The 115,343-nt window shown below is 49.9% G+C and carries 116 protein-coding genes, 1 tRNA gene and 2 pseudogenes (2 of these 119 running past the window's edge); 70 read left to right on the top strand and 49 right to left on the bottom strand.

What is annotated here, in order from left to right:
* From gyrA to EBA_RS11140, 13 genes are all read left to right on the top strand, one after another.
* Positions 1–417, top strand: the end of a protein-coding gene (gene gyrA / locus EBA_RS11200; RefSeq protein ID WP_192374794.1) for a DNA gyrase subunit A. The gene continues 2,211 nt to the left of window position 1, outside the view; the window shows 417 of its 2,628 coding nt (coding positions 2,212–2,628); its start codon lies beyond the left edge, outside the window; it ends in the stop codon at positions 415–417.
* 2 nt (positions 418–419) lie between these two features.
* Positions 420–1,499, top strand: coding sequence for a 3-phosphoserine/phosphohydroxythreonine transaminase (serC, locus tag EBA_RS11195; RefSeq protein WP_192374793.1), 1,080 nt, complete (start codon positions 420–422; stop codon positions 1,497–1,499).
* Between the two features lie 8 nt (positions 1,500–1,507).
* On the top strand, positions 1,508–2,593 hold the full coding sequence (pheA, locus tag EBA_RS11190) for a prephenate dehydratase (RefSeq protein WP_192374792.1): 1,086 nt from the start codon (positions 1,508–1,510) through the stop codon (positions 2,591–2,593).
* Between the two features lie 10 nt (positions 2,594–2,603).
* Positions 2,604–3,707 carry a histidinol-phosphate transaminase gene (gene hisC / locus EBA_RS11185; RefSeq protein ID WP_192374791.1) on the top strand — a complete coding sequence of 368 codons (1,104 nt, stop codon included), beginning with the start codon at positions 2,604–2,606 and terminating at the stop codon, positions 3,705–3,707.
* Positions 3,700–4,575: a prephenate dehydrogenase gene (locus EBA_RS11180; protein ID WP_192374790.1), complete on the top strand. Its 876-nt coding sequence runs from the start codon at positions 3,700–3,702 to the stop codon at positions 4,573–4,575. Before hisC ends, EBA_RS11180 begins: the two co-directional genes overlap by 8 nt.
* A 10-nt stretch (positions 4,576–4,585) precedes the next feature.
* Positions 4,586–5,902 (top strand): 3-phosphoshikimate 1-carboxyvinyltransferase, encoded by a 1,317-nt coding sequence (gene aroA, locus EBA_RS11175; protein ID WP_192374789.1) that lies wholly within the window; start codon positions 4,586–4,588, stop codon positions 5,900–5,902.
* 1 nt (position 5,903) lies between these two features.
* Positions 5,904–6,560, top strand: coding sequence for a (d)CMP kinase (gene cmk, locus EBA_RS11170; RefSeq protein WP_192374788.1), 657 nt, complete (start codon positions 5,904–5,906; stop codon positions 6,558–6,560).
* Positions 6,561–6,656: 96 nt separating this feature from the next.
* Complete coding sequence (gene rpsA / locus EBA_RS11165; protein WP_192374787.1) at positions 6,657–8,318, top strand: 30S ribosomal protein S1; 1,662 nt, start codon at positions 6,657–6,659, stop codon at positions 8,316–8,318.
* Between the two features lie 66 nt (positions 8,319–8,384).
* On the top strand, positions 8,385–8,690 hold the full coding sequence (locus EBA_RS11160; RefSeq protein ID WP_033193988.1) for an integration host factor subunit beta: 306 nt from the start codon (positions 8,385–8,387) through the stop codon (positions 8,688–8,690).
* Positions 8,691–8,864: 174 nt separating this feature from the next.
* The gene (locus EBA_RS11155; RefSeq protein ID WP_192374786.1) at positions 8,865–9,824 is read left to right on the top strand and encodes an acetylxylan esterase; all 960 of its coding nucleotides are present in this window, start codon (positions 8,865–8,867) and stop codon (positions 9,822–9,824) included.
* A 3-nt stretch (positions 9,825–9,827) separates the two neighbouring features.
* Positions 9,828–10,556, top strand: coding sequence for an esterase family protein (locus EBA_RS11150; protein ID WP_192374785.1), 729 nt, complete (start codon positions 9,828–9,830; stop codon positions 10,554–10,556).
* 39 nt (positions 10,557–10,595) lie between these two features.
* Complete coding sequence (locus EBA_RS11145) at positions 10,596–11,690, top strand: efflux RND transporter periplasmic adaptor subunit (protein ID WP_192374784.1); 1,095 nt, start codon at positions 10,596–10,598, stop codon at positions 11,688–11,690.
* On the top strand, positions 11,687–14,734 hold the full coding sequence (locus EBA_RS11140) for an efflux RND transporter permease subunit (protein WP_192374783.1): 3,048 nt from the start codon (positions 11,687–11,689) through the stop codon (positions 14,732–14,734). Before EBA_RS11145 ends, EBA_RS11140 begins: the two co-directional genes overlap by 4 nt.
* Positions 14,735–14,772: 38 nt before the next feature.
* Here the strand turns inward: EBA_RS11140 and ftsH are convergent, their stop codons facing one another.
* The 3 genes from ftsH to purE form a co-directional block, all read right to left on the bottom strand.
* Complete coding sequence (gene ftsH / locus EBA_RS11135) at positions 14,773–16,611, bottom strand: ATP-dependent zinc metalloprotease FtsH (protein WP_192374782.1); 1,839 nt, start codon at positions 16,609–16,611, stop codon at positions 14,773–14,775.
* Positions 16,612–16,997: 386 nt separating this feature from the next.
* Positions 16,998–18,092 (bottom strand): 5-(carboxyamino)imidazole ribonucleotide synthase, encoded by a 1,095-nt coding sequence (locus EBA_RS11130; protein WP_192374781.1) that lies wholly within the window; start codon positions 18,090–18,092, stop codon positions 16,998–17,000.
* Positions 18,089–18,586 (bottom strand): 5-(carboxyamino)imidazole ribonucleotide mutase, encoded by a 498-nt coding sequence (gene purE, locus EBA_RS11125; RefSeq protein WP_192374780.1) that lies wholly within the window; start codon positions 18,584–18,586, stop codon positions 18,089–18,091. Before purE ends, EBA_RS11130 begins: the two co-directional genes overlap by 4 nt.
* 146 nt (positions 18,587–18,732) lie before the next feature.
* Between purE and ccmA the strand changes: the two genes are divergently transcribed.
* The 36 genes and pseudogenes from ccmA to EBA_RS10945 all read left to right on the top strand — a co-directional run bounded on the left by ccmA (position 18,733) and on the right by EBA_RS10945 (position 43,201).
* On the top strand, positions 18,733–19,365 hold the full coding sequence (gene ccmA / locus EBA_RS11120; RefSeq protein ID WP_192374779.1) for a cytochrome c biogenesis heme-transporting ATPase CcmA: 633 nt from the start codon (positions 18,733–18,735) through the stop codon (positions 19,363–19,365).
* On the top strand, positions 19,356–20,030 hold the full coding sequence (ccmB, locus tag EBA_RS11115; RefSeq protein ID WP_192374778.1) for a heme exporter protein CcmB: 675 nt from the start codon (positions 19,356–19,358) through the stop codon (positions 20,028–20,030). The genes ccmA and ccmB overlap by 10 nt, the downstream gene beginning before the upstream one ends.
* Positions 20,030–20,791, top strand: coding sequence for a heme ABC transporter permease (locus EBA_RS11110; protein WP_192374777.1), 762 nt, complete (start codon positions 20,030–20,032; stop codon positions 20,789–20,791). Before ccmB ends, EBA_RS11110 begins: the two co-directional genes overlap by 1 nt.
* A complete protein-coding gene (gene ccmD, locus EBA_RS11105) occupies positions 20,788–20,955 on the top strand; it encodes a heme exporter protein CcmD (protein ID WP_192374776.1) in 168 nt (55 codons plus the stop codon). Before EBA_RS11110 ends, ccmD begins: the two co-directional genes overlap by 4 nt.
* Positions 20,952–21,386: a cytochrome c maturation protein CcmE gene (gene ccmE / locus EBA_RS11100; RefSeq protein WP_192374775.1), complete on the top strand. Its 435-nt coding sequence runs from the start codon at positions 20,952–20,954 to the stop codon at positions 21,384–21,386. Before ccmD ends, ccmE begins: the two co-directional genes overlap by 4 nt.
* Entirely contained in the window at positions 21,383–23,326 is a 1,944-nt protein-coding gene (locus EBA_RS11095) for a heme lyase CcmF/NrfE family subunit (RefSeq protein WP_192374774.1), read from the top strand. Before ccmE ends, EBA_RS11095 begins: the two co-directional genes overlap by 4 nt.
* Entirely contained in the window at positions 23,327–23,857 is a 531-nt protein-coding gene (locus EBA_RS11090; RefSeq protein WP_192374773.1) for a DsbE family thiol:disulfide interchange protein, read from the top strand.
* Positions 23,854–24,312 (top strand): cytochrome c-type biogenesis protein, encoded by a 459-nt coding sequence (locus tag EBA_RS11085; protein ID WP_192374772.1) that lies wholly within the window; start codon positions 23,854–23,856, stop codon positions 24,310–24,312. Before EBA_RS11090 ends, EBA_RS11085 begins: the two co-directional genes overlap by 4 nt.
* On the top strand, positions 24,309–25,517 hold the full coding sequence (gene ccmI, locus EBA_RS11080; RefSeq protein WP_192374771.1) for a c-type cytochrome biogenesis protein CcmI: 1,209 nt from the start codon (positions 24,309–24,311) through the stop codon (positions 25,515–25,517). Before EBA_RS11085 ends, ccmI begins: the two co-directional genes overlap by 4 nt.
* Complete coding sequence (hemN, locus tag EBA_RS11075; RefSeq protein WP_192374770.1) at positions 25,517–26,896, top strand: oxygen-independent coproporphyrinogen III oxidase; 1,380 nt, start codon at positions 25,517–25,519, stop codon at positions 26,894–26,896. Before ccmI ends, hemN begins: the two co-directional genes overlap by 1 nt.
* A gap of 337 nt (positions 26,897–27,233) precedes the next feature.
* Positions 27,234–27,581: a hypothetical protein gene (locus EBA_RS11070; protein WP_192374769.1), complete on the top strand. Its 348-nt coding sequence runs from the start codon at positions 27,234–27,236 to the stop codon at positions 27,579–27,581.
* Between the two features lie 174 nt (positions 27,582–27,755).
* A complete protein-coding gene (locus tag EBA_RS11065) occupies positions 27,756–28,238 on the top strand; it encodes a GNAT family N-acetyltransferase (RefSeq protein ID WP_192374768.1) in 483 nt (160 codons plus the stop codon).
* Positions 28,239–28,279: 41 nt separating this feature from the next.
* The gene (locus EBA_RS11060) at positions 28,280–28,846 is read left to right on the top strand and encodes a hypothetical protein (protein WP_192374767.1); all 567 of its coding nucleotides are present in this window, start codon (positions 28,280–28,282) and stop codon (positions 28,844–28,846) included.
* 103 nt (positions 28,847–28,949) lie between these two features.
* A complete protein-coding gene (locus EBA_RS11055) occupies positions 28,950–29,648 on the top strand; it encodes an HAD family hydrolase (RefSeq protein WP_192374766.1) in 699 nt (232 codons plus the stop codon).
* 68 nt (positions 29,649–29,716) lie between these two features.
* On the top strand, positions 29,717–30,376 hold the full coding sequence (locus EBA_RS11050) for an HAD-IA family hydrolase (RefSeq protein WP_192374765.1): 660 nt from the start codon (positions 29,717–29,719) through the stop codon (positions 30,374–30,376).
* 23 nt (positions 30,377–30,399) lie between these two features.
* On the top strand, positions 30,400–30,951 hold the full coding sequence (locus tag EBA_RS11045) for a pyridoxamine 5'-phosphate oxidase family protein (RefSeq protein WP_192374764.1): 552 nt from the start codon (positions 30,400–30,402) through the stop codon (positions 30,949–30,951).
* 146 nt (positions 30,952–31,097) lie between these two features.
* Positions 31,098–31,796, top strand: a complete 699-nt coding sequence (locus EBA_RS11040) for a CTP synthase C-terminal region-related (seleno)protein (RefSeq protein WP_192374763.1) — start codon at positions 31,098–31,100, stop codon at positions 31,794–31,796.
* A 33-nt stretch (positions 31,797–31,829) separates the two neighbouring features.
* Positions 31,830–32,219 carry a tautomerase family protein gene (locus EBA_RS11035; protein ID WP_192374762.1) on the top strand — a complete coding sequence of 130 codons (390 nt, stop codon included), beginning with the start codon at positions 31,830–31,832 and terminating at the stop codon, positions 32,217–32,219.
* 29 nt (positions 32,220–32,248) lie between these two features.
* On the top strand, positions 32,249–32,881 hold the full coding sequence (locus EBA_RS11030; protein ID WP_192374761.1) for an FMN-binding negative transcriptional regulator: 633 nt from the start codon (positions 32,249–32,251) through the stop codon (positions 32,879–32,881).
* A 73-nt stretch (positions 32,882–32,954) separates the two neighbouring features.
* The gene (locus EBA_RS11025) at positions 32,955–33,110 is read left to right on the top strand and encodes a hypothetical protein (RefSeq protein ID WP_192374760.1); all 156 of its coding nucleotides are present in this window, start codon (positions 32,955–32,957) and stop codon (positions 33,108–33,110) included.
* 94 nt (positions 33,111–33,204) lie between these two features.
* Positions 33,205–33,810 (top strand): DUF6624 domain-containing protein, encoded by a 606-nt coding sequence (locus EBA_RS11020; protein ID WP_192374759.1) that lies wholly within the window; start codon positions 33,205–33,207, stop codon positions 33,808–33,810.
* Positions 33,774–34,889 carry an alpha/beta hydrolase gene (locus EBA_RS11015; protein WP_225616167.1) on the top strand — a complete coding sequence of 372 codons (1,116 nt, stop codon included), beginning with the start codon at positions 33,774–33,776 and terminating at the stop codon, positions 34,887–34,889. Before EBA_RS11020 ends, EBA_RS11015 begins: the two co-directional genes overlap by 37 nt.
* Positions 34,890–34,955: 66 nt before the next feature.
* Positions 34,956–35,825, top strand: coding sequence for an AraC family transcriptional regulator (locus tag EBA_RS11010; protein WP_229427838.1), 870 nt, complete (start codon positions 34,956–34,958; stop codon positions 35,823–35,825).
* A gap of 162 nt (positions 35,826–35,987) precedes the next feature.
* Complete coding sequence (locus EBA_RS11005; protein WP_192374757.1) at positions 35,988–36,389, top strand: GFA family protein; 402 nt, start codon at positions 35,988–35,990, stop codon at positions 36,387–36,389.
* Positions 36,390–36,585: 196 nt separating this feature from the next.
* On the top strand, positions 36,586–36,864 hold the full coding sequence (locus EBA_RS11000; RefSeq protein ID WP_223146667.1) for a type II toxin-antitoxin system RelE/ParE family toxin: 279 nt from the start codon (positions 36,586–36,588) through the stop codon (positions 36,862–36,864).
* Entirely contained in the window at positions 36,861–37,163 is a 303-nt protein-coding gene (locus EBA_RS10995) for an XRE family transcriptional regulator (RefSeq protein WP_192374756.1), read from the top strand. Before EBA_RS11000 ends, EBA_RS10995 begins: the two co-directional genes overlap by 4 nt.
* Before the next feature lie 232 nt (positions 37,164–37,395).
* On the top strand, positions 37,396–37,623 hold the full coding sequence (locus tag EBA_RS10990) for a DUF6290 family protein (protein ID WP_192374755.1): 228 nt from the start codon (positions 37,396–37,398) through the stop codon (positions 37,621–37,623).
* Entirely contained in the window at positions 37,607–37,879 is a 273-nt protein-coding gene (locus EBA_RS10985) for a type II toxin-antitoxin system RelE family toxin (RefSeq protein ID WP_192374754.1), read from the top strand. Before EBA_RS10990 ends, EBA_RS10985 begins: the two co-directional genes overlap by 17 nt.
* A 50-nt stretch (positions 37,880–37,929) precedes the next feature.
* Positions 37,930–38,145 (top strand): type II toxin-antitoxin system RelE family toxin, encoded by a 216-nt coding sequence (locus EBA_RS25020; RefSeq protein WP_456085611.1) that lies wholly within the window; start codon positions 37,930–37,932, stop codon positions 38,143–38,145.
* A 486-nt stretch (positions 38,146–38,631) separates the two neighbouring features.
* The gene (locus EBA_RS10975; RefSeq protein ID WP_192374753.1) at positions 38,632–38,832 is read left to right on the top strand and encodes a hypothetical protein; all 201 of its coding nucleotides are present in this window, start codon (positions 38,632–38,634) and stop codon (positions 38,830–38,832) included.
* A gap of 32 nt (positions 38,833–38,864) precedes the next feature.
* Positions 38,865–40,043 carry a reverse transcriptase family protein gene (locus EBA_RS10970; RefSeq protein WP_192374752.1) on the top strand — a complete coding sequence of 393 codons (1,179 nt, stop codon included), beginning with the start codon at positions 38,865–38,867 and terminating at the stop codon, positions 40,041–40,043.
* 2 nt (positions 40,044–40,045) lie between these two features.
* Positions 40,046–40,255 (top strand): retron Se72 family effector protein, encoded by a 210-nt coding sequence (locus EBA_RS10965; RefSeq protein WP_192374751.1) that lies wholly within the window; start codon positions 40,046–40,048, stop codon positions 40,253–40,255.
* Positions 40,256–40,712: 457 nt separating this feature from the next.
* A complete protein-coding gene (locus EBA_RS10960) occupies positions 40,713–41,327 on the top strand; it encodes a hypothetical protein (RefSeq protein WP_192374750.1) in 615 nt (204 codons plus the stop codon).
* Between the two features lie 113 nt (positions 41,328–41,440).
* Positions 41,441–41,554 (top strand): annotated as a pseudogene (locus EBA_RS10955) (TetR/AcrR family transcriptional regulator); the annotation flags it as partial.
* A gap of 89 nt (positions 41,555–41,643) precedes the next feature.
* Complete coding sequence (locus EBA_RS10950; protein ID WP_225616659.1) at positions 41,644–42,051, top strand: hypothetical protein; 408 nt, start codon at positions 41,644–41,646, stop codon at positions 42,049–42,051.
* 1 nt (position 42,052) lies between these two features.
* A complete protein-coding gene (locus EBA_RS10945; RefSeq protein ID WP_192374749.1) occupies positions 42,053–43,201 on the top strand; it encodes a methyltransferase in 1,149 nt (382 codons plus the stop codon).
* 107 nt (positions 43,202–43,308) lie between these two features.
* Here EBA_RS10945 and EBA_RS10940 read toward each other — a convergent pair whose 3' ends face one another.
* Complete coding sequence (locus tag EBA_RS10940; RefSeq protein WP_225616165.1) at positions 43,309–43,545, bottom strand: DUF4400 domain-containing protein; 237 nt, start codon at positions 43,543–43,545, stop codon at positions 43,309–43,311.
* Between the two features lie 201 nt (positions 43,546–43,746).
* On the opposite strand from EBA_RS10940, the gene EBA_RS10935 reads away from it, so the two are divergent.
* The 3 genes from EBA_RS10935 to EBA_RS10925 are packed head-to-tail and all read left to right on the top strand — an operon-like array spanning position 43,747 to position 46,510.
* The gene (locus EBA_RS10935) at positions 43,747–43,980 is read left to right on the top strand and encodes a FeoA family protein (RefSeq protein WP_020481201.1); all 234 of its coding nucleotides are present in this window, start codon (positions 43,747–43,749) and stop codon (positions 43,978–43,980) included.
* Positions 43,977–46,292: a Fe(2+) transporter permease subunit FeoB gene (gene feoB / locus EBA_RS10930; RefSeq protein ID WP_192374748.1), complete on the top strand. Its 2,316-nt coding sequence runs from the start codon at positions 43,977–43,979 to the stop codon at positions 46,290–46,292. The genes EBA_RS10935 and feoB overlap by 4 nt, the downstream gene beginning before the upstream one ends.
* The gene (locus EBA_RS10925; RefSeq protein ID WP_192374747.1) at positions 46,289–46,510 is read left to right on the top strand and encodes a FeoC-like transcriptional regulator; all 222 of its coding nucleotides are present in this window, start codon (positions 46,289–46,291) and stop codon (positions 46,508–46,510) included. The genes feoB and EBA_RS10925 overlap by 4 nt, the downstream gene beginning before the upstream one ends.
* Positions 46,511–46,552: 42 nt before the next feature.
* Here EBA_RS10925 and EBA_RS10920 read toward each other — a convergent pair whose 3' ends face one another.
* The 3 genes from EBA_RS10920 to EBA_RS10910 all read right to left on the bottom strand — a co-directional run bounded on the left by EBA_RS10920 (position 46,553) and on the right by EBA_RS10910 (position 48,536).
* The gene (locus EBA_RS10920; RefSeq protein WP_192374746.1) at positions 46,553–46,843 is read right to left on the bottom strand and encodes a hypothetical protein; all 291 of its coding nucleotides are present in this window, start codon (positions 46,841–46,843) and stop codon (positions 46,553–46,555) included.
* Between the two features lie 71 nt (positions 46,844–46,914).
* The gene (locus EBA_RS10915; protein ID WP_192374745.1) at positions 46,915–47,868 is read right to left on the bottom strand and encodes a YVTN family beta-propeller repeat protein; all 954 of its coding nucleotides are present in this window, start codon (positions 47,866–47,868) and stop codon (positions 46,915–46,917) included.
* A gap of 71 nt (positions 47,869–47,939) precedes the next feature.
* Complete coding sequence (locus tag EBA_RS10910) at positions 47,940–48,536, bottom strand: SRPBCC family protein (protein ID WP_192374744.1); 597 nt, start codon at positions 48,534–48,536, stop codon at positions 47,940–47,942.
* Positions 48,537–48,663: 127 nt separating this feature from the next.
* Between EBA_RS10910 and sbcB the strand changes: the two genes are divergently transcribed.
* From sbcB to EBA_RS10895, 3 genes are all read left to right on the top strand, one after another.
* A complete protein-coding gene (gene sbcB, locus EBA_RS10905) occupies positions 48,664–50,103 on the top strand; it encodes an exodeoxyribonuclease I (protein WP_192374743.1) in 1,440 nt (479 codons plus the stop codon).
* Between the two features lie 87 nt (positions 50,104–50,190).
* Positions 50,191–51,372 (top strand): pyridoxal phosphate-dependent aminotransferase, encoded by a 1,182-nt coding sequence (locus tag EBA_RS10900; protein WP_192374742.1) that lies wholly within the window; start codon positions 50,191–50,193, stop codon positions 51,370–51,372.
* Between the two features lie 120 nt (positions 51,373–51,492).
* Positions 51,493–51,579: transfer RNA gene (locus EBA_RS10895), tRNA-Leu, on the top strand.
* 302 nt (positions 51,580–51,881) lie between these two features.
* Here EBA_RS10895 and EBA_RS10890 read toward each other — a convergent pair.
* From EBA_RS10890 to EBA_RS24550, 7 genes are all read right to left on the bottom strand, one after another.
* On the bottom strand, positions 51,882–52,490 hold the full coding sequence (locus tag EBA_RS10890; protein ID WP_225616163.1) for a YaeQ family protein: 609 nt from the start codon (positions 52,488–52,490) through the stop codon (positions 51,882–51,884).
* Positions 52,491–52,585: 95 nt separating this feature from the next.
* Positions 52,586–53,107 (bottom strand): REP-associated tyrosine transposase, encoded by a 522-nt coding sequence (locus EBA_RS10885; RefSeq protein WP_192374741.1) that lies wholly within the window; start codon positions 53,105–53,107, stop codon positions 52,586–52,588.
* An 83-nt stretch (positions 53,108–53,190) separates the two neighbouring features.
* A complete protein-coding gene (locus EBA_RS10880) occupies positions 53,191–54,900 on the bottom strand; it encodes a P-loop NTPase family protein (RefSeq protein WP_192374740.1) in 1,710 nt (569 codons plus the stop codon).
* A gap of 93 nt (positions 54,901–54,993) precedes the next feature.
* Positions 54,994–55,116 carry a hypothetical protein gene (locus EBA_RS24555; RefSeq protein ID WP_267873575.1) on the bottom strand — a complete coding sequence of 41 codons (123 nt, stop codon included), beginning with the start codon at positions 55,114–55,116 and terminating at the stop codon, positions 54,994–54,996.
* Between the two features lie 143 nt (positions 55,117–55,259).
* Positions 55,260–55,556: a type II toxin-antitoxin system RelE/ParE family toxin gene (locus EBA_RS10875; protein WP_192374739.1), complete on the bottom strand. Its 297-nt coding sequence runs from the start codon at positions 55,554–55,556 to the stop codon at positions 55,260–55,262.
* Positions 55,553–55,798 carry a type II toxin-antitoxin system ParD family antitoxin gene (locus tag EBA_RS10870; protein WP_192374738.1) on the bottom strand — a complete coding sequence of 82 codons (246 nt, stop codon included), beginning with the start codon at positions 55,796–55,798 and terminating at the stop codon, positions 55,553–55,555. The genes EBA_RS10875 and EBA_RS10870 overlap by 4 nt, the downstream gene beginning before the upstream one ends.
* 207 nt (positions 55,799–56,005) lie before the next feature.
* Positions 56,006–56,137: a hypothetical protein gene (locus EBA_RS24550; protein WP_267873574.1), complete on the bottom strand. Its 132-nt coding sequence runs from the start codon at positions 56,135–56,137 to the stop codon at positions 56,006–56,008.
* Between the two features lie 292 nt (positions 56,138–56,429).
* On the opposite strand from EBA_RS24550, the gene EBA_RS10865 reads away from it, so the two are divergent.
* On the top strand, positions 56,430–56,708 hold the full coding sequence (locus EBA_RS10865; protein WP_192374737.1) for a hypothetical protein: 279 nt from the start codon (positions 56,430–56,432) through the stop codon (positions 56,706–56,708).
* A gap of 43 nt (positions 56,709–56,751) precedes the next feature.
* Here EBA_RS10865 and truA read toward each other — a convergent pair whose 3' ends face one another.
* The 4 genes from truA to cysM all read right to left on the bottom strand — a co-directional run bounded on the left by truA (position 56,752) and on the right by cysM (position 60,410).
* Positions 56,752–57,555 carry a tRNA pseudouridine(38-40) synthase TruA gene (gene truA / locus EBA_RS10860; RefSeq protein ID WP_192374736.1) on the bottom strand — a complete coding sequence of 268 codons (804 nt, stop codon included), beginning with the start codon at positions 57,553–57,555 and terminating at the stop codon, positions 56,752–56,754.
* A gap of 12 nt (positions 57,556–57,567) precedes the next feature.
* Complete coding sequence (locus EBA_RS10855) at positions 57,568–58,104, bottom strand: L,D-transpeptidase (protein ID WP_192374735.1); 537 nt, start codon at positions 58,102–58,104, stop codon at positions 57,568–57,570.
* Entirely contained in the window at positions 58,101–59,423 is a 1,323-nt protein-coding gene (rlmD, locus tag EBA_RS10850; protein WP_192374734.1) for a 23S rRNA (uracil(1939)-C(5))-methyltransferase RlmD, read from the bottom strand. The genes EBA_RS10855 and rlmD overlap by 4 nt, the downstream gene beginning before the upstream one ends.
* 96 nt (positions 59,424–59,519) lie before the next feature.
* Positions 59,520–60,410, bottom strand: a complete 891-nt coding sequence (gene cysM / locus EBA_RS10845) for a cysteine synthase CysM (protein WP_192374733.1) — start codon at positions 60,408–60,410, stop codon at positions 59,520–59,522.
* Positions 60,411–60,536: 126 nt separating this feature from the next.
* Between cysM and ppk1 the strand changes: the two genes are divergently transcribed.
* Complete coding sequence (ppk1, locus tag EBA_RS10840) at positions 60,537–62,606, top strand: polyphosphate kinase 1 (protein ID WP_192374732.1); 2,070 nt, start codon at positions 60,537–60,539, stop codon at positions 62,604–62,606.
* Between the two features lie 9 nt (positions 62,607–62,615).
* The gene (gene dnaQ / locus EBA_RS10835; protein WP_192374731.1) at positions 62,616–63,335 is read left to right on the top strand and encodes a DNA polymerase III subunit epsilon; all 720 of its coding nucleotides are present in this window, start codon (positions 62,616–62,618) and stop codon (positions 63,333–63,335) included.
* A gap of 25 nt (positions 63,336–63,360) precedes the next feature.
* Here dnaQ and EBA_RS10830 read toward each other — a convergent pair whose 3' ends face one another.
* The 4 genes from EBA_RS10830 to EBA_RS10815 all read right to left on the bottom strand — a co-directional run bounded on the left by EBA_RS10830 (position 63,361) and on the right by EBA_RS10815 (position 71,022).
* Positions 63,361–67,173 carry a DUF1631 family protein gene (locus EBA_RS10830; protein ID WP_192374730.1) on the bottom strand — a complete coding sequence of 1,271 codons (3,813 nt, stop codon included), beginning with the start codon at positions 67,171–67,173 and terminating at the stop codon, positions 63,361–63,363.
* Between the two features lie 1,341 nt (positions 67,174–68,514).
* Positions 68,515–69,690: an NnrS family protein gene (locus EBA_RS10825; RefSeq protein ID WP_192374729.1), complete on the bottom strand. Its 1,176-nt coding sequence runs from the start codon at positions 69,688–69,690 to the stop codon at positions 68,515–68,517.
* Positions 69,683–70,519 carry a ferritin-like domain-containing protein gene (locus EBA_RS10820; protein ID WP_192374728.1) on the bottom strand — a complete coding sequence of 279 codons (837 nt, stop codon included), beginning with the start codon at positions 70,517–70,519 and terminating at the stop codon, positions 69,683–69,685. The genes EBA_RS10825 and EBA_RS10820 overlap by 8 nt, the downstream gene beginning before the upstream one ends.
* 113 nt (positions 70,520–70,632) lie before the next feature.
* Positions 70,633–71,022, bottom strand: coding sequence for a hypothetical protein (locus tag EBA_RS10815; protein WP_192374727.1), 390 nt, complete (start codon positions 71,020–71,022; stop codon positions 70,633–70,635).
* A gap of 193 nt (positions 71,023–71,215) precedes the next feature.
* Here EBA_RS10815 and EBA_RS10810 point away from each other — a divergent pair, with 193 nt between their 5' ends.
* Positions 71,216–71,926, top strand: a complete 711-nt coding sequence (locus EBA_RS10810) for a DUF6901 family protein (RefSeq protein WP_192374726.1) — start codon at positions 71,216–71,218, stop codon at positions 71,924–71,926.
* 508 nt (positions 71,927–72,434) lie between these two features.
* On the opposite strand, the gene EBA_RS10805 is transcribed toward EBA_RS10810, so the two are convergent.
* Genes EBA_RS10805 through yfbR form a run of 6 tightly spaced genes read right to left on the bottom strand, consistent with a single transcriptional unit; the run spans position 72,435 to position 79,408 of the window.
* Positions 72,435–73,301: a DUF7281 domain-containing protein gene (locus tag EBA_RS10805; protein WP_192374725.1), complete on the bottom strand. Its 867-nt coding sequence runs from the start codon at positions 73,299–73,301 to the stop codon at positions 72,435–72,437.
* On the bottom strand, positions 73,298–74,521 hold the full coding sequence (locus EBA_RS10800) for a hypothetical protein (RefSeq protein WP_192374724.1): 1,224 nt from the start codon (positions 74,519–74,521) through the stop codon (positions 73,298–73,300). Before EBA_RS10800 ends, EBA_RS10805 begins: the two co-directional genes overlap by 4 nt.
* Positions 74,518–74,763 (bottom strand): hypothetical protein, encoded by a 246-nt coding sequence (locus tag EBA_RS10795; protein WP_225616161.1) that lies wholly within the window; start codon positions 74,761–74,763, stop codon positions 74,518–74,520. Before EBA_RS10795 ends, EBA_RS10800 begins: the two co-directional genes overlap by 4 nt.
* Positions 74,711–75,145 (bottom strand): DUF2490 domain-containing protein, encoded by a 435-nt coding sequence (locus EBA_RS10790; protein ID WP_225616146.1) that lies wholly within the window; start codon positions 75,143–75,145, stop codon positions 74,711–74,713. Before EBA_RS10790 ends, EBA_RS10795 begins: the two co-directional genes overlap by 53 nt.
* Positions 75,138–78,794: an ATP-binding protein gene (locus tag EBA_RS10785; protein ID WP_192374723.1), complete on the bottom strand. Its 3,657-nt coding sequence runs from the start codon at positions 78,792–78,794 to the stop codon at positions 75,138–75,140. The genes EBA_RS10790 and EBA_RS10785 overlap by 8 nt, the downstream gene beginning before the upstream one ends.
* Before the next feature lie 14 nt (positions 78,795–78,808).
* A complete protein-coding gene (gene yfbR / locus EBA_RS10780) occupies positions 78,809–79,408 on the bottom strand; it encodes a 5'-deoxynucleotidase (RefSeq protein ID WP_192377255.1) in 600 nt (199 codons plus the stop codon).
* Positions 79,409–80,121: 713 nt separating this feature from the next.
* Here yfbR and EBA_RS10775 point away from each other — a divergent pair.
* Entirely contained in the window at positions 80,122–80,388 is a 267-nt protein-coding gene (locus EBA_RS10775) for a BrnA antitoxin family protein (protein ID WP_225616143.1), read from the top strand.
* Positions 80,389–80,807: 419 nt separating this feature from the next.
* On the opposite strand, the gene EBA_RS10770 is transcribed toward EBA_RS10775, so the two are convergent.
* From EBA_RS10770 to EBA_RS10735, 8 genes are all read right to left on the bottom strand, one after another.
* On the bottom strand, positions 80,808–81,317 hold the full coding sequence (locus tag EBA_RS10770; RefSeq protein ID WP_192374722.1) for an NADH-quinone oxidoreductase subunit B family protein: 510 nt from the start codon (positions 81,315–81,317) through the stop codon (positions 80,808–80,810).
* 9 nt (positions 81,318–81,326) lie between these two features.
* Positions 81,327–82,910 carry a hydrogenase large subunit gene (locus tag EBA_RS10765; RefSeq protein WP_192374721.1) on the bottom strand — a complete coding sequence of 528 codons (1,584 nt, stop codon included), beginning with the start codon at positions 82,908–82,910 and terminating at the stop codon, positions 81,327–81,329.
* Entirely contained in the window at positions 82,907–84,370 is a 1,464-nt protein-coding gene (locus EBA_RS10760) for a hydrogenase 4 subunit F (protein WP_192374720.1), read from the bottom strand. The genes EBA_RS10765 and EBA_RS10760 overlap by 4 nt, the downstream gene beginning before the upstream one ends.
* The gene (locus EBA_RS10755) at positions 84,367–85,044 is read right to left on the bottom strand and encodes a formate hydrogenlyase (RefSeq protein ID WP_192374719.1); all 678 of its coding nucleotides are present in this window, start codon (positions 85,042–85,044) and stop codon (positions 84,367–84,369) included. The genes EBA_RS10760 and EBA_RS10755 overlap by 4 nt, the downstream gene beginning before the upstream one ends.
* Entirely contained in the window at positions 85,044–85,988 is a 945-nt protein-coding gene (locus EBA_RS10750; RefSeq protein WP_192374718.1) for a respiratory chain complex I subunit 1 family protein, read from the bottom strand. The genes EBA_RS10755 and EBA_RS10750 overlap by 1 nt, the downstream gene beginning before the upstream one ends.
* On the bottom strand, positions 85,988–88,114 hold the full coding sequence (gene hyfB, locus EBA_RS10745) for a hydrogenase 4 subunit B (protein ID WP_192374717.1): 2,127 nt from the start codon (positions 88,112–88,114) through the stop codon (positions 85,988–85,990). The genes EBA_RS10750 and hyfB overlap by 1 nt, the downstream gene beginning before the upstream one ends.
* A complete protein-coding gene (locus EBA_RS10740; RefSeq protein WP_192374716.1) occupies positions 88,111–88,359 on the bottom strand; it encodes a hypothetical protein in 249 nt (82 codons plus the stop codon). The genes hyfB and EBA_RS10740 overlap by 4 nt, the downstream gene beginning before the upstream one ends.
* 346 nt (positions 88,360–88,705) lie before the next feature.
* Complete coding sequence (locus tag EBA_RS10735) at positions 88,706–89,983, bottom strand: NAD(P)/FAD-dependent oxidoreductase (RefSeq protein WP_192374715.1); 1,278 nt, start codon at positions 89,981–89,983, stop codon at positions 88,706–88,708.
* 176 nt (positions 89,984–90,159) lie between these two features.
* Here EBA_RS10735 and EBA_RS10730 point away from each other — a divergent pair, with 176 nt between their 5' ends.
* Positions 90,160–91,359 carry a cation:proton antiporter gene (locus tag EBA_RS10730; protein WP_192374714.1) on the top strand — a complete coding sequence of 400 codons (1,200 nt, stop codon included), beginning with the start codon at positions 90,160–90,162 and terminating at the stop codon, positions 91,357–91,359.
* Positions 91,360–91,386: 27 nt separating this feature from the next.
* On the opposite strand, the gene EBA_RS10725 is transcribed toward EBA_RS10730, so the two are convergent.
* The 4 genes from EBA_RS10725 to EBA_RS24910 form a co-directional block, all read right to left on the bottom strand.
* Positions 91,387–92,940: a phytoene desaturase family protein gene (locus tag EBA_RS10725; protein WP_192374713.1), complete on the bottom strand. Its 1,554-nt coding sequence runs from the start codon at positions 92,938–92,940 to the stop codon at positions 91,387–91,389.
* A 451-nt stretch (positions 92,941–93,391) separates the two neighbouring features.
* On the bottom strand, positions 93,392–94,591 hold the full coding sequence (locus tag EBA_RS10720) for a sensor domain-containing diguanylate cyclase (protein ID WP_192374712.1): 1,200 nt from the start codon (positions 94,589–94,591) through the stop codon (positions 93,392–93,394).
* A complete protein-coding gene (locus EBA_RS10715) occupies positions 94,591–95,424 on the bottom strand; it encodes an HDOD domain-containing protein (RefSeq protein WP_192374711.1) in 834 nt (277 codons plus the stop codon). The genes EBA_RS10720 and EBA_RS10715 overlap by 1 nt, the downstream gene beginning before the upstream one ends.
* A 35-nt stretch (positions 95,425–95,459) precedes the next feature.
* Positions 95,460–95,867: a protein YgfX gene (locus EBA_RS24910; RefSeq protein WP_407663548.1), complete on the bottom strand. Its 408-nt coding sequence runs from the start codon at positions 95,865–95,867 to the stop codon at positions 95,460–95,462.
* A 101-nt stretch (positions 95,868–95,968) separates the two neighbouring features.
* Here EBA_RS24910 and ygfZ point away from each other — a divergent pair, with 101 nt between their 5' ends.
* The 4 genes from ygfZ (at position 95,969) to EBA_RS10695 (ending at position 100,646) form a co-directional block, all read left to right on the top strand.
* A complete protein-coding gene (gene ygfZ, locus EBA_RS10710) occupies positions 95,969–96,931 on the top strand; it encodes a CAF17-like 4Fe-4S cluster assembly/insertion protein YgfZ (protein WP_192374710.1) in 963 nt (320 codons plus the stop codon).
* Positions 96,932–96,945: 14 nt separating this feature from the next.
* The gene (locus EBA_RS10705) at positions 96,946–97,788 is read left to right on the top strand and encodes an HDOD domain-containing protein (protein WP_192374709.1); all 843 of its coding nucleotides are present in this window, start codon (positions 96,946–96,948) and stop codon (positions 97,786–97,788) included.
* Between the two features lie 13 nt (positions 97,789–97,801).
* Positions 97,802–98,785 (top strand): COX15/CtaA family protein, encoded by a 984-nt coding sequence (locus tag EBA_RS10700; protein WP_192374708.1) that lies wholly within the window; start codon positions 97,802–97,804, stop codon positions 98,783–98,785.
* 112 nt (positions 98,786–98,897) lie between these two features.
* Positions 98,898–100,646 (top strand): DEAD/DEAH box helicase, encoded by a 1,749-nt coding sequence (locus EBA_RS10695; protein ID WP_192374707.1) that lies wholly within the window; start codon positions 98,898–98,900, stop codon positions 100,644–100,646.
* 88 nt (positions 100,647–100,734) lie between these two features.
* Here EBA_RS10695 and EBA_RS10690 read toward each other — a convergent pair whose 3' ends face one another.
* The 4 genes from EBA_RS10690 to EBA_RS10675 all read right to left on the bottom strand — a co-directional run bounded on the left by EBA_RS10690 (position 100,735) and on the right by EBA_RS10675 (position 104,213).
* Complete coding sequence (locus EBA_RS10690) at positions 100,735–101,742, bottom strand: tyrosine-type recombinase/integrase (RefSeq protein ID WP_407663597.1); 1,008 nt, start codon at positions 101,740–101,742, stop codon at positions 100,735–100,737.
* Entirely contained in the window at positions 101,643–101,990 is a 348-nt protein-coding gene (locus EBA_RS24905) for a helix-turn-helix domain-containing protein (protein ID WP_407663547.1), read from the bottom strand. The genes EBA_RS10690 and EBA_RS24905 overlap by 100 nt, the downstream gene beginning before the upstream one ends.
* Entirely contained in the window at positions 101,980–103,350 is a 1,371-nt protein-coding gene (locus EBA_RS10680) for a hypothetical protein (protein ID WP_192374705.1), read from the bottom strand. The genes EBA_RS24905 and EBA_RS10680 overlap by 11 nt, the downstream gene beginning before the upstream one ends.
* 167 nt (positions 103,351–103,517) lie before the next feature.
* A complete protein-coding gene (locus tag EBA_RS10675; protein ID WP_192374704.1) occupies positions 103,518–104,213 on the bottom strand; it encodes a hypothetical protein in 696 nt (231 codons plus the stop codon).
* A gap of 107 nt (positions 104,214–104,320) precedes the next feature.
* Between EBA_RS10675 and EBA_RS10670 the strand changes: the two genes are divergently transcribed.
* The 3 genes from EBA_RS10670 to EBA_RS10660 all read left to right on the top strand — a co-directional run bounded on the left by EBA_RS10670 (position 104,321) and on the right by EBA_RS10660 (position 106,793).
* On the top strand, positions 104,321–104,731 hold the full coding sequence (locus tag EBA_RS10670; RefSeq protein WP_192374703.1) for an HNH endonuclease: 411 nt from the start codon (positions 104,321–104,323) through the stop codon (positions 104,729–104,731).
* A gap of 59 nt (positions 104,732–104,790) precedes the next feature.
* Positions 104,791–106,020 (top strand): IS256 family transposase, encoded by a 1,230-nt coding sequence (locus EBA_RS10665; RefSeq protein WP_192374356.1) that lies wholly within the window; start codon positions 104,791–104,793, stop codon positions 106,018–106,020.
* Positions 106,021–106,121: 101 nt separating this feature from the next.
* Positions 106,122–106,793 carry an ATP synthase subunit B family protein gene (locus EBA_RS10660; protein WP_192374702.1) on the top strand — a complete coding sequence of 224 codons (672 nt, stop codon included), beginning with the start codon at positions 106,122–106,124 and terminating at the stop codon, positions 106,791–106,793.
* Between the two features lie 184 nt (positions 106,794–106,977).
* Here EBA_RS10660 and EBA_RS10655 read toward each other — a convergent pair whose 3' ends face one another.
* The 4 genes from EBA_RS10655 to EBA_RS10640 all read right to left on the bottom strand — a co-directional run bounded on the left by EBA_RS10655 (position 106,978) and on the right by EBA_RS10640 (position 110,252).
* Positions 106,978–107,985, bottom strand: coding sequence for a tyrosine-type recombinase/integrase (locus tag EBA_RS10655; RefSeq protein WP_407663596.1), 1,008 nt, complete (start codon positions 107,983–107,985; stop codon positions 106,978–106,980).
* Complete coding sequence (locus EBA_RS24900; RefSeq protein ID WP_407663546.1) at positions 107,922–108,245, bottom strand: helix-turn-helix domain-containing protein; 324 nt, start codon at positions 108,243–108,245, stop codon at positions 107,922–107,924. Before EBA_RS24900 ends, EBA_RS10655 begins: the two co-directional genes overlap by 64 nt.
* On the bottom strand, positions 108,242–109,297 hold the full coding sequence (locus EBA_RS24725; protein ID WP_192374700.1) for a replication initiation factor domain-containing protein: 1,056 nt from the start codon (positions 109,295–109,297) through the stop codon (positions 108,242–108,244). The genes EBA_RS24900 and EBA_RS24725 overlap by 4 nt, the downstream gene beginning before the upstream one ends.
* 181 nt (positions 109,298–109,478) lie before the next feature.
* Positions 109,479–110,252: a hypothetical protein gene (locus tag EBA_RS10640; protein WP_192374699.1), complete on the bottom strand. Its 774-nt coding sequence runs from the start codon at positions 110,250–110,252 to the stop codon at positions 109,479–109,481.
* Between the two features lie 253 nt (positions 110,253–110,505).
* Here EBA_RS10640 and EBA_RS10635 point away from each other — a divergent pair, with 253 nt between their 5' ends.
* Positions 110,506–111,495 carry a DUF4062 domain-containing protein gene (locus EBA_RS10635; RefSeq protein ID WP_192374698.1) on the top strand — a complete coding sequence of 330 codons (990 nt, stop codon included), beginning with the start codon at positions 110,506–110,508 and terminating at the stop codon, positions 111,493–111,495.
* Between the two features lie 858 nt (positions 111,496–112,353).
* Complete coding sequence (locus EBA_RS10630) at positions 112,354–113,829, top strand: ISNCY family transposase (RefSeq protein ID WP_192374697.1); 1,476 nt, start codon at positions 112,354–112,356, stop codon at positions 113,827–113,829.
* An 828-nt stretch (positions 113,830–114,657) separates the two neighbouring features.
* On the opposite strand, the pseudogene EBA_RS10625 reads toward EBA_RS10630, so the two are convergent.
* Positions 114,658–115,343 (bottom strand): annotated as a pseudogene (locus tag EBA_RS10625) (transposase); its annotated part runs 192 nt beyond the window's last position; the annotation flags it as partial.

The raw sequence follows: 115,343 nt of genomic DNA, 5'->3' as shown, positions 1-115,343 counted from the left end.
TCAACCGAAGGCACGGTACTGAACATTACCGAAAACGGCTACGGCAAGCGTACCAAACTAGAAGAATTTACCCAGCATAGACGTGGCGGTCAGGGTTTGATTGCGATTCAAACCTCCGAGCGTAATGGAGCAGTAGTAGGTGCGGTGTTGGTCAATGATACCGATGAGATTATGTTGATCACTGACGGCGGCATATTGGTTCGGACTCGAGTCAAGGAAATTTCCGTGGTCGGTAGAAATACCCAAGGCGTTACCGTGATTCGTCTGGATAAGGGCGAAAGAGTCGTTGGTGTGGATCGAATTGATGGTCTCGGCGATGAAGAAGATGACGTCGAAGGCGATATTGACGTCGAAGGTGATATTGATGAAACCGATGTCCCAGCAGATAGCGCCGAATCTGGCGGAGAAGAGGAATAAATATGGCAAGGATTTATAACTTTAGCGCCGGTCCGTCAATGTTGCCGGAACCGGTTTTGCGGCAAGCTCAACAAGAGATGCTGGATTGGCAAGACAGCGGCATGTCGGTGATGGAAATGAGTCATCGAGGCAAGCATTTTATGGCCATTGCCGAAGCCATGAGAAACGATCTGATCGAATTGCTGGCTATCCCGTCCAATTACAAAGTGTTGTTTCTGCAAGGCGGCGCTAGCGCGCAATTTGCGATGATTCCGCAAAATATTCTGAACGGCAAAACCAAAGCCAGTTATGTGAATACCGGGGCTTGGTCTACCAGTTCGATCAAGGAGGCCGGCAAATATTGCGAAGTCAACATTGCGGCTAGCTCTGAAGACAGCGCGTTTACCACGATACCGGCATTTGATAGTTGGGCTATCGATGCTGATGCAGCGTATTTGCATTACACCTCCAACGAAACCATCCATGGTGTGGAGTTTTCCGACGTTCCTGATGTTGGCGACCTGCCGCTGGTGTGCGATATGTCCTCGAATATTTTGTCGCGTTCGGTCGATGTCAGTCGCTACGGCATTATTTATGCCGGTACGCAAAAAAACATGGGGCCTTCCGGCGTGACCGTAGTCATCGTTCGCGATGATTTGGTCGGTTTGGCACCGAGAACCGTGCCTGCGGTGTTCGATTATCAACAGCAAGCAAAAGCCGATTCCATGTTGAACACACCGGCCACCTATAATTGGTATTTGCTGGGCTTAGTGCTGCAATGGTTGAAACAGCAAGGCGGTATCGCGGCGATTGAACAACATAATGTACACAAGGCCGGCAAGTTGTATCAGGCTATCGATCAGTCCACGCTATATAGCAACCCGGTGGTGAAAGAATACCGTTCCCGAATGAATGTGCCGTTTGTATTGGCTGATGCGGCGCTTGATAAGGAGTTTTTAGGATTGGCCGAAAAAAGCGGTCTAGGTTCATTACCTGGTCACCGGTCGGTCGGTGGCATGCGCGCCAGTATTTACAATGCCATGCCGGAAGCCGGCGTCGATGCCTTGATCGATTTCATGGCTGAGTTCGAACGCACTCACTAGCTATCGGTATGACGGCGATTATCCCTTTGTCTGAATTGCGCGACCGTATCGATTCTATCGATAGGCAGTTACTGCAACTGTTTAATCAACGCGCCGAGTGTGCTATCGAAGTTGCCAGAACCAAAATGGCCGAAGGCGAGACCGGCAGTTTTTACCGGGCAGATCGCGAAGCTCAGGTATTGCGTCGGATCAAGGAGTTGAATCCGGGCCCGCTGGGCGACGATGCGATGGTGCATCTGTTTCGAGAGCTAATGTCGGCGTGTTTGGCTTTGGAAAAGCCCCTGGAGGTCGCCTTTTTGGGGCCGGTCGGCACCTTTACTCAGCAAGCGACCTTCAAACATTTCGGCCATGCCGTGAAGGGCATTCCGGCTGCGACCATCCCGGAGATTTTTCTAGCGGTGGAAACCGGTCATTGCCAATTCGGTGTGGTGCCGGTGGAAAATTCCACCGAAGGCGTGATTGCGCATACCCTGGATCGGTTCATGACTACTTCACTGCAAATCTGCGGCGAAGTTGAAATTCGCGTGCATCAAAACCTGCTCGGCAAAATGGATGCTTTAGCGGCGATTAACGAAGTCTATTCGCATCAACAATCCTTAGCGCAATGTCGGCAATGGCTAAATAGCTATTTGCCTGGCGTGCCTTGCACGGCGGTGAGCAGTAATGCCGAAGCGGCCAGATTGGCGTCTTTGGATCACAATAAAGCGGCGATTGCAGGTTTAATGGCCGCCGAGTTATATGAGTTGAATATCATTGAACAGCATATCGAGGATGAATCCAACAATACCACACGCTTTATCGTCATCGGCAAGCAGCAGCCGGCATCCACCGGACTTGATAAGACCTCTATTTTAGTATCAACCGGCAATCAAGCCGGCGCGCTACACAAGATTTTGGGACCGTTTGCCGAATACGGTATCAGCATGGCTCATATCGAATCCCGGCCGTCGCGGCAGGGCTTGTGGGAATACGTGTTTTTTATTGATATTGATGGTCATCGCGACGATGTCGATGTCGCTAAAGCGCTGGAAACCCTGCAAAATAATGTCAAAATGTTGAAAATCCTCGGCTCTTATCCAAAAGCCGTTATTTAATCTTAGGTCGATGAACAAATTTTTAGAACTTGCTATTGCCGGTGTTCAGCAGCTGGTACCTTATGTGCCCGGTAAGCCGGTCGACGAATTACAGCGTGAGCTAGGTATAGCAGAAGTTATTAAGCTGGCTTCCAACGAAAACCCTCTTGGTACTGGTGCCAAAGTCGCGGCGGCCATTCAAGCCACATTGCCCGAGCTAACCCGTTATCCTGATGGTAGTGGTTTTGCCTTGAAAGCAGCGCTATCCGCTAAGTTAAGTGTGTTGCCTGAACAAATTACCTTGGGTAATGGCTCCAGCGAGATTCTGGAATTGGTGATGCGGACTTTCGTCACCCCGAAATTGGAAGTGGTATTTTCTCAGCATGCGTTTGCGTTGTATCCGATTCTGACGCAGGCCGTTGGCGCCAAAGCCAAAGTCGTGCCGGCTAAACAATACGGTCATGATTTGACTGCGATGCGCGAACAAATTGGTCCGCAAACACGCCTAGTGTTTATCGCCAATCCCAATAATCCGACCGGTACCTTGCTGGATAAAAAGGAATTGGAAAGTTTTATTGCCGATTTGCCAGCTCATGCGCTGTGCGTATTGGACGAGGCTTATTATGAGTTCGTCGATCCCGTGGTTAGAACCGAGTCACTGGATTGGCCGAATCGCTACCCCAATTTAATCATTGCCCGTACTTTTTCCAAAGCTTATGGTTTGGCGGGTATGCGCATCGGTTACGGAATTTCCTCTCCGGATGTCGCCGATTTGTTAAACCGGGTACGCCAGCCTTTCAATTGCAGCATGTTGGCTTTGGCTGCAGCGGAAGCCGCACTGGATGATACCGACTATTTAGAACAGACAGTGACGCTGAATAGCGCCGGCATGGCGCAATTAACCGAAGCGTTCAAGGCATTGGATTTGCCGTGGATACCATCATCCGGCAACTTCGTTTCGGTTGATGTCAAGCAGCCGGCTTTGCCGATTTATGATGCGTTGCTGCGCAAGGGTGTGATCGTGCGGCCGGTGGCCAATTACGAAATGCCCAAGCATTTGCGGGTCAGCATAGGCACCGAGCGCGAAAACGCCATATTCATAAAAGCATTGCGCGAGGTGTTGAGCGGTGTTTAACCGCCTGTGCGTCATCGGCATTGGTTTGATCGGCGGTTCGATTGCCAGGGCTGCGCGCGCGCAAGGTTTATGTCGCGAAGTCGTCGCCTATGGCCGGGAGAAAAATCTGCCGAATATGCAATTGGCCAAACAGCTGGGTGTTATCGATGAGCTTTATACCGACATTGGTGCCGCACTGAAAAATACCGATTGCGTAATCGTCGCCACGCCGGTTGGTAGCATGCAGGCTATTTTCGAACAAATTAAACCGCATTGGAATCCGAATGCTATTTATAGCGATGCCGGTAGCACCAAAGGCAGCGTGGTATCTGCGCTCGAAGCGGTTTTCGGCAGCGTACCGACGAATTTTGTACCGGCTCATCCTATTGCCGGCGCGGAACGTAGCGGGGTCGACGCGTCAACCGTCGATTTGTTTGTCAATCGCCGCCTGATCCTGACGCCGCTAGACAACACCGATCAGCAGGCGTTGGCCAAAATCCATGCGTTTTGGGAAAAAATCGGCTCCAGCGTTTCGGTGATGTCGGTAGAACATCACGATACCGTGCTGGCCGCCACCAGCCATTTGCCACATATTCTGGCTTTCGCCTTGGTCGGTTTGTTGGGGCGCAAGGACGAGCAGCGCGAGATATTTAAATATGCCGCCGGCGGTTTCAGGGATTTCAGCCGTATCGCCTCCAGCGACCCAACGATGTGGCAAGACATCTGCCTGGCGAACAAGCAGGAAATCGTGCCTTTGATTCGCCAATTTCAAGCGGAATTAAGCAAAATAGAACAATTGCTGGTTGAAGATCAATCCGTGCAATTGTTCGAAACCTTTACGTATGCCAGAAATGCCCGGCAGCGTTTTCTCGATCAACAAGAAGACTAAGAAGATTAACATGTCACAAACTATTACTTTTCAAGTGCAGCCGGGCGGTAGTTTGCGCGGCGAAATCCGTGTGCCGGGCGATAAGTCCATGTCGCACCGTTCGATTATGCTGGGTTCACTGGCGGAAGGTGTTACGCACGTCACCGGTTTTTTGAATGCGGAGGATGCCATCTCGACCCTGGAAGCCTTCCGGGCCATGGGCGTGGAAATTGAAGGGCCTGTCAATGGTGAAGTGACGATACACGGCGTGGGCAAGCATGGCCTGAAAGCGCCCGAGAAACCTTTGTATCTGGGCAACTCCGGTACTTCGATGCGTTTGCTGTCGGGTTTGTTGGCCGGCCAACCGTTTGATTGCGTGTTGACCGGTGACAAGTCGTTGGAGTCACGGCCGATGAAACGGGTGACGGCGCCATTGGCGCTGATGGGCGCTGAGATTATTACGCAGGAAAACGGTACTGCTCCGCTGCATATCAAAGGCAAAGCTGGAAAATTGCAGGGTATTCATTACGATATGCCTATCGCTAGCGCCCAGGTCAAATCCTGTTTGTTGCTGGCTGGCATGTACGCGGAAGGCGAAACCAGTGTGACTGAGCCGGCACCGACTCGTGACCACACCGAGCGAATGCTGAACGGGTTCGGTTATCCCGTTACACGCCAAGACAGTACCGCGCGTATCAACAACCAAGGCAAACTCACCGCAACGCAAATCGACGTACCTAGCGACATTTCCTCGGCGGCGTTCTTTCTGGTCGGTGCCAGTATCGCACCTGATTCCGATGTGACTTTACGTCATGTCGGAATCAATCCGACTCGCACCGGTGTAATCGATATTTTGTGCTTGATGGGTGCCAATATCGAAGTGCTGAATGAAAGAGAGGTGGGTGGCGAGCCAGTTGCCGATCTGCGCGTGCGTTCCGCGAATTTGAAAGGCATCAATATTCCCGAGCATCTGGTGCCGCTGGCTATCGACGAGTTTCCGGTGTTGTTTGTCGCTGCTGCTTGTGCGGATGGCCAAACTGTATTGACTGGTGCGGAAGAATTGCGGGTTAAGGAATCAGACCGGATTCAAGTGATGGCCGACGGTTTGCAAATTCTGGGTGTCGATGCGCAGCCAACCAAAGACGGTATGGTGATTAATGGCGGTGGTCATATCGGAGCTGGGGAAGTTGAATCTCATGGAGACCACCGTATTGCGATGTCTTTTTCGATTGCGGGCTTGCGTGCAGACGGGCCGATCACAATCAGGGATTGTGCGAACGTGAATACTTCATTCCCCGAATTCCGGGATTTGGCCACCCATCTAGGTTTAGCTCTAACTAGCTTTTAAGATGCAAACGCCTGTATTGACCATAGACGGCCCCAGCGGCGCCGGTAAAGGCACGGTTAGCCGTGCCGTTGCGAAGCTTTTGGGTTGGAATTATTTAGACAGCGGTTCGATTTACCGCTCATTAGCAGTCGCAGCTTTAAAAGCTGATTTGGATTTGTCCGATATTTTGGCTATTTGTCGAGTCGCTGAAGCTATGTCGTTAGAATTCGATTGCGGCGACGAATTAATTGTTAAGCTAGATGGTGCCGACATTACCAGCCAACTGGGTACCGAAACCACCGGCAATACCGCGTCTATCATTGCGGCATATCCAGAGGTGAGAGCGGTGTTATTTCAAAAACAAAAGGATTTTCAAAGACTTCCGGGTCTGGTCGCGGACGGTCGCGATATGGGTAGCGTGGTGTTTCAAGATGCCAAAATCAAGGTGTATTTAACCGCCAGCGCAGAGGAAAGGGCGCTTAGGCGATATAAACAGTTGATTGAAAAGGGGATTGATGCTAACCTTCCTCAAATCACTCGGGAAATAGAAGAGCGCGATTTTCGCGATCAGCAACGAGCCACGGCTCCGCTTACCGTGCCGGAAGGTGCGCATTATATCGATTCATCCAGTTTGACTATTCAGCAAGTGATTGATCAGGTAGTAAATTTAGTCGATTAAGGCTATTGGTGGTTACCGAATTTTTATCGGTGACTTTATTTTAATTTCAGAGAAGAAAAAACTTGTTTGAGTCTTAGCAAGTTTGGGAAAGTAGAGATGGGCGAAAGCTTTGCAGAGTTGTTTGAAGAGAGTTATGCCAAGACCGAAATGCGTCCTGGCGCAATGCTAATTGGTACCGTTGTTGACATCGAAAACGAATTTGTTATCGTCAGCACACAAGCCAAATCAGAAGGGGTCATTCCTAAATGGCAATTTCTGAATGCCGATGGCGACCTAGAGGTCAACGTAGGTGATGAAATTGAGGTTGCTCTCGATTTATTTGAAGATGGCCTCGGCGCCACTCTTCTTTCCCGTGATAAAGCCAAGAAAAGCAAAGCTTGGGCTGAACTGGAAAAAGCCTTTGAAACCCAAGAAACCATCGTCGGCCGTATCAACGGCAAAGTGCGTGGTGGTTTCACTGTTGCAGTTGGTGCATTGCGCGCCTTCTTGCCGGGTTCACTGGTTGACGTTCGTCCTATCCGCGACACTGCTTTCCTGGAAAATCGCGATCTGGAATTTAAAGTCATCAAAATCGACCAAAAACGTAACAATGTCGTGTTGTCACGTCGTGCGGTTGTTGAAAGCGAATACAGCGCAGAGCGCGAAGAGTTGGTTAAAACTCTGCAAGACGGTGCGATTGTTACCGGTATCGTTAAAAACCTCACCGATTACGGTGCGTTTATCGATTTGGGCGGCGTCGACGGTCTGCTGCACATTACCGATATGGCATGGCGTCGCGTACGTCACCCATCCGAGTGTGTAGAAATCGGTCAGGAAGTTAAAGTTAAAGTACTGAAATTCGATAAAGATAAAACTCGCGTATCGTTGGGCATGAAACAAATGGATGAAGATCCATGGCAAAACATCGCTCGTCGTTACCCTGCCGGCACTCGTGTGTTTGGTAAAGTTAACAACCTCACTGATTACGGTTGCTTCGTGGAAATCGAAGAAGGCGTCGAAGGTTTGGTACACGTTTCCGAAATGGACTGGACCAACAAAAACGTCAACCCATCTAAAGTTGTGCAATTGGGCGATGAGTGCGAAGTCATGGTTCTGGAAATCGACGAAGAACGTCGTCGTATTTCATTGGGTATGAAACAATGCCGTTCGAATCCATGGGATGAATTTGCCGCTACTCACAATAAAGGCGACAAAATCTCCGGCAAAATCAAATCGATCACCGATTTCGGTATCTTCATCGGCCTGGACGGCGGTATTGACGGTTTGGTGCATATGTCCGACATTTCCTGGAACGAGAACGACGAAGAAGCCATTCGCAATTACAAAAAAGGCGATGAAGTCGAAACCGTCATTCTGGCTGTTGATTCCGAACGCGAACGCATTTCGCTGGGCATCAAACAACTCGAACAAGATCCTTTCCAAAACTACATTGCTGTTCATGAAAAAGGCAGCTTAGTTAAAGGCGTTATTAAAGAAATCGATGCTAAAGGCGCAATTGTGACCTTGGCCGATAACGTCGAAGGTTATTTGCGCGCTTCTGAAATTCAACGTGACCGTGTCGAAGATGCACGCACCTTGTTGAAAGAAGGCGAAGAAATCGAAGCCAAGTTTGTCGGTGTTGACAAAAAGACTAAATCTATTTCTTTGTCTATCAAAGCGAAAGACGTCGAAGAAGAGTCAAATGCCATTAAAGATTACTCGTCACAAAATGCGGGTACAGCCACATTAGGCGATATCTTTAAACAAATGGACAAGTAGTAAAACCATCTCCAAGGGTGGCATGACTAGCTCATGTCACCCTTTTTTGATTATTCAGGGCTGGATGTGACGAAATCAGAATTGATAGAGATGCTGGCACGAAAGCAGCCTCATCTCGCGCTTAAAGATGTTGAATTGGCAGTCAGATGCGTTGTTGACCACTTGAGCGATACGCTGGCAAGTGGTGATAGGATAGAAATCAGAGGTTTTGGCAGTTTTTCATTACACCATCGTTCAGCACGATTGGGACGTAACCCCAAAACCGGCGATTCAGTGTCCTTAACAGAAAAGCATGTGCCGCATTTTAAACCGGGAAAAGAATTGAGGGATATGGTTGATGCTTCCAGGGAAAAATTCAAAATTGTCGATTGACAATAAATAGCGCATTAACAATACCAACTCAACCCACACACGCTGTGAGTGGCGTTGAACTTCATATGATTTTCGAGTGGTGGCATTGGCCGCCACTTAAAGATTATTGCCACATTACGAATTAGGCTCCCAACTCAAAAGGACCTAAGCAGAATTTAATCAGACCGGTTGCCAGTGAGCTTATTCGATCATTATTACAGCTATGATCCTGGCTACGGTTACAGTCTTGATGATCTGTTAAACGTTCCGGCGCCGCAAGAATCTAGCGATTTCAATCGGTTTTGGCGGGATAAATATCAAAAAGCCTTATCTGTCTCTCCACAATTTTCTCTGAATTACCAATGCCTGCGAGCTGGCTACCGTGTCTATGACATAGGCTATCGGTCTACTGATGGTTTTCATATAGCCGGCTGGTTGCTCGAGCCGGATGCGCAACCCATTACGCGAAGCATAGTTGTCGGCCATGGGTATGGTGGCCGAGAACAGCCGGATTTTCATCTCAGAATACCGGGCGCCGCCTTACTTTTTCCTTGCTTTCGCGGTATATCTCGCAGTCGTTGCGCACGATTACCGGAACAGCCGAATCAGCATGTCGTCCAGGGTATTGACGATCCCAATAATTACGTGATAGGTGGATGTGTAGAAGATCTATGGTTGGCGGTAACCGTTCTAGTTGAACGTTATCCTTCAATCTCGGATAAGGTCGGCTACATGGGTATTAGTTTTGGTGCTGGAATCGGAGCCTTGGCGGCGCCTTGGGATTCCAGGATCAAGCGAGTGCACTTGAATGTCCCCACCTTCGGCAATCAGCCTTTGCGTTTAAGCTTGCCGACCAGTGGCAGTGCTGCAGCTTTAAAAGCCTATAGTCAAAACCACCATAATGTGTTTGACACATTGGCCTATTACGATGCTGCTGTTTCCGCACGCTATGCGATACAGCCCTTGCACGCCGCAGTTGCGTTATTCGATCCGGTTGTCGCACCACCCGGACAGTTTGCGATATACAACGCTTGGGCAGCAGACAAGCTTTTATTTGTATTGGATGCGGGACATTTTGATTATCCGCGCCAGCATGATCAAGAGCGGCAATTGATTGCGGAGCTACAATGTTTTTTCGGAGAATCGTCGCTTTAGGTTATGAATCGCGAATATCATCACTGGCACAGTCCGCGCTTGGGTCGCGACATGGAGTTCCTGGTTTTCGGCCATGCCGGCGCCAAAGTACTCATTTTTCCAACTCGCGACGGTCGTTTTTACGAGTACGAAAACCTCGGCATTGTCGAACGGCTCCGTAATAAAATTGAAGCGGGTCAGATACAGCTGTATTGCGTTGACAGTATCGATCACGAAACTTTTTACTGTTTTTGGCGGCGGCCTAAAGACCGTATTCAGCGCCACATGTTTTTCGAAGACTATATATTGAACGAGATCATGCCGTTCATGGCCTTGAAAAATCCGCATCCCTGTGTCATTGCTCACGGCTGCAGTTTAGGCGGTTTTCATGCTGCCAATATTGCTTTCCGGCATCCCCATTTATTTAAAAAATTGGTGGCATTTTCAGGGCGTTTCGACTTGACCCTGGAAGTTGAATGTTTCAGGAACCTGTTCGACGGCTATTACGACGACCATGTTTACTTCCATACACCAAGCCATTTTTTACCTAATCTGAATAGCGACGCCCAACTGGCGCGTTTGCGGCAAATGGAAATCACGCTGGTTATCGGCAAGGAAGATCCTTTTTTGCAGAATAATCATGAATTGAGTCAAACACTCGCCGAGAAGGGCGTTCAACATGCCCTTTACGAATGGGAAGGGCGTGCGCATCAAGGCCACTATTGGCGCAGAATGGCACCACTATATATTTGATAGACTTTCCTCTACCGTCTCAATCCAACTAATCCGCACATGATTAAACGTATTTTGCTCGTCTTGTTATTGACCGTGCTGATTCTAGGTGCGCTGTTTGGCACGAAGTTCTATCAAATCAATCAAGCCGTCAGTCAGATGCAAGCACCGCCGCCTCCGCTGGTTGCCATTGCCGAGGTTAAACAAGAGCAATGGCCCGCTTCGTTAGCAACGGTCGGTAGTTTAAGGGCTGTAGCGGGTATTAACATCAGTAACGAAGTCGCCGGGCAAATTAAGGCGATACATTTCGAATCAGGACAAACGGTCAAACAAGGTCAATTGTTAATCGAGCTGGATAGTGCAACTGACCAAGCGGAATTACAAGGTTTACAGGCCGAACAGCACCTGGCGCAAATTCGATATCAACGCACCGCTCAATTGATAGACAAAAAGTTCGTGTCCCAATCCGATTACGACCAAAACAAAGCCTTGTTGGAAGAGGCGAGTGCTGCGGTAGCTAGCAAACAAACCTTAATTGCCAAAAAGCAGATAAAAGCGCCCTTTAGCGGGGATCTAGGCATACGCCAAGTCGATTTAGGCCAATATTTACCAGTGGGCTCAGCGTTAATTTTGTTGCAAAAGTTGGACCCCATCTTTCTTGATTTCAACTTACCGGAGCGCTATCTGAGCCAACTCAGTTTAAGCCAACAAGTCACTATTAATGTCCAGGCATACCCGGATACAGGATTCAGCGGCGAGATCGTGGCGATCAGCCCGGCGGTGGAACAACAAAGCCGCTCTTTGAAAGTGCAGGCCCGCTTAGCAAATCAAGATAGAAAGTTGCATCCCGGCATGTTTGCCCAAGTGCAAATCGTTTCCGGCAAACAGAGTGCCGTATTAACCGTGCCGGACACCGCGCTTACTTACAATCCTTATGGTGAGTCCGTGTTTTTGCTGACCGCTAGCGACAAAGGCTTCACCGTGCAAAACCGGCAGGTGCAAAGTGGGCAAAGCCGCGCAGGCAGGGTAGAAATTATCAGCGGTCTCAATGCCGGGGATAAAGTTGTCAGTGCCGGGCAGGTTAAATTGCGCAATGGCATGCCGGTAGCCGTGGATAAGCTACCCACGCCCGGCGAGCGTGAGGTCGCGCAGTGAAGTTTACCGATCTATTTATTCAACGGCCGGTACTTGCCAGCGTAGTCAGTCTACTTATTTTGATTCTGGGTTTGCGGGCCTTAACAGTATTGGAACTACGCCAATATCCGGAAACCGAAAACACCGTAGTAACCATCACCACCTCTTACCCCGGCGCCGGTAGCGAACTGATCAAAGGGTTTATTACCACGCCTTTACAGCAAGCTATCGCCGAAGCCAATGGCATCGATTACTTATCCTCCAGCAGCCGCCAGGGCAGTTCGGTAATTCAGGCGCATATGCGCCTAAACTACGATCCGAATGCCGCAGTTGCGGAAATCCAGGCCAAAGTTGCCAGTCAACGCAACGTCTTGCCGGAAGAAGCCGAGGATCCGGTGATTACCTCGCAAACCGGCAACGACACGGCCCTGATGTATATCGCGCTGTACAGCGACACCTTGCAAGCCGCACAACTCAGCGATTACATGTTGCGGGTGGTACAACCCAAGCTGCAAGCCGTTGCGGGTGTCGGCAAAGCAGCGATATTGGGCAATAAGACCTTTGCGATGCGAATTTGGCTGGACCCGGAGCGAATGGCGGCCTTGGGAGTCACCGCCGGCGAGCTGGATCAAGTGTTGCGTGCCAATAATTATCTGTCCGGGGTTGGTGGCACCAAGGGCAATTACGTCAAACTCGATTTGGACGCCACTACCGACGCGGTCAGTCAGCAACAGTTTCAACAATTGGTCGTCAGCAATCGCGGCGGCACGTTGGTGAGATTGGCCGACATCGCCAATATCGAACTGGGTAGCGAAGATTACGATTCGGTCGACTGGTACAAAGGCAAAATGGCAATTTTTATGGGCATAGAGCAGGCGCCGGGCGCCAATCCGCTCACGGTCGCCAAAGCCGTTAAGCAGCAATTAAAGGAGATCGAGCGCGACCTGCCCGATGCGATGCATGTTTTGTTGCCCTATGACGCCAGCCAATTCATAGATGATTCCATCCACGAAGTAATCAGCACCTTGCTGGAAGCGGTTGCTATCGTCTTGGTGGTGATATTTTTGTCCTTGGGCTCGTTGCGCGCAGCCTTAATACCCGCTGTGACTGTGCCCTTGTCCTTGGTGGGCGGCGCATTCTTGATGCTGGCGATGGGCTTTTCCCTAAACTTATTAACCATGCTGGCCATGGTTCTAGCCATCGGTTTGGTGGTTGATGATGCTATCGTTGTAGTAGAAAACATTCATAGACATATCGAAAACGGCCGCACGCGAATGCAGGCCGCCATCGAAGGCGCCCGCGAATTGGCTCTACCGGTCATCGCGATGACTACCACGCTTATTGCGGTTTACGCGCCGATTGGTTTCATGGGCGGTCTGGTCGGTACTTTGTTTACCGAATTCGCTTTTTCCTTGGCTGGCGCAGTGCTGGTTTCCGGGGTGGTGGCGCTGACCTTGTCGCCGATGATGAGTTCGCGATTTTTAAAAGAAGCCGGACAACCCGGACGCTTCGAATTGGCTGTCGAGCATTTTTTCGACGGCTTAGCTCGTTACTATCTGCGGCTGTTACACAAAGTGTTGGCATATCCGGCGGCGGTTATGGTGTTCGCCTTATTGGTGTTGGTCAGTATCTACTTCATGTTTATGCTGTCCAACAAAGAGTTAGCGCCGACCGAAGACCAAAGTTTCTTATTCGCAATTTCTACCGCGCCGCAAACTTCGACCCTGAAATACAACGAAGTCTACGCCCGGGAACTGATTCGCGAGTTTGAAAGCATGCCGGAACATGAAGAAAGCTTTCTGATTATGGGCTTTGGCGGCGACAGCAATACCGTGTTCAGCGGTTTCAAAATGCCGTCCACTTTTCAACGCCAACGTTCGCTACCGCAAATCGTGCCGGAACTGCAAAGTAAGGTGGATAAAGTGGCCGGCTTTCAGAGCGCGGTGATTCCGCCACCCAGCCTGCCTGGCTCCGGCGGCGGTCTGCCGATGCAGTTTGTGATCACTAGCGATGCCGATTACGTCAAACTGGACCAAGTAGCCGATCAATTGCTGGGCAAAGCCATGCAAAGCGGCCAATTTGCTTTTCTGATGAAGGACGTTTCCTTCAATCGGCCGAAATCGACATTGGTGATCGATCGCGATCGAGCTGCCGACCTGGGTATTACCATGCAGGACATAGGCAGCAATCTGGCGACTTTACTGGGCGGGCAATACGTCAATCGTTTTAGTTTGCAGGGCCGCAGCTATAAAGTGATTCCGCAGGTAGACGATGCATCGCGCCTGGATATAAGCAAACTGGATTATTACTATTTGCGCACTGCATCCGGTGCGCAAGTGCCCTTGTCCTCGCTGGTGAAAATACAAAACTCGGTGGAACCCGGCAAGCGCAGCCAGTTTCAGCAGTTAAACAGTCTGACAGTGAGCGGCATGGTGATCCCTGGCGTGGGTTTGGGCGATGCGATGGCCGGTTTGGAAAAGATTGCCGGCGAAGTATTTCCGCGCGGCTTCGGCTTCGATTACACCGGCGAATCGCGGCAATATCTTCAGCAGGGTAATGTATTAATCATGACTTTCTTCATGGCGCTACTGATTATCTACTTGGTACTGGCCGCGCAATTCGAAAGCTGGCGTGACCCTTTGATCATCCTGATTTCCGTGCCGTTATCCATCGCCAGCGCGATGGCGTTTTTAATGCTCGGTTTCGCGACTATCAATATTTACACGCAGGTGGGCTTGATTACTTTGATTGGCCTGGTGGCTAAGAACGGTATTTTGATCGTTGAATTTGCCAATCAATTGCAAATTCGCGAGCGGATTAGTAGAAATTTAGCTATCGAACAAGCCGCCAGCATTCGTTTACGGCCTATCTTGATGACCACCGTGGCGATGATTGTGGCGATGTTGCCGTTGCTGTTGGCCACAGGGCCCGGCGCCGCCAGCCGGTTTGCGATTGGCTTGGTGATCGCCACTGGCTTAGGTCTGGGCACATTGTTTACCTTATTTGTGGTGCCGGCTTTTTACTTATTACTGGCCCGCGACCACAGTCTGCAAGTTAAGATTTAGTCGCTAAGCCGTCGGTTCTGCTCGGTGGAAATGAGCTTTCACACTAGTTCGCCAGCGTCCAATGTTTGTTCTGCATCAAGCACGGGCGGAGCAATCATTCGGCCTTGCATCAATTCATCGATCTGATGTTTGTCCAGCGTTTCCCAGTCCAATAAGGCTTGTGCCATGCTATGCAGAATGTCGATATTTTCCTTTAATAGGTTTTCGGCTCTTAGATAATTGTTGTCCACAATCAACCTAATTTCCCGGTCGATAAGGCGCGCCATGTGCTCAGACATGGGTTTGGCTTGCGGCCCCAGATAGCTGCCTTCATTGTCGCCGTAGTCCAGCGGCCCAAGATTGTCCGATAGCCCCCATTTGGTAACCATGTTGCGAGCTAATTGCGTCGCCCGTTGTATATCGTTTGAGGCCCCAGTGGTCACCTTATTTTTGCCGTAAACCAGGGCTTCCGCGGCCCGGCCGCCGAACAAACTGGAAATTTGGCTTTCCAATTTGTCCTTGCTGGCACTGTATTCATCGCGCTCCGGCAAGAACATAGTAATACCCAATGCGCCGCCGCGTGGCATGATGCTGACTTTGTAGACCGGATCGTGTTCGGGAACCAAGCGACCGACGATGGCGTGGCCAGCTTCGTGATAGGCGGTCATCAACAAGTCTTCACGGCTCATGATCATTGTGCGTTTCTCAGCACCCATAATAGTTTTGTCGCGGGCCTTATCCAAGTCGTTCATCGTGATTTCGCGCTGATTGTTGCGGGCGGCAAACAAGGCGCCTTCGTTGATCAGATTGGCCAATTCGGCGCCGGAAAAGCCCGGTGTGCCGCGCGCCAAATCGTTAAGGTTGACGTCGTCGGCCAGCGGTACTCGGCTGGAATGAACCCTGAGGATTTGTTCGCGGCCTTTAATATCAGGCAGGCTGACTTGTACTTGCCGGTCGAATCGTCCCGGACGCAACAAGGCTTTATCCAATACGTCGATGCGGTTGGTGGCGGCGATGACGATAATGCCCTCGTTGCCGCTAAAGCCATCCATTTCGACCAATAATTGATTTAGAGTTTGTTCGCGCTCTTCCGTACCGCCCATATTGCCGGGGCTGCGCTGCCGGCCGACCGCATCGATTTCGTCAATAAAAATGATACACGGAGCCTGTTTTTTAGCTTGCACGAATAGATCGCGGACCCTGGATGCGCCGACGCCGACAAACATTTCCACAAAATCGGAACCCGAAATCGAGAAGAACGGTACACCGGCTTCACCGGCAATCGCGCGAGCCAATAGCGTTTTTCCGGTGCCAGGCGGGCCGACCATCAGCACGCCTCTGGGGATTTTGCCGCCCAAGGCCTCGTATTTGCCCGGCGCTTTCAGGAAATCGACCAATTCCGCGACATCCTGTTTGGCTTCCTCGACGCCGGCAACGTCATTAAAGCGGATTTTTACTTGATTCTCCGTCATCAATTTAGCTCGGCTTTTGCCGAAATTGCTTTGAGCACCAGCACCAAGTAGTTGTTTGCGCATGAAATAAATCAATACCCCAATCAGCAAAAAGGTTGGTGCCCAGGAATAAAACACCTGCATAAATGTCGACTGCGTTAACGGTCTTTGTACGACGACCTTCACACCATTTTGCAATAGATCTTCTATCATCGTCACATCTCCAGGACTGTAAGCGGTAAAATGTGTGCCGTCATGCCTTAGACCATCGATAGCTCTGCCGTCTATTATCACTTCAGCGACCCGTTTGCTGCGTATATCCTGGATAAAGTCGGAATACGGAATGTCGCCGTGGGCGTTATAGACAGCAGGGGCGGGATTAAAAACTACAAACCCAGCAATAGCGATGCCGGCCAGTATGAACAACAAGAACAAAGTTTTTTTCATGGTTGTGGCCTTTGGGTAGGGATGCGAGCCGTATGTATTACAGTCTAGTAAAGCTTGTTAAGGGTGCTATTTAATTATGCAACATTTCGGTTGCCGACTATTTCAACTTTATACTGCTTGCCTTGAATCAAAAGCTGACGTAATTGTTGGTGGGGAGCTTATAAGCAGATGTGATTAATTTAGTGGATTTTTAGGCGCCTGCAAAGCAGGCCTACTGAGAAGCGTTGGCTTTTTTCAAGCCAAAATTTCTCAGCTGTTTAAGCCAAGGTGATTTTTTGAGAAAGTTTGTACCGGCAATGCCAACTATGTCGTTCGCTGAGCGGAGCCGAAGCGAACGGAAAATTGCTTGGTTTGGGTACATTGATTGCCGTAAATCGACTAAGAGATCATGACTCGTCAACAGCCAAAGCCAGATTGGCCAAATGCTGTAACGCATCCCGGTAGGTGGTTTCGGAATCCGCTCTGACCGTGGCGTGCGCCACTTTTCGGCCTTTACGCGGAGTTTTGTCGTATAGATGCAAATGTACGTTTGGTATGTTTAACAATTTTGCGTCGTCGGCTAAGCCACCGATAAAATTCACCATCCCCGCATATCCGCGCGGCTTAGTCGAGCCTAAGGGTAAATCCAGAATCGCCCGTAAGTGATTTTCGAATTGACTGGTTTCCGCACCTTCTATGGTCCAGTGCCCGGAATTATGCACACGCGGCGCGAATTCATTGGCCAGTAGCTCACCGTTTAGGTCGAACAATTCCAGCGCAATCACGCCGACATAATCCAGTTTTTCCAGCAGCAGGCTGACGTAACTCTCGGCGATTGTTTGTTCGGGATCATTAGCACAGCATTCGGCAACGCGGAGGATGCCGCCGCGATGCTGGTTTTCCGATAGAGGGTAGTAAGCAATTTCGCCGGACGGACTGCGGGCGGCGATGATCGATACTTCGCGCTGAAACGGCACGAAGCCTTCGACTATAGAGGCCGCGCCTTGCATGCTTTGCCAGGCTGACTCCAGTTGGTCGGCCGATTTTATAACCACTTGGCCCTTGCCGTCGTAACCCATGCGCCGGCTTTTCAAAATAGCCGGGTAGCCGATTTCGGGCATGGCTTGTTCCAAATCCGCCAAGTTATCGATGGCTGCGAAGGGCGCAGTTCGGATGCCTAATTCCTTGAAGAAATTTTTTTCCTGCAATCTATCCTGAGCGACGGCCAAGGCGCCGGCCGGCGGATAGACTTTGGTGTGGCTGGACAGGAATTCGGCGACATGCGCCGGCACGTTTTCAAATTCGTACGTGACCACATCGGCTTTTTCAGCCAATTCCGCCAACAAGTTCGGATCGTCGTAAGCGCCCAGCAGATGCTCGCTTAAACCGGCGGCACCGGCGTTCGGATCGGGATCGAGCACGATAAATTTCAGTCCCAGCGGATAACCGGCGAGGGCGATCATTCTGGCGAGTTGGCCGCCACCCAAAATACCAATTTTCATCCGGCCACCTGTCTAGGATCGGGGGTGGCAATCACACTCTCGGTCTGCTGTTGACGATAAGCATCGAGAGCCGGGCGATATTGCGGATGTTTATTACTGATGATCGCAGCGGCCAGCAAGGCGGCGTTAATTGCGCCGGCCTTGCCTATGGCCAAGGTGCCGACCGGGATGCCGGCCGGCATTTGCACGATGGATAACAAGGAGTCCATGCCATTCAAGGCTTTTGATTGCACGGGTACACCCAACACCGGCAGTGCGGTTTTAGCGGCGGTCATGCCCGGCAAATGCGCGGCACCGCCGGCGCCGGCAATAATGACTTCCAAACCTTTGCCTTCCGCGGTTTCCGCATACTTAAACAACTTGTCGGGGGTGCGATGGGCCGAAACCACTTCCACTTCATGCGGAATATCAAGATGTTCTAGGGTTTGCGCTGCATGTTGCATGGTTTCCCAATCGGATGTGGAACCCATGATGATGCCTATCAATGCGGTCATGCAAAATCTCCGGTATTTGCGATCAATCGAAACAGGCCCGATTATCGCATAAATGGGGAGATTTTCTCTGTTGGCAAATTGCGAACTATGCCGAGCTTAATGATAAGATAGCGCCCCTCGCAATGTGTCAGCCTAAGGATGGATGAATGGACAACTCGCAACACGCTTCGCTGCAAGCCAGTGAGTTATCGTGTTTTCGCGATGAACGTTTGTTGTTTTCCGAATTGAATTTTACCGTGAATGCCGGGCAAGTGTTATTGCTGGAAGGTGCCAACGGCAGCGGCAAAACCTCGCTATTACGCATCCTGTGCGGATTTAGAGAAGCCGATGCCGGCGAAATTTATTGGTGCGGCAGCAAAATCGCCGACAGTAGTTATTACAATGACATGGCTTATGTCGGCCACGCCGACGGCACAAAAAAGGAATTGACAGTATTGGAAAATCTGCAGTTTGCGTTGGCACTGGGTAGTGCGGGCAAATATCACATTGAGCAAGCGTTGGATAAAGTGCAGCTGGCCGGATTCGACGATAACCCCGTGCATACCTTGTCGGCAGGGCAGAAACGCCGCCTTTCGCTGGCGCGCTTGTTGATCACGCATAACCTGCTGTGGATACTCGACGAACCTTTTACCTCGCTGGATAGACAAGGCATCAAATTGATAGAATCGCTGATGGCCGAACATATTGCCCACGGCGGTATGGCGGTGTTGACCTCTCATCACGATCTAAGCATGGCCGATCTCAACCTGCAACGCATCCATCTGCAAGCATGCCAATAATTCGGGCTTTTTGGGCGATCATTCGTCGTGATTTATCATTGGCGTTTAAGCGCCGGGCGGAAATGGCCAATCCGCTGTTTTTTTTCGTATTGGTGGTGACTTTGTTTCCATTAGCCGTGGGCGCCCAGCCTAATTTGCTGAAAGCTATGGCGCCGGGGGTGATTTGGGTGTCCGCGTTATTGGCGGCTTTGTTGTCGCTAGACGGGCTATTCCGAACTGATTTCGAAGACGGCTCGTTAGAGCAAATGCTGCTTAGTCCGCATGCTTTATCGATTTTGGTGTTGGGCAAAATCATCGCCCATTGGCTGGTGACCGGTTTGCCTTTATTGCTGGTAGCACCCTTACTGGCTGTGTTTTTGGGCTTGCCCGAGCAAGCGATGGGAACTTTATGGCTGACATTGATCTTAGCTACTCCCTTGCTCAGCTTGATTGGTGCCATTGGCGTGGCCTTAACGGTCGGTTTACGCAGGGGTGGCATGTTGTTGTCATTATTGGTATTGCCTTTATATGTGCCGGTACTGATCTTCGCCAGTGGCGCTGTCGATAGAGCCGCCAGCGGTTTGCCGGTCGACGCCCAACTGAATATTTTATTGGCTATGTTACTGTCGGCATTGGTGTTAGTGCCGCTGCCGACTGCGGCCGCGTTAAAAATGAGTGTTAATTGATGTCTTGGATCCCTGCGCCGGTTAGCCGGTTTTTTCATCGTACTTCGTCGCCACCGCATTTTTATGCCTTGGCGGATCGTTTCATCCCCTGGTTGACGATTATTTTTCTATTGTTGCTCGGCGCCGGCCTCTATGGCGGTTTGTATATGGCGCCCACCGATTACCAGCAGGGCGATAGTTATCGGATTATTTATATCCATGTGCCGGCAGCCTGGATGTCATTGTTCATTTACGTGCTGATGGCGGTAATGGGCGGGATTGCGCTGATTTGGCGCATGAAGCTGGCCGAGGTAATGCTGATCAGCAGTGCGCCTATCGGTGCCGGCTTTACCTTCGTAGCCTTGGTCACCGGTTCCTTGTGGGGCAAGCCGATGTGGGGCACTTGGTGGGTGTGGGATGCGCGTTTAACCTCGGAATTGATCCTGTTGTTTCTGTATCTGGGCGTGATCAGCTTGTACGGCGCCATCGAAGAAAAACGCGCGGCGGCGCGGGCCGTGTCGATCCTGGCGCTGGTGGGCGTGGTGAATATCCCGATCATCCATTATTCGGTGCAATGGTGGAATACCCTGCATCAAGGTCCGACTGTCAGCAAGATGGATAAACCGTCGATACACGTCAGCATGTTGGTGCCATTGTTACTGATGGCGGTGGCATTCAAGTTTTATTATCTGATTGCGGTATTGCAAGCCGCCAAACTGGAATTATTGAAACGCGAAACCACCTCGCAGTGGGTCAAGGCGCTATTGGAGAAACAGGCATGAGCTGGGAAAGCTTTTTATACATGGGCGGTTATGCGCTCTACGTCTGGCCAGCTTACGGTGTGACGGCTTTAGTGTTGGTCGGCACTCTCATTTGGCCGGTGTTCCAACGTAAACAACTGCTACGCCAGCTCACTATCAAACAAAAACGGTCACAAGCTCGATGAAACCGATAAGAAAACAGCGCTTGATATTGATCGTTTTAATGTTGGTGGTGTTGGGATTGGCCGCCACCTTTGCCTTAAAAGCCTTCAACGAAAATCTGATGTATTTTTTCTCTACCAGCGATGTGGCGGCCGGTAAAGCGCCAAATAACGCGGTGTTTCGTTTGGGCGGCATGGTCGTGAAAGGTAGCGTGGAACGGCCGAACGCCGATTTATTGGTGCGTTTTAAACTCAGCGATTTTGAAAAGGAAGTGACGGTGGAATATTCGGGCATCTTGCCGGATTTGTTTAGGGAAGGGCAGGGTATCGTCGCCAAGGGTGCGCTGGATGGCCGTGGCGTGTTCGTTGCGGAAGAAGTGCTGGCTAAACATGACGAGAATTACATGCCGCCGGAAGTAGCCGGCAGCTTGAAAAAACCGGCGGCTAAACCATGATCCCGGAAATCGGCCAATTCGCATTAATCCTGGCCTTGTGCATGGCGATTGTACAAGGCATCTTGCCGATTTTCGGCGCTGCTAAATCGATCACCGGTTGGGTACATGTAGCCAAACCCGCCGCATTTGGGCAATTACTGTTCATGGGCGTGGCCTACGCTTGTTTGACCGCCAGCTTCATCAGCCACGATTTTTCGGTGGCTTACGTGGCGCAAAACTCCAATACTGCGTTGCCGCTGATCTACCTGATTTCCGGGGTGTGGGGTGCGCATGAAGGTTCCTTGTTATTGTGGGCTTTGACCTTGTCGATCTGGACCGCGTTGGTCGCGGCATTTAGCCAGCACATTCCCGATGCCACCCGCGCCAGAGTGTTGGGTGTAATGGGTTTGGTCAGCATCGGCTTTATCCTGTTTTTATTACTGACCTCCAATCCTTTCGAGCGCTTGTTTCCGTTTCCGGCCGAAGGCCGCGATTTAAACCCCTTATTGCAAGATCCCGGTTTGGCGATTCATCCGCCGATGCTTTACATGGGTTATGTCGGCTTTTCGGTGGCATTCGCGTTTTCGATAGCCGCCTTGCTGGAAGGCCGGCTGGACGCGGCTTGGGCGCGTTGGTCACGGCCCTGGACCAATATCGCTTGGATGTTTTTGACCATGGGCATCACCTTGGGCAGTTGGTGGGCTTACTACGAGTTGGGCTGGGGCGGCTGGTGGTTCTGGGACCCGGTGGAAAATGCCTCGTTCATGCCTTGGTTGGTCGGCACCGCCTTGATCCATTCGCTGGCCGCCACCGAGAAGCGCGGGGTGTTCAAAACCTGGACCGTGTTGCTGGCGATTTTCGCATTTTCCTTGAGCTTGCTCGGCACCTTCCTGGTCCGTTCCGGCGTATTGACCTCGGTACACGCCTTCGCCAGCGATCCGGCCCGTGGCTTGTTTATTCTGATCTTTTTGGCCGTGGTGGTCGGCGGTTCGCTGTTGTTGTACGCGATTCGTGCTCCGCAGGTGAAAAGCCATGCTCGTTTCGAGCTGGTATCGCGGGAATCGGTTTTATTGGTCAACAATGTGTTGCTGGTGGTCACCGCCGCCAGCATCCTGTTGGGTACCTTGTATCCTTTGGTCGTCGATGCGCTGGGCTTGGGTAAATTGTCGGTCGGCCCGCCGTATTTTAATGCCGTATTCATACCGCTGATGGCGCCTTTGGCCTTGGTGGTTGGCCTGGGTGTGTTGATGCGCTGGAAAAGCGACGATCTGAAGGCTTTAGGCTTGCGCGTACGTTGGTTGATTGCCGCTTCCGTGGGCTTGGCGTTGCTGATGCCACTGTTTATGCCGTTTTATTCCTGGGGCGCTGCCTTGGGAACCGGTCTGGCCCTGTGGACCTTGGCTATAACCGGCCTGGCGTTCAAACAACGCCTGCAAAGCTGGTCTATTGAGCGCCTGAAACAAATTCCCGCCGGTTTTTACGGCATGACCTTGGCACATATGGGTATCGCGGTATTCGTGATCGGCATTACCTACACCTCGGTATACAGCATCGAACGCGACGTCCGTCTGGCGCCGGAGGAAACCCTGGATTTGTTCGGTTACGTATTCCAATTCCATGGCGTGAAAAGCACCGAAGGGCCGAATTACCGCGCCGAACAAGGCTATCTGACCGTCAGCCATGATGGTGCCACCGTTGCCGAGTTATCGCCGCAAAAGCGGGTGTACCGGGTGCAAACCATGCCTATGACCGAAGCGGCCATCGATGCCGGAGTGTTCCGCGATTTGTTCGTGGCCTTGGGTGAGCCTTTGGATAAACAAGGTGCCTGGAGCTTGCGGGTTTACTACAAAGCCTTCATTCGCTGGATCTGGATGGGCGGGGTGTTCATGGCTCTGGGCGGCCTGATTGCTGCCAGCGACCGCCGCTATCGTTTGCTTAACAAACCTCTTTCGCAAAACTAAATGAAGTATCTGTTACCGCTTTTTTTGTTCATCGCCTTGGCGATTTTTTTGGCGATTGGCTTAAACCTTAACCCACGAGAAATCCCTTCACCCCTGATCGACAAACCCGCGCCGGCTTTCAATTTGCCGATTTTGGCAACACCGGAACAGCGCCTGAGCCAAGCCGATTTTAAGGGTAAAGTGTGGCTGCTGAATGTGTGGGCGTCCTGGTGCGTATCCTGCCGGGAAGAACATCCGTTATTGATCGAGCTGGCCAAGCAAAATAAAGTCATCCTTGTGGGGTTGAATTACAAGGACGAAATGGCGGCCGCCAACGCCTGGCTGGGTAAACACGGCAATCCTTACAACGTCAGCGTAATGGATGCCGACGGCCGTACCGGTATTGATTATGGTGTGTATGGCGTGCCGGAAACCTTTGTGATCGATAAACGCGGCGTGGTTCGTTACAAACATACCGGTCCGGTGCAGCCCGGCGATCTGGAAAAAGTCTTTCTGCCCTGGATTCAACAATTGGAGGCGGAAAGCGCATGAAACTTCTCTATGCCCTGGTGTTATCGCTGCTGGTGTATCAAGCTCGCGCTGACATTGAATACCGCGATTTCAAACAACCCGAGCAAGAACAGGCTTATCAAACCCTGATTTCCGAACTGCGCTGCCTGGTCTGTCAGAATCAAACCATCGCCGATTCCAATGCCGATCTGGCCAAAGATTTGCGCCGGCAAGTCTATGAAATGCTGCAACAAGGTAAATCCCGCCAAGACATTGTCGATTTCATGACCGACCGCTACGGCGATTTTGTCATGTACAAGCCGGCCTTGAAATTGAAAACCATGTTGCTCTGGTTGGGGCCGGTGCTGTTTCTGGTCATCGGCTTGGCCACGGTCTGGGTGTTGCGCAGCAAAACCAGTACCAGCGAGGATCAATCGCTAACAAAAGAGCAGCAAGCCAAGCTAAAAAGTATTTTAGAAAAAGGTGACGACGCGTGAATCTGGAATTTTGGCTAGTGATAGCCGGGTTAATCGTGCTGGCGTTGTTGGTATTGCTGCCGCCCTTGTTCAAAAAAACACCGCTACGCTACGCCGATGGCGAGCAACGCAATACCGCGATTGCTCGCCAGCAACTGGCGGAGCTTAAACTGCAATTGCAAAACGGCGCATTATCGCAAGAGCAATACGATGCGCAGTATCGCGAATTACAATTGACGCTGCTGGATGACCTGGAAGACGATGCGCCGGCCGCGCCCAGCGCTAAAACCGGCCGTTGGATCGTGCCGGTCGTCGCGGTTACTGTACCGCTGTTAAGTCTGTTTTTATATGGCTTGCTCGGTGAGCCGCAAGCCCTGGTCAAAGCCGAATTGGCAGCCAACAATCAAAAAGTGGCTGACAACGTTAAAAGCATGGTCGACAAGCTGATCGAACGCTTGAAACAGCATCCGGACGACCTGGAAGGCTGGATGATGTTGGGGCGGTCTTATGTTTATGTTCAGCAATATCAGGACGCGGCGAATGTATTTGCCAAACTGAATCAACTCAAGCCCAACGATCCGGCGGTCATGTTGCATTACGCCGATGCGCTGTCGATGGCGCGTAACGGCCAAATGAGCGGCGAACCGGCCGTATTGGTGGAGCAGGCCTTAAAATTGGTGCCGGACGATCACACTGCCTTATGGCTGGCCGGCATGGCCAAAGCCGAAATGGGCGATTTTGCGCAGGCGATAGCGTACTGGAAGAAATTATCCGGTCTATTGCCGGCCGGTGACGAAAACCAGCAGCAACTGCAAAAAATGATGCAAATGGCCGAAGCGGAGCAGCAAAAACCGCAAGCGCCGGCATCGTCGGCGGCGGCCGTTGATATCAATGTCAAAGTCGAGCTGGATGCAGCGCTCAAGGCCAAAGTCCAAGCTCAGTACACGGTGTTTATATACGCGCAAGCGCTTAGTGGGCCGAAAATGCCGCTGGCTATCATTCGGAAACAAGTCTCTGATTTACCCGCCAGCGTGGTGTTAAACGACAGTATGGCGATGCAGCCACAAACCCATCTGGCTGACTTCAAGCAACTGCGCATCGTCGCTCGTATCTCCAAAACCGGCAACGCGATGCCGCAGGCCGGCGATTTGATCGGCACTGCGCAGCTGGATTCATTGTCCGGCACGCCTAGTGTCAGCATCGCCATCAACCAAGAAGTGCAGTAATGGATCAATCAATCACCTTCGACCTGGACTTGATCAAACGCTACGACAAGTCCGGTCCACGCTATACCTCGTACCCTACCGCGCTGGAATTGCACGAAGGCTTCGGCGAAGCCGAATACCGCCAGCATATCGACATATCCAACGCCGCCGGCGGGCCGTTGTCTTTGTATTTTCACATCCCGTTCTGCGACACGGTGTGTTTTTATTGCGCCTGCAACAAGATCGTCACCAAAAACCGCGCCCACGCCGTACCTTACCTGGACAACTTGTGCCGGGAAGTGGCGATGCAAGGTGCGTTGTTCGACAAGAGCCGGCCGGTTAATCAGCTGCATTGGGGCGGCGGCACGCCGACGTTTTTGAATTACGAACAAATGAAACGCTTGATGGATACCACCCGCGAGCATTTCAATTTGCATGACGACGATAGCGGCGAATATTCCATAGAAGTGGATCCGCGCGAAACCAACGATCTGACCATCGCCCAATTGCGCGAACTGGGTTTTAACCGCATCAGTTTAGGCTTGCAGGATTTCGATCCGGACGTGCAAAAAGCCGTCAACCGCCTGCAAAGCAAGGAACAAACCTTTGCGGTACTGGAAGCAGCACGCAAGGAAGGCTTTCGCTCGACCAACATCGATCTGATCTACGGCTTGCCGCTGCAAACCGAGCAGACTTTTGCCAAAACTCTGGAGCAAGTGCTGGCCTACGCCCCGGATCGTTTTTCGATCTTTAACTACGCACACATGCCCAGCCGCTTCAAAACCCAGCGGCAAATCAACGATGCCGATTTACCGACGCCGGCGGTGAAGCTGGAAATCCTGCAAATGGTCGGGCAAAAACTCACCGATGCCGGCTATGTCTACATCGGTATGGACCACTTTGCCAAACCCGACGACGAGCTGGCGGTGGCGCAACGCGAAGGCAAGTTGTACCGCAACTTCCAGGGTTACTCGACCCATTCCGACTGCGACTTGGTTGGGCTCGGCGTAACCTCCATCGGCCGGGTCGGCGATGCCTACATGCAAAATTACAAAGAACTGGACGAATACGACGCCGCCATTTCGCAAGGCAAATTGCCGGTATTTCGCGGCGTGGATCTGGATGAAGACGATAAATTGCGCCGGGCGGTAATCACCCAACTGATTTGCCATTTCGAACTGACTTTCAGCAAAATAGAGACCGAGTTTGCTATCCATTTTGCCGAGTATTTTGCATCCGAGCTGGAAAACCTGAGGCTGATGAAAGCCGACGGTTTACTGGATTTAACCGCCGACGGCATTCAAGTATCCACCGCCGGCCGCCTGTTAATCCGCAATATCTGCATGGTGTTTGACAAATACCTGGCGCAGAAACAGCAGCAATTTTCTAAAGTGATTTAAGCCTAAGCGCAAGAGTAGTTTGCTGCTCGAGCATCGCGTTAAGACTGAGTCGGGTAGCTCCCTTTCCCGTTAGGCTATTCAGGATTGCCCTTAAGCAAATCGCTTCGTCCGCTAAGCATTTTTGCTTGCGGGCAAGCTGGCGAGGTCGGCAATTAAAGCAAATTACCGGTTTGGAATAGCATTTCAGGTGTCGCGCAAGCTTATGTCGGTTTGAGCTTGCACCACGTTTTGGTTTTCTCGGATAGCTTTTTAGCTTGCGCACAAGCCTATCCAGGTTGGCGATAGACGCAATTTGCCTTGCGCGAGTGGCTTTTGGAGGGCTGGCAAGCCGAAAAGCTTGGCGGTTAAAGGGTTGGATCGCCTAGATTTTAGACAACTCAATACTCTTTTGGTAAGCCTCTTTAGCCTGCTCTTTATTCCATCGATAGAGGCGCTCGGAGAAATGCGCATGTCGGCCATGGATACTTTTCTCGCCGATTTCGAGTTGGGCAAGCAGCAAGGTCGATACATCGCCGGAGAGTTACCGGCATTGCCTTTTGCAAACGGACAATTCGATGATTGCCTTGTCATCGCATTTTCTGTTTTTGTACAGCGCACACTTGTCGACAGAATTTCATCTTCAGGCACTACAGGAAATGTTACGCGTTGCCAGCGAGGTGCGGATATTTTCCGCTACTTGCGCTGAATGGGTCAGTATCGCCTTATCTTTCTGTTATCAGAGAAGAATTTACCGGCCGAGGATTTGACGTACAGATCGTTAAGGTTGATTACGAATTTCAACGCGGCGGTAGGCAGATGCTGGTCATCAAGCCTAAATAACGAACTTGGATTAAAGCAGCCATCACCGGTGTGTACACGAATGAAACTGGAATTTATACAAGCAACACCAGACCACGCAGAAACTATAGGCTCACTGGTCGTCCAGCTAACACAGGAAATCTGTGAGCGTACTCATGCGCAGCATTTCGATATCGATTTGGAAGGTACGGTCCGGCGCTGTGCCGAGCTGTTATCCGCAGGCCACTACGCGGCTATTATTGGCTGGTCGGATAATAGCCCGGTTGCTGTTGCGACCATCACCGAAACCTATGCCTTATATGCCGGCGGCAAAATTGGCCTGATTCAAGAGTTTTATGTAATTCCCGAGTTTCGCTGTTCGGGTGTCGGCGCGCTGTTGATAGAGCAGGTGAGAATTTATGGGCAACGGCGCGGTTGGTCGTGCCTGGAGTTATGCACGCCGCCGCTCCCGGAGTTTGAACGGACATTAAGTTTTTATCAGCACAACGGTCTTATGCCGGTCGGCGGTCGGAAAATGAGACAGAATTTGCCTATCGATGGCTAAGTCATCGTGTACTTGGCGTTAGATGTTATGGAGGAATATTGATGAAATACAGTAGATGGCTAGCCGTGGTTTTCCTGTGCTTGCCGATTTCCGCGTTGGCTTTTTTCAAACCGGTCCGGGTACTGATCCCTGAAGCATTTGCCGTCCATTGCAACGAACAAAACCTATGCATAGACGACCTTTCTCAGCTTGCGGCGGCGGAATCTCTACTCAACGACTCAAAAAGTTATCTTGCCACGCAATGGGGCTTGGCTATCGGCGAGCCGAAAATCATCTTTTGTAGCACGGAGCAATGCCGGTCTGCATTCGGCCTATCGAATAAGGCGGGATTCACCTTGGGCAGTTTCGCTATCGCCATCGCGCCGCGAGGTTGGCAGCAACACTACGTAGCGCATGAGCTCATCCATCATTGGCAGGCCGACAATTTCGGCAGCCTGGTCCTTCTAAGCGGCGAGCAATGGCTAATCGAAGGCATGGCCTACGCCCTGAGTAATGATCCGCGCCAGGAACTGCATCAGCCCTTTGAATCTTATCGACAGCGCTTCAATGACTGGTACAAACTCAATGCCGGTAACCCGCTTCAGCACTCGTTGGCCGGAGAGCTTTAAAAGTGGCGTGCATTAGATGTATGTCCCATCCAAAGAATTGGCTCGGTACGATCTGTCTTAGGCTGTCATTTAGCCTGGGTTATCAGCACCTTAATCCAAGCTAATGTCTGCTATCGCAATGAAATATAAAGGAATTATTTTCGATTTTAATGGTGTTCTGCTTTGGGATGCACCGCTTCACGTTCAGGCCTGGCAAGCCACGGCGCTACGACTCAGAGGCTCCCCCATAAGCGGCGACGAATTTTCAATCCATGTGCATGGCCGTACCAATAGTCACATTTTGAGTTATCTCAGCAGTCGAACTCTTCAGAGACAAGAATTACTGGAGCTTATCCAGGTCAAGGAGTCCATGTACAGGGGTTTATGCTTAAAAAATCCAGAAATGTTTGTCTTGTCTCCCGGTGCCGAAGCGCTGCTCGACTTCGTTTCTAGCAAAGATATTCCGCGCACCATTGCGACAGCCTCGGAAAAAACCAATCTGGATTTTTTCATCCGGCACCTCGGTCTGGATAAGTGGTTCGATCTGCAGCGGATTGTCTACGATGACGGCACTCTTCCCGGTAAGCCCGCGCCGGATATGTATGCCAAGGCGGCGACCAATATTAGTTTGTCGCCGCATGATTGCATAGTTGTCGAGGATGCCATTTCCGGCTTCCAATCCGCCCATGCCGCCAACATCGGCCATATCGTCGGTCTTGGACCGATTGAGACGCATAATAAGCTTCTCGCCTGTCCGGGCGTTTCTACTGTGATTGAGAGTTTTGAGCAATTTCCGCGCGAGTTATTGGTAATCATGACCTGATAATTGAAAGCGGTTCAAAATGACAGGAGACCGGCCAGCATGGGCGATTCAATTAGGCAATGCGGTAGATGAATAACATTTGTGTCATCTTCGATTTGGACGGTACGCTGGTCGATAGTGAGGGCCTGAGCAATCAAGCCTTTCTCGACCTAATTCCGCAATTGCATGATTCACTGGAGATCTTGACCGAGCGCTATCGCGGCCAAAAACTAAGCTCGATTCTGCATGACCTTGAAAACCGCCTTAGCCTAAAGCTGCAAGATTCGTTTGAATTGTGCTATCGCCAGCGGGTTGCGGAACTTTTCGCCCGTGATTTGAAGCCCATGCCGGGTGTTTTGGACATGCTCGCCACCCTGAACGCGCCAATGTGCATAGCCTCCAGCGGTCCACTTCCGAAAATCCGTCAGGCCTTGGAAGTCAGCGGGCTTGCTGCTTATTTTGGTGACAATCTATTCAGTTCCTATGAGATCGGTTCTTGGAAACCCGATCCGGGTTTATTCCAATATGCCGCCAAAGCGATGGGCTTTGTGCCTGATCAGTGCGCGGTGATTGAGGATAGTAAAGTGGGGGTTGAGGCCGCATTAGCGGCAGGTATGACGCCGCTTTACTATGTACCAACCGGCGTGACCACTTCGCAGCAAACCGCGGGCCATGTTGTATTCGATGATATGTCGCAACTGCCGCCTTTGCTTACGCAATTTGCTAACATGACCCAATTCAACCGTTAGCCATTCAAACCACAGAGACAGCCATGGGCAAGCGCTTCGACGAACTATCCACCAAACATATCCATTTTATCAGCGAGCAGAAACTGTTTTTCGTCGGGACGGCGACCGCCGACAGTCGCGTGAATATTTCTCCAAAAGGTATGGACTCCTTAAGGGTGCTGGGCCCAAACCGTGTCGCGTGGCTAAATACCACAGGTAGCGGTAACGAAACATCGGCGCATATCCAGCAAGCGCCGCGAATGACCATCTTGTTTTGTGCCTTTGACGGCACTCCATTGATTCTAAGGCTTTACGGCACAGCGAAGGTCGTTCATCAGTATGACCCCGAATGGGTAGATCTTTTTGCCCGGTTTAAACCGCTACCCGGCGCCCGGCAGATTTTCGACGTCAATGTCGATTTGGTGCAAACCTCTTGTGGTATGGCAGTTCCCTACTTTTCATATGCCGGTGAGCGGGAATTACTCTCGGACTGGGCGGAAAAACAAGGCGAACAGGGTTTACGAGACTATTGGACGAAAAACAATCAGACCAGTATCGACGGTATAACCACCCACATCCTGGAAAAAGGCGATTAACGAAATGCCTGGCGACACTTTTTATTGAAAGTTACTTTGCGTCTAGGTTCGGGTGCGGACCGCTTAAGTGAATCCAAATAGCAGCCCAAACACTACAATTCGTCCCATCCAGAATAATCCAACGGTTTCTGAAAGGTGATCATCGAATGAACGACAAGATTAAATCCATCGCATTGCTTGGCGAATACACGCCGACATTTCCGCCTCACGCTGCTACCGATGCCGCTATCGAACACGCTAGGGCAGCGTTGGGATTAGCCGTCAATGCCGCCTGGATTTCGACCGCAGACATTAATCCATCTTTGTTTGAACGCTACGCTGGCATCTGGATCGCGCCCGGCAGTCCTTATAAAGACATGGACAAAACGTTGGCGGCGATTCGCTATTCCCGAGAAAACAACATCCCTTGCTTGGGTACCTGCGGCGGTTTTCAGCACATGATTATCGAATATGCCCGCAACGTGTTGGGATTTAAAGACGCGCAGCATGCCGAATACGATCCGTATGCCTCGAATTTATTTATCTCGCAGCTGGCTTGTTCGCTGGTCGGACGCGAGATGCAACTGAGCTTCGAGCCCAATTCACGAGTGGCAGGCATTTATGGGGCAATGACGGCTACCGAGCAGTATTACTGTAATTTCGGCATCAACCCGGAGTATGTCGGTACGTTGAAACAAGGTCCCATGCAAATCACCGGCGCCGATGCCGAAGGCGAGATTCGAGTGATCGAATGGCCTGGGCATCCGTTTTTCATAGGCACGTTGTTCGTGCCGCAAGCCCGGTCCACGCCGGAGCAGCCGCATCCTTTGGTTGAGGCTTTTTTGCGCGCGGTTAGCGCAAGCTGATTGCTACAGTTCCTTATTTCACGAGGCTTTACAATGGCACAAATCAAAGTCTACGGGATTAAAGATCATCTCAATCCCATCAAGCGGCAATTGTCCGATGTGATTCATGACTGCGTGGTGGAAGCCTTGCAGTTTCCGCAAGACAAGAGGGCGCACAGATTCTTTCCGCTGGAAAAAGACGACCTGTTCGCACCCATCGGCAGGACCGACGCCTATACAATCATCGAGATCAGCATGATCACGGGGCGGGAAGTTGCCACCAAGAAAAAGCTGGTCCGTTTGCTGTTCGACCGCATCCAAGAAAATATCGGCATCGCCCACCAGGATATTGAAATTTGCATATATGAAAGTCCCGCCTGCAACTGGGGATTCCGCGGCATGCACGGCGACGAAGTGACCTTGAATTACAAAATCAATGTCTAGCGGCATTAACACTAAAACGGTAAGCATCAGTGTACATCCCCAAACATTTCGACGAACCCAGAATTGAGGTCATGCAGGCCTTGATACGCGATTATCCGCTGGCGACACTGGTCACCTTGTCCGCCGGCGGCCTGAACGCCAACCACATTCCGCTGCATTGGGCGGAGGAGGGCGATACGCCTTACGGCTGCTTGCGCGGCCATATCGCTCGCTCGAATCCGCTGTGGACGGACTTTGATCCTCAATCCGAAGTACTGGCGGTGTTTCAAGCCGAAAATGCCTACATCTCGCCGTCCTGGTATGCGACCAAGCCGCAAACCGGCAAGGTGGTGCCCACCTGGAACTACGCCGCTGTACATGCCTACGGCAAACTAAGGATCATCGACGACCCGGTCTGGATTCGCCGGCAATTAGAGAAGATGACGGATGAATTCGAAGCCGGTTTCCCCGAGCCTTGCTCGGTAGCGGACGCGCCGGCCGATTTTACCGAACGCTTGCTCACGCAGATTGTCGGTATCGAAATCAGCGTGACCCGGTTGCAAGGCAAGTGGAAAGTCAGCCAAAACCAGCCGCCGGAAAACCGCAGCAGCGTGATCGAAGCGTTGCGCGCATCGGGCCAGCCGGTCATGGCAAACTTGGTTGCCGATGCGGTCAAATGTTGAGTCCAACCCTGGGTGTACTTGTCCCGTAGGTTGGTTAATGTTGTTCCTTAAACTTATTTAGGAGAAGAGTTCTATGAAACATCACATCATTACCGTAATGATCTTAGCGGTAGCCGTGGCGTGTTATCTGGCCGGCTATTCCGGTATTGGTAACGCCGCTTTCATCGTTGGCGCAGCCTTCGAGACGTGGTTTTGGATTCGGCTGTTGATCAAACGTCCGTCCGCTTAAAGCAGCTTAATGTTCGACGCTGATTGACGGCCGGATAGTTGACCGGTCGTCACAAGCTGAAGTGCCTCTTACTAATTGCGAAAACAGAATCCCGATGCCCCACTCAAACGAAACCTTAAGCCAGGCACTGGTGGCGATGGCAAAAAACGATCTGTCGGTACGCGAGGTCTTGGCCGCCGATGGTTCTCTGGGGCGCTATGGCTACCATCCACAAATGGAAGCCGTACATATCGGCAACGCCGCTCGTCTTGCGGACATTATCGAGGAATATGGTTGGCCCGGAAACAGTCTTGTGGGCGAGGAGGGGGCTTGGGCGGCCTGGTTGATTGCTCAACATGCCATCGGCAATCCGTCATTCATGCGGCATTGCCTGTTTTTGTTGAAGCAGGCCGCCGCCAGCAACGACGTGATGCCTTGGCAAGCGGCGTTTCTGGAAGACCGTATTCGCATGTACGAAGGAAAGCCGCAAATTTACGGAACCCAATTTCAACCGAGTCAAAACGGGCAACTCGAACCTTATCCGATTGAGCATCCGGAATCCGTCAACGATAGACGGCTTGCGGTCGGCTTGAATACCCTCGAGGAACGAACCGCCGACTTAACCGCGCAAAGCGCTCGCGAGAATATGCCGACACCGCCCGATTTGGATCAGCAATATCAAACATGGCTTTATTCCGTGGGCTGGAGGATCGCAAGTTGAAACCCAGCAACCGGCTTGGGCATTGTTCGCATGGCATGAACCATCCAACTTTTCGGCGGTGTTTACGCTACTGTTTTTTCGGCTCGGCCATCGTCAGTCTCACCGCACTTGCGGGAGCCGTTTACCAAACCGGAACAACCGTAGCCGACCTGGCCGCATTCCCACCGCCAGGGCAGATGATTGCGGTCAACGGCTTGAATCTCCATCTTTACTGCCTGGGTTCCGGTTCGCCAACGTTGATTCTCGAAGCGGGCCTAGGCGAAAACGTGTTGAGCTGGTATCCGGTTCACGCCAAGCTTGCCCAGACTATGCGCGTTTGCGCCTACGACCGCCCAGGCCTGGGCTGGAGCGACCCCGTCGACGCCGCCATCCAGCCGGAAGAAGTGGCTGAAAACCTGAAGGCCTTATTGCACAACGGCGGCATTGCGCCACCGTTTGTGCTGATCGGCCATTCGCGGGGCGGAATTTACGTGCGTGCTTTCTATCACCGGTTTCCCGAGCAGACGCAAGGTATCGTCCTCGTGGATTCGACGCATGAACAAAGCCCCATGCATCAGTATCCCTACGCCGTCTGGGATTATCGGAAACAAGCCCTGCAAATTGCAATTGCGGAACCGTTGTCGCGGCTTGGTATCGTCAGGCTGCTGGGCATCGTAGACGCTGACCGCAGGCCATCTCCGCTACCGGCTGAAATCCTGGCCGCGAAAACCGCAATACAAAACCGCACCGATACCGCTCATGCGGTGGTCAACGAAATTGCCGAGATGCGCCAAGGACTCGACCCAGCCACTCCGCCGCCAGGCAGTTTAGGCAATCTCCCGTTACTGGTGCTAACCGCCGGCAATCTGGTGGATTTGGCTATAGTCGAGCGCGAAGCGGCGAGAGCGGGCAAAGATGTCGAAGTGGACAAGGCGCTTGCCGAAATTCAACAGGCCGACCAGGACGATCTGGCCCGTCTGTCCAGCCATTCGCGGCATATCGTGGTCGGCAACAGCGGCCATTTCATCATGCAGGATCAGGCCGATGCATTCGCCGCCGCGGTGCGCGGATTTGTTTTAGATATGCCTATGGTCAATTGAGCACGTTGAGTCAGGCGAGATGATTCGGCGCTTGTTACAGTAGCGCTCGATTGAGGAGGTATGAAAGTGGACGATAAAACGGCCAGCGCGGCCTATGCCATGCGCTTCGATAGGATTTTCGATTACATAGACAAACATCTGTTCGAGCCGGTGTCGGTCAATGAACTGAGTAAACAGGCCAGTTTTTCGCGCTTTCATTTTCAACGGCAGTTCTCCGCTTACACCGGGTTGAGCACAACGCGCTACATCCAGTTATTGCGTTTACGCAAGGCGTCTTACCAACTGGTGTTTCAAGAGCGGCGCAGCATTACCGATATTGGCTTGGACGCCGGTTTCTTAAATGCGGAATCGTTCTCCCGCGCATTCAAAAAGTGCTTCGGACAAACGCCTACTCAATTTCGAAAGCACCCAGCATGGCAGCCTTGGAACGAGCGCATGCTATTACCCAAACGCATAAGGAGTCCCCAGATGAACGTCACCATCGTCGATTTTGCAGAGACCACAATAGCCGTCTTGGAGCACCGTGGCCCGCCCAGCCTGATAATGGCGTCGGTCAGAAGCTTTATAGACTGGCGCAAACAGAGCGGCTTGTCGCCGATCGCCAGCAGCCGCACGATTGGTATCCCCTATGATGACCCGGCTGTCACGCCCGCAGAATCATTCCGATTCGATGTATGCGGCGAGGTCAAGCAACCCGTGCCGGAAAACTCGCAAGGCGTGATTAACAAATTGATTCCGGGAGGACGTTGCGCCGTGGTGCGCCATATCGGTTCGACCGACCGGATTAGCGACAGTGTTTATTACCTTTACCGGGAGTGGTTGCCGGAAAGCGGTGAGGAGTTGCGGGAATTTCCGGTATTTTTTCATTACATCAAACGGGTGCCTGAAACGGCCGAGCACGAACAGATTACGGATGTATATCTGCCTTTGGTGTAAACGAAAGCGGTCGAATAGTTGATTCATGGTAAAACTCAGCCGCGCAGGGCGCATTAACTTTAGCGGAATGCGCCGAAACGTTAATGACCAACAGGCGGCGCAATACGGCTACGCCTATTGACGCCTTACGGCCTTATCCAAAAAAACAATTGGCAACACGATATGATCAAAAAAGTAGGCAACACCCTCATCAACGCCAAACACCGCGCCACCTGCCATTGCGGTGCGGTGGAACTCGAACTCGATCTTCCCGACGGCATCGTCGATCCGCGTCGCTGCGATTGTTCGCTATGCCGGCGCAAGGGCGCGATTATGGCGTCGGTGCCGCTATCGGGAATAAAGGTCGTCAAAGGCCAAGAGGTCTTGAAGCTTTACCAATTCAACACCATGAGCGCCAAACATTATTTTTGTTCGATTTGCGGCATCTATACCCACCACCAGCGCCGTTCCGTGCCTAGCCTGTACGGCTACAACGTTGCATGCCTTGAAGGTGTTAATCCCTTTGAACTGGGCGAAGTGCGAACCGGGGATGGCGTCAATCATCCGGCGGATAGGCAGGAGTGATAAGGCCTTGTCGCCATGGCGTTTGAAAATGCCGAACAGTCGCCGGCATACGGTCAACCGCGATAACGGCTATTGGATGCTTCGGACAGTCAATCTTGTTGTTAAGTACCAATTTTGATACGCTACATCGATGAATCCAATCCTTTCTGTTAGATTTTTTGCAACGGATGCCGGCAGCGAGCCCGTTAGAGAATGATTGAAAGGCTTATCCGCTCAAGACAGAAAAACGATAGGCGAAGATATTAAAACGGTGCAATTCGGCTGGCCTCTCGGTATGCCGTTAGTCGATCATCTTGACGGCGACATTTGGGAAGTCAGAATTAAGCTGGACAACCGGATAGCCCGCGTTCTGTTTGTCATCGATAAACAGACGATGATTTTGCTGCATGGTTTTATCAAGAAAAGTCAGAAAACACCGAAAGCGGAAATCGACTTGGCAAAACAAAGATTGAAAACATTACGAGGTAAGCAATGAATAGTCAGCGCGAAGAAAACCCTCATATCGGTAGCAGCTTCGACGATTTCCTGAGCGAGGAAGCCATCCTTGATGAAGTGACAGCGGTAGCGGCCAAGCGGGTCATCGCTTGGCAAATATCGGAAGGCATGTCGGCTCTAAAACTCAGTAAAACGGCAATGGCCAAAAAAATGCACACCAGCAGGGCTTCGCTTAATCGCTTGCTGGACGAAGAAGACACCAGTTTAACCTTGACCACCTTAGTCAGCGCCGCCGCCGCGCTCGGTAAAAAGGTAAAAATAGAGTTGGAGTCTGTGTGAGCTTGGATGAATAGAGCCGTAGCGGCAGGCTCAAAACCGGCCAAAATTCGTCAGACGAAATATGGCAAATATCCAGCCAAAAGCAGGTGTAGGGTATGGTGAGTTTACGAACCGCACCAATCGCGAACGATACCCTAAAGGGCACAAGTGCGGTGCACGCTGTTCAGCACATCCGACGGCCCTCGGCGTTATACAACGAGACTAATCGTAAAACCAAAATAGAGGCAGCAGCATGATGACACTCAATATCGACGACGACACGGCGAACTTGCTCCGACAGTTGTCCGAGCAGGAACACGTTAGCCCCGCGCAACTGATCAAAAATCTACTCAGTGATTACCTCGAAGACTTGGCCGATGCTGCCGCCGCCGATATCGCGTTAGCGGAATTGACCTGCGGCAAGGACGATACGATCAGCTTGGCGGAATGGGAGCAGCAACTCAATGCCTTGGAGCATTAGGCTTAAGACGGGCGCCGCCAAAGCTATCAACAAGCTGGACAAACCGGTCCGCGACAGAATCAAAGCCTTTCTCGATCAGTTAGCCGAGCAAGACAATCCGCGCATTGCGGGCAAAGCCTTGCAAGGTAAATTATCCGCCTACTGGCGCTATCGGGTCGGCGACTACCGCTTGATTTGCCAGATTCAAGACGACGAATTAATCGTTTTGGTTGTCGAATTGGGGCATCGAAAAGACATTTATCGGGACAAGCATTAATCGCTAAATCTAGCCCCACTATCTTATTTCGAAAGCCGAAAAAAGTGCCTATGGCAGATGGCCTAACAATAGTGGTCGTAGGGTGTGGTGAGTTTACGACCGCACCAATCGCGAACGATGCGCTTCACGCTGTTCAGCACATCCTACGGCCCTGGCGCTATCGGGTCGGCGACTACCGTTTGATTTGTCAGATTCAAGACGACGAATTAATCGTTTTGGTCGTCGAATTAGGACATCGAAAAGATATTTATCGGGACAAGTATTAGTCGCTAAATCTAGTCCCTATACCTTATTTCGAAAGCCGAAAGAAGTGCCTATGGCCGCTGGCCTGCCAATAGCGGGCGTAGGGTGTGGTGAGATCACGAACCGCACCAATCGCGAACGATGCGGTGCACGTTGTTTACCGCATCCTTGGCCCTAGTAGCCATGGTCATTTGACATCGTTATAAAGATTCGGCAGAATATATATGCGGGTGTTAGTCGCCCGTTTGTTTTGCTCTTTAAAATTACTACGTTTGTTTACCCAACGAGAAAGTGGTGCCTTTCGAGGCGAACCTTCGGGTTCATGACCGGGCTGCGGGGATATGTCCACGCGCATGATTTGTATCTGTGCGTATATGGACGACCGTTGTCTGGCGTAAAGGTTAAGAGTCGTCCATTTATCAATTCTTATATTCTCGTTTCCTTAGTTATTGGTCTGGCGTGGCGGCTTCGGCTTGAGCCACAAACTCAATATCCTTTAAGGAGACAAAATGAAAACTGATATTTATATCGTCGTAGTAGTTCCAGAAATCAAGAGCAACAGTTTGCAACAGTTCCACGCTATGCGAACTGAAAAACAAGTTGATACGGATCAAGGTAGTAAATTGACTCGTTTTAGAGCATATTTGCCCTTGGTTGTTGGTTTAATATTTAAGCTTATTGATTTCGTTTATGATAAGTTTATGAACTAACAACTGACTCTTAATTCATTGCTTCCCTTTCTATGAAGCTTGCCCCTCACTATCCTAACAATCCCATTGCCTCAGTTGAGGCATTGGCGATTACTTTAGGAATTCACCCTAAACTTTTACTAGATTTATCAAATAAGATTGATAACTCATACACTAGCTTTTTGACACCACAAAAAAATGGCAAAGAAAGATTAGTTCATGAGCCTAAGTACGAGCTTAAAAAGCTACAAAAACGCATAAACTCCAGAATATTCGAAAAGGTGGAATATCCTGAGTATTTGCAGGGTGGAATCAAAGACGAAAATAATCCGCGTGATTATGTTGCAAATGCTTTACGCCACTCACATGCCAATCAAATTATCTGCATTGATATTAAGCAATTCTACCCAAACATTAAGTCTGAATATGTGTCGAAAATATTTCAGCACTTCTTTAAATTCCCAGCTCATATAGCCGAGTTACTTACAAAAATTGTTACACTCCACAATAGAGTCCCACAAGGCGCATGTACGTCATCATACATTGCAAATTTATTATTTTATGACACTGAGTACTTGCTGGTTTCAGAGCTTCAAAAACATAACATCCAATATTCTCGTCTTTTAGACGACATTACTTTATCAACTCAAACAACTCTTACAAAAGAACAAGAGACTTTTTATATTAAGAAAATTGCAGCACTTTTTAAAAAATACGAGCTTAAAATTAACGGCCGTAAAACGAGAATTGAACATAGAGCGAACCCTGAAGCGAGTTTTGAAGTCACAGGTCTTTGGATAGGACATAAAAAACCTAAATCTCGAAAAGAGGAGCGTAGGTTTATTCGGCAACTTGTATTTATGTGTGAGCGCGAATACAAGGTTAATCGTTGTTCTGAGAAATATCATGAACGCTGGAATGAAGTGTCAGGTAAAGTTGCAAAATTACAACGGTTACAACACGTGCAAGCAAAAAAACTTCGCGAAAGACTCAGTTTAGTATTGCCTGTTTATGACGAACCAATGCAAAAACAACTGATACAAGAAACTAAAAAATTGGTTAAAGTAACCGCCCCACAAAACCAAAGGATTGGAAACATAAAGCGCGTAAACTCGTTATATTATAGATTGGGTATTTTAGGTCGAAATAACAAGTCATTAGCTAACTCTCTTCGGCTTCAATTGAACAAAGTTTACGGTAACAAACAAACTAAAAAAGAAATCTGGGAATAAAAATGGAAGAACGGCACTTTGGGGTTGTGAAAACATTTGATATTTTTAAAGGCTTTGGATTTATACAAAGGCAGAAAGGTCAGGATGTGTTTTTTTTCTATCAAGAAATAGAAGCTGACGACAAGATATTAGCCACGGGGGATCAGGTTAGCTTTACTTTAGAAAAAAAACCTAAGGGGTGGCGCGCATTAAAAATAAAAAAAGAGGGGTAATCTTATCTCGATACGATGCGCTAGCCTTGGTTAATCTATAACGCGATAAGGTGCGCACAAATTAGGATGTGCCGACGTTAGGAGGTGTATCGGTCGCGTCACCAAATACCATCAATCTCGTTATTTTCATTATGTCCCAACTTCTTTCATAAATACCTTGCTTCACATACCGGTGGAAGCTTGAATAAGGCCTTTATGCCCTGTGGGTAAATCGATTATATTTTGAACATGCCCATATTTTGCCGGATTCCAATGAATATAACCGATATGGCGATTATATTCATCTTGGTCTTTTGAGGATCGTAAGCTGGGTTGAATGCAATGAAACCCAGCATTGATGGTATTTGTGCTGGGTTTCGCTTTCGCTCTACCCAGCCTACGGCCATGTCCGAATCTTCATTGCCGTGGTCAGACCGGAATCGGTGGCCGGCCATCAATCGAAACAGGGAGGATGAACATGCACATTTTCGAAAAACTCGGCGGCATCGCCATCATCGTGGGATCGCTATTGCTCAGCGCTTATGCGGTCCTGTTCCCGATCTTGTTACCCTTAGGGAGGGGAAGCTTCGACTATGTCGAAGTGGTACGCAATTCAGCTTGGGTGCCTTTAGCGCTGGTAGCCTTCGCCGGCGTGTTAGCGTTGCTGGTCGGATTCTATGCCGTTTATGCCAAGATGCGTGACACGGCCGGCGTGCAGGGCGCCGTCGGTTTTTTGTTCGTCGAGGCGGCTTATTTGTTACAGGCCTGCAAGGTGACTTGGGAGCTGTTTCTTTATCCCGTCATCGCCCGCTATCCCGAAACCGCCTTTCTGTTGCGCGACGCCATCATCAAAAACGATCCGGCGGTGTTGGCGTTTAGAATCTCGGCTTCCGCGACGATATTAATCGGCATTGTGCTGTTTTGCCTGGCTATCTACCGTTCGGCGCTCTATCCCAAGCCGGCCGCGGCATTGATCTTCGTCGGCGCCGTGGTTTATGCGCTGGGGCCGATGATTTCGGTGTATGTGTCTACTGTTGGAATTTTCACCTTTGCCGTGGGCTGTATGTTGCTTGAGGTGCGCTTGCTGCGCTGACTTCGAACGGCTTGCCGTTCAATCAAACCCCGCATCTTGATTGGCAAATCTGCTAGGGCGGTTGTGCCGCCGGTGCTAACCTGCCGCCATCATGGCTTGCAGGAGTTTTTACGATGAACGATATTAGCGACCCGGTTTACGCGCGTCTGCTCAAGGCGGCGCCGGACTGTTTCCTTTCCGATGAATACCACAAGGTTACCACCCGCGCCATCGCCGACCAGGCGGGCGTCAATATCTCGATGATCCGCTATTACTTCGGCAACAAGGAAGGCCTTTACGAAGAAATGATCCGCGAGACGCTCAAGCCCTCCTGGACATGCTCGACAGCGATACGCTGTCCGAGGTCGGCGGTTTCGCCGACTATCTGCGGCTGTATTACGACACCATGCGCAAGCATCCCGAATTTCCCAAGCTCATTCTCAAGGTGCTGGCCCTCAACCACGGGCCGGGCCGGCGTTTCATCCTGCAATTGCTGGAGCGTGGCCGTAGCGGCGGTGCGCGGCGCTTGGAACAGCTGAAGGCCAGCGGCCAGGTCGATCGGGCGATCAACCCCGACGTGGCGCGCATGGCCTTCGTCAGCCTGGCCATGATGCCGATGCTGCTGAAAGACATTTTCGAGGAACAGATGGGCGGACAGATGGACGAAGCCTTCATCAACGAACTCGCTACGCTGAATGGCAAACTATTGGCGGCTGGCATGGCTGCGGCGCAAGCGGGAGTGTGACATGACATTGCAAAAGAATGCCGGCGCGGTGCGCCGTTTCGCCAAGTTCGCCAGATTCGGCGCCTGGCTGCAAAACCTGCCCAACAAAATCGTGCCGCCGCCGTTCCGTCTGATTCAGATCGGTTCGGCCTTCTGGCAATCGCGGGCGCTGAATGTCGTCGCGCGGCTGGACATCGCCGGCGCGCTGGCTGACGGCGAATTGAGCGCCGAAACCCTGGCCGAGCGCGTCGCCGCTGATGCCGATGCGCTCTACCGCTTGCTGCGCATGCTGGTGGCGATGGGCGTGTTCGAGGAGGTCTCGCAACGTCGCTTCCGCAACAATAAGCTTTCGTCCTGCCTGCGCCCGGATCATCCCCACAGCGTTCGGGCGATGGTGCTGATGCACAATTCGCCGGAAATGAGCCGGCCGTGGTTCGAACGATTGGAGCAGGGAGTGTGCAGCGGCGGCGTGCCGTTCGAATCTGCTCACGGGCAGGCGTTTTACGATTACCTGGATGCTAACCCGGAATTCGACCAGCTGTTTGCGCAGGCGATGGATAGCGTGGAAGCCTTGGCCGGGGGCAGCTTTGTTACCGATTTCGATTGGTCACGCTTCGAGCGTATCATCGACATCGGCGGATCCAAGGGTGCAAAGTCCCTCGCCATCCTCAAACGCCATACGCGCCTCAAGGCGCTGGTGGCCGACCGCGAACAGGTTATTCGCGGCGCGGCGCAGTTCTGGAAGGAAAAAGGCGAGGGCGCCGCGCTGCAAGGCATGAGTTTCGAAGCTTGCGACCTGCTGCAAGCCGTGCCCAAGGCGCGCAGCGGCAAGGACATTTACCTGCTGAGTGCGGTGCTGCATGGCTTCGACGACGACACCTGCGTTGCCGTGCTGCGCAATGTCGCACAAGCCTGTGCAACTAGCGGCGCAGCCATCGCCGTGATGGAGTTGGTGATGCCGGACAAACGAGCCGACATGGCCACGGCCGCGTTCGATATGCAGATGTTCGTCAACACTCGCGGCCGGGAACGGACGCTGGCCGAATGGCGGCGGCTGTTCGATCAAAGCGGGCTGGAACTTCGGGAGGTGGTGGGCTTGCAGACGTTCGGGAAAATACTGGTGTTGCGGGCGGTTCATTGCGCCGGCTCCTTAAGTTGCGCTCGCGCCTAACAGGGGCGTGCCTTGGACTTTAGTTATCAATGGTTGGCGCTGGATGGAGAGGGTATTCAAATTACATTGGGATGCCGAGTTTTTGATCCATTTGCTGTAAAGACAATTCATACCCGCTTTTGCGTATTAGCCAGCAACACGTTGACGGCGTAGACCACGACAAAAATGCTTACAGGGACAGTTTGTGGTGGAATCGGAAACGGCAGGGTCAAACTGACCAGCAACAGATACAGCGTCCCCAGAATCAGGTAAAGGCTGTAGCGATGCGCCATAGCGCTGGGGTAATCGAAATTGGTCTGGCTGCTTTTACGCCGCACCAGTCCGTCGACTATTAACAAATTCACTTAAACGAGCGACGGCGCATTGGCCAGAATTATCGTTAGTAGTACATTATTTAACATAATATACATTATGCGAAGTTATACATGTGGCTATTACCGGATATGAATGTGCATCGAAGGGATATAGCCAAAACTAATTCTGTAACACCCTTACATCGATGTGCTATATTGCGGCTTAATGAGAACAATTATTAATTAGCTTGCATGTCGACATATCTCAAAACGCTGGCGACTGGCGATACAGGCCGTATAGTGGGGTTCGATCAATCAGGTGGCGTCTATCGGAAGAAGCTGCTGGCTATGGGGTTAACGCCAGGTACTGAATTCACAATTACTCGTTTTGCACCCATGGGCGATCCTGTTGAAATCAAAATTCGCGGATTTTCTTTGTCGCTACGTAAAAACGAGGCGTCGGTCTTACTCATAGAAAAAGTATGAGTATGGACTTTACCGTCGGCGTTGTCGGTAACCCCAATTGCGGAAAAACCACGCTGTTCAATGCATTGACCGGCTCCAAGCAACATGTCGGCAATTGGCCTGGCGTTACTGTTGAACAAAAAACCGGCGAATACACCCATCAAGGCAAACAGATAAGTCTCGTCGACTTGCCCGGCACATATTCCTTAGAAGCCGATGACGACAGCATTTCTCTGGACGAAAAAGTAGCCCGCGATTACGTGGCCTCTCGCCAAGCCGATTTGATCATCAATATCGTCGATGCTTCCAATATAGAACGCAATCTTTACCTGACCTCGCAATTGATAGAAATGCGCGTGCCGATGATATTGGTGTTGAACATGATGGATGCAGTTAAAAAACGCGGCGTCAAAATTGACATCGAGTTGCTCGCCACACAAATGGCTTGTCCGGTAGTTCCGGTTACAGCCGCTGCTGGTACTGGTATCAAGGAATTACGAGACGAAATCAATAAAGCTTGCATCAGCAAGCCTATTCCCGCATTACAAGTCGACTACCATTCGGTCATTGAAGCTGCTGTCAGCCAATTGCAACCGCAGCTTTCCCAACAATCCTTAGAATTGATTTGCGATAGTCGCTGGCTTGCCCTACGTTTGCTGGAAAACGATACCTTGGCCAAACAGCTTGCCGGCCCCGAACTACAGCAAGTTGCAGAACAACTGCGTGCAGACATCGAAGCGCAAACCCAAGACGAAATCGATATTCTCGCCGCGGACGCCCGCTATGGTTTGGTTAACCAACTAGTAAAAGCCAGCGTCTGCAAACTTAACGAAGTATCCCGTAACACTACCGACAAAATCGACAGCATCGTTCTAAACCGCTTCTTGGGCATCCCCATATTTTTGTTGGTGATGTATGCAATGTTCATGTTTACCATTAATATTGGCAGCGCTTTCGTCGACTTTTTTGACAAAGCGGTCGGCGCCTTGCTAGTGGATGGCTTAAGTGAATTGCTGACAGCGATGAGTTGGCCGGACTGGCTGGTGGTTTTGACCAGCAGCGGGATCGGCGGCGGCATTCAAGTGGTGTCTACCTTTATACCCATCGTCGGCTTTTTGTTCATATTTTTATCGATGCTGGAAGATTCGGGCTATATGTCCAGAGCCGCATTTGTGATGGATAGGTTCATGTGCATCATTGGTCTGCCCGGCAAATCGTTTGTTCCCATGATCGTTGGTTTTGGCTGCAATGTGCCGGCCATTATCGCCACCCGCACCTTGGATAATCAGCGTGATCGGGTATTAACCAATTTGATGAATCCCTTCATGTCGTGCGGCGCCCGTCTGCCGGTTTACGCCTTGTTTGCCGCCGCGTTTTTCCCGGTCGGCGGGCAGAACCTGGTGTTTGGCTTGTATATATTCGGCATCGTGGTGGCGGTGTTGACCGGTTTAATCATGCGTCACACTTTATTGCGCGGCTCCCCTACGCCTTTTCTGATGGAACTGCCCGCTTACCATTTACCCACTTTGCAAGGTGTGTACACCAAAACCTGGGAGCGCTTAAAAACCTTCATCTTCAACGCCGGCAAAGTCATTGTGCCGATGGTGCTGGTATTGAATGTGTTGAACTCTTTGGGCACAGACGGCAGTTTCGGCCAGGAAAATAGCGATAAGTCGGTACTAAGCGAAATCGGCCGCGCATTGACGCCGGTTTTCCAGCCCATGGGCATCGCTCATGATAACTGGCCTGCAACTGTCGGCATTTTTACCGGCGTGTTAGCTAAAGAGGCCGTAGTCGGCACTTTGGATGCCTTGTATAGCCAAATGGCTGTCTCGGATCACATAGCAGAAGAGAAAAGCTTCGATTTGCAAGAAGCGCTGCTGGAAGCCTGCCAAACTGTACCGGACAACTTAATGGCAATCGCCGACAAGCTTCTCGATCCATTGGGATTAGGCATAGCCAATGTATCCGATCAGGCTGCGGCAGCCGAACAACAGCAAGTCAAGCTCGATACCTTCGGCGTCATGCAAGCGCATTTTGACGGCCAGATTGGCGCTTTTGCCTATTTGTTGTTTATTTTGTTGTATGCGCCCTGTATAGCTGCCACTGCGGCGATCTACAAAGAAACCAACGGCGCCTGGGCTTTATTCGTGGTGTGTTGGACCACTTTTGTCGCCTACCTGACTGCCACCCTCTTCTACCAAGGCATGACCTATGCGCAGCACCCCAATTCGGCAATCGGCTGGATATTGGCGCTAATCCTTATATTTGTCGGCATTCTGTCCGTATTGCGTTTTTACGGGGTGCGCCAAACAAACGGAGTCACTCAATGATATTGTCCGACTTGCGCAGTTATTTGCAGGAAAAACACCGGGTAACCTTGAGCGATCTAGTGCTGCATTTTCAAATGGATGCCGATGCCTTACGCGGCATGCTGGGAAAATGGATCAACAAAGGTAAAGTACGGCTAAGCCCGGTTGCTTCGTCTTGCGGCACCAGTTGTTGCAAGTGCGATCAAACCTTGACCGAGATTTACGAATGGGTGGACTAGCATAGCGAGGCGGCTTTTACCCCCTCGCTATGCTTCCGGTGACTATTGACCTTCCGCCAACCAACCTTGTAGCGCCTCGATTAACTCTTGAGCTTGTTTTTCGCTGGAAATATTGAATTTGGATTTTTGCTGATATTCGCCGTTGCGCTTTTGATAGCGGCGAATGCTAAATCTATCTTGGCTATATTGATTTTTAGCCGGTTCCCAATCCTGATAACGGTAAATGACCGTGGCCCAAGCGCCCTTGCTCAGGACTTTTTTGTCTAGTTCCTTGACAGTTTCAACGCCGCCGTCTTCGTAACTAATGGTTAAATCTTCAACGGTTTCAGCCATATATTTCTCAATGATGTTAGCAACGGCGCGCAGTCTACCATACAAGCGCGACCATCAAAATGCCGAATCGACTAGCGCGCGATGAACTCGCCAAAGGCGCGGCTGCCCTCCCCTGTTTTAATGGTGTTCACCACTTTCAACGTTTTAGCGTCGATGACAGACACATTGTTGTCAAACCAGTTAGCAACATATACTTTTTGATCGTCGGGATGAGTGCTGATACCTTCCGGCTTATCGCCCACTGCGATTACCTCAATCTGTTTGAATGTAGCGGTATCGACTACCGAGACAGTGCTATCGTCCTGATTCGTGACGAATAATAGACTGTCGTTCAATGCCAGCGAAACCGCATAAGGCCGGGCGCCAACCTTTATGGTCGCCAAACGTTTCAAGCTACGGGCGTCCAAAACTGTCACATTGTCGCTTTCGACGTTAGCGGAATACAGATGTTTACCTTGACTGTCCACCGCTATCCCAAACGGATGCGCACCCACCTTGGTAGTGTTGCGGATAGTCAGTTTACTCAAATCAATTTGCGAAATGGTATCGTCGATGCGATTGGCGACATATAGCCAGCGATTGTCCGGACTGACCGTCATGCCGGATGGCGATTTACCAACTGTAATGGTCTTAATTTTGGCAAAATTTTTGGTATCGAAAACCGTCACAGAGTTTTCATACCAATCGGCGACAAACACCTGCTCGCCTTTTCGGTCTGCAGTGATCCCAAGCGAAGCACCGCCGACCTTAACCTTGGTTAATTTAGTTAGTTTCTCGCCGTCCAAAACCGCAAAACCGCCGCCTTCCGGCGTGCTAATGTACACCTGTTTCTTCGGTTGATTTAGCGCAACGCCAGCGGGTTTACCCTCCACTTTAATCGTCTCTATGACTTGCTGGCTTTGGGTATCGATGACCGACACCGAATTGTCCAGTTGATTAGTGATGAAGGCGCGAGGATCGGCGCTAGCGCTGGACTCTAAAGCACTTAGCAGCGTCAAAGCCAAAAACGAATATCTGATGTACATAGTGAGGATACGTAGGGGATTGCGGCGAGAGGGTTCTCGGAGTTGAATGCCGAGAACCGGATGACAGCTTTTTAGCGTTTGATGTCGATATCAACAGTCGCAACGCCAACGCCTACTTTTTTAGCAAGTGATTCCAGTCCGGATTTCAACACATTTGTAACCGCTTTATCAGCTGCTTCTTCGTTCAGTTCCGCTGGTGGATTGTTATTTACGTAAGAACGATAATAAGTGGCAACCCATTCGACTTCAGATTTGCCGCCTTTATCGGTAACGGATATTTCCGCCGCATAGTTGCCAACCGGCAATACAGGAATATGTTCGTCTTGGCCGGCATGTTTGATGGTGCCGGTAGAGCTCATCTCGGTAATTTTGTATTTATAAGAAAATTTCGCGGCGTCATAGGCTTTCAATTCTTCCGTGATAGTGCCACCATTGGTCAGATGCAGCGTGCGGACCGCGCCTTTATTGTTGGTGCCTTCGCCTGTTACGCTTCTAACGGCTGGTAGCCAGGATAGATCGTCGTAATTTTTAATTACATCCCAAACTTTTGCCGCTGGCGCATCAATAGTCATAGTAGCGGTCAATTTTGCTCTAACCGGGCCATGAGCATTTGCCATGCTGGTAAACAAAAACAATGCGGCTGAAACGAGTAACGAGGTTTTTTTCATAACACTTTCCTATGAGGGTCACATAAAATGGAGGGGGCGATTATAAAATAAAATCTCTCCGCAAGTATCCGCAAAAGCATGTTTGCGGAAATTTTCCCGACTCTAGCCGCCCGCCCTTGAACATTTAATGACTACAGCGACTTTTTTCTGGCACGATTACGAAACCTTCGGCATCGATCCGCAACGCGACCGGCCTTGTCAATTTGCAGGTATCCGCACCGATGCCGATTTCAATATCGTCGGTGAGCCCGTGATGGCCTACTGCCAGCCTGCCGACGATTACTTGCCACACCCAGAGGCCTGTTTGATTACCGGCATCACCCCACAATTGGCCGCTGAAAGAGGCGTTTGTGAGGCAGCGTTTGCCGGCATGATTAATCAGCGACTCGCGGAACCCGGCACCTGTGGCGTGGGTTACAACAGCATCCGCTTCGACGACGAAGTCACCCGCAATCTACTCTATCGCAACTTTTACGATCCTTACGCGCGCGAATGGCAAAACGGTAATTCCCGCTGGGATATTATCGATGTCGTCCGCGCCGCCAAGGCCTTGCGGCCGGAGGGTATTGAGTGGCCGGTGAATGCCGAGGGCGTTGCCAGTTTTAAATTGGAAGGGCTCACCAAGGCTAACGGCATCGCCCATGAAACTGCACACGATGCCTTATCCGACGTGTATGCAACCATTGCAATGGCCAAATTAATCAAACAACGTCAACCGAAGCTATTCGACTATTTACAAAATTACCGCCATAAAAGCGCCGCATTAAAGCTATTGCAACTTGGCAGTTTTACCCCGTTAATCCATATTTCCGGCCGGTTCGCCTCTCGAAATAATCATTTAGCCGTGATCCTGCCATTGGCAGCGCACCCGAGCAATAGTAACGAGATCATCGTTTACGACCTGTTGGTCGATCCCGCACCCTTGCTCGAGTTAAGCGCGGAAGACATTCAGCAACGGCTATTTGTTGCGAGTGACGAATTGCCGGAAGGGGTTGCCAGAATCCCCTTAAAAACCGTGCATATCAACAAAGCCCCAGTGTTGGCGCCGTTGTCTGTGGTACGACCGGCCGACGCCGAACGTTTGCAGCTTGATTTAGGCTTATGCCGAGCAAATTTGCAGCTGATTCGGGCCGCGCCACCCTTGGCGGAGAAACTATCGGAGGTATTTACCCGTCAATATCAAGAGTCGCCTCGCGATCCTGATTTGATGATTTACAGCGGCGGATTTTTCAGCAACCGTGACAAAGCAGTGATGGCCCGGATCAGACAAGCCCTACCCACTGAGTTATCCAAGTTTGACGCCGATTTTGACGACGCCCGTTTGCCGGAAATGTTGTTTCGCTACCGTGCCCGAAATTATCCACATACCCTGCCCCCGGAAGACGCCCAACGCTGGCAACAATATTGTCGAGCTAAACTAAACGGCACAGCAGCAAGTGGCGCGATAACGCTGGAACAGTTTGCCGCCAAAATCACGCAGATGCGGGAAGAGCCCGGTGCGAATCTGGCAATATTGAACGAACTCGCTGCTTATGCAGCAGATCGGCGTCTACAATTTCCGGATTGACGATTTGCAGTTTGTTTCGGGAATACTGCGATTTTGGCGTTATGCCGTATAATAAACAGCATTTGAGTAAATTTCGACCGAGGCATCATGAGCATCACCCTGTCTAACCGTGTAAAAGCGGTCAAACCGTCCCCTACCCTGGCCATCACTGCCCGTGCCGCCGCGATGCGTGCCGCCGGCAAAGACATTATCGGCCTGGGCGCCGGCGAACCTGATTTCGATACGCCGGATCATATTAAAGCGGCCGCCATTAAAGCCATCAATTCCGGATTTACCAAATATACTGCGGTTGACGGGACTGCCGGCTTGAAAAAAGCCATCATCGCCAAATTCAAACGCGATAACGGCCTGGATTACCAAGCCAAGCAAATTCTGGTGTCCTGCGGCGGCAAACAAAGCTTTTTCAACTTAGCACAAGCGCTGATCAATCCAGGCGACGAAGTCATCATCCCTGCCCCCTACTGGGTGTCTTACCCGGATATGGTGTTACTGGCGGATGGTGTGCCAGTGATTATCGAAACCTGTCAGGCGCAAAACTTCAAAATTACCCCGGCCCAATTGCGCGCAGCGATTACCCCCAAAACCCGTTTGTTAGTGATCAACAGCCCGTCCAACCCGACTGGTGCAGCCTATAGCCTGGAAGAGCTTAAAGCCTTGGGCGATGTATTATTAGATTTTCCCGAGGTTCTGATCGCTACCGACGACATGTACGAATTGATCCTTTGGAACAAAGGTGATTTCGTCAACATCCTCAACGCCCACCCGGATTTTTACGAGCGCACCATCGTGCTGAACGGCGTATCCAAAGCCTATTCGATGACCGGCTGGCGTATCGGTTACGCGGCGGGTCCTGCTCCCCTGATCGACGCGATGTGCATCATTCAATCTCAAAGCACCTCCAACCCAACGTCTATTTCCCAAATGGCGGCCGAAGAAGCGTTGAACGGCGACCAAGGCTGCATCGACACGATGATGGTGGAATTTAAAAAACGTCACGACTATGTGGTTGCCGAGCTGAACAACATACCTGGCATCGAGTGCTTGCCAACCGACGGCACTTTCTACGTATTCCCTAACGTCGAAAAACTGCTGAGCAAACTGGACGGCATCAACGACGACCTGGAGTTTGCCGAGTATTTGATCGAAAAAGCCGGCGTGGCCTTAGTGCCCGGCTCTGCATTCGGTTGCCCAGGCCACATCAGAATCTCCATTGCCACCAGCATGGCAAACTTGGAAAACGCCTTGCTTAGAATCAAACAAGCCGTTTAATGCCTGGTGAATTGTTTTTCCGCCGCCAACAGCTACGCAGACATTAAACTGCCATTTTTCAATTGACAAATTTAATCAATGCTATAAAATTCGCGGGCTTCGCACTTCAACAGTAAGAAGGCCTCGGTGGCGAAATAGGTAGACGCACGAGACTTAAAATCTCGCGACCGAAAGGTCGTACCGGTTCGATTCCGGTCTGAGGCACCATTTATGCATCCAACACAGGGTGCTACAAATTCAAAAACCCGCAAACTTACTGGCTTCGCGGGTTTTTTATTGTCCGACGCTATCCAACTCAAACTAGCCAAGCACGCACTCATTATTCACGCAGATTCGATCTGGATTCCCTGGCAATTCCAGACCTAGGCGTTCGAAATGCGTTTTTCTGTCGAAACCACGAAGCCCATTATCCGGTCAACACCTCCGGCCCTGATTGCCGGGTCTACCAACTACGCCGTCACTATCGACGAATTTACCAAGCCCGGCTTTTAAATGCAGATTCGCAATGCTTAAAGCCGATCCAAGGTAATGACCAGGCTTGAGTTTTCATCGCTCAAATAGATCTCGCCATCCTGAATATTGCATTGCAATTTCATGGAGCGGGCAATCATTGCCTCCACCCCCTGAGCATTGATATGAAAGACCTTGAGGTTGTTAAAACGTTGTAACTTAGCTTGCTGTTGTTCCCACCAAACTTTAGCCTTGCGCTCCTGATAGGTGTAGATAATCACTTGCTGGGCACGGCCACAGGCTTTACGTATCCGTTTTTCATCGGGTTGCCCCAAATCTATCCACAGTTCAATTTCATCGGTAAGGGTTTTTTGCCACAGATCAGGCTCCTCATCGCTGTCCATGCCTTTGGTAAAACTAAGCCGCTCACTGGCATTCGCCATAAACGCGATTAGCCGCATCATAAAACGCAAGTCCGTTTCAGACGGGTGTTGCGCCAAAGTGAGTTCGTGGCTTTGATAATAATGGCTATCCATATTGGCAATAGTCACGGAGAGTTTATTGATGGTGGAGCTAATGGCCATAGAGGTTTTGGTTGAGTTAATTGCTTTATTGCAGTCCGTGAAGGTACGAATAGCAAGGCATAATCGCACGAATGGCTTTTGCATGCCTCCGATTACGCCGCGCTAACGGCCATTGCAGGCTGGTTCCCAAGCTACAGCTTAGGAACCCACTTCTCGGAAGCTCCAGCTTCCCGACCCAATCACCAGTCCCGAACCACCTCGACCAGCCCCGCCAAACCCGCATAATTCCGAGCGCTGGAATACGGCAAATCCACATAACCGCGCTTTACCGGATTTTGATGAATGTAATCCAGCTTTTGCCGCATCACCGTCTCGGTTTCGATCAGTTGCGGATGACTGCCTTCCTCCCAGACCTGAAACTCGCTTTCGATCTTATGCGGCCGCTTCAACAGCGCCAATAATTCCAGCACTCGCTCCGAGCCGCTTTGTTGCAGATAGGCGATGATCTGCTTGGCGGTATAAGCCTTAAAGCGCTGTATGTCACGGCTCAAATCCGGCGATGCGGCAAGCAGGTGCAAGTGATTTTCCAGGATCACGTAACCGTATAGCTGAAACCCGCTGTCGCGCTGCAAAAACCGCCAGGAATCCAGCACGATGTTCACCGTCGCAGGACGGGTAAACAGCGGCAGCCATTGATTGATCGTCGCAGTCAGGAAGTGCGGGCTGGGGTTTTGCAGGACTCGGTAGCGGCTGCGGGGCATGGGCTAGGGGAAGTTAGGTCGAACGGAAGCTGGAGCTTCCGATAGTTGAGGCTGCCAAGCTGGAGCTTGGGAGCCAGTAAACGCTAAGCATCAATCTTTATCCCAAATTTTTTAACCCTTAATTCATTTAACTTGCTTTCTTTAGCAATCATCAAAAGGGCTTCTTTTGCTTTATTTGTAATTTCTAACTCATGGTCACCTGGATTTAAACATTGTCCAAATTTTAAACATGGCTCAATATAATGAATGCCTCCATCGGATTTAAATATATTGTAATAATCTATAGTGTGTATATTTGACAATATCAGCGTATCTGACTGATTCCATGAATTTGAAGAACCTATTCGTCGTAAAATATCCTTAACTTCTTCTGGCGCCTTTGATTCAGCATATATTTCATTGAATCTGCTTATTACATCTTGATCACAAATATCGCCAAAAAAATTGTGATTTTCAATGTTAAATAATCCGGTTTCGTCTTTTCTAAGAGTAATGTAATACTCCAGAAGCTCTAAAGCCTTATCAAACTCACCTAGCTCTTTAAAAAGCATAACGGTTCCGTTAAGATTGTTCGGTGTTATATGCTTGGCGTTGCGCTTAAAACTTTCATATAGACAATTAATGACCTGCGATTGATTGTCATCGAAGCTATCATGAAACAATCGCCACGTCTCAGTAAAAGACGATTTTGACTTACTCGCAGAATGATGTTCATTTAGTGCTTGCGCTTTTTCCTTTAAGTTGTCTTCCATGAAATAGCCGGCTACAACGGCATCAGCGATCACAAGATCAAAGTCATCTGTATTGTTATAGCCATATTCGCTCAGAAATGATTTCCAAGCCTGCTGTTCCCCAGTGAGTTCTTTGTCATCCCCGATTCCCCATGCGTTATAGCCTAGGTTTGTTACAAATTTGAGTGTAGGCACAGAATTAAACGTGCTTTTGATTGGATCGGGTTTGCTCGACTGTATGTTGCTGTAGTTACAATATGTAAATAAAGCTAACGAATGTAGGAATTGATATTTAACTTCTTCGTCAAAACCATTAAGGCAGGGCATACCCAATAATGCTAGTCGCTCAATTTTCTTGAGGATACGAATGTTCTTAATCCCTAGTTTAGAAGTGAACTCTATTAATTTTTTTGAATTGTAATCGTCGCCTTTATAAACAATCGATGCACAGTCAAATGATGTGGGTTCAAACTTTAAATCAACATCGACTACCTTCTCGCGATATATTTTATAGTCGGAAATTCCTTGATTACTGTCATCATCATTGACTAACAATACCACCTTACATTTCTTTTGCTCTTTCAACAGCGAAACCAATCCAAGAACATCTTGTAGCTTTAAGTCCTTCCCTGCTCTTTCCAAGTCATCAATACAAATTAATGTATTACTTATCGATAAAAACGAGACCGATTCAATTTGTGTTGAAAAGTTTTTTAAAACGGGGGCGTTTATTAACCACGGACCAATTTTCCTGCCAAGTGATTTAGAGACAGCGGTTGCATTTTCCTTAAACGACTCAACAGTAGATCGCTTGCCGATTAAGTTTTTATTGACGATGCTTTCAAATAGCGCATATTTAAAGGCGGATAATGAATTTATGCCAAACAAAGAAACATAGGCATAACGATCTAAGGCAATCGCATTTTTGTTTTTTGCAGTTATAAGATAATCATCCCAACTATAAGTTTTCCCCACTCCCCATTCTCCACTAATTGCAAGTACTTCTGGAGTGTCTGTTTTAAGAAAATCAAAAACTCTTTTTCTCACTACTTCAATTGACATATTAATTCCAGTATATATTCTAGTTACCAAGATCCAGCTTGGGAACCAGGGTGGTCCGTTTGGCTAGTCAACTTCAAAAGGCCAAGCGCATGGTCACTCCAACTCACCATCCATCCCCAACACCCGCATTTCCAAGCCCTCAATCTCCTGCAAAGACTTGCCGGCGATGCCCTGCAACGCCGTACATGCCCACCGTGGCGTTCTGCTAGTTCCCAAGTTCCGGCTTTCTGCTAGTTCCCAAACTCCAGTTTGGGAACACTACCTCGGAAGCTCTAGCTTCCTATCCACAACCAGTCTGGAAGCTGGAGCTTCCAAGGCCGGGGTTCCCAAGCCGGAGCTTGGGAAACAGAAACAACCCTTCAAGCCAAGTGATTCACAACATCCATGTTCTGATGTAGAACTCCGATTACATCGATACCCGTTTCGCTGTTCATATAAAAGATTAAATGCCGGCCTTCCGGGAAGCAAAAATAGCCGAGTTTGATGACGTCGCGAGGCTTACCTAATTGCGGATGCTCGGCCAGCCAAGCAAAGCGGTCAAAGAGGTTGCGCAAGCAATGGTCGGCTTGTTCGGTACCCCATTGCCGGTGGCTATAAGCCCAGATTTGTTCCAAATCGTCCGCCGTCCGTTGCCGAAGACGATATTGCGGCTTCATTGGCCGTATTTTTTATGCATCGCTTTCAGAAATTGCTCGCCGTCGAATGCTTCGACAACCGGGCAGTCTTCCCCGGCTTGCAATTTGGCCCGTATGGCTTCGAGCTTTTGGTCGTCTTCTTCCAGTCGCCGCAGACCGGCGCGGACGACTTCGCTGACCGACAGAAAGCGACCTTGCTGTATTTTTTCCCGAACATACTGATCTAAATGTTCGCCTAGTGTGATGGATGTGTTTCTCGGCATCGCATTGCCCTCCGTATTGTTGGTATTAGATGCTAATACAATCCGCCCGATGCGGCAAAATATTCTGGGCACTAGACACCAGGCTGGAAGCCGGAGCTTGGGAACCAGGTCGAGCCGGTAGGCGATAGCTCAACCCAAATCCCCATCAATCCCCAAGGCCCGCATCTCCAAATCCTCAATCTCCTACAACCAACTGCCGCCGATGCCTTACAAGTCGCCGTAGATGCCTATCTTGGCGTACATCACTCGTTGGATTTGCTGGCCCATTGTTTCGTGATGCCTACGCTCTTTGTCAAAATCTTCGCGCAGGGTCGAGAAGGCTTTGACGATGGTTCCCAATGGCTTACTGAATGACCATCCGAAGTTGATCGACAGGCAGACGAATTCGATTTGTCATTTGAGAATTGAACCTGTAACATTTTCGAAACTGGCTATAAATTTGCTTATTTGTTTGCGAGGGTAAATCCGAGGCAATAAGCAAAACCTAAAATCATGTACGCGAACGTCATGTTAATTCCAGTCCTGTCTGGGCACCACTGAAAAATCAAGGAGTTGGGTTAAAAACCCTTAGTCCTTTTTTTATGCCTGTTGCTTTTCGCACCTGGCTGAAAAATTGTTGAGGGAGACGAGTATGAAGAAAATTTTTCACTTTAAACGCAGAAATCCGCCGCTGTTATGGCGCATCAAGTGGTTTATGATTTTGGTGACCATAGCTTGCATGGAAATACTACCCGTGCCGGTTACCGATTCAATTCTGATATTCGTACTAATTTACAGACCGCTATGGTTCAAAAACGTGGTCGACAAGCTCTATTCCCACCTGTCTTCAGAGACAATCGACGAAACTGAGTTGTCTTATTTTTCCAAATACCAGTTAAATCACCCCAAGCACTTCGATAAGTCGCAGTAATGCAGGCCATGGCCGACATTCGGTTCGCTACCAACCCTTGGGTTTAGTCATAACGGCGCGCATCCGCCGGCAGTTTATCGAATAAACTATTTTTGACGATACCGTAATGCTCAGGGTAATACACTGCCGCCAGGTGCAAGCCATGCGGCGGCGCAGTCATCGCCGCTTGTGAGCGGTCTTTAAGCGCCAACAACTCGGTGGTCCAATCTATGGGCCGACGCGCCATACCGATTTCCATCAATACCCCGGCGATATTTCTAACCATATGATGCAGAAACGCGTTTGCGCATAGATCGATGATCACTCGCTGTTCGTCTCGATACACATCAATGAAATGCATCAGGCGGTTGGGGCTGACCGATTGACAGCTTTGCGCGCGAAACGAAGAAAAATCGTGTTCGCCAAGTAAGACTTGCGCAGCCCGGTGCATAGCATGTTCGTCCAAATCTTGGTAACACCAGGTGGCTTGGCTACGCAATAACGCCGACTTCATCGGCCGATTCAGAATCACGTAACGATAAGCGCGGGCAATGGCGCTATAGCGGGCATGGAAGTCGCCAAGCGCCGCCTGTGCCCAGGTGATACGAATATCGTCCGGCAACTGGCTGTTACCACCCATCAGCCAGGCGCGCATATCGCGCTCTACCTCGCAATCGAAATGCACCACTTGTTCCAGGGCATGGACCCCGGCATCGGTGCGGCCGGCGCATAGCACGGTAATCGGCTGATCGGCGATTTTAGTCAAGGCTTTTTCCAGCTGGCCCTGCACGGTAGCTCTGCCGTCCTGCCATTGCCAGCCGGCATAAGCGCTGCCGTCGTATTCAATGCCTAAAACGATGCGCGGCATACGATGTGATCACTATTCATGAATCCATACCCCACAACCCACTTTAACCCGCTCGAATAAGGCCATCACGTCGGCGTTGAGCATCCGCACGCAGCCATGGGACTCCGGCTGGCCTTGCATGAGTTCGTCAGGAGTGCCGTGGATATAGATATAACGCCAAGTGGAATCGACGTCGCCGTAGCGGTTTTTTCCGGGCTCCAGGCCGCCCAGCCAGAGGATGCGACTGAGTATCCAGTCGCGTTGCGGATGCTGCAAAGCTAATTCGGGCGAGTAGATTTCGCCGGTTGGCCGGCGGCCGGCGAGTACGCTATTGATAGGCAGACCTGCACCTATTTTGGCCCTAATTTTATGCCAGCCGGTTGGTGTGCAATAACTGCCCTTTTTTTCGCCGGGACCGTTTTTAGCCGTGGAAACCGGAAACTCCGCCAACAGCGCGCCGTTCTCCAGCAACCGCAGACGCTGCTCGGCAATGGAGATGTCCAGATAGCTGGACTTTAATGACTCGGCAAATTGGGTGTAGGCATTCGGCCCGGTAGAACCTGGGATCATTTCACGAACAAGGCTATCGATTCGACATGCGCGGTTTGCGGAAACATGTCCATCACCCCGGCCTTAACCAGTTTGTAACCCAGCTCGTTCACCAAAATCCCGGCATCGCGAGCCAAGGTAGAGGGATTGCAGGATACGTAAACGATGCGATCGGGCCGCCAGTGCTTCAAGTTGTGCAACACTTCCGAGGCACCGGCCCGTGAGGGGTCGAGCAACACTTTGGTAAACTTTTGCTTGGACCAGGGTTGGTCTTTCAAGTCTTTGCTCAAATCGGCGACATGAAACTCGACATTGTCGAGATTATTCAACTTGGCATTTTCCCGAGCGTGCTTGACCAGCGGCAAGTCGCCTTCTACACCCACTACCTGCCCTGCCAACGTCGCCAGCGGCAAAGTAAAATTCCCCAAACCACAGAATAAATCCAATACTCTGTCGTCCTTGGACAGTTCCAAGGCTTCCAGCGCCCGCGTGACCATTTTCTGATTGATCTGGTAATTAACCTGGGTAAACATCGCCGGCCGAAAATTGAATTTAACTCCCTGCTCGGCTAAGGCATAGCTCGGAATCACTTCCGGTTCGCCTTCTAGCGGCACTATGGTATCCGGGCCTTTCGATTGCAGACAAATACTGAGCTGATGCTGATGAGAAAATTCGCGCAGCCGTTGCTTGTCGGCGTCGGTCGGTTGCTCAAGTACCCGAAACGCCAGCACACAATCGCTATCGCCAATGGCGACTTCGATTTGCGGGATTTTGTCCTTAACCGTCAGCCCGGCGATCATCTCGCCCAGCGCAATCAATTTCTCACCGACGATGGGGTTCATTACCTTGCAGCTATCGATTTCCGCCAGAAACGGATTGCGCCGCTCGCGAAACCCCACTAACACCCTGTTCTTTTTCGCCACCCACTTCACACCCATCCGGGCTTTACTGCGATAACCCCAATGCGGGCCGGTCAAAGCTTCCCAGATTTGCGGGATCTCAACTTTGCCGATACGGCGGAACTGATCGCGCAGCAAATCTTCTTTAAAGTTGATCTGCTCGGCGTCGTCGACGTGTTGAAAACTGCAACCGCCGCAAGTGCCGAAGTGCGGACAAGCCGGTTCGACACGGTGTTCGGAGCGGCTCAGCAAATTGACCACCCTACCCTCGGCATAGTCTTTGCGGCTGTCGGTATACACGAATTCCAGGGTTTCGCCGGGCAAGGCTTCGTCGATGAACACGACCTTGCCGTTGACGTGGCTAACACCACGACCATCGTGGGAGAGAGATTCTATGGTAACGGTAACGGGGTCTAAGGGGAGTTTTTTCTTGTGGGCCATTATGAATTGTGATTCGGGTTACAGCGATTTGGGTTAAACCCAAGGATAAGTCAGTCAGGGAACGTTATCACGCCCCCTGACTTATAGAGTTGTCGGTTAAGTCGGAAAAATACCGGTGGATAAATAACGGTCGCCGCGATCACAGACAATCGCCACGATCAAGGCATTTTCAATTTGTTGGGACAATTGCAAGGCAGCATACACCGCGCCGCCGGATGAAACCCCGGCAAAGATGCCCTCTTCCGCCGCCAAAGCCCGCGTGGTATTTTCCGCATTAAGTTGATCGACTTCAATGATGCTATCCACGCGCACCGATTCGTATATTTTTGGCAAATATTCCTGCGGCCAACGCCGGATACCGGGGATTTTCGAGTCACCTTCCGGTTGCACGCCTACAATCTGAATAGCGGGATTTTGCTCTTTCAAATACTTGGAAGTCCCCATAATAGTGCCGGTGGTCCCCATCGAGCTGACGAAATGCGTGATTTTGCCCTGCGTGTCGCGCCAGATTTCCGGACCTGTGCCTTCGTAATGCGCCAAAGGATTATCGGGATTGGCGAATTGGTCCAAAATCCGGCCCTCGCCGCGCGCTTCCATTGCCCGAGCTAAATCGATGGCGCCTTCCATGCTGCCTTTAGCCGGCGTGAGAATGATTTCCGCTCCGTAGGCTTTCATCGATGCAATGCGTTCGGCACTCATATTATCCGGCATGATCAAGGTCATTTTGTAGCCTTTAATCGCCGCCGCCATCGCCAAGGCAATCCCGGTATTACCGCTGGTGGCTTCGATCAAGCGGTCGCCGGGTTTGATCTCGCCCCGCGCCTCGGCGTGTTGAATCATACTTAAGGCAGGTCGATCTTTAACCGAACCAGCCGGATTGTTGCCTTCCAGCTTGACCAAAATAGTATTGCCGCCGCCTACGGGCAAGCGTTGCAAACGCACCAATGGCGTATTTCCGACAAAAGATTCTATGGTTGGGAAATTCATGACTTTAACATCCAGTTAACGTTACGGCGGCGATTATAGCAAGTTCCACACCTTAAGCGCCGCTGTAACCCAAGGCTAAATGATTTCATTTATAATCAACTGACCACAATCTAACCAGCAGCCGACATGGAATCAATCGATCTAACTAGTCCCGAGCTTTATATAAACCGCGAACACAGTTTGCTGGAGTTCAACTTTCGGGTGCTCGCTCAAGCCTTGGACGAAACGCTGCCGCTATTGGAACGGCTGAATTATTTATGCATTTCTTGTTCCAACCTGGACGAGTTTTATGAAGTGCGCGTGGCCAGTTTGATACAAATGGCGGAAATGGACCCCAATCTGGTCAGTTCCGACGGTTTAACCATTAACGAACAGTTCGAAAAAATCTCGATCAAGGCGCACGATCTGGTCGCCGAACAATACCGAGTGCTTAACGAAGTACTGATCCCTTGCATGGAAGCCGAAAATATCCGCTTCCTGCGCCGCGACCGCTGGAGTCCGGCGCAAAAAGCCTGGCTGGAAAAATATTTCAACGAAGAGTTGCTGCCGATTCTAACCCCGGTAGGACTGGATTCCGCCCACCCGTTTCCGCGCATTTTAAATAAAAGTTTAAATTTCATTATCTCCCTGACCGGCAAAGACGCGTTTGGACGTAACAGCGGCCGGGCGATTTTGCAGGCACCGCGCGCGCTGCCACGTATCGTGCAATTGCCGGTCGCCGAGACTGATAGCGGTCCTTACGATTTTGTATTTCTATCCTCCATCATTCATGCCTTCGTCAATGAGTTGTTCAACGGCATGATGGTCAAGGGCTGTTATCAATTCCGGGTCACGCGCAACAGCGACTTTTTCGTCGACGACGACGCGATAGACGATTTGATGCTGGCCGTAGAAGGTGAGCTGGCCATGCGCAATTACGGCGATGAAGTGCGCCTGGAAATAGACGGCAATTGTCCGGAAGAAACCGTTAACTTCTTATTGGCACGTTTTGATTTAAAACCAGATCGCTTATTTTTAGCTAACGGTCCGGTCAATTTGAGTCGTATCCAAACCATATTGAACATGGTCGAAAGACCTGATCTGAAATTTACGCCGTTCAAATCCAGTGTGCCTTCGGCTCTAGGTCGTAATAAGGACATCTTTGCCAGCATCCGTAAGCAAGACATTTTATTACACCACCCTTATGAGTCGTTCTCACCGGTGGTGGATTTCATTCGCCAGGCCGCTGCCGATCCGGATGTATTAGCCATCAAACAAACCCTGTATCGAACCGGGGTGGACTCGCCCATCGTCGCGGCATTGATCAAGGCCGCCCGCGCCGGCAAGGAAGTCACTGTCGTCATCGAATTACGCGCGCGTTTCGATGAAAAAGACAATATCGGCCTAGCCGCTAAACTTCAGGAAGCCGCAGCGCACGTGGTTTACGGCGTGGTTGGGTATAAAACCCATGCTAAAATGTGCATGGTCTTACGTAAGGAAGGCACTACCCTGCGCAATTACGTGCATTTGGGCACCGGCAACTATCACCCGAAAACCGCCCGGCTCTATACCGACTACGGTTTGTTTACCTGTGAAAAAGAACTGGGCGAAGACGTGCGCCGGGTGTTCATGCAATTGACCAGTTTGGGCAAAGTAAGCAAGCTGAATAAGCTGCTGCAATCGCCGTTTACTTTGCATCACGGCATTATGAAGATGATCGATAGGGAAATTGAGAACGCCAAGAAAGGCAAGCCAGCCAAGATTATTATCAAGGTCAATGCCGTAGTTGAGGAACAAGCGATTCAAGCCTTGTATCGGGCATCGCAAGCCGGCGTGGAAATTAAAATGATCGTGCGCGGCGTCTGCTGTTTGCGTCCCGGCGTACCCGGTGTTTCAGAGAATATCGACGTACGCTCTATCGTCGGCCGCTTCTTGGAACATACCCGCATCTATGCGTTTTGCAACGGCGGCGACTGGGCGGTTTACGCCTCCAGCGCCGATTTGATGAACCGCAATATGTTCCGCCGCGTGGAAGTCTGCTTCCCTATCGCCGACAAACGGATTGTCGAACGTATTCTTGGCGACCTGGAGGCTTATCTCAGAGATAACGCTCAAGCCTGGCAATTGCAAAGCGACGGCCAATACCGGCATTTGCGTGCCGACAATCAACCTGTTTATCAAGTGCAGAGCGAATTGCTCAAAGCTTTTTGCGGATAGGAGCAAGTCATGAGTCAACAACCCCGCCAAATCCGGCAAGTGGTACTGGATACCGAAACCACCGGCATCAACCCCAAAGAAGGCCACAAAATTATCGAGATCGGCTGCGTGGAACTGATTAACCGCCGTTTGACCCGTAATCATTTTCACGTGTATCTGAATCCGGATCGGGAAATCGATGCCGGCGCTATCGAAGTACATGGCATCACTAATCAATTTTTAAAGGATAAACCCCGCTTCAACAATGTAGTCGAAGACTTTATGCGCTTTACCCACGGCGCGGAACTGATTATTCACAACGCACCGTTTGACGTCGGCTTCTTGAATCATGAGTTAGCCTTACTGCCTGGGGAAGAACGTCGCGTCGAAACTAATAGCACCGTATTCGACACCCTGGCTTACGCCCGGAAAAAGCACCCTGGCGCTCGAAATAGTCTGGATGCCTTATGTAAGCGCTACGGGATAGACAACAGCCACCGCGAATTACACGGCGCCTTGCTCGACGCCGAAATCTTGGCCGAGGTCTATTTATTAATGACCGGCGGACAAGCTTCGTTGCTGGACGAAGGCGATCACACCAGTAATGGCAACGAGCACGCCATCGTACGATTGTCGGCAGACAGGTCGCCATTAAAAATTATTGCTTGTAGTAGTGAGGAAGAACAGGATCACCAGCAGCGCCTGGCGAAAATCGCCAAAGTGAGCGGTCATTGCCTTTGGCAACAGTAGCTTAGGCCTGTTAGAAAGCCTGGATTCAAAATCCCCAGAACTCGGTATCTTCAAACGAGAAAAACGGCGTGCTGGGAAGGTCGACGACCAGCTCGCTGAGCGGCATAGGCTTGTGTACGCCGTAGCCTTGCGCAAAATCAACGCCTATGGTTTTTAAAACTTCTCTAATCTCAGCGCTCTCAACGTATTCCGCAATGGTTGCCAAACCCAAGGAATGCGCGATTTCGTTCATTGATTTGACGATGGCAATATCGGCCTTATTATTTAAAATATCTTTAACAAAAGCACCGTCTATTTTTAAGTAATCGATATTTAAATTCTTTAGATACGAGTAAGACGAGTAGCCCGACCCGAAATCGTCCAAGGAAAATTTACAATCGAACTGCTTAATCGCTTTGATAAAACTGTTGGTTAAATAGAAGCTTTCCGCTGCAACTGTTTCCGTAACTTCAAAGATAAGCTTATTAGTCGGCACAGTGGTCGACTCTAAAACGCTTTTAAGAAACTCGAGAAACTCTTCACTATTAATAGACTGTCCCGACAGATTAATCGCAAATCCATCAATATTATCAAAATAACTTTTATTGTTCTCAATCCACAAAAGTACATTGGTAATGACCCATTGATCAATTTCCGGCATGCGTTTACAACGTTCTACCGCAGGTATGAAATGATCAGGCGGAATAATGTTGTCATTTTCGTCTTTAATGCCGAGCAGAATTTCGTAATGTTGATGACTGGCGCTTGTTTCATCTACAGCCGTAATCATTTGACAACGTAAAAATAATCTTTTCTCGGAAAACACCTTGTCAATATTACCTATCCACTCATATATTTTATTTTGACGTTTTAGGTTTTCATCGTCACTTGTAAAAAGTAACACATTGTTTGGCCCGGAGTGTTCTGCCGACATACTGGCAGCATCGGCATGCTGAAGTAATTCGTAGATGTCAAAATTACTGAGATCGAAAGGCACCAACCCCATACTAACGCCGATTGAATAGCTCTTTTCTTCCCATTGAAAGCGGGATTCACTGATAACTTTTATCAGGTGCTTGGATAAATCATATCCCGTATCTACAGAACACTCTTTATAGAGTACAGCAAATGACTTATCGCCGATTCGCGCGAATAAATCGCAATCGCGTAACTCTTTAAGAATTAGTTGCGTCAAGGTCTTTAAGAATTGCTTACCACCGTCTACGCCACAAATATTTGTAATGACCCGAAAATCCAACACCTCTATATGGCACAATAAATGGGATTTATTTTCAAGCTTGACTAGCTCAAGTTTAAGTTGTTTGATAAACTCGTCTTTGGTAAATAAGTCGGTTTCCGCATCGTGAGTCGCGTTGTAAACCAGTTTGCTATGCATGTTTTGCAACATTTGGTTAGTAGCACGATCCATTAAGGGTACGTCCAGGCTTTCTATTCTATTAGCACCGCCGTTTTCTAGTAGTAATGCTAGTTCGCTTTTACTAATCTCTAATTTTGTTAATCCATCGCGACTAACAAAAACGCAAATAGGTAAAACACCACCTATCCATATTAACTTCATAGGTTCAAAACCTTCAGAACCTCTATACATGATCAGCCATTCCCCTTCTTGCAGGTGTTCAACTTGCGCAGCCCATTTAGATTCGTTATTACTCGAAATGGATTTAGGTACGGGAATTCTGATGGTATCGATTGGCTTCCTCACTTTTGGCACGCCACTGCCTACCAGCAACGCAAACAATTCTTCAATAACGCTATCGCGTTTAAATAAGTTAGGACAAACCGTGCCCAAATTATCTTCGATAAATTTAAGTGTAGTGTGAATACTGACGGATTGCATATTCAAAAAAGACTCTTGTTCGTAAAGCCAACAAAGCAAATCGTCAATAACTTGGAGATATGAGGTTTTTTCTTCGGGATTAGCGTCCTTATTTAGTTCGGCGATCACTAAAAGATCTTGCCATCCAGCGCCAAGTAAGGTTGGAATGATAGAAGGTACGGCGCGACCGGCTATACGCTTGTCGACTTCCTGTTGAATGGCAAGTCTTGCCAGTTCAAGCTTTTGTTGGCCTTCGTATGGGTCGATGATGCGTTTAATATTGGTATCAGTGGATTTGGTTAATTGTTTCGCGACGCCATCCAATTCATGTTCGACTTCGTCGAACACATTTGGATTACTTATAGACTCTGCAGAAATTCGCGCGATCGCTTTTTCCACAGTATTTTTTATATTAGTGTTCTTTATGACTCTATTACTTTTTATCGCAGGTTCCAAAACAGCCAACTGATTGAGTATTTTGCGTGCCGGATGCGATTCGGTATCTAGAAAATCGTTTCCTTGTAATGGCAAGGACAATAAAGGCAAATAAATGCTTTCCATGTAGTTTTTAATATCAGTCGAAAACTCCAACTGACCAAATAGCGCATCAAAAAACTTACCATATAATTCAAGGCGCTGGGCATCATTCGCTGACAATGATTTTGCTTCAGGGCTATTTTCCTGTAATTTTTCAGTAAGGCTTTTGTGTAATGTTGCAGCATCAAAATGACTTCCTGTTTTGGCAGTTATATCATTATGGATCTTGGCAATTGCGGATAACACTTCAGCAGGATTAAACACAGCTTGGGTATGAGTGAGAGGGACGTCGCCTCCTTTATTTCCAATGTCCGTCGATATACTTGCTGTTTCACTTAATAGATTAAGTAATTTTCCTGAGACTTGAGTTAAAGGTTGAATGGCTTTGAGCGCAGCATGTGGCTCCGCATCTAAAAAATCATTGAAATAAACAGGGGTATTTTCGTTATGTTTAGTTTCGAAAGAATGTCGACCCTGATTACTATGCCCTGGCTTGACAGGCCGTGCAGACTCAAATTTTGTTAGATTTGCTGTTGCCTGCTTGTAAAATCCAGGTAATTCTAGAATTAAAGTTTTCTCAAAACAATTATAAATTGCTTTTTTTACATAGCTTCCTAATTCCAACTGCAGAAATATTTCCCTAAAACTATCACATAAAATCGCCGGGCCTATCGGGTTATTGATCGAGTTGTCAAATATACCAAACACTCTGCATAGCTCTCTTACTATCAGACTAAGCTCATCGTCAAAATAGTTTTTTAGCTTCCTAATGGATGTCGCCATATTTAGCCAATCTTCAAAATCTTCCTTTTCGACTAGTGAAAGCGACTCATGATATAAAATCTCTGGCGATTTTTCGGTGTTATTAGATATAAAATCGACTTGATATATAACAGAGCAACAAAACTCACTACTAATGATTTCTCTATTCAGTTTTAAGGTGGTAATTAAGTCATCGAAAGCCGAGGCGTTGGAAAAAAACTCAGAATGTGAATTTGCGACATCCAAACATTCACAGAGAGACTGGAAAAAACTGTCTATGAGTTGTGGTAGACTCTCTATTAGAAATTGCTTAAATGAGTTTTTGAAGTTTTCTTGATTTAAGTTTTCCGGCGAGCTATCAGAGGTATCAGGAATAGGGGCCAGCAATCCAGTACTTGCCATTGTTTTTAGTGCATTAAAAGTAGCAGCAGGCATATTTTCAATGACAACACCTACCCCGGATGTGCCTATATGTGTTATTTTCGCCTCTACCTCAAAGGCTTTTAGCTCAAACTCTAGCCGAATAGAAAAGCGAATTTTTAAGTTTTTATCTAATACAACTTCCGGGTGATTTTTATCTAAAACCAGATAAAACCCGCCACTACAAAAATCCAGAATACGACATGCCAGTGAATTAGTGTTCTCGATTAATAGCAAAGCCTGCAGATCTATCGCATACCTGATATAGCGACGTCGCTTGCTTTTTTTTATACTAGCAGACATAAATCAGAATAAATATTAAATCAAATTATTATAATATCGATTGCTAGCCCTATTAATTAAAATGAGCCCCCATAAACTCCAGCCAACGAAGTCAACGCATTGACGCCTCTAACGTTGACACTAATCTTAACACTATTCCATGCGTTGCCTAACTGAGTGTTCTTAGTAACATAGTGTTTAATTGCGTAAATGTGCTATTGTATTTTTTATTTAACTCCTCAGCCTCTATAAAGCTGGCACCTTTACAGACCAATAATATTCGCCGATTTCTCAGTGAATTCAGGGTCGGCACTCACACACCAACTGCGTGAGTGGTGCAAATAAACCTCTTGATTTTGCCCACCTGTCGCGCACTCTAAAATAATTTGAGCGCGCTCGACTAGTCGGCGCTCGGCGCTACGGCTGCGGACTATTCATTCCAGCTGTTGTTTTTGTTCGGTAGTCAGTGTTATTTCTAACGCATTTCAAGGCATAGTGCCTAGTATAGCCAATAACATGAGCTATTTACGCTAGATAACAAAACGACATTGCTTGATTTGATCAAGCAGTTGGGTCTTTAGCATTCACTACTTCAACGTCGTAGACATCAGCATTCAAGCGGATCTTTGAAATTCGTCCTATTTGCCAGACTCACACAAAAACCATCCTTCTAAAATGGCAAGAACACTAGCCTTGATAAGAATGAAATCAGTTTGCGCACTAGTCAAAGCAAGGTCCGGGTGCTGGTTTGTTTAATTCGGCGTATGGTCAAACTCCACAACCACAACCACAACCACAGCCATTACATACTGTTATGTTTTCAGAGGAAAGGCTCTTGTCTCCACCCCGGACAAGGTCTAACTAATACCCTTTGGTTGTTTATTTCGTACTCATGAAAAGGAATCCATCATGAGCCGCCAAGCAAGCCACTTCCGATAAAGTCGCCGTTTCTGGATAACGGGCCTATATTGGCCACAGGCAACCCCGAATTTCGCCGCTATAGCGCTACCTACATGCAAAAAGATAAGGAAGTTGGGCACTTTAGCGACGATTTGGCAATAAATTGTGCGCCATAGGGCTGGATGCGTATTTATCTGGAATAATTGCTTGGTTGCTCTTATCCTGTCAACACTCGCTTACTCCCCTAAAATAAGGGGACGAGGACAATCCGGCACAATGACTGCGGTATTTATGTGACGGCGAACGGATAAAAGCCCAGGCCCAATGTTTCCTGGTGTTCCATCTGGTGTGCGTTGATCTAAGCCTTAGGGATTAAGCACTGCAGCCGGCTCTGATAGGCGCAAAGTTAACAAAAGCCCCCAGAAAACAGCGGTCTAATCGCCGCTGTTTTTATGAATTGCCCTATCCTGGCTGCCCGTCCGGCCTAGACGACGTCAAAACTGGCGAATAATAAAATGCAAATAAGGAAAATGCCGCCAACCAGCAATAGGTAGACACCATCACCAAGCCGCCATACCAGCTTGGCAACAACGCGGGAAACAACACTCGAAACAGCGCGGCCAGATTAATCAGCACAAACGCCAGCGCCATCACATTCGAGGCTTTCAAGGCCCTGCCGGTATGGCCCAAAGCAACGCGGGCCATCATGCCCAGTGTCAAAATGCCAATGCCGCCCACGGTAAAAGCATGTAAAGCCAAAGACTGTGGAACGATGCCAAAAGCCGCTAAAGACACCAAGCCAAACCCCAAAATCAGCCAGCCATAGCCCACATACAAAACCCAAAGTAATGGCACAAACCAAATGCGCGGATGGTACCAGGCCGCCACTCGCACAATATTAATCACAATGGCAGCAACGGCAGTCACCGCTAACATAGCCCCGGAAATATTCAGCATCAGCAGGGCAAACACCGCCAGACTCACAACCACAGCAGCTATATCCAATGCCGGATTGCGAATACAAATAACTCCGGACAAACCCCGTTCGGTAAAAAATGGAAACACCCGGCCGGCAATCACCAAAATCATGGCCACGACAATCGTAACGACCAAGATCAGACCGAGCGCGGCACTGTTGCTGGCAAATCCAAGTACTTCGGCATGAATTAAGCCGTTGCCCAAGGTCAGCAATAACAGCAAAGCGATAAAAATCAGATTTTGGTAGTTACCGGTTTTTAAAATCGGCTTGCTAACAAAATATGCCAGCACCGGTAAAAATACAAAATCGACTGCGCCTATCAAGACATCAGGCAGCAACTCGGAATAAAACGGCAATACCCTGCCATAAATCCACAGAAAACACAGCGACGCTAGCTGATCGGGCGTAACCGTTTGCAAGCCGGTCCAGTTTCTAACCGCGGTCAGTAAAAACCCGGCAATCACTGCCGTGGTGTAGCCAAGCAACATTTCATGCGCGTGCCAAGTACTGCCGGTGAAGTAGTTATCGATATGCAGTGAACCGTTGGACATCGAACTCCACAGTGCAATCAAAGCCAGAGCTGATAAACCCGCCAGCGCGAAAAAAGCCCTAAAACCCATCGCAAACAGTGGATAATCAAAAACCGGTTTGTTATTCATGCAAACGCTCCTCCAGCCAGTCGATTTCGTTATTCGAGAAGCCGGCGATTATACGCACTTCTCGGTTAAAGGGCCCTTTAGGTTTGCCCTTAAAATAATTCATAATCAAGTCCTTGAAACACTGTTCGGGCTGTAAACCGCGTTGCTTGGCCAGGATATTGAACCAATAAGAACCGCGCTCCACATGCCCCACTTCGTCATTATAAATCCGCGTCAAAATAGCCACTCCAGGCTGATCTCCAATGACGTTTAGCTTATCCATCATGGCCGGCGTCACGTCCAAACCTCTGGCCTCCATGCAACGCGGCACTATCGCCAAGCGCGCCAAAATATCGTCCGAGGTTTCTTCTGCGTGCGACCAAAGCCCACGATGCGCAGGCAAGTCGCCGTAATCGAACCCCAAGCCAAGCAAATGATCGCGAATCAGCTCAAAATGCTGAGCTTCTTCGTCGGCGATGATTAGCCAATCCCGATAAAAATCGTCAGGCAAGCCGCGAAACCGGTAAATAATGTCCCAGGCCAAATAAATTGCCACGAACTCAATATGCGCCAGCGCGTGAAAAAAAGCCGCTTTGCCTGCATCGGAATCAAGACGTCGTTTAGGCATATCGCGCGGCATCAACAAATCCGGCTTGCTCGGAAATAGTGTATGGCTTATCGGCAATACCGCGCCTTCTGCCTGCAAGGACAACAGGCCGTTATCCAATAATTGCCTGGCTTGATGGGTTAAAACAAGTTTTTGCGCAATATCGCTATTAAATAAACAGCGCGCCGCGAAATCAGATATGCAAGGAGCCTGCTCTTCCAAAATCAAAGTTCCTGTTCTCACGTTAAACCCGATAAAAACATCCTATCCGAGAGCTATCTGCGCTAAATAATTGCACGAATCAATCTAATTAGTCTCTCGGGCCGAGATGTGTCGCCGGGGATAATCCTTAAATCTTATTTTTTAGTCATAAAAAAATAAACGGTTTGGCATTTCAAAACCATATTGTTACCGGCTTTTTCGATAGCTTCGCAGGTTTCCATTTTCGAACGACCGGGGGCAGCCTGTTTGACAATTTTGCCGCCTTCGACGGAATAATTCAGCACCGCGCGCATTTGATCGATTCTGGCGTGCGAGTCGGATTCATGGGTCATGCCTTCGATAGTGCCGTCTTCTTTAAAGGTCCAGGTGGTATTAGAACTGCGGGCCTTGCTGCCATCGCTGGTATTCGATTCTTTATCGATTGTCCAAGTGCCCAGAAGCTCGGCTTTGCTCAACTGTACTTCCGCTACAGCGTTAAAGGATAAAAGCATCAAAGCAACAACGGGGAGTTTAATAAATTGCATGGTAAAGCCTTATTAGGTATTTAGAGTGTGGGATTGTAGCATGGAGCTACGGGCAGGCCCTTTAAGTTAAAAACCGCCGCTATACTCAAGCCAAACTGCAGGTATTATTCTGCCAGTCATTTGCGGCACACCTACAATCGTTCATCAACGCAATTTAACGCCGCTAAAACCAATACTTGTTTGCTGAGATTATATGTCCCAAGACAACCTACATTTTACTTACCGCCTAACAGCCGATGACTACGACAGCGCGGATTTCCTGATCGAAGTCGACAAACAAAGCATGACGCTGATTTCCGCCGCACCGCCGCCCTATCCTTTTTGGACGGCACTTTCGTATCAACAATGCCGCAATTGCCCCTTAAATTCGGCGCAGTTTCCGCATTGTCCGGTCGCGGTTAATTTGGTGTCGTTGCTGGACTTATGCGGCCACCTGGTTTCACACAAGCAAATGACTGTAGAGGTAATCACCGATAGAAGAACCATACGCGGAGACACCACTGCGCAGCATATCGCCAGCTCGATTTTAGGCTTAATCATGGCCACCAGCCCGTGTCCGCATACCGAGTTTTTAAAACCGATGGCCCGCTTTCATTTACCACTGGCCGACCAAACCGAAACGGTTTATCGCGTAACCACCATGTTCTTATTGGCGCAGTATTTTCGCTATAAAGACCAACTGCCCTATTCGCTGGAGCTGGATCAACTGCTCGCGCTTTATCAAGACTTACAAATTGTTAACCTGCATTTAAGTCAACGACTAAAAACTGCGATTAGCGAAGATGCGGCTGTAAACGGCGTTATTTTGCTGGATTTATTGTCAAAATCGGTGTCCTGGTCGATAGAGGACGGCCTGGAAGAAATCCGGCATTTATTCCAAGGCTACCGTAATCCAACCCAATAGTCTGCCGGCACGTTAAGCCATTGAATGCAATAAGCGCCAAGCGGATGCAAGAGACTTATCAACGTCTACCTCTTATTTTTTCGGCAAAAACCGGGATCAAGCCCCATGATTTCCTGCCAACGCAATTCAGGGCGCGATAAAAACACCTGGGAATATCGAATGGCGCGCCGGAGTGCGACTGGCGCCCTGACAGCCAGGTGTTGGAGCCAACCCGGTCGGGTCATCTGGTTTTGCTGGAAATAACGAGCCAAGGCCAATGCGAAGGCTTCGGTCTCGAAAACCTCGTTGGAGACATCATCCCAAAAACTAGCCTTCCAAAAATCGAGATCTCGATCAGTCGCGCTCAAGCTTCGCTTTCCGGCTTTGGTTGGTTTTCCGTCCAGGTACCGGTGCGTCAGCTTGATGATCGCATCAGTCGCTGATTCGTCATTTTCGGTTAAATGTAGAAAGCGATCTTGATAAAGGTTGGGGATTGGCTCTGAAATCATCAGGTCTTCACTGATCTTGGTTAGGCTGGGTGCATTTTCAGCGTCGTGTTACCGACCAGCCAATGCTCCTGGACGATGCCTGCCTGATGCTGCCTTATCAGTTGCCAACAAGCTTGAATGATGGGGAAACGGGTATCCGATACCGCCTTTCGGCAGCTGGCGAGTTGTTTTTCGTAGAGTTTATGATTGGCTTTGCCGGGGTCGCTAAAATAGTTCTCCAACACTGCCATGTCCGGTGCAATCAAGCCGGCAAAGTTGGGATACGACTGAGCGATGCTTAGACCTTTCGGGTCCAGGTCACCCATCACCCAGACAGGCAACTGAAGTTTCTCGATCAGACTCAACACCGTGCCAGCCTGATAAATATGATCGCCACGAAACACCACCAACGGTTCGGTGGACGCCGCCGACTCATCAAGCTTAATAACGCCCAACTGATCGAAGCAGCGGTAATTCTCAACAATCCAAATGCTCTGATTCTCGACACCGACTATGCTTTCTAAGGGCATATCGCAATGACTGTTGTCCGGCAATCGATAGAGTTCAGCATTTAACTTGAGCGCCCTGCCCGGCAAGGCTTTAATGGCCAGGCGATTTTTCTTTACCGATTGTCCGGCCAGTTTTTCATCAATTGCCAGAGTTAAAGCCTGTTCGCGCTGCATACCGGCAAACTCGCTAGTAGCAACCTGCCGCAGATCGATGCCGGAGATTTTATTAACCAGCTCCCGTAGTTCCTGTTTGTCCTGGTGAGTCAGCAGTAGTTTTTTGGCTTGAGTCAGGCCTATGTTGTATTCCTGGTGAATAGCCTGCCAGGTTTGATTGAGCGGAAACAGCTCCCGTTCACTATCGATCGCGCGTGCAATGACCGCCAGCCATGTCTTGTTCATCTTTCGCCAGCCTGACAGCTCAGCAGAATGTCACAAATCTTCTTATTGCCGGTAAAGCCTGCCCCTTCACTCACCTCCCGCCATTCGACTTGCAGGGACTTATGTTGCTGTTTCAGGCATTCGTTCATCACGCACGCGAGCCAGATGCTAGGCTCGATATCAGTAGCAAAAATCTGTTGAAATGCCAGCGCCGATAATGGCCGGCCAGATTGTTGAAGGACTTTGGCCATATAGACCGCCAGTTGCTGTCGGTATTTGGGGACGTGTAGGGTCTGTTTTTCCGCAGGGTTTAATGTCACCGCGTTCAAACGCCGCTGCTTTTGTTTGGCTAGCAAGGCATCGCTATCGATGCGAATCTTCTGGGCAATCTCGACCAGGTCTTGCTCCACGGCGTGGTCCATGGGATCGGCATGCGCCGACAACGCTAAGGGTTGAATGCGATTCCAATGTTCAGGGATCTGATCGTGCTCGCTCCAGTCCAATGGTTGGTAATCGGGATTTTGCCGCAGATAAAACGCAAAGCCCTGAACCAGTTGCGCACGCACTTCGATTTGCCGCAGTTCGAACAGGAAAATTTTCAGCTTATCGAGGATGTCCTGCAGCCGTTGTTGATACTTTGGCAATAGCCTCAGTAATTGCCGCTCCAGCAGTTGATGTAACTCCGGCTGTTCCTCGACGTATTCCAGTAAGAACTCAGGCTGCAAGGCACTGATGGCTTTGACCAGCTTTTCCAGACGGGCAATGTAAAAGGTGTTCTGTTTTTGTTTTTCCGCCAGGGTCCGGACATTGGCAAAACGGCTGTTGACCAGCATCAATAGGTAACTGGTGTTTTCCTCCAGGTTGTCGGCCAAATCGAATACCAACCTTTGTATTTCCAGCAGGTAATGATCCACATCGTCCAACCGGTTCTCTCGCCACGCATCCTGGTACAAACCGATCTGCTGCTCCAGAGTATCGATCCAACTCGACAGATCGGTATCTAACCGACGGATCCGGTCGCTGCTCAAGGCGCTATCGAGAAACTGGCTTAACCGTCCGGCGATGCGGAAACCATCGTCGCTGTGATTAACCAGTACTTTCAGTTGTTTTAGCTGATTGAGGGTGCGTTGATTCTGACCGTCCGAGTAGATAGTGCCATTGAAATAGGCCTTGGCGATCAAGTCGCTATGATTGGCCAGCGCCTTGAACAGCCGCTCCAGGCTTTGTTCGGCCTGACTCAAAACAGACTCTCCTGGGCCACGTCATCTTCGTCCTGCGTGATCGGCAATTGCTCATGCTCTTTGATGAATTGCAGCGCCTGATAGAAATAATCCAGCTTGCCGGTCACTTGATAAATCAGGGTGTCGCGATTAGACAGATGTAAATAGCCCCATTGATCCAGGGTTTTCAGCAATTTTTCCAAACGGCTTTTAACCGCATCGTCGGTACAGACAAAATCTTTGAAGCGACCAAAGGTTTGCAAACGATCCGCCAGCCAAAGCCTGATTACTCTCGATGACCTGCAATAGCGCCCCGAAGCTCAGCGTATCGCCGGGCGACAAAGTGGTATCGCGATGCAAACAGGCCATCATCATGTCCAGCCATTCCACGACGGGCTGTAGTTCCACCCGAAACTGTTGAAATATTCGTTGAATATCGCGGCGGGCACTGGCATCGATTTGTCGATAGGCGGCATAATACGCCAGGCTGTTCTGAGTCTTGCTCAAGCGGTATTGCAAACGGCTCAAAAACTCGTCGACCTGTTGCGCGTTATCGGCCTGCTGCAAAAATCGAAAGCCGGCCTCGTCGCTGATTTCGCAAATGAACTCGCCTTGCAGCAGACGTTTCAGTAAGACGTCAAACATCAGCCAGCTCCCGCACCATGGGCGCCAATTCCGCGAGATAGGCGTCATCGATTTCCATCTCCACCAACTCGCGCTGGCCGACCACCTGATAACGGTTTTTGAACAGCCGGAGAACATCCGGATCAGGATCGGGAAAGGCGGACAGCAAGGTAATACCGTTATTGCTCAATAACTCCAGCAACACCTCGATATTGACCTGATGCAGTTCCTTTAGCTCATCCATCGGCCAGATGATGTTCAAGGGTTGGTCCTTGCGTATCATGTTGACCAGGGCAATAAAGAACACACATAAGATCAAATACGATAAGCCATGACTGGAGATTTGCTGTAATTCCTCGGCATGTGTCGCTTTTTTGCTGCGACCATTTTCGCTGACTATGATTTCCAGTTCCAGCAGACTGACCAGCTTCATTTCCACCCTGCCCTTGCCGGGCATTTGTTCTGCTACCAGTCTCACCATGTCCGCAAATGTCTCGCCAGGCAAACGGCCGTCACTGTTTCGATTCCAGTCATCGTATTGTTTGGTAAATGCGACGATCTGCTGCCAGTAGCCCAAGGACTGCACTTTTGAAGTCAATCGCCCCTGGATGCTTTCGATTTTGTCGAAACGGATATTGCTGTCGATATGCTTGGTTAGGCGTCTGGATAGGGAATCTATACCGCGATCGAACTTTTCCAGTGTTTGCTGATAATCTCGAATCATGGCGCCAAACAAGTTGACCTGATTGACCAACCAACTATGTAAATCCTGATAGGCTGTATCGTACCAATTCAATATCGGCGACAGCCAGGCGGTTTCGTCGCAGTCCAAACCGAGTTCACTTTCCTGACTGGCATAATACTGGGCCGGCCGGGTGCCTGGATAACGCGCCAAGGTCTGTTTCAAATGCCTAAGCTTTGCCAACAACATCCGACGCTGATTTTTGAAAGCCTCGTTCAAAGTGCGATATTCGTTTTGTAACAAGGCCAGGGTGTGCGATTCGTCGAAGCTGACGACGTTGGGTGCATAGCGGGCGTAGGCAGAGCCATCATCCAGCAATTGCTCCAGCGTTTTCATCTCCTGGTTCAGTTTCTGCAACGCGGCAGTCAGCCGTCCCTGCTCTGCTTTCAATTCGTTGCTGCGTTGTTGATAGCGTTGCATGGCGGCAGTAAATTGTGCCTCGGTCTGACGTAGCTCGGTAGTCAGTTCACGAGCCGCGTTGCACAATTCGGTATAGCCAGACCAATGCAGTTGCTCCCAACGCCGATAGTCGCTCACTGTTTCAGCGGCGGCTTTGGCGTCCTTTAACTGCTGTTTCAAAGTACCTATCCGGCCTTCGAGTTGTTGCAAGGCATCGACATCGATTTGCCGAGTCTTCAGGCTGTTCAGCCGTTGTTGCGCCAATTGTTGCAGGGCCTGTTGCTCTTGGCTGTTTAGCGCGGCAATATCATGCTTGATATGTTCGACTTGTTGTTCTGCCGCCTGTTTAATCCGCGCGATAGCGGTTTCCAGCTCGACAGCAAGCTGTTTTTCATCGTTTTGTAATTGCCGCTTCAAGCCATCCAGCTGACGTTTGATTTGGTTAAGGTTTTGCTCAACCGCTGCTTTTTCAGCCTGCAACAGCTGCGCGCGCTGACGTTTACTGTTTTCGATCTGCAGTTTCAAAGAGGTAAGTTCTGCTTTAATGGCGGTAAAGCCATTGTGCAGGCGTCCCTGTTCGGTTTCGGCTTGCTGACATTGCTTGCGCAGTTGAGTATCGGTCTTTTTCAAAGTGCTTAAATGTTGATCGGCCTGTTCGTCCAAACCGGTCAACTCGCGCAAGCGGTGTTCATGCACGGACAACAAAGCTCGGATTTGCAGTTCATCGGCCGCCAAATCAGCCGACAGCACATCCAGATTCAATGAGACCCCATACAATCCCGTCGGCTTTTCCAGTAATACCGGCTCCAGGTCGTCGCGCAGCAACAAATCCGGATTAACCACTTTGGCAATATCCTGCGTCCAACCGGGTTGATGTTCGCGCAAAAACCGCAACAAGGTATCGGCTTCGGTATCCAGTTGCCGCTTTAAATGCTTGATGGCCTCATCAATCGATTGTTTCTCGGCTTGAATATGACGCTTTTGTTCCAGCGCGGACTCGACATCATCCTGATTGGCTTTGATGCGCTTGTTGATACCCGCAACGTCATTTTTGGCTTCCTCCAATTTCTGATGCTGGCTTTGCTGAAGCTCTAACTTGGCTTCCCGGGTTTGAATTAATTCTGGATCAGGTTGGATTTGCGCGATCTGTGCATTCAGCGCCCCCAGCTTTCCCTGAACCTCACCGGCCGATCCATGTAGCTTTTCCTGTTCGCCATTATTCGCGGCTCTCAGTTGCTCCCTGACCTGGTTATGTTCAGCCCGATGTTTGGCTTCATCTTGACCAACCTCAGCCCTAACCTCCTGGATTTGCCTTTCGCACTGGTGACGCTGCTCGGCGTACCCTTTCTCGGTTTCGGCCTTGATCACGGCGAATTGGGCATTGATGTCCTGCACTTCAGACGTCAGCTTTTCGTAATGCTGTTGCTCCCGAACCAGACTGTCGGCAAAGACAGGCTGTTGCTCGGCCAGACGAATGCTGCACTGTATGTCCTTGGCGTCCCATTCGGCTTTTTCATTTTCCAGTTGGGTTTTCTGCTTCTCCTGACTGCTTAACTCGGCTCTTTGCCTGGCCAGTGCGGATTGCATCTCTTGTTCCTGAGTCTCCCAATCGGATTTCAAGGAATCGAGCGACTGCTCGGTATTCGCCAGCCGTTCTTGCTGCCCTTGTTGTTGCTGACGATAACGCTCTCTCAACAGTAACAGGCGTTTGTGCAGCTCGCCAAAACGAGTTTTGAACTGCTCTTGCTCCGTTGCCAATTGGCTCAGTTCAGCCGCCTGTTCCCGCTCGGCTTCGCTGTGTTGATAAGCGCGATATTCCTTGTACCAATCCTCCAATTTGTCCATGGATATATCCAAGGAAATGGAATCGCGGTTCTCGTCGATACAGTTGACCAGCATTTCCCGCAAGTCGGCGAAATCGGTCGAGCGCTGCAACATGCCGGAGACGATTTTTTCGATGTCTTTCAAACGTCGGCCAGCACTGCCCTGACAAAAGCTGTACCGGGCAATCAAATTGCGTAATTCCTGGCCCTTGCTATGCGGCAAATTCTGAATCACAGTACGATAGTCACTGCAGGACGTCAGCTGATTGCTGCAATTGATGTGGCGTTTATCCAGGTGGCGTTTCAGATCACGGCAGGAAATCGGGTAGCAAGAACCGTCGAGCCGCGTTTCCAGAAAATCGTCGCGATCGAAGCCCTTATCGACAAAGCGGTAGCACAGCCCTTCTTCGTTGAGTGATGCATAGATCACCACCATGCAGATTTGCTGGTCGCGGCGATACTCGAAAATGATATAGGACGACTCGTTAGGCAAATAATGCTTGGCAAAGCTTTCGGTGACCCGGCTTTTCGGCACCAACCGGCCTGGTCGTTCGCCGAAAAACAACGGAATCAGTCGCAGCAGTGTGGTTTTACCGGCACCGTTGACGCCGTTGAGGTTGGTGTGTCCATCCAGGCGCACCTCCTGTAGCGTACCGGGCTTATACGAGTCGATCAAAATCAGCCGAATCAATCCAAAACGTTCCATTCTAAATCCTTGCTTTATCGGGTTTGCATCAAGCCATCGAGCGTCAAGCCGCAACTCGGAACGAAAGCCTGCATGAAAAACACCACTTCGGGCTGTTGCAGTTCGTGAATGTTTTTGGCCAATTGCTGGGCGGCCATTTCAAACTCGGCATTGCCGGCCTTGAGCTCGGCCTGGCATTTTAGATAAGCAGAAATCTTATCTGCTGCTTTGATGATTTGCTGATACGGTTCCGGCAGCTTGTCGTGTTGAATCAATGACCGGAAGTCGTCGCGCAATGCGTCGGGCAGTAAGTTCAACAGCTCGGTTTCGGCCTGCTGTTCGATTTGCTTGTAGGCGCCAAGTATCGCCGGCGAGTGGTATTTGATCGGGGTAGGCAAGTCGCCGGTGATCACCTCGGTCACATCATGATATAGCGCGGCGGTGGCCACGGCATTGGCATCTACCTGTCCGTCAAAATAACGGTTTTTGATTAACGCCAGAGTATGGGCAATCACCGCCACTTCCCAGCTGTGCTCCATGACGTTTTCCTCATGGGCGTTGCGTTTCAAACCCCAGCGTTTGATCCATCTTAACCGCGAAAGGTAGGCGTAAAAACTGCTGCTAATGGTTTGCATCATGAGGTGTTGGCTTGCTAACGACTAAAAATATTCGGCATGACTTTATGGGGGTGCATCAATGATCACTGACGGCGATGGATTGCCTGATTGACAACAAAATCAGGGCTGCCGTATTTCGACGCCTATTTGTGTTTTTCCCAGTAGTCATCGCAATTCTGTATCCCTATTTTTCTGTTCCAATAATCTGAATTAAACGCTAAGAAGGTGTAACGCTCGTCATAATGTGCGGATTATCACCGAACACATATCATCAGGGTGAGGCGTACTGCACGACGCCAGCAATTGATTCTCTGGCGGGAGCGAGATCCAGCTTCAGGTCTGACCAATTTTCAGCCAATTTAAGCTTCCATTAGGAAAAACAACCTCTTGCTATGGTTTGTCACTATATTGTCACAAGCTTATCCACAGTTTTTGTGGATAACAGTTTCGATGCCCCCTTCAACTAAACTGTCACAGTTTTTGTTATAGGGGCAAGAGTCCAACGGAGCCTTGGACCTTAAGATTTATCTGTCACATCAGCAAGCCCATTATTGCCTATTTTCGCACGAATCCCCAAAGCCCCTTGATTGACTAAAAACCAGACACTAATTCTACTTTGTCAGATTTCCTCAACCGGTTGTTTGTCAACCAACAGGCGTCGCTCTTACGGGGTTTTGTTAGCGCAAATAATGCTGGTTTCATAATCTGACAAAGTAGAACTAAGCAACGCAATGAACAACAATTCTGATCCAATGTACGACCGCTATACTGATATGGACTTTGCCGACGCCAAGCCGGTTTCACAGGTACCAGCCTTAGCCGAACGACAAGCCGAACAGGGCAACAAGTCGCGCATCACCATGCGGGTGGATAGTGAGACACTGACTATTTTTAAAGCGCGTGAAGAAATGAGCGGCGGCAGTTATCAAACCTTAATTGCACCGGTATTAAAGCCACTGACTCTGTCACCGGCCGTTTGCGATAGCTGCACAGCTTAGCAGCCAATGTCCGGACATTGATGCCTTGCTGTCCGCATTACTCAGCCTGCGACAAACCGCTGCTTTGCCAACTTTCAATATGCTGACACCATTTCAATGTAACGGTCTTAGCCACTCCTGATCAAAAAATCACGGAATGCTGCGGGCGGCTCAATGAAATGGTGGAGGTGAGGTTTGTATGAATTACGCAGTTATAACTGAAGTTGCACGTAATGCAGGAAAATCCTTACAAGAAATCTTCAGATGACCGCAGAGTTTAAATCCAGCCCAATCCGCTGGATACAAGCTATAAACCATGTGGATTCCAGTGTCAAAGCGTTCGTATTGGAATTACCTTACATAGCTTGCCTATTTTTAAACATCTCAGTAAGTCTGAGCCGATTGCTATGATGGAAAATAAGAGTACATAGGCACTATTTTTAACCCGTCAACAAGCCCATCAAACCCTTCATCAATGCCAAAGGGGTTGGTGGGCAGCCTGGGATCACCATATCAACCGGAATAACATTCGACACGGCCCCACAACTGGCATAGGAAACCCCAAACTCGCCGCCGCAAGCGGCGCAATCGCCCGCCGCGACCACCCATTTCGGATTGGGTGTGGCTTCGTAAGTCCGCAACAACGCGGTTTGCATGTGCCGCGACACCGGCCCGGTAACCAGCAGCACATCGGCGTGGCGTGGCGAGGCTACAAAATGGATACCAAAGCGCTCGATGTCGTAATACGGATTATTTAGCGCGTGAATTTCCAGTTCGCAACCGTTACAGGAACCGGCATCCACTTCGCGTATCGCAATGCTGCCGGAAAAGTCCTTGTCGATACGGCGCTTGATGGCTATGCCTAGCTGTTCCAATTCATCGTCTTTTGGCTCTTTAAACGATTCGGTGATAACACCGACGGAAAAGATCTTCTTAAAAATTCTCAGCATGATGCTTGCCTATAAATCGTTGCCTGAATAGGAGCCATTCAGGGATTTGTTGCAGACAGGAAAATCCGGCACGATATTGTCCAGCACCAACTTTTCCAGTACTGGCCAGTTGAGTATGCTGGGATCACGCGGATAGAAGCGGGAGATTTTATTCTCGGCTTCGAATCGCACATAAGCTAAGGTCTCACCGCGCCAACCTTCGACAATGCCCAAGCCTTCGCTGCCGGCTACCGGCGTTTGCCACTCGGCGAGTATCTCGCCGGGCTTCAGCAAATCGATGAACTGCTCGATAAGCTTACATGCCGCATTGATTTCCTTGTGCCTTATCCAGAAGCGGGAGGCAATATCACCCTGATTTTCCAAAGCAACTTTCACCGTAACCCGGTCATAAGGCGCATAAGGCGCATCGCGACGCACATCAAAATCCTGCCCGCTGGCCCGACCGACATAACCGACCGTGCCGAATGCCGCGGCGATGGACTCCGATAAAAATCCGGCGGTGTACAAGCGGTCTTCCAAGGAAGAATTCAGATCCAAGGCAGTGATGATGTCCGCCAGCTCTTTGCGCAACTGAATAATGTCACGCTTGATCAAGGCACAATCCGCTTCAGCCACATCGTTTTTTACGCCACCAGGAAGCACGCAATCCATCAATAAGCGATGCCCAAACGCTTTAGCATTGGTTCGTAACCAGTTTTCCCGCAAGCGAGTGAACTGCATTTGTGCGAAGACAAATGCCACGTCATTACAAATCGCACCGATGTCACCCATGTGATTGGCCACCCGCTCGCGCTCGGCCAAGATACCGCGGATCAACGCGGCACGCTCAGGAATTTCAACGCCGGCAGCCTGCTCCATCGCCATGCAGGCGGCCCAGGCGTGGCCGACCGTAGTATCGCCGGACACCCGTCCGGCTAAACGCGCCAGAGATTCCGGGGTTCTGCCTTCGGCAATTTTTTCGATGCCTTTATGCACATAACCCAAACGTTCTTCCAGATTGAGGATCAGCTCACCGACCGCCTGAAAGCGAAAATGGCCGGGCTCGATAATCCCCGCATGCACCGGGCCGACCGGGATTTCATAGGTTCCCGTACCATGCGATTTAACGAATGGATAATCCATATCCGGTGGAGTAATCGCTTCCGGCGAACCTTGTACTGGAAAATCCTTGCGTAACGGATAACTGTGTTTGCCCCAGGCTTGATGCCGGGTCCAGCGACGGTTGTCGGGATGGCCGAGAAATTTGATCCCAAACATGTCCTGAGTATGGCGCTCACTGCGATTGGCAGCAGGATAGACAGTGGCTTGACTAGGCAATTCCAGTTTTAACGGGTTAACGATGCAGCGCAATAACAGGTAAGCCCCCTGCTTTTCAAACAGCGCATTAACAAAAAACTGCTCGTCATATTGTTCCGCCCAGCCAGCCGACCATCGCGGCTTTTGCCGGATGGCGTGTTCAGCAAACTGCTGCCAGTGTTTGCTGTCAATTTGCCAACAAGCTGTTTTAGCGCCGGCAATGAAAACTGGTTCGAGCCTAATCTCTGCCAAACCCAGCTGCTGCAATAATTCTTCGGTCCAGTTTGCAGTACTCATAACGGCGTACTCCCGGAGATCAATAGGGTCGCCTGTGAAAACCAGTTAGCCAGAAAACCGGGAATCGCCAAACCCAACCACAAGACCAAAGCCAAGTGAATCATCACCGGCCATAAGTTAGCCTTGACCGGCATTTGCCCTGCGGGCTGTTCACCGTAAACCATAGGTTGGATGTGTCTGAATAAACCGGCGAAGGCGATACCGATGCCCAACAACAGCAACGGCGCCAACCAGGGATAATTGTGCATGGTCGCCAGCAACACCAGAAATTCGCTGGTAAACACGCCAAACGGCGGGAAGCCGGCTATCGCTACCGTACCGATTAGCAAGCCCCAGCCAATTTTGGGCTGGGTTCTGATCAAGCCGCGTATTTTTTCCATGCTTTGCGTACCGGCCAATTGCGAGGCATGGCCGACGGTAACGAAAATTGCCGATTTGGTCAGCGAATGCACCGTCATGTGCAGCAACGCCGCAAACGTCGCCAAGGGCCCGCCCATGCCAAAGGCAAATGTCATGATGCCCATGTGTTCGATGGATGAATAGCTGAACAAGCGTTTGATGTCTTTTTGACGATGTAAAAATAAGGCTGCCACCAAAAACGACAACAGGCCAAAACCCATCATCAGCAGACCGGCCATATTGGTATGCGTCGCGCCATCAACCAGCATTTTGTTACGGACCACCGCATACAAAGCATCGTTCAACAACAAGCCGGATAGCACCGCTGACATGGGGGTCGGGCCTTCGGAATGCGCATCCGGCAACCAGTTATGTAAAGGTACCAGACCAATTTTGGTGCCGTAACCGATCAACAAAAATACAAAAGCAATTTCCAGAATTTCCGGGTTCAATTTATCGGCATTTTGATATAGCACCGACCAGAGCAAGGCATTTTCGCCATCGCCGATTTGTACCGCGGCGTAATACAGCAAAATGGTACCGAACAAGGCCTGGGCAATGCCGACGCCGCAGAGAATGAAATACTTCCAGGCCGCTTCGATGGACTCCGGCGTGCGATACAAACTGACCAGCAACACCGTCGCCAGCGTCGCGCCTTCCATCGCCACCCACATTACCCCCATATTATTGGTGGTCAACACCAGATACATCGCCAACATAAAGCCTTGATACATCGAGTAATACAACCTCAAGCGTCTTTCCGTGAGCCGGCCCAGTTGTTTTTCGTGTTCCATATAAGGCGCGGAGAATATCGCGGTGGTAAAACCGATAAACGCCGTCAGCACGATCAGGTAGACATTAAACGAGTCGACCATAAAGGCCAAGCCGGTGGAAAAAATGCTGCCCACATTAAGCACTTTGACCGCCAGCCAGATAGTCGCCAATAGGCTGATGCCGTTGAACCAGATATTCACTTTACCGGTGTCAATTTTGTGGATGGGAAATGCAAAAAAGACGATGCCGACAAAAGGAATCAGCAATAACAAATAGGCGGCAATCATTGATCCACCTCATGTAAGCGGTTTAGCCGGTCAACATCCAGCGAATCGATACTGGTACGTATATGAAAGAAAAAGATGCCAAACAGCACTGCCGCTACCAGCACGTCAAAGGCCACTCCCAGCTCTACCACCATGGGCATGCCCTTGGTAGCGACAATCGCGGCAAAGAACAAACCGTTTTCTATCGACATAAAGCCCACCACATGCGCTACGGCCTGACGATGGGAAATCATTAACAACATCCCCAGCAACACCACTGAAAGACTGACCGCCAGCGCATTTACCATGATCGTCGACGAGGTTTGCACAATCGGATGCAGCACGTAATAGCTGAACACCATCAAACTGGCACCACCCAGCATCACCGCCGTATTGTTCTTTAAGGCTTCCACATCGCGGTGCATGTTCATTTGCAACACTTGCCGCCTTAACATCCAGGGGATGAAAACCACTTTCAAAACGAAAGTCAGTACCGCCGAAATATACAAATGGTGATTATTGAGGCTGTAGGCCGCCAGCGCGGTGGTCAGGGTCAGCAACAAACCCTGTACGGCAAACACGAATATCAGTCGCAACAAGCGCCCCTGCCCCAACATCAGAAAAGACGTCAACCCCACCAAGGCAGCCATCGACAAAATGGCCTGGGTATAAAAATCCTGTTGTTCGATATTCATTAGCGTGACGCCTCCAGAATGATGTGGCTCAACATACCCAGCAGTCCCAGCAAATAAGCAAAGCTGAGATATTCCTGGACGCGGAATAAACGCATTTTCGCCACCAAGGTTTCGGAGATTGCCAGAATCACCGACAACACCAACAGCTTACCGATGATCGCCAGTAAGCCATAGCCCAACGCTTCAAGAGAGAAACTTTGCGCGATGCCCCAAGGGAAAAAGATATTGGCAATCAGCACGCCGTACAGCATCAGCTTCAATTGACTAGCCCATTCGATCAGCGCCAGATGCCGGCCGCTGTATTCGAGTATCATCGCTTCGTGAATCATGGTCAGCTCCAGATGCGTCGCGGGATTATCGACCGGAATACGCCCGGTTTCGGCAACGGCCACCAGGACCAGGGCAAATAAAGCAAATACAAACGAAGGCCGCAAAACCAGACCTTCATTGAGTACATGTTCTATCGCAAACGATAAATTAGTGGTCGATGCAGTCATGGTCAGGGTGAAAACCGCCATCAACATCGCCGGTTCGGCTAATGAGGAAATGGTCATTTCCCGCGACGACCCCATACCGCCGAAGGCGGTGCCTATATCCAGACCGGCGAGCGCTAGAAAAAAACGGGCAAAAGCAAAGAAACCGACCAGCACAATCACATCGGCACTGGCTGCGGTGGGTAAATCCACCGCAATCAACGGCACTACCGTAGCGGCTAGCACCATTGCCGAAAAAATGATGTACGGGGCGCGAGTAAAAATCCACGAAGCATGTTCCGCTACTACCGGCTGCTTGCGGGTCAACTTAAGCAAATCCCGGTACGGCTGCAGTAACGAGGGCGCTTTGCGATTTTGCAAATGGCATTTGCACCACTTCAGCCAGCCGGCCAGCAAGGGCGCCAGCATGACAAATAGCAAGGTTTGTAAAACGGCAACGAACCAGTTCATCAGCTGATCACCCACAACATAAGAATTAACGTGGCAAACGAATATCCCAGGTAAACGCGGATATTTCCGGTTTGAATACGACCCACCTGCTTAGCTAGTTTATTTACGCCCTGCGCAATCGGCTGGTACAACAACGGCCAACTGTGATCCTGAACCTGCAATTGATAATGTATGGCAGCCACGTCCATCTGCATGGCACCTTGAATGTCTTTTTTGATTTGTTCGTCTATCAGCCAGACTTTGGCAAAAATACGTCGAAACGGCATAGTGAAAGCGCTGCAGCTGTATTGCATGCGCGGTGTTAGGCCGCCAAACCCGCAATCCCAGGCCGCCGAACGGCGCATGGTTTTCAGTTCCGGGTTACGGCGCAAATACCAGAAGCTGATGCAGCCGGCGATCAGTACGCCAATCAACACCAAAGGCGGAGCGTAAGAGGCCTTGTGCGCAGAAACCGGCGCCAGCCACAACCAGCCCAGCGCCGTATCATTGGGCAGAGATTGGCCGAGCAACTGGCTTGCAACGTCATTGAGCAAATTGATGATCAAGCTGGGAAAAATCCCGAAGAAAAAACAGAGCCCCGCTAACAATGTCGGGCCGGCCAACATGGTTTTATCCGTTACTTCGTGGGCTTTTTCGCTGTTGCGCGAACGCGGTAGACCAAGAAAAATCATCCCGAATACTTTGACAAAACAGGCCGCAGCCAGCGCTGCGGTTAATGCCAAGGCTGCGGCCGACACCGGGATCAAGCTGCGCAATACGCCGTTATCCAATACATCAACCTGCAATGCTGTCTGGAAAGCCAGCCATTCCGAGACGAAGCCATTAAATAACGGCAATGAGGAAATACTCATGCAGCCCACCAAAAACAGAAAGCTGGTCTTAGGCATACGTTTGATCAGACCACCCATGGTATCGATATTCAAATCGTGGGTTTGATGCTGCAGTATCCCCGCACAGAGAAACAACAGGCTCTTGAACAACGCGTGGTTAAAGGCGTGAAACAGCGCAGCCAGAAAACCCAAAGCGGCCAGTTGTGGATGCCCATTAGCCATAAATATCATAGCCAAGCCCAGCACCATGAAAATGATGCCGATGTTTTCTACCGAACTGTAAGCCAGCAAGCGCTTTAAATTGGGTTGCATCATGGCGTACAAAATGCCGCCCAATGCCGAGATCGTACCCAGCACCAATAACACCACGCCCCATTGCCATTGCACTTCACTGAGCAAATCAAAACAAAAGCGGATCAAGCCATAGACGGCCACTTTCAGCATCACGCCACTCATCAATGCAGAGATATGCGAAGGCGCAACAGGGTGGGCTTCCGGCAGCCAGACATGCACTGGCACCAAGCCAGCTTTCATGCCAAAACCCAGCAAGGCCAACATAAAGGCAATACTCGCCCAGCTTGATGACAATGTGGCCTGGCGCAAGGCGTCAAAGGTAAACCCGTCGGCAAAACTCGCTAACACCCCAAAGCCCAAAATAATCGCCAAGGCACCGACTTCCGCCATCAATAGGTAAACAAATGCCGCGCGACGATTGGCGGCATGTTCATGCTGAAACGCCACTAAAAAATAACTGGCAACCGACATCAATTCCCAGGCAATCATGAAAAAGAAAGCATCATCAGCCAAGAGGACCAGCATCATGCCGGCCACGAATAATCCGGTGAACAAACCCAACATGGCAAACGGATGCTGATGCTCCTGGTAAGCACTGACATACGCCGGCCCATACAGGCTGACGGCGATGACGGCAATGCCAATGATCAGAAAGAAAAACCCCGACAGCCCATCAAACCGCACATGCCAGGGTAGCCAGGGCAAACCTAAAGGGATTTGGTCGGTTATTGCCTGTTGACTAATCAACACCGCCAACCCCGCTAGCACGGCAAAAATACCCGACAAACTTAATAAGGCAAATACCGCCTGCCTTAATAGGCCGGGATAACGGCTCTCGGTAAAGGTGTTATCCAACAAGGTTTGATGGCGTTGACTGTCTGGAAATTTGGCAAAGTAATGCTGACTCAACTCGATTAGCATGCCGCGTTGATTGCTCATCAACGCCAGTAATCCGGAAGCAAAGCTAAGTAAAACAGCAAGGTACGCTAAATCTAAAATCATAATTGGGTCTGCTCGTGTGGCGTTTCATGATGCTCATTATGGCTCTTACATAATATGGCGTAGCGCTTATTCAAGATCTTAAGCAGATCGACGCCGATGTCATCCCAAACAGATTTTGCAGCCAGCATAGTGAGGCAGCCACAATGACCATCGATTTTGCCGACGTGTTTGCCATGGGCCAACAAGACCTTTTGCAATATCCTGATAGCATTGACTGGTCCTTGATCTAGCAATATTTGCAGCATCAGGGGTGTATGGCCACCGGCAACTTGTCGATAGCCGTGTCGTGTAGATGCTGACAGGTATAAATTTGCAGCGCGGTTTGGCTGTCGATATTCTGAACAACGGCAGCCACACATTTTTTGCCTAGCCCTGCTTCAAGTATAGCTAGGTCGATGCCGCATTTTCTTGGCCCATATTGGTGTCAGAATAGTCGACATATTCACTTTGTTATTGAATGATGGCATTGATGACCTCAAGCTATCCCGATTGATACGTTTTAGGTCTGTAAGTACGAGGTGGCTTTATGTCCCTGGTGATAGCCGAACCATCAGGTTCTAAACGTCACCCGTAACGATTCGGGAATTCGGCTCAAGAAATCAAATAAGTCGACTCGGGCTCCTCTGCTGCCTCCAGTATCTGCTTCATGCTGACTTTATCGTAGCCGCCGGAGAGCAACACAATGAAGCGCTCGCGGAGCATAGGGCTTTGTCGGGAGCGCAGGATAATATTATTGGCGTCTTTTTGTTCCAGAATCCGATACCAGTTATAAATCATATGAAAAATCCGTCCCATCGGCTCTCGAATACGTTCCTCGTAAGCACTCAATCGATCAGCGCTTAAATCGCCATGAGCGAAACCGTCCAAAATCGCATCGGCTGCGTAAACGCCTCCGCGCATTGCCAGCGTCACGCCGGCCGAAAACACCGGGTCGACAAACATCGAGGCATCGCCGACCAACACAAAGCCGTCGCCGTGAAAACGCTCATTCATATAACCAATCGAAGCAATAGTTTTGACTTCCATGGCTTGCTCAGCCCCTTCAAGCCATTCGCGCACACAAGCACAACTCGCGATAGCTTTCTCGAAGCGCAGCTGCGGAGAATCGCCCAGGCTTTTCGCAAAACGGCTGTCCAATACCACGCCGACGCTGGTGATATTGTTCCTTAACGGGATATACCAAACCCAACCGCCATCAATGGTATGGATGTCAGTCGTCACCGAACCGTCCATCACCTCGCCAAAATTGATAAATCCGTGAGGATTACGACGAAAGCCACCTTTAAAATGCGCGAAATGGGCGATTTTATTCAGTTCGGGTAAGGGGCGGCGCCAGTTCAGTTTGCGGGCGATCATGGATTCCCGGCCGGATGCGTCTATCACTACCGATGCATGAATAGGCAAGGGTGTCGTAGCATTTTTCCCGGCGCTGACGCCAATGGCTTGTTCGCCATCGAATAATATGTCTGCGACCGACCATTCGCGACGTACGTCAACACCGCATTCGGCTGCGTGCTCCAGCAGGATTTCATCGAAGCGAGCGCGTTCGACGTGATAGGTATACGGCCGTTCGAAATACCCTGGATATTCGGCGGTCAGCAGCAAAACATCGGGTTTTTGGTTGAACATGCCAAAATTGGCACCCTGTTTTACCGTAAAACCCTCGGCTTCAATTTTTTCGGTGACGCCCAGTCGCCGCCAGATTTCCCAGCAAGCCGGCAACAAAGATTCTCCTATCTGAAAGCGGGGGAAACGCGAACGCTCGAATAAAACCACGCGCTTGCCTGCCTTGGCTAACATGATTGCCGCGCTGGTTCCAGCGGGCCCGCCACCAATCACTGCAGCATCGAAGCGTTCACATTGCGACATTGGGTTGCACCTTAATCTGGGAGTGATTGTTTAATACCATGATTGCTTTGGCTGAGGAAAGATTGTCATTAGGCGATCCGGAATAGCAGTTTTATAGCCAGGCAAATGTTGGCATCGTGTGTTCAAACGTAATTTTGCAATAATACCTTGCTAACGTACTGCAAAACCATCAGCCGATGAACACCACAGAAGTATTCCTGATTGCGCTCACCATTATCTACAGTCTGCCGTATTTGATTTGGCGAATCGGCAGGACAGACTATTTCGCGCCCCTGGTAGTGGTGCAGATCATTACCGGCATCCTGCTGGGGCCAGGCATTCTAGGTGCCCTATTTCCCGATTACTATGCGTTTGTATTCAACAAAGCCGTGATTCAGTCGTTGAACGGCATTGCCTGGTGGTCGGTGATGCTATTTGTCTGGGTGGCCGGTATTGAGCTGGATTTACGCCAAGCCTGGGAGCATAGAGTGGAGAGTAGCATCACCGCCGGCTTGGCGCTGGGTGTTCCTTTAGCGCTCGGTTGTATCGCCTCCTTAGGTATGTTGCTGTTTGACGGCTGGATGGGTAGCAAGGCCATGCCCTGGCAATTTGTACTGGGCATCGGAATGTCTTGTGCGGTGACGGCACTGCCGATATTGATTTTGGTGATGGAAAAACTGGAAATCCTGCGCCAGCCCATCGGACAGCGCATCCTGCGATACGCCAGCATGGACGATATTGCGATTTGGGCAGTCCTGGCCCTGATTCTATTGGATTGGGATCGGGTCGGCAAACAAGGGACTTTTTTATTGGGTTTTGCGATTAGCGCTTACGGCATTCGCAAACTGATGGCCTGCTTGCCGGAGCGCGATCGCTGGTATGTTGGCATCATCGCCTTAGCGGCAACCGGTTTTGCAGCCGATTGGGCCGGACTACATTTTATGGTCGGCGCCTTCCTGGCAGGTGCCATCCTTGATGGTTGTTGGTTTAATCAAGCCCAAATGGATCTGTTACGCCATCATCTATTACTGACGGTGATGCCGGTTTATTTCATCAGCGCCGGCTTGAAAACCAATTGGGCGATGGGCGGAACTGCGGTTTTGGTCGTCGCCGGCGTATTGCTGTTTGTCTCGGTATTCGGAAAGTTGCTCGGCACCCATCTGGCGGGAAAAATTCTGAAATGGAAACGCGGTGAAGCGTCGCTGATGGGCTGGTTGTTGCAAACCAAGGCCTTGATCATGATTATTTTTGCCAACGTATTGCTGGATAAAGAAATAATAAGCAGTGAAACTTTCACGGCGCTGTTGTTGATGGCCGTGCTTAGTACCATGTTGACGGTGCCGGTGGTGTCGCCGAAACTGGCGCGGATGAAGTCGATTATTTTCCGGTCGCAGTAATTGTTGTAAACACCGAGCGTAAAACACTTACTCGCTCAGCCCTAAAGCTTTCCAAAAATCCTCCTGCTTAGCGATGCCGAGCACGGCTTGCGCGGCAAGTAGCGCGGATACACTCACGCCCGCCACGCCGCCGCCTGGTCGCGTCCAATGACCGGTGTGATACAAGCCCGGCAAGGCACCAATTACGCTTGGCCTATTTGGACCGATCTGCTCAGGACTTGGAGCAAATCCGTATGCCGCGCCTTGCTGATTGAGGGTGTAGCGCTCCATGGTTCTTGGCGAACCGGACTCCACCACTAACAAATGATCGTTGAGGCCGGGAAAATGCCGCTCGGCCTTTTCCAATAAGCGCTGCTGAAAATCGCTCTTGGCGATGCGCCAGGACTGACCAAGGTCAAACGGGCACAGCGTGGTCAACATGATGATGCTTTGTCCGGGCGGCGCCAGCGAGGGATCGGCCAAAGAAGGCAACGTCGCCGAAAACCAGTTGCCTTGGCCGGTTTGGCTTAGCGCGTAACTGGCTTCGTGGTCGAACGAATCGAAGAAAAAGCCTTCATGGGCATGGTCTTGTTCAGCGAGGGGCAGGTCGGTCGCGATATAGCTGGCAAAGATTGACAGCGACGGTGACAGCTTCGCTAAGGCTTCGCAATGTCCGTTCGGCAAATGCTCCCGGCCAATTAATAACTCGGCGGTTTGCCGGGCGTCGACATTGGAAACCACTGTTTCGGCGCGAATCGCCTGACCGTTTTCCAATAAAATGCCGTTGGCTCTACCGTGCTCGATGCAAATGCGCCGCACGCTGGAATTTAATAAGACTTCACCGCCCTGATTTTCGATAGCCGAGGCTAGCTGATTGGCATAAACCTGAAAACTACCTCGACAGTAATAGCCGCCTTCGTAGGTGTATCCGGCCATCATGGCCGCCCAATACAGAAAAGACAGTTGCGACGGCGGCAAACCCAGATAAGGCCAGAGCATCGCGCAAGCGCTTTTCAGGCGTGCATCGACTAGAAACTCGTCCAAGGCCTCTGCTAATGTGGTGCGGCGGTAGCGAAACAAGTTGGCCAACATTTGCGCCGGCGAGGCCCGCGTCGCCCTACTCTGAGCCAACAGCTCCTCCGCCAGCATCGCCTCTTCGGCCAACACTTTGCACAGCCGGATTAGCGCGAATAGGCGGTCTTTTTCCTGCGGAAAGCGCACGGTCAAACCGGCAACAAATGCCTCTTCACCTGCCCGCAAAGAAATCTCCAGTTCCGGAAAAACCGCGCGAGCGTAAGACTGAACCGGAATGAAAAGGGCTTGAGGATCTATGCCTACCACACGGCAAATCTTATTGATGGTGCTGCCGTTGCCATAGCCTTTCGGACTGCAACCGCTGACCAAATGCACACCGGAATCGAAATAAAAATTGCGCCGCTTAAAGCCGTGCGCATAACCGCCCGGCCTGTCGTGCCTTTCCACCAACAGTACCGACTTGCCGGTTTTCGCCAACAAAGCGGCGGTGCTCAGACCACCAATGCCGGCGCCAATGACGACGACGTCGTAAACTTCTTTTTTCGATTCCCTGTAAACGCCGCGCATTGAATATCTTCTATAAGCTAAAAGCGGGTTAGCTTAGAAACAAACTTGACTGAACACAAGCAGCCCAGCGAAACCACGATAGGTAAAACGGTCGTGTTAACCGGATCACCCAGCTTGCAAATCGAAATTCAGCTTTTCCGTGAACAATTGGGACGGTCTGTTTTGAACAATTTTTGCCTTCGAGGAATTCATTAGTTAAAGCTCAAAAAATTCAAATCAATAATTACGAGTTAAATCTAATGATCACTTTTTAATCTATTATTTTGGTTGTGGTGCTCTGTATGTTGGCTTATCACTGATTTCTCTTAACATTTTAAGTAAATTGAAGCTCTAGACATCAGCACATCAGAGGCATAAAAAGCCCTTAAAACATGTATGGCTACACTATTTTTCCGGCAAAGCAGATTCAAAGTCATTGCTTGCGAAACTAGGGAACCCATGCAGGGTTAGTTTAATTCGGATCCGAACAGGATTCGCCAAAGACGATGGTTTTGTCGCGACCGCCAGCTTTCGCTTGATACAAGGCGGCATCGGCATAACTAATCATTTGGTCAATATCCGGCATTTGTTTGGATTGAAGTAAGTCGCCATTCAGACAATACAAGCCAATACTCAAGGTCAAATTAACCACCTCTTTATCGATAATCCATTCCAGGGTTTTAATTTCCTGCCGAATGCGTTCCGCAAATGTTCTACCGCTATCGCAACGGGTGTTGGTGAAAATCGCCACAAACTCCTCGCCACCAAAACGTACCAGAATGTCGGTATTGCGCACTTGCCGTTTTAACGCGTTAGCAACGCCGGCTAGCACTTGATCGCCGAACAAATGCCCGAAGCGGTCGTTAATGACCTTAAAATGATCGATGTCCATAACCAACAGACAAAAACTACTTTTGTAGCGCTTGTGATGAGCGATAACGACTTCGATTTGGTCGTAAAAAAACCGCCGGTTATGCAAGCCGGTCAATTGGTCATGCATGGACATACTGACAAAATGATCTTTCAGCTGATTGGTCTCCGCAACCAGGCTCTCCAATTCCGCCGTTCTGAAGGCAATTTGTTGCTCCATTTGCTGGACCAAGCGCCGGGTTGTAATGAGCTGGCCAAGAATATTTTTATACACTTCGAGCAGACGTATGTGCCACTCGCTGAAATAATGTGCTTGCGGATGGGAGACGTTCAAAACGCCAATCAGGGTTCGATTCAACGTAAATACCGGCACACTGATAACCGAGCCAGGCGATTGGTTGAGGTGTCCACTTTTTTCAAATCGCCTGTCTTCATGGCAATTTTGACAATGTTGCAAGATACCGGTCGCGGCAGCAGCGCCAATCAAACCCTCTCCTACTTTAAACCTTAGAGGGGTGTCGACCTTGGGTTCAGAGTTGTTCAGCTCACGAATACTGATGCCGGCGATATTGCTTAATAAGCCTTCGCTATCCACGATAAAAAAAGAACAGCGCTCCATGTCTTGATATTGGATAAGGCTGGCTAAGGCCTGACGGATAAGTGCTTTTTCATCATCGACTTGATAATCGATTTCGGACAATTGCTTCACTGCGGACAGGGCATTGACCAAGTCGATCAGCAGATCTTGCATGCCGAAGCCCGCCAATTTGGCATCCTGACTATCTGCGTTTTGCTGCTCCATTAATGCCCCATAATCGCTGCCAGTTTTTGCATAGCCGGCTGATTTTCCGGCAATTGTTCGGCGAGCTCGAGTATATTCTCAAGCGGTAACTCAATTTGCCGGCATTCCAGCTCAAACTCTAGCGGATTAATCGGCTCGCCGGCTATCACGGCTGCGCTTAATCGCTGACAAATCCGCAGCAAAACCAACAAAGGCTGCTCCATACCCTCAAAATACTTATTTTCGTAATTTTTTAATAACAGTTGATACAGCATCGGCAATTGCCATTTATGCAATAAAAAATAACCGATTTGATAATGGCTCTGCCCCATTTGTCGAGAAATCTCCTGAGCTACCGACAAGCGATTGTTTTTGCAATCGATAAGAATGCCATGCAGTTCATCGGGCTGCAGATAGCCCAACACCAATACACCGATATTTAGCAACAACCCACCTGAATAAATGGTCGATGGCGTAAACTCACGCAATTGAGGGATCTCAACTGCCAGTTTTTGCGCGGATACCGCCGTCGTTAATGAACGCAGCCAAAAGTGTTCGGCGTCGAATCCTTGGCATTTACGCGTATCGAATACGACGTTAAGGATAATCGCCATCGCCAGTGCTTTTACCAAGTCCAGCCCCAAGACCTGGAAAATGGCAGTGCGTATATCGGCCACATTTCTGCCACGTGCAAAATAGGCCGAATTTGCTAATCCAAGCAATCTGGCAACCAAGCTAGGCGATAAGGATAGCGCATCGGCCAGTTTATCAATCGGTATTTCCGGGGTGTTAATAGCAGCCAAAATTCGCAAACTCGCCTCGGGCAAAACCGGCAAGTTCTTTAGAGAATTCATTTGCAACTCAATTGCTTGCTTTACACCGGCTTTCATCAACCAGGACCATGACCTGAAATAATTAAACAAACCGATAGTTTGCGGTAATCGTTGCTACTTATGGCATCTTTTGGAATTATCATTGATTGACGCCTCCCTTTGTTGTGTACCCAATGCAACGCGATTAGAAACCTAGATACCACAGTTGACGCTTGAATGTCGACCAGCTGGTATTGGTCGCCATTGCTAAGCAGCGACCAACCGTGGTTAGGAGTATAGCGCAGATAAACGACGCTAATTTCGCCAGACATCGTATTGCTTCGCCAACTCAATAATACCAGCATCGTTAGCAAGCATTTGTATGGCATTGGCAGCGCATTCAACCAGCAAGCCAATATCACCAGTACGTGAATGGCGCTAACGATGAAAGTCAGTAACCGTGAGCGCCCTATAGTAAAATTCATGCTCTGTTCAAAATTTTTCGACACAAACGCCGCACCTTTTCCGAGCTAAGGTAAACTACCCTGCTAAATTATGTTTATGTTCTACTACAAATATTGCCGCCATGCTTGAAGACCGAACAGATCACGTAAACGCTTTTAGCGAAGCAACTTCATTCACCTTACCCAAAAAAAGCTTCGCTGCCACTGGCTTAGCCCTGATAGAAGCCCGCGGTCTGGATGCCGCAAAACTATTACAAGGCCAGCTGACATGCAATATTAACGACTTATCCGCATCGAAAGCCAGTATAGCCGGGTTTTGCAATGCCAAAGGCCGAGTAATCAGCACGCTGTTGGTTGTTAAGTCGCTGGAGTCTTTTTACCTGATACTGCCTGCGGACTTGCTCGACACCGTATTAAAAAAACTGCGAATGTATGTGCTGCGAGCCGATGTAAAGCTGTATGATCAAACCGAGAATATACAAATCCTCGGTATAAACTCCTGCCCAAATCTTTCGCCTGAGTTTACCCTTCCAGCGGACAGTTTCGCAGTCGCGCAAATACCGTTAACGACCATTAAATTACCTGGCGCGGCGCGCTACCTGGTGCTCGGCACGCCAACTGAAATTGATGAACTTACCTGCTTACTCGGCTCCCAATACGCTTTCGAATCCGGCAGCCTGACCGAGTGGCGCTATCACGACATCTCCACCGCCCTGCCCTGGTTCGACATTAGCCAATCGGAACAGCATATTCCGCAAATGTTGGGTATTGACCAACTTGGCGGCGTCAGCTTCAGTAAAGGCTGTTATACGGGTCAGGAAATTGTGGCTCGCAGTCACTATTTGGGCAAAGTCAAACGCGCGCTGTTTGTTGCAGAATGCCTGCTATTACCGGGCGGCGTAATTAGCGGCTGTAAGGTGTTGGACAGCATTTCGCAGCAAAATATGGGATGTGTACTGACCAATGCTGTCTGGGCCGACACAAACCGTGCGCTACTCGTCCTGCAAATAGTTGATGGACTGCCAAAAAACCTTATACTTGACGACGACTATCGTACGCCTGTGACGATAATTTCAGATCAATAGCGGAAAATTAATCCATGCAATTCAAATCTGTTCAAGATTTTTTAGTCCATGTACAAGCGGAACTGGACGCTAACCGATTAATCCTGCCTACCTTGCCGGACGTCGCTATCAAAGTGCGTGATGCCGTCAGTAAGGGCGATGCCACTGCACAGAGTCTGGCAGACATTATCGCTACCGACGCTGCCATTTCCGCGCGTTTGATACAAGTCGCCAACAGCCCTCTGTATCGCGGCACCATGGAAATTAAAAACATCCAAATGGCCGTAACCCGGCTTGGCAATAACACCATCCGCACCCTGATCACCAGCTTGATCATGCAGCAAATGTTCACGCCGACCACGGCCCTACTGGAAGGCTATTTCCGCAGCACTTGGGAGCAAGGCGTCAACGTCTCTGCAATTAGTCGCGCGTTAGCCGCATTCGTGCCGCATTTAAACGCCGATGAAGCAATGCTGGCCGGACTGATTCATCAAATCGGTAAATTACCCATACTGACCTTGGTCGAAAAAATTCCGGAATTTAAAGACAGTCCTTCCCGCTTGGATAAGTTACTGGAAAAAGCCCATCCACACGTCGGCAAACTGATCATGAATACCTGGAATTTCCCGGAAGAACTTAAATTGGTGCCGTCCGAATATGTGGACTTTCAGCGCGACTCCGGCCCTAAGGCTGATTATGTCGATTTAGTGCAAGTTGCGTTCCTACAAAGCATCGCCGGCACCGATCATCCGGCCTGTCGCGTCGATTGGAGCACCGTACCAGCGTTTGTTAAGCTGGGCATCGAGCCAGACGCTGAAATTTTAGAAATTGAAGGGGTTTCCGAAGAGATCGAACTCGCGCACTCGATGTTCCTTTGAGTAAGAAAAACACATGATAGCCGCCCAAGACGCCGCCCGTTTTCGCCGCTTAGGCACGCTTACCATCTTTGCCGTGTACTTCGTCATTTTGGTTGGCGGCATCGTCCGCGCCTCAGGTGCCGGCATGGGGTGTCCGGATTGGCCGACTTGCTTCGGGCAATGGGTGCCACCCACACACGAGTCACAATTGCCGGCCAATTACCACGAAATTTATGCCGCACGTGGTTATGAAAGCACGGCCTTCAATCCGGTGAAAACCTGGACCGAATATACTAATCGCCTGGTTGGCGTGACTATCGGTTTTCTGATTTTTCTGACGGCCTGGACCTCCAGGGTTTATCTGAAAGCCGATAAAGCGATTTTTTATTTAGCGTTATCGGTTTTTTTGCTGGTCGGATTTCAGGGATGGCTAGGGTCGGCGGTGGTGGCTAGCAACTTAAAGCCGTTGATGATAACGCTACACATGCTGCTGGCATTATTTATCGTCGCGCTACTAATCTACGCCATCGCCAGATCGCAAAAGCCGCTGCTGCAAACTATCGATAGCCATTGGCTGACACCGCGTTTTTCGTTGGTTTTAAAAGTCGCAATGGCAATGACCCTGTTGCAAGTGGCAATGGGCACTCAAGTCAGGGAAGCGGTCGATTACATCGCGCATGAGCATAGCTACATCGATAGGCAGTATTGGCGCGATAGTTTCCCTATCATTTTCTATATACACCGTTCTTTTTCATCGATCATTTTGTTTACCAACCTTTGGCTGGCCTGGAAAATCTATCAGCATGCCGATAAACACAGTTTATTACTACGCACGGCCTACGTGCTGATGGGCTTGATCGTTACCGCTATTTTGGCCGGCGTCAGCCTGGATAGGCTGGGTTTTCCCGCCGTAGCGCAGCCCGTGCATTTGTTGATGGCTAATCTGATTTTTGGCGTGCAATTTTTTATGTTTATCTGCCTAAATTACTCAAGCAATAAAGCAAGCCAGACAAGCTAGGATTTTACGGTAATTATCAATAAGTTAAGCAATATCAAGCCAAGTTGCGATACAATGCCGAGCATTGCTCGCCAATGGCCTGCCACTCTCTTTTTTTCTACAGGTATTATTAATGTCCGACACCCCTTCCTCCACCACGCCTTCCTTTAAAGAATTATCGCTTTCAGACCCTATTCTCAAAGCCCTGGAAAGTGTCGGTTACGAAACCCCTTCTCCGATTCAAGCTCAGATTATTCCTTTCGTGATGGCTGGCCGCGACGTGTTGGGCCAAGCACAAACCGGTACCGGTAAAACCGCAGCATTTGCCTTGCCGATTTTGTCGCGGATTAACCTCAATCAAAAAGACCCGCAAGCTTTGGTGCTAGCCCCAACCCGCGAATTGGCGATACAGGTTGCCGAGGCGTTTCAAAGTTATGCCGCGCATATCAAGGGCTTTCACGTACTACCGATCTACGGCGGCCAAGATTACACTAGCCAGTTGCGCCAATTGAGTCGCGGCGCGCATGTCGTAGTCGGCACACCCGGACGGGTCATGGACCATATGCGTCGCGGCACGCTGAAACTGGACCAACTGACTACTTTGGTATTGGACGAAGCAGATGAAATGTTGCGGATGGGTTTTATCGACGATGTTGAGTGGATTCTGGAGCAAACCCCATCAACACGCCAAACTGCGCTGTTCTCGGCCACCATGCCGACAGAAATTCGCAAAATTGCGCAGAAATACCTGAATAACCCCGAACAAGTGACCATCAAGGTCAAAACCGCAACCGCCGCCAATATTCGCCAACGTTACTGGTTTGTTAGCGGCGTGCACAAAATGGACGCTCTGACCCGGATATTGGAAGCGGAAAATTTCGACGGCATGATTATTTTCGTCAGAACCAAAACCGCTACCATCGAAGTCGCTGAAAAATTGGAAGCGCGCGGTTTTTCCGCCTCTGCGATCAACGGCGACATGTCGCAAGCCCTGCGCGAACGCGCTATCGACAATCTAAAAAGCGGCAAACTGGATATTCTGATCGCCACGGACGTCGCCGCTCGCGGCCTTGACGTTGATCGCATTACCCACGTCGTCAATTACGACATCCCTTACGACACCGAATCTTACATCCATCGCATCGGCCGTACCGGTCGCGCAGGCCGTACCGGCGACGCGATTTTATTCGTCTCGCCGCGCGAAAAACGTCTGCTGGCCAATATAGAGCAAGCCACCAAACAAAAAGTCGAAGAAATGCAATTGCCTTCCACCGACTTTATCAACAACGCCCGCATCAACCGTTTCAAACAGCGGATTACCGACACGCTGGCTGGCGAAGAACTCAGCTTTTACAACCAACTGATCAACCAATATCAAGTTGAACACAACGTCCCGGCACTGGATGTTGCCGCGGCGTTAGCCAAATTGTTGCAAGGCGATACACCTTTATTGATGAAGGAGCCCAGCAAAAAGCCACGCAAGGACGCCGAGGAAAAAGGTCGTTCAGAGCGTGGCGATCACGGTGATCGTGGCCCAAGACGGGAAAAAGGCCGGGTCGGCGCAGTGGAAATGGAAACCTTCCGCATCGAAGTGGGCCATAGTGACGGTGTAAAACCCGGCAATATCGTCGGTGCCATCGCCAACGAAACCGGTATAGACGGCGACCATATCGCCCGTATCAAGATCGAGGAACATTACAGCACCGTGGAACTGCCGGCGGGCATGCCCAAGGACCTGTTCCAGGCCCTGAAAAAAGTACGAGTAGTCGGTAAACCCTTGGATATTTCCAAATTTGATCCGGCCTTGGTGAAAAAAGACAAAAGCAAAAAACGGGTCGGCTCGCCTTCAAGACGGGGCAAAAACAAAGATCAAGCCGAATAACTGATTTGTAATCAGCCGGTCGCGGGTTCGAGCCCCATCGCCAGCTCCATATTTATCAAAGGCTTAGGTTGAAAAACCTAGGCCTTTTTTATTGCCTTCCGGCTTGCTGTGCCAAAATTGTGTCAGGGACTGCTTGGAGCTGACACAGACTTTCGGCATAACTTGCCAGATGATTTTGCCCCAGGTGCGCATAGCGCCGTACCATTTCCACCGACTCCCAAGCCCCCAGTTCTTGAAGCACATGCAACGGCGTACCGTTTTGTACATGCCAGGACGCCCAGGTATGCCGCAGATCATGCCAGCGAAAATCCTCGATCCCGACCCGTTTTAAGGCATGCCGCCAAGCTTTGGTATTCACATCGATCACCGGTTTACCATGATAGGTAAAAACCCGCGTTTGATGCTTGCCTAGCTGTCGTCTAAGCACTAAAACCGCCTCAGCGTTCAAAGGCACCGAAATCGCTTTCCGTGCCTTGGCTTGATCGGCGTGAATCCAGGCGACCCGCCTTTCAAGATCGACTTGCGACCATTCCAGGTGGGTGACGTTGGCTTGCCTCAACCCCGTTGCCAGGGAGAAGCGCACCATTTCCGCCAGATGTTCTGGCAAATCCTTGATCAAGGCCGCCGCTTCTTCGCGGGTGATCCATCGAATCCGCCGTTTCGGTTCCGGCAGCAGCTTGATTCTCGGTATCTTGTCGATCCATTCCCAATCCAAGGATGCTCGCCTGAGAATCGCCCGAATCACCGCCAACATTCGATTGACGGTGGCATTACTGACCCCTTCGCTTTTACGCTGGGTAATCAGTTGATCAATCTGATCACGGGTGATGCTATTCAGGCTAAGCGTCCCTAAATAAGGATCGAGCCAACGCAAATGATGAATATCATCATGCTGGGAAGCCTTGTGGCTGGTTTCATCCAACCACCGCAGCACGGCATCTTGCCAACTGCGCTCAGGCTTTTCCCCCAGCTTTTGCACTTCCCAATATTTTGCCTTTAGCCGGTCGTGGTACTCCTGGGCTTGCTTGCGGTCGTCAGTCCCAGTCGATTCGCGTATGCGCTCGCCGTTGGGTGTTGTGAACCGCGTCCACCAGATATTGCCGCGTTTAAAGAGTGACATCGTTTTACCTCCCTTGGTAAACCACTCTGCGGCGCTTGCCCAGCATCAAGATATAACGAGCGCAAATAATCGGCAAGATCATTTTGCAGAAACACCCAGCATTTGCCCGGCTTGGCACCCCGTACCAAACCGGCTTTGGCCTTCTGACGCAGCACAGCGGGCGACATATGCAAAAACTCGGCAGCCTGTTCCAGATCCAGCGTGACATGGCGATTACTCTCCATCTTTGACCTTCTTATATTGCCGGGCTTCCTCGCGTTTGCGTTCCTCATCCTCGCGGCGTGATTCGCTGGATTCATTCTTGAGGGTGTTGTATTTTCGGGCCTTGGCATTCACCTTATCCGAGACATAGCCAATAAAGGTTTTGCCGGTGGTGCGTTCCCGGTTACTGTGAAAGCGATTGGCATGGGCCAGGAATTCACCGAAACCTTCGCCTAGGTCGGTCATGCCATGAGCGGCCATAAACGACGTTAAACCGCCCAGACCATTGACGAACAACGATTCGTCGGACGGCAAACGCTCTTTTCTAACCCTTGCTAGCGGTTGATCAGTCCGATCGTTCCAAGGAATAGCCGACAGGGCATCCCACAACGGATGGCTAGGCCAGCGGCTTTGGTTTTCGTCGTCCGGGTTGGGGATGGTTAGACGTAACCAAGAAGCCGTGGCATAAGCCCATAACCCCGGCAAAGACTCCCGCAATTGATCGACCGAGGACACGCCTAGTTCTTTCAATGCATCGCGCTTAAATTCGAACTCCAACCGCCAAACGCTTTGGCCTTCTTGCCTGCCTAGTGCAGACCATAACGGCTTTAGATAATCCTTTTTGCTTTTTTCCAGTTCCTTTGTTTTGTCATATAGCCGACAGCCCATTGCACCGCCCAGGCCGATACTCCAGCCGGTAAACTTGCGCTTTTCGTAATGAATCCAGATTTTAGCCGCGCGGGTAATCCAGCTATTTTGCGCCCAAGAATCCATCACGATGGGTGAGAGGAAATCGGCAAACAAATCGGCGCGACTGATTTGCGCTTCACCTTTAACTTGGCCGAAGGTGTTGATGATATAGCGCAACCGTTCTTCGGCTTCCGTGACAGATAAAGCCGTCAGCATTTCACTGGAAACCTGCACATAAGCCAAGGGCAGGGCGCTAGAACTGCCGGTAGAGAGTTGAATATGAAAACAGTTATCGACTAACACATAAGCAAAGCGACCTTTGCCCTTATCGCGCACTTCAAACAGATGTTCGCCGATCCTAACTTGTGCATTCGAGCGTTGGCCTTCTTCGGTAGATTGCGCCGCACGTTTTAATCCTTCTAGGCGCTGATCCCAACCGGAAGCCAACTCGCCCCGATAGGACAGATACAAACTATCAACGCCACAGCGTAGTAATTGAAAATCAGGTTTGTCCTGTGTAGTTGGGTCTGTAATGTAATTTGCAGGTGCTGTGTTACTAGGCGGCGCACCTGTCCCCAGGCTTTCCCGGTCTTCAGTGTTGCCACCGTCTCGCGCGGTTTGCGGCTGGCCGCCGCAATCCCGCGACTCGTCGGCGGCTGCCTTGTGTTGGTTTTTCTGTGTTTGCTTGTCCATCGTTGTACCTCATTTTTTCAGTTGTTTGGAGGCACAAACGATGCAGGACGATTAGCGCGATGAAAATTGGCGCAGGGCTGGGAAAATATTTTTTAAGGCATGACTACCATTTTTAGGGCTTGATATTGCTGGGTTTCAGGTTAATCAGGAAATGGTCGACAACCATTTTATTCTTTCTTAGGTCGGCCTCTTTTGCCTTGAATGTGTGAAGGTGCAAGGTCTGCTATCCATCCCCGAACCGTCTGCTCCACATAAAAATTGCCACCCCCATATATTTGAATCAGATCATGCTTAACCATGCTGGCAATGTTAATATCGGGTTGTTCTTTCCATAGTCGTTCCGCGATTTGTCGGCAAGCGGTTCTGGCTGCTTGGCTGGCTCTTAGCTTGGCTTCCCCATCAGATTGAAGATCGTCCTCACCGGCCAAATCGTCAGCCTCAACATGATTCGGCTCGGATTCGTCATAGTTATCGATATATAAAACGGGTTCAATCTTCCATCCAGGCGGGAACCAAAATTCCGGGAGGGGAATGCCGAACATCTCGCACCATCGCTTAAAGTCCCATCGCATGATCCCGACGGACTTGAAGAATTTAGGATTGTATTTTCTGCCCCAAATACATTGCTCAATGTCGGTCAGGTGATAACGGATAAAAAATTCTGGCGGGCAATCTGATTTGGAGTGCCATTTTTCCATCGACAAATCTGAAACCAGATGAGCGTTTAAAATGGCATCGTTCATTAATCGGAAGGAGTCTTTAAGCTCCAGCGGCAAACCAAACCAGTGCTTTTTATCAGGATCGAGATTGTTCCAGCGATGGGCAATTTCCCAAATGCTTAAGTGGTCATTTAATAAAGGCATGATTAATCGAATTTATCAATTGAATGAACCTGGTGTCTATTGCGAAGGACGCTGCAATCACAGATGATAGACCATATAACCATTAGTTACGCACAATCAACAAGCATATGAACAAACTTAGCGACATAAAAAACGCTCTTATTAAGCGCGATGGACTCAAGTGTGCGGTCACAGGAGAAATCATCAAAGACCCAGACGAGCTAATGGTTGACTATGTTATACCTCGAAGCAAAGGCGGCAGTGATGAACTCGATAATCTTCAACTCGTAAAAAAAAGCGTAAATATCTTCCTCGCCAATGATGAAAAAAGAATCCAGACATTAACTGAGGAACTCAATAAGCGACAAAATGTATTAACTAATCGGGAGCGCGAACTTTTTGAGCGCGAGCAAGCATATAGACTTGAAATCGACCAGCAGAAAAAACAACTAGAGGAAGTTCGTTTAAACATTCAAAAGGAACAGTCTAAACGAGAAGCTTTATATGAGAGTCAAATCCAAGAGTTGCGGAGGGTGTAAGAATTTTTGTGTAAACGGCCATGAGGTAGGAAACTACCGATCCTGATGAGGATGAAAAAATGACCGTATCACCCAAAGCCATTCCTGATGAATTACTCGATGCCTTAATGTCGAACTATCAAACACCCGAAGACCTGATCGGTGCCAATGGACTGTTAAAGCAGTTGACCAAAGCCATTGTCGAACGCGCCCTGGAAGCGGAAATGACCGCGCATTTGGGCCACGGCAAGCATGAGGCGGTGACCAACGCCAATAGCAATGCCCGTAACGGCAAGAGCCGGAAAACGCTCAAAGGCGACTTCGGCGACTTACCCATCGAGATTCCCCGTGACCGTCATGGCGAATTCGAACCCCAGATTATCGCCAAGCATCAACGGCGCTGGACGGGCTTCGACGACAAGATCATCTCGTTGTACGCCCGCGGCCTGACGGTACGGGAAATCCAGGCCCATCTATTGGAGATCTATCACACGGAGGTGTCACCCACCTTGATTTCCTCGGTGACCGACGCGGTCCTTGAGGAGGTGAGCGCCTGGCAAACCCGTCCGCTGGATCCGATTTACCCCATCGTCTACCTCGACTGCCTACACACCAAAGTGCGGGACAGTGGCAGTGTGCGGATCAAGGCGGTCTATCTGGCTATTGGTGTCAATCTGGACGGCCACAAAGAGGTGCTGGGGCTGTGGATTGCCCAAAGCGAAGGCGCCAAATTTTGGCTGCAAGTGGTCACCGAGCTCAAGAACCGTGGCGTCAACGACGTTTTTATCGCCTGTGTCGACGGTCTAAAGGGGTTTCCGGAAGCGATCGAAACCGTGTTTCCCAAAGCCACTGTGCAGTTGTGCATCGTGCACTTGGTCCGTAACAGCCTTAACTACGTCAGCTACAAAAGGCGCCAGTCGGTCGCCGACGACCTCAAGCGTATCTATCAAGCCGCTACCGTCAGGGAAGCCGAACAAAAACTGGCCGAATTCGAGGCCAACTGGCACGAAGCCTATCCCACCATTGCCCCGATCTGGCGACGAAACTGGGACCGTATCATCCCGTTTTTCGACTATCCGCCCGAGATTCGCAAGGTGATCTACACCACTAATACCATCGAATCGGTGAACCGAAGCCTGAGAAAAATCATAAAAAATCGCGCGATCTTCCCCAGCGATGACGCATTATCCAAGTTGCTCTATCTGGCATTGAAGAATATCAGCCAAAAGTGGACCATGCCCGTCTATGACTGGAAAGCCGCATTAAACCGGTTTAGTATTCAGTTCGAAGACCGAATCCCTAACCGATAACTTAAACCCGTTTACACAAAATTCGGGATGCCCCCGAGTTGCGGGAAAATCTTATACTGCAAAAAACCTCTCTGGCCTCGAAGGAGGCTGAAGTTGCACAAATGCACGCCCATCTGAGTAAATTAACTCAAGAAAAAGAGCGAGAATTAGCTTCAGCTTTTGAAGAACTAGAACGCGAGAAAGAAAGATACCGCGAAGATAGCCGGAAACAGATTGAAAGTAGGTCTACAGCATACGTTGTGGAAACATTGGAATCACTTGATAAGTCTGCCAAAAAATATCATGACATAGGACGAAATTGGTCTATTGCAGGTTCATTAGCACTTGTTGCTGGCGTAGCAACTGGACTGTATTTCGGCGTTTTAGGACTGACTCCACTTGGTGGGAGGCCTGACATCTTGTGGTCAGAAGTATTTTTCTTTTCATTTAAAGGCGTACTCGTTATTGGTCTCTTTGTTGCTTTGGCGAAGTACTGCTTTACTTATGGTCAGTCATTTACACATGAAGCAATTAAGAATAGTGAACGCCAGCACGCGATTAAATTCGGAAAATTCTATCTAGAAACAATTGGAGCTGACGCGACCTGGGTTCAATTTAAGGAAGCTTTTGAGCATTGGAATATAAATTCCACTTCCGCATTTTCCGGGAATGACTCCGATAAGTTTGACCCAAAAATATTCGAAAAGGTTATTCAATTAGCCGAAACTGTCCAAAAGATAGGCAAAGGGAAATCGGATGACAAAGATACCTCGCCAAAAAAAGGCATAACTTAACTTAAGAGTGTGCCAGATTTGTGTCACGTTTAAGTGTGGCTGGTATGTAAATGATTGATAATTCAACTACGGCATAATGATGGCAAGCACCGTAGATTGTTGATTTTGAAAGACTTGTAAATTTGGTCTTTGGTTTGTAATCAGCCGGTCGCGGGTTCGAGTCCCATCGCCAGCTCCATATATATCAAAGGCTTAGGTGTTTTTCACCTAGGCCTTTTTTATTGGCCGTAGCTAAATCGTAGCTATCGGCATCGTCTTCAACGACGTGTAGCGCCGACAACCGATCGACATACCCAGCCAAATGCTCACTGGAAAGATGCGCATAGCGCCGCACCATCTCGACCGACTCCCAACCGCCCAACTCTTGCAGCACATGTAACGGTGTACCTGCTTGCACGTGCCAACTGGCCCAAGTATGCCGCAGATCATGCCAGCGGAAATCCTCGATACCGGCACGATCAAGAGCATTGCGCCAAGCCTTGGTATTCACTTCTCGAACCGGATGGCCCTGGTAAGTAAATACGTGGCTTTGATGCTTGCCCAATTGCTCGCGGATAATCACCACCGCCGCTTTTGACAGCGGCACGGCAATCGCCCGCCGGGCTTTGGCTTGGTCGGGATGTATCCAGGCACAGCGCCGCGTTAAATCGATCTGCGACCACAGCAAGCCGGTAACATTGGCTTGTCTCAGTCCGGTTTCCAGACTGAATCGCACCATCGCTTTCAGATGGTCCGGCAGTTCCAGCAGCAGACGATCAACCTCTTCGCGGGTGATCCAGCGGATACGGCGGCTAGGCTCGGGCAAAAGACGAATCTTCGGCACCTTATCCAGCCATTCCCATTCCAGCGCGGCTTTGCGCAGGATCGAGCGGATTAAGGCCAGCATCCGGTTGACGGTGCTGTTACCGACACCGCTAGCCAGCTTGGCCCGCATCAACTGATCCAACGCATCGCGGTTGATGGCATCCAACGCCACCCCGTTTAGGTGTTGATCCAGCCAACGCAAATGCGCCAGATCATCGCCCCGCGAGGCTTTGTGCTGGGTTTCACTCAACCAGCGCACGACCGCTTCATTCCACGAATAACCCCGTTTAGCGCCGAGCTTGGTTTGTTCCCAGAGCTGGACCTTTAAGCGGTCGTGAAATTCTTGGGCTTTGGTTTTGTCGGGCGTTCCAGTGCTTTTTTGTACAATTCGTCCGTTGATGGTGATCTTGACCCAATAGACGGACGAGTCTTTACGTTTAAAGAGTGACATAGGCTTATCTCCTGTTCACCCTGCAATGTTCGCCGCGAGTATTGTGAGCGGATGTATCCGATCAAGTCAATCTCGACAAATACCCAGCACTTGCCAATCTTAGCGCCCGGAATTTCACCGGCCTTGGCTTTGCTTTGTAACGTGACCGGATGAATCCGGAGCAGTTCGGCGGCTTGTTGCAGGTCGAGTGTGCTCATTCGGGTTCAGATACTACTAGGGCTTGGATGTGTTGCTCGACGGGTATGGCATCGCGCAGATCCAACCGGGACGGTATACCGGCAACCGACAAGGCCTGGACAATGTCCAGCGGTTCCTGGCCTAAGCCTTCATGCATCACATACAACAATTTGCCGTAACTCTGCCGGCAATGCTTAACCAAGTGATCGAAGCTGATCTTTAATTGATTACGGGTAGTTTTGATACGATCTTGAGTTTCCGATACCCAGGCCAAACACGGATAGCCACCGGCCAGGTAATCGCCAGGGCGAAGCAACACATCGAGCGGAATTGAGCGGTCTTTATTGTGTAATTCCAACTCCCAACGCACCCAAGGACTGAGCGGGTCGCCGAGCTGTTTGCCTTTCTCGTATACTCTGAGCAATTTGCCGCTGTCGCGGTTGCCGATATACAGCGTTTTGCCTTTGCCAGAATCGAAGTCATCGACAAACATCGCATTCGGTGGCCGGCCGTTGGTGGTGAACTGCCCAAGCGCTAGCATTTCCAGGCCAGCGGTGATGTTGTAATCACCGGCAAAATCATCATGGGCCAAGTCCACACGGGTGATTTTGGCATTAAGTAAAACTAACAGATCATGCACGGCCCGCCAATCTTGAATCGGCATACAGCCACCACCGTTCAAACTGATCAAACAGGTATTACCTTGAGACTTGCCACCGGTGGCGAGAATGCCGAAACCGTTGCCCAAATCCCAGAAATCCGAATACCCTAGATGGCCTTTGTTGCGGAAGCGAGTGGTCGCGTAACCGAAGGCGGCAAACAGTTGATCGTCAAGGCGTTGGCTGATCCTTTGACGGTCTGCGGAAATATTGTCGAAGGGAAAGGTGAAATTCAGCCAATCAATTAAAGCGGCTTTGGGGTTGTTTGGGGTAGGGGAGGTAATACTTTCCCCCCGTGTTACCAAACGGGGGGAAGCTTCGGCCAAAGTCTCCGCATCATCCATGCCCGCGCTACCCGGCGCCGGGTGCTCCTCACGTGCGTGCGCGCCCGGTCGCCGGCGTGGCGCTCTCACTTAATTGGGTGTGATGATCGGGCGAGGCTTGCCCGCCGCTCTGATTGTCCTGTGGAAAGATAAATTGCATAAATCACCGTTTTGGCTATGGCGGAATGGGATCATCCCGCAACGGTTGGGTAATTTATGCAGGTAAAAGCCAATCAGCACCCATCTCAAACGATCATTTGCGATGGTTGCGTTATTTGTATTTTTTGGTTTTCAGGAATAGCTCGGAAATGTTTTTTCGTGCACTGGGTTGCTTGTTATACAGCCCTAGACGATTCACGAACAGTGTTTCTAATTGCTCGCTGCTAAGGTTGTTCGCACCACAATCAACCAATACGGACATGACAAACCGTAATGGTTCGTGATGAATCCAAATTTTCCCAGAAGGTCCTTTAGTGGCTTTGTTAAGCACATTAAAGAATTTATGATCACTCTTCATCTCAGCAATGCTGATCCGACGCCTGACAGGCATACAAGCCATGACAGATCGATCAATACTGATAGCCTCGAATAGAGACTTATCCTTACCTTGACGAACTTCCTCAATCAATGTCGATAACGACTTCTGATAAATCATGATGCTTTTCATGGTCTTGATAATCGACATCACCGCAGCAATCAAATGCTGTTTCAGGAAGCGGCCTTGATAACCGTCATTCCAATCATCCGAATTCAGGTTATCGAAATAATCGAGAATGAATTGCTGGGGATCTTTGGCTTGAGCAGCTTGCTTTAGCATATCTTGCAAATCGAATACGAAAGCGCAGGCTGCGACGTGCTCATCAAGAGGGAGTTCATAGAGGTGACTCCAACTGAAGTCGCTGCCTAGCATTGAATCAAGCTCATTCTGATCGATTCCTCGGTATGCCTGCTCAACCTCAGGCACTTTAACGCGGAAATGTTTTACCAACGTATTGATTCTATCTAGTTGTTCACCAGTGAGTTTGCCGAAGGATTTGTCGTTCATTGACGGTGAAGCAATGAGATTAAAGCGGATTATAATAAAACCTAGTTGCGCGATCCGCCACCCAACCACAGGGACCTCCCGCCTCTGGGGCTGCCGCTTCGCTGCCCCGGCGGGTCCCTCCTGTGGATGGCTGGCGGGCGTGATAGAATTGCTAAAAATTCATAGGTCGCATATTGAATATGTTCTGCCAGTTTTTGCCATTTGTTCCCAGACTATGAACTTTGTTTACCCCCATCTTAATAATCGGAATTTCATGGACAAGAAACTACAAGTATTTATCTCTTCAACCTACAGTGACTTAAAGGAAGAGCGCCAAGCAGCAGTCCAAGCAATTCTAAAAGCTGGGCACATACCGGCAGGTATGGAACTGTTCACGGCTGGAGATAAAAGTCAGATGGAGACTATCAAACGCTGGATTGATGAATCCGATATCTATATGCTTATCCTCGGCGGTCGTTACGGTTCAATAGAACCAACGACTTCGCTTAGTTATACCGAGCTTGAGTATGACTACGCAGTAGAGAAAGAAATGCCATTATTTGCCGTGGTTATTACTGAAAAAGCACTTGACGAGAAAGTTAAGGCACATAGCATAGACTACATTGAGCGTCAGCAACCTGCCGCACTAGCTGGTTTTAAAGCTAAGGTCCTTGCTAATATTTCTTCATTCTTTGACGATGCCAAGGATATTAAGTTAACTGTCCATGAGACTATTGGTGATTTCATTGGCCGTTATAAATTTAGTGGATGGGTCAAAGGGGATCAAATCTTAGACAGCGCACCTTTATTAGATGAGATCAAGAGATTAACGACGCAACGAAACGATCTTGAGCAGCAACTTGCACAGCTCAAGAAAGTAAGTAATGGTGTTGCAAAAGCAGAAGCTGACCAAGTTAATCTCCATGAACTTGCATTATTACTAAGTAAGATAGAAATCGAAACACCGGTATTTAATGGATCAGAAGACGCGCAGACACCAAAATATGATCTGTATCGCTTATTTACGGTCTATTCAAACTACATTGTCACTGGAATTACTAATAAAGCGGCAAGTAGTGATATTGAAAAATTCCTTTATTACAACGTCTGCACAAAATTGCAGGTACACGGTTTAGTGAAGAATGAAAAAGTGGCAGGTGTTCAATGGCGCATGTTCAGTGTGACACCATTGGGTGAACGATTTTTAGCATTTGCCGATCGTCTAAAATTCGAGGCCTCAACTAATTTGATCTCACAAACTTGACTCTCCGGTTGAGTCATAATTTTCCGTAGCTAAATCGTAGCTACATTAGACGGTTAATAGCTTGTTCTTCGCTTTTTGAGGCTGTTTTTGGTTACGGCGGACATTGCAAGACATTGATTTAATTGATGGTTAAATGCAAATATGATATTTGTAATCAGCCAGTCGCGGGTTCGAGTCCCATCGCCAGCTCCATATATATCAAAGGCTTAGGTTTTTTACCTAGGCCTTTTTTATTTGCTGTACCAAATTTGTACCAAGTCTGGCGTTGTCTGCGTACTCGGCAAGATGACCAGGCGACAAATGAGCATAACGCTGTACCATCGTTGGCTCACTCCATCCGCCCAGTTCCTGCAAATTATTAAACGGTGTGCCGTTCTGCACATGCCAACTGGCGGTTTTGGGTGCATCTCTAGAATTCTGCCATGATTTTCCGACTAAGACCATGCGCATATATCTACTGCCAGCCGCCACCAGGGTGTTGTATTGGCTCAGTTTCCGACATTGAAAGGAAAGGTAACCTCACCCCTGAGTGTGTACGGTCGCCCGCTCCTACGTCGCTGAATGACCCTCAGCCCATAGGGTGATGGCCGGCTCGCTTCGTGGCATATGATTCGATAGCCCTTTCAAGCTAGTGCTTGCCCGAAAATAAAATAGGCAATAAGAATCAACAAGCTAGGCCCTGTTTCCAAAACGAAGAGGGTGGCGGAACTAGGGAAACGGCGTTGCAAAAAGCGGTTTTGCGCCCATTTGCGTCACTCAGGGCAAAATCTTCGCGCTGCCGCTCAGCAAAAACTCCCCAGTATTAGAGTCGCTTGGTATCATTGCTCTATCATGTGAATGCCAACCGGGAGAGCAACGATGCGAGTTGTGAAAGCGGAACAAATGAGCGTGGGTGAAGTGGACATTGCAGAGATTGTCTTCGATAAAAAATCACGGGACGACATTCCCAAGGTGTTATGCGGGTTACAGCACCTGTATCTGAACCAGCCACTGCGCGAAGCGCTGTTTGCCTTGCTGGAATCCGAACTGCTGCCGAAAATCGACAAGGCTTTGGGACGCCCCGGCATGCCGTTGTGGAATATTTTTGTCTGTGCGGTGCTGCGGCTGGATTTGAACCCGGATTACGATCGCCTGCACGAATTGGTCAACCAGCACGTGACGCTCAGGCAAATGCTCGGGCACGGACCATTCAACGAGCATCAATACAGCTATCAAAGCCTCGTGGACAACCTCAGGCTGTTCACGCCGGAATTGCTGGACAAAATCAATACGCTGGTGGTGCAGGAGGGCCACGTCCTGGTAAAAAAGGGCGGCGCAGCCCTGCGTGGGCGGTGCGACTCCTTTGTGGTTGAAACGAACGTGCATTATCCGACCGACATGACCTTGCTACTGGACGCGCTGCGTAAGCTATTGACCTTAATCGGACGCGGGTGTGAGGCCGTGGGCCCCCGCGACTTTCGGCAATACCGGCACAGCATCAAGGCCTTCAAGCGCCTGGTGCGCGCTGCGCAAATGAAAAAGCGCTGCAAAGCGAAGGCGGCCGAAGGGGCTACCCTTGATCCTGCGCAACAAGCCCATCAAACTCTGCTGGAAAGCGCCCGAAAACAGCTGGACAAAGTCGGGCGTACACTGACCCTCTTGCAGCACGTTCGGCCCGATGCGCTATGCCTGGACATACAAGGCTTTATCGTCCATGCCGAGCGCCAGATCGAGCAGATCGAACGGCGCGTGATGCATGGCGAAGTTATCCCGCACGCCGAAAAAGTGTTCTCCCTATTCCAGCCGCATACCGAATGGATCAGTAAAGGCAAAGCCGGCGTGCCCGTCGAACTGGGTGTGCGCGTAGGCGTGGTGGAAGACCAGTACCGATTCATCCTGCACCACCGGGTGATGGCAGGCGAAACGGACGACAAGGTTGCGGTCGCCATCATCCGGGATGCCCAGCACAAGTTTCCGGACCTTCGGGCCTGCAGCTTTGACAAAGGCTTTCATTCGCCCGCCAACCAACAGGATCTGGCAAAGCAGTTGGATCAGGTGGTGCTGCCGCGCAAAGGCAAGCTTTCCCAAGAACGCCGGGCTATCGAACACAGTGTGATGTTTAAACAAGCGCGCCGCCACCATGCAGCCGTCGAATCGGCCATCAATGCATTGGAAGTACACGGTCTAGACCAATGCCCCGACCACGGCATCGCCGGTTTTAAGCGCTATTTTGCATTGGCCGTTGTGGCACGCAACATCCATCGTATCGGCGACATCCTCTGGCAGCAAGAGCAAGCGCGCGAAAAACGACGACGAGCGGCGAAACAAGGTTGGCAGAATAAATCCGCTGCGTAACCGATTTGGCAACCGGAACAACCATGGGCTGCGATGCTCAGGCGAAAGTACGCAAAAAGGACAGGAATTTGCGCGGCTTTCACCTCAAGCACTGGGAAACCGGCTCGTTTGGCAGGAGGACAATGTCGCACAGAGCCGGATTCCCCAAAGTCAGACGGATGACAGCGCTGAAAATGATGCTTTTCGGACTAGCACAAGCTAACAAAAAAAGAGGGGATATTGGTTACCTTTCACGGTATAAGCTACCACAATTAATATACCTGCCTCAATTCCTTGCGCTCAAGAGCATTTAATGGGTCTATCTCACGCCAATTAACAAACCAATACTGTGTGGAATATGACGCCAGGAAATCAACAAATTCTTGCTTGGTGGCGCTATAGCTAAACCGCTACACAAACGATTTATATATTTTCTTTTGCGTTTGTTATCAATGTAAGGGCAAGTAAGAGAATCCAAAGTCAAGCATGCAAGCTCAGTATCGGACAAAACATTTGACAGATTTTGGAGCTTTTCATCTATTTTTTTAAAAACATTTGCCCGGATAGAGTCATATTGGGAATGATCTTTTATATAGAAAAGACAAGAAACAATACCTGAATCAGTGTTGCTATCAGTTTAAACGTCCGCCAGCATTCGAATGAGGGTCATTTTTTCGACTACCCAACCAGCCCTGCGTTGTTCTTCTCAATCTGCAGATGCGTTTTCTCTCCAAAAAGCCTCTGCCAGCACCTGTTCTGGCCATTTCGGCAGCCAATGCACAAACGGACGGCGCCCCGGTTAGTGAGTAGCCGGGGTGAGTCCGTATGATTGTGCGTTTCCGGCCGCGTTTATCCCGGTACGGCAGCTGGCTGAATCACCAACCCTGCTGCAGATACTCAAATAGCCGGGCAACGGGCGAGAATTGGCCCAAATCCAGCCACCATTGTCTTGCTTTGTGGATAACCTGCGCGGCCCGGTACATGATGTCCTGTAACACCGTTCTAATCCGCCGCCGCTTGGCCGGGTGTCGGATCGGCGCCAGATCACCCAGCAAGCCTAATTGTCCAAGCAACCGCAGGCAGTTGTAGGCTAGCATCCCCAAGCGCAAAATGGCGTCGTTGGTGTCAAACCCTTCGACTTCGCTCAGGACAGGTTTGCCTGATGGCAAGCGTACCAGGTCGAGGTCGGTCTTGAATTCGGAATGAAACTGTTCATGGGTGCCGTGATCGCGGTAACGTTCGATGACCAGCGCTTCGTCGTCGTCCAGACTGGTCCACCAGCCTTCCAGTGCGATGTCGGGCAACAGCAGGTGTTGTCCTCGCCGGTCGATGGTGCGTTCGATTAGGCGAATCACCAGGCGAAAGGTTCGGGTTTGTTTGCCGAAGGCGCGTTCGACGTTCATCGAGAACAGCGCTTCGCGTTTGCCGGGGCGCTTTTCGACGAAGCGACCTGCGGCCTCGGCCTGCATTACCCAGGTTTCTTTAGCCTGGCGACGTGGATTCCACTTCACCAGATAGTCGAAGCGCCGGTCGGC

It is taken from the genome of Methylomonas albis (assembly GCF_014850955.1).
GTDB classification, from domain to species: Bacteria; Pseudomonadota; Gammaproteobacteria; order Methylococcales; family Methylomonadaceae; genus Methylomonas; species Methylomonas albis.
The sequence above is the reverse complement of the archived record's forward strand: the minus strand, read 5'-3'. Positions and strand labels throughout refer to the sequence as shown.

Bases quoted from the DNA above. Each gene is read 5' to 3' on its own strand.
- serC (WP_192374793.1), top strand. From the start codon at position 420: ATGGCAAGGATTTATAACTTTAGCGCCGGTCCGTCAATGTTGCCGGAA.
- pheA (WP_192374792.1), top strand. From the start codon at position 1,508: ATGACGGCGATTATCCCTTTGTCTGAATTGCGCGACCGTATCGATTCT.
- hisC (WP_192374791.1), top strand. From the start codon at position 2,604: ATGAACAAATTTTTAGAACTTGCTATTGCCGGTGTTCAGCAGCTGGTA.
- aroA (WP_192374789.1), top strand. From the start codon at position 4,586: ATGTCACAAACTATTACTTTTCAAGTGCAGCCGGGCGGTAGTTTGCGC.
- cmk (WP_192374788.1), top strand. From the start codon at position 5,904: ATGCAAACGCCTGTATTGACCATAGACGGCCCCAGCGGCGCCGGTAAA.
- rpsA (WP_192374787.1), top strand. From the start codon at position 6,657: ATGGGCGAAAGCTTTGCAGAGTTGTTTGAAGAGAGTTATGCCAAGACC.
- EBA_RS11150 (WP_192374785.1), top strand. From the start codon at position 9,828: ATGAATCGCGAATATCATCACTGGCACAGTCCGCGCTTGGGTCGCGAC.
- EBA_RS11145 (WP_192374784.1), top strand. From the start codon at position 10,596: ATGATTAAACGTATTTTGCTCGTCTTGTTATTGACCGTGCTGATTCTA.
- ftsH (WP_192374782.1), bottom strand. From the start codon at position 16,611: ATGAAAAAAACTTTGTTCTTGTTGTTCATACTGGCCGGCATCGCTATT.
- EBA_RS11130 (WP_192374781.1), bottom strand. From the start codon at position 18,092: ATGAAAATTGGTATTTTGGGTGGCGGCCAACTCGCCAGAATGATCGCC.
- purE (WP_192374780.1), bottom strand. From the start codon at position 18,586: ATGACCGCATTGATAGGCATCATCATGGGTTCCACATCCGATTGGGAA.
- ccmA (WP_192374779.1), top strand. From the start codon at position 18,733: ATGGACAACTCGCAACACGCTTCGCTGCAAGCCAGTGAGTTATCGTGT.
- ccmB (WP_192374778.1), top strand. From the start codon at position 19,356: ATGCCAATAATTCGGGCTTTTTGGGCGATCATTCGTCGTGATTTATCA.
- EBA_RS11110 (WP_192374777.1), top strand. From the start codon at position 20,030: ATGTCTTGGATCCCTGCGCCGGTTAGCCGGTTTTTTCATCGTACTTCG.
- ccmD (WP_192374776.1), top strand. From the start codon at position 20,788: ATGAGCTGGGAAAGCTTTTTATACATGGGCGGTTATGCGCTCTACGTC.
- ccmE (WP_192374775.1), top strand. From the start codon at position 20,952: ATGAAACCGATAAGAAAACAGCGCTTGATATTGATCGTTTTAATGTTG.
- EBA_RS11095 (WP_192374774.1), top strand. From the start codon at position 21,383: ATGATCCCGGAAATCGGCCAATTCGCATTAATCCTGGCCTTGTGCATG.
- EBA_RS11090 (WP_192374773.1), top strand. From the start codon at position 23,327: ATGAAGTATCTGTTACCGCTTTTTTTGTTCATCGCCTTGGCGATTTTT.
- EBA_RS11085 (WP_192374772.1), top strand. From the start codon at position 23,854: ATGAAACTTCTCTATGCCCTGGTGTTATCGCTGCTGGTGTATCAAGCT.
- hemN (WP_192374770.1), top strand. From the start codon at position 25,517: ATGGATCAATCAATCACCTTCGACCTGGACTTGATCAAACGCTACGAC.
- EBA_RS11065 (WP_192374768.1), top strand. From the start codon at position 27,756: ATGAAACTGGAATTTATACAAGCAACACCAGACCACGCAGAAACTATA.
- EBA_RS11060 (WP_192374767.1), top strand. From the start codon at position 28,280: ATGAAATACAGTAGATGGCTAGCCGTGGTTTTCCTGTGCTTGCCGATT.
- EBA_RS11055 (WP_192374766.1), top strand. From the start codon at position 28,950: ATGTCTGCTATCGCAATGAAATATAAAGGAATTATTTTCGATTTTAAT.
- EBA_RS11050 (WP_192374765.1), top strand. From the start codon at position 29,717: ATGAATAACATTTGTGTCATCTTCGATTTGGACGGTACGCTGGTCGAT.
- EBA_RS11045 (WP_192374764.1), top strand. From the start codon at position 30,400: ATGGGCAAGCGCTTCGACGAACTATCCACCAAACATATCCATTTTATC.
- EBA_RS11040 (WP_192374763.1), top strand. From the start codon at position 31,098: ATGAACGACAAGATTAAATCCATCGCATTGCTTGGCGAATACACGCCG.
- EBA_RS11035 (WP_192374762.1), top strand. From the start codon at position 31,830: ATGGCACAAATCAAAGTCTACGGGATTAAAGATCATCTCAATCCCATC.
- EBA_RS11025 (WP_192374760.1), top strand. From the start codon at position 32,955: ATGAAACATCACATCATTACCGTAATGATCTTAGCGGTAGCCGTGGCG.
- EBA_RS11020 (WP_192374759.1), top strand. From the start codon at position 33,205: ATGCCCCACTCAAACGAAACCTTAAGCCAGGCACTGGTGGCGATGGCA.
- EBA_RS11015 (WP_225616167.1), top strand. From the start codon at position 33,774: ATGGCTTTATTCCGTGGGCTGGAGGATCGCAAGTTGAAACCCAGCAAC.
- EBA_RS11005 (WP_192374757.1), top strand. From the start codon at position 35,988: ATGATCAAAAAAGTAGGCAACACCCTCATCAACGCCAAACACCGCGCC.
- EBA_RS10995 (WP_192374756.1), top strand. From the start codon at position 36,861: ATGAATAGTCAGCGCGAAGAAAACCCTCATATCGGTAGCAGCTTCGAC.
- EBA_RS10990 (WP_192374755.1), top strand. From the start codon at position 37,396: ATGATGACACTCAATATCGACGACGACACGGCGAACTTGCTCCGACAG.
- EBA_RS10985 (WP_192374754.1), top strand. From the start codon at position 37,607: ATGCCTTGGAGCATTAGGCTTAAGACGGGCGCCGCCAAAGCTATCAAC.
- EBA_RS25020 (WP_456085611.1), top strand. From the start codon at position 37,930: ATGGCAGATGGCCTAACAATAGTGGTCGTAGGGTGTGGTGAGTTTACG.
- EBA_RS10975 (WP_192374753.1), top strand. From the start codon at position 38,632: ATGAAAACTGATATTTATATCGTCGTAGTAGTTCCAGAAATCAAGAGC.
- EBA_RS10970 (WP_192374752.1), top strand. From the start codon at position 38,865: ATGAAGCTTGCCCCTCACTATCCTAACAATCCCATTGCCTCAGTTGAG.
- EBA_RS10965 (WP_192374751.1), top strand. From the start codon at position 40,046: ATGGAAGAACGGCACTTTGGGGTTGTGAAAACATTTGATATTTTTAAA.
- EBA_RS10960 (WP_192374750.1), top strand. From the start codon at position 40,713: ATGCACATTTTCGAAAAACTCGGCGGCATCGCCATCATCGTGGGATCG.
- EBA_RS10950 (WP_225616659.1), top strand. From the start codon at position 41,644: ATGCTCGACAGCGATACGCTGTCCGAGGTCGGCGGTTTCGCCGACTAT.
- EBA_RS10945 (WP_192374749.1), top strand. From the start codon at position 42,053: ATGACATTGCAAAAGAATGCCGGCGCGGTGCGCCGTTTCGCCAAGTTC.
- EBA_RS10935 (WP_020481201.1), top strand. From the start codon at position 43,747: ATGTCGACATATCTCAAAACGCTGGCGACTGGCGATACAGGCCGTATA.
- feoB (WP_192374748.1), top strand. From the start codon at position 43,977: ATGAGTATGGACTTTACCGTCGGCGTTGTCGGTAACCCCAATTGCGGA.
- EBA_RS10925 (WP_192374747.1), top strand. From the start codon at position 46,289: ATGATATTGTCCGACTTGCGCAGTTATTTGCAGGAAAAACACCGGGTA.
- EBA_RS10920 (WP_192374746.1), bottom strand. From the start codon at position 46,843: ATGGCTGAAACCGTTGAAGATTTAACCATTAGTTACGAAGACGGCGGC.
- EBA_RS10915 (WP_192374745.1), bottom strand. From the start codon at position 47,868: ATGTACATCAGATATTCGTTTTTGGCTTTGACGCTGCTAAGTGCTTTA.
- EBA_RS10910 (WP_192374744.1), bottom strand. From the start codon at position 48,536: ATGAAAAAAACCTCGTTACTCGTTTCAGCCGCATTGTTTTTGTTTACC.
- sbcB (WP_192374743.1), top strand. From the start codon at position 48,664: ATGACTACAGCGACTTTTTTCTGGCACGATTACGAAACCTTCGGCATC.
- EBA_RS10900 (WP_192374742.1), top strand. From the start codon at position 50,191: ATGAGCATCACCCTGTCTAACCGTGTAAAAGCGGTCAAACCGTCCCCT.
- EBA_RS10890 (WP_225616163.1), bottom strand. From the start codon at position 52,490: ATGCAAAAGCCATTCGTGCGATTATGCCTTGCTATTCGTACCTTCACG.
- EBA_RS10885 (WP_192374741.1), bottom strand. From the start codon at position 53,107: ATGCCCCGCAGCCGCTACCGAGTCCTGCAAAACCCCAGCCCGCACTTC.
- EBA_RS10880 (WP_192374740.1), bottom strand. From the start codon at position 54,900: ATGTCAATTGAAGTAGTGAGAAAAAGAGTTTTTGATTTTCTTAAAACA.
- EBA_RS10875 (WP_192374739.1), bottom strand. From the start codon at position 55,556: ATGAAGCCGCAATATCGTCTTCGGCAACGGACGGCGGACGATTTGGAA.
- EBA_RS10870 (WP_192374738.1), bottom strand. From the start codon at position 55,798: ATGCCGAGAAACACATCCATCACACTAGGCGAACATTTAGATCAGTAT.
- EBA_RS10865 (WP_192374737.1), top strand. From the start codon at position 56,430: ATGAAGAAAATTTTTCACTTTAAACGCAGAAATCCGCCGCTGTTATGG.
- truA (WP_192374736.1), bottom strand. From the start codon at position 57,555: ATGCCGCGCATCGTTTTAGGCATTGAATACGACGGCAGCGCTTATGCC.
- EBA_RS10855 (WP_192374735.1), bottom strand. From the start codon at position 58,104: ATGATCCCAGGTTCTACCGGGCCGAATGCCTACACCCAATTTGCCGAG.
- rlmD (WP_192374734.1), bottom strand. From the start codon at position 59,423: ATGGCCCACAAGAAAAAACTCCCCTTAGACCCCGTTACCGTTACCATA.
- cysM (WP_192374733.1), bottom strand. From the start codon at position 60,410: ATGAATTTCCCAACCATAGAATCTTTTGTCGGAAATACGCCATTGGTG.
- ppk1 (WP_192374732.1), top strand. From the start codon at position 60,537: ATGGAATCAATCGATCTAACTAGTCCCGAGCTTTATATAAACCGCGAA.
- dnaQ (WP_192374731.1), top strand. From the start codon at position 62,616: ATGAGTCAACAACCCCGCCAAATCCGGCAAGTGGTACTGGATACCGAA.
- EBA_RS10830 (WP_192374730.1), bottom strand. From the start codon at position 67,173: ATGTCTGCTAGTATAAAAAAAAGCAAGCGACGTCGCTATATCAGGTAT.
- EBA_RS10825 (WP_192374729.1), bottom strand. From the start codon at position 69,690: ATGAATAACAAACCGGTTTTTGATTATCCACTGTTTGCGATGGGTTTT.
- EBA_RS10815 (WP_192374727.1), bottom strand. From the start codon at position 71,022: ATGCAATTTATTAAACTCCCCGTTGTTGCTTTGATGCTTTTATCCTTT.
- EBA_RS10810 (WP_192374726.1), top strand. From the start codon at position 71,216: ATGTCCCAAGACAACCTACATTTTACTTACCGCCTAACAGCCGATGAC.
- EBA_RS10805 (WP_192374725.1), bottom strand. From the start codon at position 73,301: ATGAACAAGACATGGCTGGCGGTCATTGCACGCGCGATCGATAGTGAA.
- EBA_RS10790 (WP_225616146.1), bottom strand. From the start codon at position 75,145: ATGTTTGACGTCTTACTGAAACGTCTGCTGCAAGGCGAGTTCATTTGC.
- EBA_RS10785 (WP_192374723.1), bottom strand. From the start codon at position 78,794: ATGGAACGTTTTGGATTGATTCGGCTGATTTTGATCGACTCGTATAAG.
- yfbR (WP_192377255.1), bottom strand. From the start codon at position 79,408: ATGCAAACCATTAGCAGCAGTTTTTACGCCTACCTTTCGCGGTTAAGA.
- EBA_RS10775 (WP_225616143.1), top strand. From the start codon at position 80,122: ATGAACAACAATTCTGATCCAATGTACGACCGCTATACTGATATGGAC.
- EBA_RS10770 (WP_192374722.1), bottom strand. From the start codon at position 81,317: ATGCTGAGAATTTTTAAGAAGATCTTTTCCGTCGGTGTTATCACCGAA.
- EBA_RS10765 (WP_192374721.1), bottom strand. From the start codon at position 82,910: ATGAGTACTGCAAACTGGACCGAAGAATTATTGCAGCAGCTGGGTTTG.
- EBA_RS10760 (WP_192374720.1), bottom strand. From the start codon at position 84,370: ATGATTGCCGCCTATTTGTTATTGCTGATTCCTTTTGTCGGCATCGTC.
- EBA_RS10755 (WP_192374719.1), bottom strand. From the start codon at position 85,044: ATGAATATCGAACAACAGGATTTTTATACCCAGGCCATTTTGTCGATG.
- EBA_RS10750 (WP_192374718.1), bottom strand. From the start codon at position 85,988: ATGAACTGGTTCGTTGCCGTTTTACAAACCTTGCTATTTGTCATGCTG.
- hyfB (WP_192374717.1), bottom strand. From the start codon at position 88,114: ATGATTTTAGATTTAGCGTACCTTGCTGTTTTACTTAGCTTTGCTTCC.
- EBA_RS10740 (WP_192374716.1), bottom strand. From the start codon at position 88,359: ATGCTGCAAATATTGCTAGATCAAGGACCAGTCAATGCTATCAGGATA.
- EBA_RS10735 (WP_192374715.1), bottom strand. From the start codon at position 89,983: ATGTCGCAATGTGAACGCTTCGATGCTGCAGTGATTGGTGGCGGGCCC.
- EBA_RS10730 (WP_192374714.1), top strand. From the start codon at position 90,160: ATGAACACCACAGAAGTATTCCTGATTGCGCTCACCATTATCTACAGT.
- EBA_RS10725 (WP_192374713.1), bottom strand. From the start codon at position 92,940: ATGCGCGGCGTTTACAGGGAATCGAAAAAAGAAGTTTACGACGTCGTC.
- EBA_RS10720 (WP_192374712.1), bottom strand. From the start codon at position 94,591: ATGGAGCAGCAAAACGCAGATAGTCAGGATGCCAAATTGGCGGGCTTC.
- EBA_RS10715 (WP_192374711.1), bottom strand. From the start codon at position 95,424: ATGAATTCTCTAAAGAACTTGCCGGTTTTGCCCGAGGCGAGTTTGCGA.
- EBA_RS24910 (WP_407663548.1), bottom strand. From the start codon at position 95,867: ATGAATTTTACTATAGGGCGCTCACGGTTACTGACTTTCATCGTTAGC.
- ygfZ (WP_192374710.1), top strand. From the start codon at position 95,969: ATGCTTGAAGACCGAACAGATCACGTAAACGCTTTTAGCGAAGCAACT.
- EBA_RS10705 (WP_192374709.1), top strand. From the start codon at position 96,946: ATGCAATTCAAATCTGTTCAAGATTTTTTAGTCCATGTACAAGCGGAA.
- EBA_RS10700 (WP_192374708.1), top strand. From the start codon at position 97,802: ATGATAGCCGCCCAAGACGCCGCCCGTTTTCGCCGCTTAGGCACGCTT.
- EBA_RS10695 (WP_192374707.1), top strand. From the start codon at position 98,898: ATGTCCGACACCCCTTCCTCCACCACGCCTTCCTTTAAAGAATTATCG.
- EBA_RS24905 (WP_407663547.1), bottom strand. From the start codon at position 101,990: ATGGAGAGTAATCGCCATGTCACGCTGGATCTGGAACAGGCTGCCGAG.
- EBA_RS10680 (WP_192374705.1), bottom strand. From the start codon at position 103,350: ATGGACAAGCAAACACAGAAAAACCAACACAAGGCAGCCGCCGACGAG.
- EBA_RS10675 (WP_192374704.1), bottom strand. From the start codon at position 104,213: ATGCCTTTATTAAATGACCACTTAAGCATTTGGGAAATTGCCCATCGC.
- EBA_RS10670 (WP_192374703.1), top strand. From the start codon at position 104,321: ATGAACAAACTTAGCGACATAAAAAACGCTCTTATTAAGCGCGATGGA.
- EBA_RS10665 (WP_192374356.1), top strand. From the start codon at position 104,791: ATGACCGTATCACCCAAAGCCATTCCTGATGAATTACTCGATGCCTTA.
- EBA_RS10660 (WP_192374702.1), top strand. From the start codon at position 106,122: ATGCACGCCCATCTGAGTAAATTAACTCAAGAAAAAGAGCGAGAATTA.
- EBA_RS24900 (WP_407663546.1), bottom strand. From the start codon at position 108,245: ATGAGCACACTCGACCTGCAACAAGCCGCCGAACTGCTCCGGATTCAT.
- EBA_RS10640 (WP_192374699.1), bottom strand. From the start codon at position 110,252: ATGAACGACAAATCCTTCGGCAAACTCACTGGTGAACAACTAGATAGA.
- EBA_RS10635 (WP_192374698.1), top strand. From the start codon at position 110,506: ATGGACAAGAAACTACAAGTATTTATCTCTTCAACCTACAGTGACTTA.
- EBA_RS10630 (WP_192374697.1), top strand. From the start codon at position 112,354: ATGCGAGTTGTGAAAGCGGAACAAATGAGCGTGGGTGAAGTGGACATT.